The 114,551-nt window shown below is 41.5% G+C and carries 104 protein-coding genes (1 of these 104 only partly in view); 52 read left to right on the top strand and 52 right to left on the bottom strand.

Going from position 1 to position 114,551, the window contains the following annotated elements:
* Window positions 1-530: 530 nt before the first annotated feature.
* From AUR67_RS20650 to gpmM, 4 genes are read right to left on the bottom strand one after another with little or no spacing between them, the layout of a single operon-like run.
* Window positions 531-1,289: a divergent polysaccharide deacetylase family protein gene (locus AUR67_RS20650; protein WP_058586642.1), complete on the bottom strand. Its 759-nt coding sequence runs from the start codon at window positions 1,287-1,289 to the stop codon at window positions 531-533.
* Between the two features lie 35 nt (window positions 1,290-1,324).
* The gene (locus AUR67_RS20645; RefSeq protein ID WP_058586641.1) at window positions 1,325-2,593 is read right to left on the bottom strand and encodes a S41 family peptidase; all 1,269 of its coding nucleotides are present in this window, start codon (window positions 2,591-2,593) and stop codon (window positions 1,325-1,327) included.
* A 35-nt stretch (window positions 2,594-2,628) separates the two neighbouring features.
* Window positions 2,629-3,768 carry a murein hydrolase activator EnvC family protein gene (locus AUR67_RS20640; RefSeq protein ID WP_058586640.1) on the bottom strand — a complete coding sequence of 380 codons (1,140 nt, stop codon included), beginning with the start codon at window positions 3,766-3,768 and terminating at the stop codon, window positions 2,629-2,631.
* A gap of 3 nt (window positions 3,769-3,771) precedes the next feature.
* Complete coding sequence (gpmM, locus tag AUR67_RS20635) at window positions 3,772-5,316, bottom strand: 2,3-bisphosphoglycerate-independent phosphoglycerate mutase (protein ID WP_054562803.1); 1,545 nt, start codon at window positions 5,314-5,316, stop codon at window positions 3,772-3,774.
* Between the two features lie 192 nt (window positions 5,317-5,508).
* Between gpmM and AUR67_RS20630 the strand changes: the two genes are divergently transcribed.
* The 4 genes from AUR67_RS20630 to gpsA are packed head-to-tail and all read left to right on the top strand — an operon-like array spanning window position 5,509 to window position 7,770.
* On the top strand, window positions 5,509-5,940 hold the full coding sequence (locus AUR67_RS20630; RefSeq protein ID WP_054562817.1) for a rhodanese-like domain-containing protein: 432 nt from the start codon (window positions 5,509-5,511) through the stop codon (window positions 5,938-5,940).
* 30 nt (window positions 5,941-5,970) lie between these two features.
* Window positions 5,971-6,228: a glutaredoxin 3 gene (gene grxC, locus AUR67_RS20625; protein WP_054550973.1), complete on the top strand. Its 258-nt coding sequence runs from the start codon at window positions 5,971-5,973 to the stop codon at window positions 6,226-6,228.
* A gap of 42 nt (window positions 6,229-6,270) precedes the next feature.
* Window positions 6,271-6,759 carry a protein-export chaperone SecB gene (secB, locus tag AUR67_RS20620; protein WP_058586639.1) on the top strand — a complete coding sequence of 163 codons (489 nt, stop codon included), beginning with the start codon at window positions 6,271-6,273 and terminating at the stop codon, window positions 6,757-6,759.
* A 3-nt stretch (window positions 6,760-6,762) separates the two neighbouring features.
* Window positions 6,763-7,770: an NAD(P)H-dependent glycerol-3-phosphate dehydrogenase gene (gene gpsA, locus AUR67_RS20615; protein ID WP_058586638.1), complete on the top strand. Its 1,008-nt coding sequence runs from the start codon at window positions 6,763-6,765 to the stop codon at window positions 7,768-7,770.
* Between the two features lie 74 nt (window positions 7,771-7,844).
* Here gpsA and AUR67_RS20610 read toward each other — a convergent pair whose 3' ends face one another.
* Together AUR67_RS20610 and trmL are read right to left on the bottom strand one after the other, a co-directional pair.
* Window positions 7,845-9,755, bottom strand: coding sequence for a putative bifunctional diguanylate cyclase/phosphodiesterase (locus AUR67_RS20610; RefSeq protein ID WP_152996556.1), 1,911 nt, complete (start codon window positions 9,753-9,755; stop codon window positions 7,845-7,847).
* Between the two features lie 76 nt (window positions 9,756-9,831).
* Window positions 9,832-10,296, bottom strand: coding sequence for a tRNA (uridine(34)/cytosine(34)/5-carboxymethylaminomethyluridine(34)-2'-O)-methyltransferase TrmL (gene trmL, locus AUR67_RS20605; RefSeq protein WP_058586636.1), 465 nt, complete (start codon window positions 10,294-10,296; stop codon window positions 9,832-9,834).
* 101 nt (window positions 10,297-10,397) lie between these two features.
* Between trmL and AUR67_RS20600 the strand changes: the two genes are divergently transcribed.
* Window positions 10,398-11,306 (top strand): cation diffusion facilitator family transporter, encoded by a 909-nt coding sequence (locus AUR67_RS20600; protein ID WP_082665683.1) that lies wholly within the window; start codon window positions 10,398-10,400, stop codon window positions 11,304-11,306.
* Here the strand turns inward: AUR67_RS20600 and AUR67_RS20595 are convergent.
* The 3 genes from AUR67_RS20595 to AUR67_RS20585 are packed head-to-tail and all read right to left on the bottom strand — an operon-like array spanning window position 11,285 to window position 14,303.
* Window positions 11,285-12,226 carry an alpha/beta fold hydrolase gene (locus AUR67_RS20595; RefSeq protein WP_058586635.1) on the bottom strand — a complete coding sequence of 314 codons (942 nt, stop codon included), beginning with the start codon at window positions 12,224-12,226 and terminating at the stop codon, window positions 11,285-11,287. The genes AUR67_RS20600 and AUR67_RS20595 overlap by 22 nt on opposite strands.
* A complete protein-coding gene (locus AUR67_RS20590; protein ID WP_082665682.1) occupies window positions 12,227-13,612 on the bottom strand; it encodes an ATP-binding protein in 1,386 nt (461 codons plus the stop codon). It abuts the gene before it with no gap.
* 1 nt (window position 13,613) lies between these two features.
* Entirely contained in the window at window positions 13,614-14,303 is a 690-nt protein-coding gene (locus tag AUR67_RS20585; RefSeq protein WP_058586634.1) for a response regulator, read from the bottom strand.
* Window positions 14,304-14,474: 171 nt separating this feature from the next.
* Here AUR67_RS20585 and AUR67_RS20580 point away from each other — a divergent pair, with 171 nt between their 5' ends.
* Entirely contained in the window at window positions 14,475-15,002 is a 528-nt protein-coding gene (locus AUR67_RS20580; protein WP_058586633.1) for a Spy/CpxP family protein refolding chaperone, read from the top strand.
* A gap of 57 nt (window positions 15,003-15,059) precedes the next feature.
* Here AUR67_RS20580 and yacG read toward each other — a convergent pair whose 3' ends face one another.
* From yacG to nadC, 8 genes are all read right to left on the bottom strand, one after another.
* Complete coding sequence (gene yacG, locus AUR67_RS20575; protein ID WP_054562797.1) at window positions 15,060-15,293, bottom strand: DNA gyrase inhibitor YacG; 234 nt, start codon at window positions 15,291-15,293, stop codon at window positions 15,060-15,062.
* Between the two features lie 73 nt (window positions 15,294-15,366).
* Window positions 15,367-17,043, bottom strand: a complete 1,677-nt coding sequence (pilB, locus tag AUR67_RS20570) for a type IV-A pilus assembly ATPase PilB (RefSeq protein ID WP_058586632.1) — start codon at window positions 17,041-17,043, stop codon at window positions 15,367-15,369.
* Window positions 17,044-17,236: 193 nt separating this feature from the next.
* Window positions 17,237-17,836, bottom strand: a complete 600-nt coding sequence (gene coaE / locus AUR67_RS20565; protein WP_058586631.1) for a dephospho-CoA kinase — start codon at window positions 17,834-17,836, stop codon at window positions 17,237-17,239.
* 2 nt (window positions 17,837-17,838) lie between these two features.
* Window positions 17,839-18,735 (bottom strand): prepilin peptidase, encoded by an 897-nt coding sequence (locus tag AUR67_RS20560; protein WP_058586630.1) that lies wholly within the window; start codon window positions 18,733-18,735, stop codon window positions 17,839-17,841.
* A gap of 184 nt (window positions 18,736-18,919) precedes the next feature.
* Window positions 18,920-20,149, bottom strand: a complete 1,230-nt coding sequence (locus AUR67_RS20555) for a type II secretion system F family protein (RefSeq protein WP_058586629.1) — start codon at window positions 20,147-20,149, stop codon at window positions 18,920-18,922.
* Complete coding sequence (locus AUR67_RS20550) at window positions 20,133-21,614, bottom strand: sulfatase-like hydrolase/transferase (protein WP_161936948.1); 1,482 nt, start codon at window positions 21,612-21,614, stop codon at window positions 20,133-20,135. Before AUR67_RS20550 ends, AUR67_RS20555 begins: the two co-directional genes overlap by 17 nt.
* A gap of 512 nt (window positions 21,615-22,126) precedes the next feature.
* A complete protein-coding gene (locus AUR67_RS20545) occupies window positions 22,127-22,555 on the bottom strand; it encodes a pilin (RefSeq protein ID WP_058586627.1) in 429 nt (142 codons plus the stop codon).
* Window positions 22,556-23,048: 493 nt separating this feature from the next.
* Window positions 23,049-23,897, bottom strand: a complete 849-nt coding sequence (gene nadC, locus AUR67_RS20540; RefSeq protein ID WP_058586626.1) for a carboxylating nicotinate-nucleotide diphosphorylase — start codon at window positions 23,895-23,897, stop codon at window positions 23,049-23,051.
* A 187-nt stretch (window positions 23,898-24,084) separates the two neighbouring features.
* Here nadC and ampD point away from each other — a divergent pair, with 187 nt between their 5' ends.
* The 11 genes from ampD (at window position 24,085) to AUR67_RS20480 (ending at window position 39,568) form a co-directional block, all read left to right on the top strand.
* Window positions 24,085-24,627 (top strand): 1,6-anhydro-N-acetylmuramyl-L-alanine amidase AmpD, encoded by a 543-nt coding sequence (gene ampD, locus AUR67_RS20535; protein WP_058586625.1) that lies wholly within the window; start codon window positions 24,085-24,087, stop codon window positions 24,625-24,627.
* A 21-nt stretch (window positions 24,628-24,648) separates the two neighbouring features.
* Window positions 24,649-25,500: a beta-lactamase regulator AmpE gene (gene ampE / locus AUR67_RS20530; RefSeq protein ID WP_058586624.1), complete on the top strand. Its 852-nt coding sequence runs from the start codon at window positions 24,649-24,651 to the stop codon at window positions 25,498-25,500.
* Window positions 25,501-26,026: 526 nt separating this feature from the next.
* Window positions 26,027-26,776 (top strand): pyruvate dehydrogenase complex transcriptional repressor PdhR, encoded by a 750-nt coding sequence (gene pdhR, locus AUR67_RS20525; RefSeq protein ID WP_036965924.1) that lies wholly within the window; start codon window positions 26,027-26,029, stop codon window positions 26,774-26,776.
* 84 nt (window positions 26,777-26,860) lie between these two features.
* Complete coding sequence (aceE, locus tag AUR67_RS20520; protein WP_058586623.1) at window positions 26,861-29,527, top strand: pyruvate dehydrogenase (acetyl-transferring), homodimeric type; 2,667 nt, start codon at window positions 26,861-26,863, stop codon at window positions 29,525-29,527.
* Window positions 29,528-29,536: 9 nt separating this feature from the next.
* The gene (gene aceF / locus AUR67_RS20515) at window positions 29,537-31,435 is read left to right on the top strand and encodes a pyruvate dehydrogenase complex dihydrolipoyllysine-residue acetyltransferase (RefSeq protein ID WP_058586622.1); all 1,899 of its coding nucleotides are present in this window, start codon (window positions 29,537-29,539) and stop codon (window positions 31,433-31,435) included.
* A gap of 188 nt (window positions 31,436-31,623) precedes the next feature.
* The gene (gene lpdA / locus AUR67_RS20510) at window positions 31,624-33,048 is read left to right on the top strand and encodes a dihydrolipoyl dehydrogenase (protein ID WP_054562783.1); all 1,425 of its coding nucleotides are present in this window, start codon (window positions 31,624-31,626) and stop codon (window positions 33,046-33,048) included.
* A gap of 349 nt (window positions 33,049-33,397) precedes the next feature.
* Window positions 33,398-34,060 (top strand): tRNA-uridine aminocarboxypropyltransferase, encoded by a 663-nt coding sequence (locus AUR67_RS20505; RefSeq protein ID WP_058586649.1) that lies wholly within the window; start codon window positions 33,398-33,400, stop codon window positions 34,058-34,060.
* Between the two features lie 790 nt (window positions 34,061-34,850).
* Window positions 34,851-35,855: a Fe(3+) ABC transporter substrate-binding protein gene (locus tag AUR67_RS20495; RefSeq protein WP_055197654.1), complete on the top strand. Its 1,005-nt coding sequence runs from the start codon at window positions 34,851-34,853 to the stop codon at window positions 35,853-35,855.
* 77 nt (window positions 35,856-35,932) lie between these two features.
* The gene (locus AUR67_RS20490) at window positions 35,933-37,567 is read left to right on the top strand and encodes an ABC transporter permease (protein WP_058586620.1); all 1,635 of its coding nucleotides are present in this window, start codon (window positions 35,933-35,935) and stop codon (window positions 37,565-37,567) included.
* Window positions 37,564-38,607, top strand: coding sequence for an ABC transporter ATP-binding protein (locus AUR67_RS20485; RefSeq protein WP_058586619.1), 1,044 nt, complete (start codon window positions 37,564-37,566; stop codon window positions 38,605-38,607). The genes AUR67_RS20490 and AUR67_RS20485 overlap by 4 nt, the downstream gene beginning before the upstream one ends.
* A gap of 61 nt (window positions 38,608-38,668) precedes the next feature.
* Window positions 38,669-39,568, top strand: coding sequence for a Dyp-type peroxidase (locus AUR67_RS20480; protein ID WP_054562779.1), 900 nt, complete (start codon window positions 38,669-38,671; stop codon window positions 39,566-39,568).
* On the opposite strand, the gene argR is transcribed toward AUR67_RS20480, so the two are convergent.
* A complete protein-coding gene (gene argR, locus AUR67_RS20475; protein WP_054551012.1) occupies window positions 39,565-40,032 on the bottom strand; it encodes a transcriptional regulator ArgR in 468 nt (155 codons plus the stop codon). The genes AUR67_RS20480 and argR overlap by 4 nt on opposite strands.
* A gap of 225 nt (window positions 40,033-40,257) precedes the next feature.
* Here argR and mdh point away from each other — a divergent pair, with 225 nt between their 5' ends.
* Window positions 40,258-41,193 (top strand): malate dehydrogenase, encoded by a 936-nt coding sequence (gene mdh, locus AUR67_RS20470; RefSeq protein WP_054562778.1) that lies wholly within the window; start codon window positions 40,258-40,260, stop codon window positions 41,191-41,193.
* A gap of 89 nt (window positions 41,194-41,282) precedes the next feature.
* On the opposite strand, the gene ispB is transcribed toward mdh, so the two are convergent.
* Complete coding sequence (gene ispB, locus AUR67_RS20465; protein ID WP_058586618.1) at window positions 41,283-42,254, bottom strand: octaprenyl diphosphate synthase; 972 nt, start codon at window positions 42,252-42,254, stop codon at window positions 41,283-41,285.
* Between the two features lie 410 nt (window positions 42,255-42,664).
* Between ispB and rplU the strand changes: the two genes are divergently transcribed.
* The 5 genes from rplU to AUR67_RS20440 all read left to right on the top strand — a co-directional run bounded on the left by rplU (window position 42,665) and on the right by AUR67_RS20440 (window position 45,571).
* Entirely contained in the window at window positions 42,665-42,976 is a 312-nt protein-coding gene (rplU, locus tag AUR67_RS20460) for a 50S ribosomal protein L21 (protein WP_036965957.1), read from the top strand.
* Window positions 42,977-42,992: 16 nt separating this feature from the next.
* A complete protein-coding gene (gene rpmA, locus AUR67_RS20455; RefSeq protein WP_054551015.1) occupies window positions 42,993-43,250 on the top strand; it encodes a 50S ribosomal protein L27 in 258 nt (85 codons plus the stop codon).
* 150 nt (window positions 43,251-43,400) lie between these two features.
* A complete protein-coding gene (gene cgtA, locus AUR67_RS20450) occupies window positions 43,401-44,555 on the top strand; it encodes an Obg family GTPase CgtA (protein WP_058586617.1) in 1,155 nt (384 codons plus the stop codon).
* Between the two features lie 79 nt (window positions 44,556-44,634).
* Complete coding sequence (gene folA, locus AUR67_RS20445; protein WP_082665684.1) at window positions 44,635-45,114, top strand: type 3 dihydrofolate reductase; 480 nt, start codon at window positions 44,635-44,637, stop codon at window positions 45,112-45,114.
* 79 nt (window positions 45,115-45,193) lie between these two features.
* Window positions 45,194-45,571 carry a DUF3718 domain-containing protein gene (locus tag AUR67_RS20440; protein ID WP_058586616.1) on the top strand — a complete coding sequence of 126 codons (378 nt, stop codon included), beginning with the start codon at window positions 45,194-45,196 and terminating at the stop codon, window positions 45,569-45,571.
* A 318-nt stretch (window positions 45,572-45,889) separates the two neighbouring features.
* Here the strand turns inward: AUR67_RS20440 and AUR67_RS20435 are convergent, their stop codons facing one another.
* From AUR67_RS20435 to lptD, 7 genes are all read right to left on the bottom strand, one after another.
* Window positions 45,890-47,905 carry a methyl-accepting chemotaxis protein gene (locus AUR67_RS20435; RefSeq protein WP_058586615.1) on the bottom strand — a complete coding sequence of 672 codons (2,016 nt, stop codon included), beginning with the start codon at window positions 47,903-47,905 and terminating at the stop codon, window positions 45,890-45,892.
* Window positions 47,906-48,046: 141 nt separating this feature from the next.
* Window positions 48,047-48,862 (bottom strand): symmetrical bis(5'-nucleosyl)-tetraphosphatase, encoded by an 816-nt coding sequence (locus AUR67_RS20430; protein ID WP_058586614.1) that lies wholly within the window; start codon window positions 48,860-48,862, stop codon window positions 48,047-48,049.
* Between the two features lie 6 nt (window positions 48,863-48,868).
* The gene (gene apaG, locus AUR67_RS20425) at window positions 48,869-49,258 is read right to left on the bottom strand and encodes a Co2+/Mg2+ efflux protein ApaG (protein WP_054550996.1); all 390 of its coding nucleotides are present in this window, start codon (window positions 49,256-49,258) and stop codon (window positions 48,869-48,871) included.
* Complete coding sequence (rsmA, locus tag AUR67_RS20420; RefSeq protein ID WP_054550997.1) at window positions 49,242-50,048, bottom strand: 16S rRNA (adenine(1518)-N(6)/adenine(1519)-N(6))-dimethyltransferase RsmA; 807 nt, start codon at window positions 50,046-50,048, stop codon at window positions 49,242-49,244. The genes apaG and rsmA overlap by 17 nt, the downstream gene beginning before the upstream one ends.
* Window positions 50,045-51,037: a 4-hydroxythreonine-4-phosphate dehydrogenase PdxA gene (gene pdxA / locus AUR67_RS20415; RefSeq protein ID WP_054562772.1), complete on the bottom strand. Its 993-nt coding sequence runs from the start codon at window positions 51,035-51,037 to the stop codon at window positions 50,045-50,047. The genes rsmA and pdxA overlap by 4 nt, the downstream gene beginning before the upstream one ends.
* 5 nt (window positions 51,038-51,042) lie before the next feature.
* Entirely contained in the window at window positions 51,043-52,335 is a 1,293-nt protein-coding gene (gene surA / locus AUR67_RS20410) for a peptidylprolyl isomerase SurA (protein ID WP_054562771.1), read from the bottom strand.
* Window positions 52,336-52,371: 36 nt separating this feature from the next.
* Window positions 52,372-54,618: an LPS assembly protein LptD gene (lptD, locus tag AUR67_RS20405; RefSeq protein WP_058586613.1), complete on the bottom strand. Its 2,247-nt coding sequence runs from the start codon at window positions 54,616-54,618 to the stop codon at window positions 52,372-52,374.
* Between the two features lie 103 nt (window positions 54,619-54,721).
* Between lptD and AUR67_RS20400 the strand changes: the two genes are divergently transcribed.
* Genes AUR67_RS20400 through djlA form a run of 3 tightly spaced genes read left to right on the top strand, consistent with a single transcriptional unit; the run spans window position 54,722 to window position 57,272 of the window.
* Window positions 54,722-55,723 (top strand): aminoglycoside phosphotransferase family protein, encoded by a 1,002-nt coding sequence (locus AUR67_RS20400; RefSeq protein ID WP_058586612.1) that lies wholly within the window; start codon window positions 54,722-54,724, stop codon window positions 55,721-55,723.
* Window positions 55,720-56,376: an N-acetylmuramate alpha-1-phosphate uridylyltransferase MurU gene (murU, locus tag AUR67_RS20395; RefSeq protein ID WP_058586611.1), complete on the top strand. Its 657-nt coding sequence runs from the start codon at window positions 55,720-55,722 to the stop codon at window positions 56,374-56,376. The genes AUR67_RS20400 and murU overlap by 4 nt, the downstream gene beginning before the upstream one ends.
* Before the next feature lie 23 nt (window positions 56,377-56,399).
* On the top strand, window positions 56,400-57,272 hold the full coding sequence (gene djlA / locus AUR67_RS20390) for a co-chaperone DjlA (protein WP_058586610.1): 873 nt from the start codon (window positions 56,400-56,402) through the stop codon (window positions 57,270-57,272).
* On the opposite strand, the gene AUR67_RS20385 is transcribed toward djlA, so the two are convergent.
* The gene (locus tag AUR67_RS20385) at window positions 57,255-58,190 is read right to left on the bottom strand and encodes a DUF3530 family protein (RefSeq protein WP_082665681.1); all 936 of its coding nucleotides are present in this window, start codon (window positions 58,188-58,190) and stop codon (window positions 57,255-57,257) included. The genes djlA and AUR67_RS20385 overlap by 18 nt on opposite strands.
* An 80-nt stretch (window positions 58,191-58,270) precedes the next feature.
* Entirely contained in the window at window positions 58,271-58,924 is a 654-nt protein-coding gene (gene rluA / locus AUR67_RS20380) for a bifunctional tRNA pseudouridine(32) synthase/23S rRNA pseudouridine(746) synthase RluA (protein ID WP_082665680.1), read from the bottom strand.
* Between the two features lie 133 nt (window positions 58,925-59,057).
* Here rluA and AUR67_RS20375 point away from each other — a divergent pair, with 133 nt between their 5' ends.
* Window positions 59,058-59,288 carry a hypothetical protein gene (locus AUR67_RS20375; RefSeq protein ID WP_058586608.1) on the top strand — a complete coding sequence of 77 codons (231 nt, stop codon included), beginning with the start codon at window positions 59,058-59,060 and terminating at the stop codon, window positions 59,286-59,288.
* 55 nt (window positions 59,289-59,343) lie between these two features.
* Here the strand turns inward: AUR67_RS20375 and rapA are convergent, their stop codons facing one another.
* A complete protein-coding gene (gene rapA, locus AUR67_RS20370) occupies window positions 59,344-62,238 on the bottom strand; it encodes an RNA polymerase-associated protein RapA (RefSeq protein WP_058586607.1) in 2,895 nt (964 codons plus the stop codon).
* Window positions 62,239-62,537: 299 nt separating this feature from the next.
* Here rapA and AUR67_RS20365 point away from each other — a divergent pair, with 299 nt between their 5' ends.
* The 3 genes from AUR67_RS20365 to AUR67_RS20355 all read left to right on the top strand — a co-directional run bounded on the left by AUR67_RS20365 (window position 62,538) and on the right by AUR67_RS20355 (window position 68,318).
* Window positions 62,538-63,935: a PhoH family protein gene (locus AUR67_RS20365; protein ID WP_055197676.1), complete on the top strand. Its 1,398-nt coding sequence runs from the start codon at window positions 62,538-62,540 to the stop codon at window positions 63,933-63,935.
* Window positions 63,936-63,997: 62 nt separating this feature from the next.
* Complete coding sequence (locus AUR67_RS20360; protein WP_058586606.1) at window positions 63,998-67,426, top strand: response regulator; 3,429 nt, start codon at window positions 63,998-64,000, stop codon at window positions 67,424-67,426.
* Window positions 67,395-68,318 (top strand): diguanylate cyclase, encoded by a 924-nt coding sequence (locus AUR67_RS20355; protein ID WP_058586605.1) that lies wholly within the window; start codon window positions 67,395-67,397, stop codon window positions 68,316-68,318. Before AUR67_RS20360 ends, AUR67_RS20355 begins: the two co-directional genes overlap by 32 nt.
* Before the next feature lie 32 nt (window positions 68,319-68,350).
* Here AUR67_RS20355 and AUR67_RS20350 read toward each other — a convergent pair whose 3' ends face one another.
* Window positions 68,351-68,731, bottom strand: a complete 381-nt coding sequence (locus AUR67_RS20350; protein ID WP_058586604.1) for a DUF3192 domain-containing protein — start codon at window positions 68,729-68,731, stop codon at window positions 68,351-68,353.
* A gap of 163 nt (window positions 68,732-68,894) precedes the next feature.
* Window positions 68,895-69,839 carry a D-2-hydroxyacid dehydrogenase gene (locus AUR67_RS20345; protein ID WP_058586603.1) on the bottom strand — a complete coding sequence of 315 codons (945 nt, stop codon included), beginning with the start codon at window positions 69,837-69,839 and terminating at the stop codon, window positions 68,895-68,897.
* A 94-nt stretch (window positions 69,840-69,933) separates the two neighbouring features.
* Between AUR67_RS20345 and zntR the strand changes: the two genes are divergently transcribed.
* From zntR to AUR67_RS20325, 4 genes are all read left to right on the top strand, one after another.
* On the top strand, window positions 69,934-70,347 hold the full coding sequence (gene zntR / locus AUR67_RS20340) for a Zn(2+)-responsive transcriptional regulator (RefSeq protein WP_082665679.1): 414 nt from the start codon (window positions 69,934-69,936) through the stop codon (window positions 70,345-70,347).
* Window positions 70,331-71,527: an SO_0444 family Cu/Zn efflux transporter gene (locus tag AUR67_RS20335; protein ID WP_058586602.1), complete on the top strand. Its 1,197-nt coding sequence runs from the start codon at window positions 70,331-70,333 to the stop codon at window positions 71,525-71,527. Before zntR ends, AUR67_RS20335 begins: the two co-directional genes overlap by 17 nt.
* 155 nt (window positions 71,528-71,682) lie before the next feature.
* Window positions 71,683-72,813: a 1-acyl-sn-glycerol-3-phosphate acyltransferase gene (locus tag AUR67_RS20330; protein ID WP_058586601.1), complete on the top strand. Its 1,131-nt coding sequence runs from the start codon at window positions 71,683-71,685 to the stop codon at window positions 72,811-72,813.
* 99 nt (window positions 72,814-72,912) lie between these two features.
* Window positions 72,913-73,158, top strand: coding sequence for a DUF1289 domain-containing protein (locus AUR67_RS20325; RefSeq protein ID WP_055021180.1), 246 nt, complete (start codon window positions 72,913-72,915; stop codon window positions 73,156-73,158).
* Here AUR67_RS20325 and AUR67_RS20320 read toward each other — a convergent pair.
* Window positions 73,155-73,856, bottom strand: a complete 702-nt coding sequence (locus AUR67_RS20320) for a transporter substrate-binding domain-containing protein (RefSeq protein WP_235591863.1) — start codon at window positions 73,854-73,856, stop codon at window positions 73,155-73,157. The genes AUR67_RS20325 and AUR67_RS20320 overlap by 4 nt on opposite strands.
* A 153-nt stretch (window positions 73,857-74,009) precedes the next feature.
* Between AUR67_RS20320 and AUR67_RS20315 the strand changes: the two genes are divergently transcribed.
* Genes AUR67_RS20315 through AUR67_RS20305 form a run of 3 tightly spaced genes read left to right on the top strand, consistent with a single transcriptional unit; the run spans window position 74,010 to window position 79,159 of the window.
* Window positions 74,010-74,210, top strand: a complete 201-nt coding sequence (locus AUR67_RS20315) for a DUF3283 family protein (RefSeq protein WP_036966037.1) — start codon at window positions 74,010-74,012, stop codon at window positions 74,208-74,210.
* 2 nt (window positions 74,211-74,212) lie between these two features.
* Entirely contained in the window at window positions 74,213-74,638 is a 426-nt protein-coding gene (locus AUR67_RS20310; protein ID WP_055021181.1) for a GNAT family N-acetyltransferase, read from the top strand.
* A gap of 15 nt (window positions 74,639-74,653) precedes the next feature.
* Complete coding sequence (locus AUR67_RS20305; RefSeq protein ID WP_058586600.1) at window positions 74,654-79,159, top strand: EAL domain-containing protein; 4,506 nt, start codon at window positions 74,654-74,656, stop codon at window positions 79,157-79,159.
* Window positions 79,160-79,181: 22 nt separating this feature from the next.
* Here the strand turns inward: AUR67_RS20305 and AUR67_RS20300 are convergent, their stop codons facing one another.
* Both AUR67_RS20300 and AUR67_RS20295 read right to left on the bottom strand, forming a co-directional pair.
* Window positions 79,182-80,135 (bottom strand): ion transporter, encoded by a 954-nt coding sequence (locus AUR67_RS20300; protein WP_058586599.1) that lies wholly within the window; start codon window positions 80,133-80,135, stop codon window positions 79,182-79,184.
* A gap of 9 nt (window positions 80,136-80,144) precedes the next feature.
* A complete protein-coding gene (locus AUR67_RS20295; protein WP_058586644.1) occupies window positions 80,145-82,814 on the bottom strand; it encodes a bifunctional acetate--CoA ligase family protein/GNAT family N-acetyltransferase in 2,670 nt (889 codons plus the stop codon).
* Window positions 82,815-82,983: 169 nt separating this feature from the next.
* On the opposite strand from AUR67_RS20295, the gene AUR67_RS20290 reads away from it, so the two are divergent.
* Window positions 82,984-83,700: an SIMPL domain-containing protein gene (locus AUR67_RS20290; protein WP_054552674.1), complete on the top strand. Its 717-nt coding sequence runs from the start codon at window positions 82,984-82,986 to the stop codon at window positions 83,698-83,700.
* On the opposite strand, the gene AUR67_RS20285 is transcribed toward AUR67_RS20290, so the two are convergent.
* From AUR67_RS20285 to AUR67_RS20245, 9 genes are all read right to left on the bottom strand, one after another.
* Entirely contained in the window at window positions 83,689-84,945 is a 1,257-nt protein-coding gene (locus tag AUR67_RS20285) for a lipopolysaccharide biosynthesis protein (protein ID WP_058586598.1), read from the bottom strand. The two genes, AUR67_RS20290 and AUR67_RS20285, sit on opposite strands and share 12 nt — an antisense overlap.
* Before the next feature lie 4 nt (window positions 84,946-84,949).
* Complete coding sequence (locus AUR67_RS20280) at window positions 84,950-85,633, bottom strand: hypothetical protein (RefSeq protein WP_058586597.1); 684 nt, start codon at window positions 85,631-85,633, stop codon at window positions 84,950-84,952.
* A 99-nt stretch (window positions 85,634-85,732) separates the two neighbouring features.
* A complete protein-coding gene (locus tag AUR67_RS20275; RefSeq protein WP_058586596.1) occupies window positions 85,733-87,568 on the bottom strand; it encodes a DUF885 domain-containing protein in 1,836 nt (611 codons plus the stop codon).
* Window positions 87,569-87,608: 40 nt separating this feature from the next.
* The gene (gene hemW, locus AUR67_RS20270; RefSeq protein WP_058586595.1) at window positions 87,609-88,742 is read right to left on the bottom strand and encodes a radical SAM family heme chaperone HemW; all 1,134 of its coding nucleotides are present in this window, start codon (window positions 88,740-88,742) and stop codon (window positions 87,609-87,611) included.
* Complete coding sequence (locus AUR67_RS20265) at window positions 88,739-89,338, bottom strand: XTP/dITP diphosphatase (RefSeq protein ID WP_058586594.1); 600 nt, start codon at window positions 89,336-89,338, stop codon at window positions 88,739-88,741. Before AUR67_RS20265 ends, hemW begins: the two co-directional genes overlap by 4 nt.
* Window positions 89,339-89,345: 7 nt before the next feature.
* Complete coding sequence (locus AUR67_RS20260; RefSeq protein WP_058586593.1) at window positions 89,346-89,786, bottom strand: DUF4426 domain-containing protein; 441 nt, start codon at window positions 89,784-89,786, stop codon at window positions 89,346-89,348.
* Window positions 89,787-89,844: 58 nt separating this feature from the next.
* A complete protein-coding gene (locus AUR67_RS20255) occupies window positions 89,845-90,378 on the bottom strand; it encodes a YggT family protein (RefSeq protein WP_058586592.1) in 534 nt (177 codons plus the stop codon).
* A gap of 23 nt (window positions 90,379-90,401) precedes the next feature.
* Complete coding sequence (gene proC, locus AUR67_RS20250; protein ID WP_058586591.1) at window positions 90,402-91,223, bottom strand: pyrroline-5-carboxylate reductase; 822 nt, start codon at window positions 91,221-91,223, stop codon at window positions 90,402-90,404.
* 17 nt (window positions 91,224-91,240) lie between these two features.
* Window positions 91,241-91,954, bottom strand: coding sequence for a YggS family pyridoxal phosphate-dependent enzyme (locus AUR67_RS20245; protein WP_058586590.1), 714 nt, complete (start codon window positions 91,952-91,954; stop codon window positions 91,241-91,243).
* 2 nt (window positions 91,955-91,956) lie between these two features.
* Here AUR67_RS20245 and AUR67_RS20240 point away from each other — a divergent pair, with 2 nt between their 5' ends.
* From AUR67_RS20240 to AUR67_RS20230, 3 genes are read left to right on the top strand one after another with little or no spacing between them, the layout of a single operon-like run.
* Window positions 91,957-92,997: a type IV pilus twitching motility protein PilT gene (locus AUR67_RS20240; protein WP_054562740.1), complete on the top strand. Its 1,041-nt coding sequence runs from the start codon at window positions 91,957-91,959 to the stop codon at window positions 92,995-92,997.
* A 14-nt stretch (window positions 92,998-93,011) separates the two neighbouring features.
* On the top strand, window positions 93,012-94,145 hold the full coding sequence (locus AUR67_RS20235) for a PilT/PilU family type 4a pilus ATPase (RefSeq protein ID WP_058586589.1): 1,134 nt from the start codon (window positions 93,012-93,014) through the stop codon (window positions 94,143-94,145).
* On the top strand, window positions 94,146-95,018 hold the full coding sequence (locus tag AUR67_RS20230; protein ID WP_235591862.1) for a hypothetical protein: 873 nt from the start codon (window positions 94,146-94,148) through the stop codon (window positions 95,016-95,018).
* Here the strand turns inward: AUR67_RS20230 and ruvX are convergent.
* From ruvX to AUR67_RS20200, 6 genes are all read right to left on the bottom strand, one after another.
* The gene (ruvX, locus tag AUR67_RS20225; RefSeq protein ID WP_058586588.1) at window positions 95,015-95,464 is read right to left on the bottom strand and encodes a Holliday junction resolvase RuvX; all 450 of its coding nucleotides are present in this window, start codon (window positions 95,462-95,464) and stop codon (window positions 95,015-95,017) included. The two genes, AUR67_RS20230 and ruvX, sit on opposite strands and share 4 nt — an antisense overlap.
* A gap of 20 nt (window positions 95,465-95,484) precedes the next feature.
* Window positions 95,485-96,042, bottom strand: coding sequence for a YqgE/AlgH family protein (locus AUR67_RS20220; protein WP_054562737.1), 558 nt, complete (start codon window positions 96,040-96,042; stop codon window positions 95,485-95,487).
* A 24-nt stretch (window positions 96,043-96,066) separates the two neighbouring features.
* On the bottom strand, window positions 96,067-97,020 hold the full coding sequence (gene gshB / locus AUR67_RS20215) for a glutathione synthase (protein WP_058586587.1): 954 nt from the start codon (window positions 97,018-97,020) through the stop codon (window positions 96,067-96,069).
* Window positions 97,021-97,088: 68 nt separating this feature from the next.
* Window positions 97,089-97,823, bottom strand: a complete 735-nt coding sequence (gene rsmE / locus AUR67_RS20210) for a 16S rRNA (uracil(1498)-N(3))-methyltransferase (protein ID WP_058586586.1) — start codon at window positions 97,821-97,823, stop codon at window positions 97,089-97,091.
* Window positions 97,824-97,892: 69 nt separating this feature from the next.
* A complete protein-coding gene (locus AUR67_RS20205; protein ID WP_058586585.1) occupies window positions 97,893-98,354 on the bottom strand; it encodes a hypothetical protein in 462 nt (153 codons plus the stop codon).
* Window positions 98,355-98,382: 28 nt separating this feature from the next.
* Complete coding sequence (locus AUR67_RS20200; protein WP_054562733.1) at window positions 98,383-99,276, bottom strand: hypothetical protein; 894 nt, start codon at window positions 99,274-99,276, stop codon at window positions 98,383-98,385.
* 72 nt (window positions 99,277-99,348) lie between these two features.
* On the opposite strand from AUR67_RS20200, the gene glnE reads away from it, so the two are divergent.
* Window positions 99,349-102,135: a bifunctional [glutamate--ammonia ligase]-adenylyl-L-tyrosine phosphorylase/[glutamate--ammonia-ligase] adenylyltransferase gene (gene glnE / locus AUR67_RS20195; RefSeq protein WP_058586584.1), complete on the top strand. Its 2,787-nt coding sequence runs from the start codon at window positions 99,349-99,351 to the stop codon at window positions 102,133-102,135.
* Here glnE and AUR67_RS20190 read toward each other — a convergent pair.
* From AUR67_RS20190 to tolC, 3 genes are all read right to left on the bottom strand, one after another.
* Window positions 102,132-102,707: a TcpQ domain-containing protein gene (locus AUR67_RS20190; protein WP_054562731.1), complete on the bottom strand. Its 576-nt coding sequence runs from the start codon at window positions 102,705-102,707 to the stop codon at window positions 102,132-102,134. The two genes, glnE and AUR67_RS20190, sit on opposite strands and share 4 nt — an antisense overlap.
* A 59-nt stretch (window positions 102,708-102,766) precedes the next feature.
* Window positions 102,767-103,693, bottom strand: coding sequence for an LpxL/LpxP family Kdo(2)-lipid IV(A) lauroyl/palmitoleoyl acyltransferase (gene lpxL / locus AUR67_RS20185; RefSeq protein ID WP_054562730.1), 927 nt, complete (start codon window positions 103,691-103,693; stop codon window positions 102,767-102,769).
* Window positions 103,694-103,800: 107 nt separating this feature from the next.
* A complete protein-coding gene (tolC, locus tag AUR67_RS20180; RefSeq protein ID WP_058586583.1) occupies window positions 103,801-105,141 on the bottom strand; it encodes an outer membrane channel protein TolC in 1,341 nt (446 codons plus the stop codon).
* A gap of 150 nt (window positions 105,142-105,291) precedes the next feature.
* On the opposite strand from tolC, the gene AUR67_RS20175 reads away from it, so the two are divergent.
* The 10 genes from AUR67_RS20175 to AUR67_RS20130 all read left to right on the top strand — a co-directional run.
* Window positions 105,292-105,924 (top strand): NUDIX domain-containing protein, encoded by a 633-nt coding sequence (locus AUR67_RS20175; protein ID WP_058586582.1) that lies wholly within the window; start codon window positions 105,292-105,294, stop codon window positions 105,922-105,924.
* Between the two features lie 9 nt (window positions 105,925-105,933).
* The gene (locus AUR67_RS20170; protein WP_055021209.1) at window positions 105,934-106,392 is read left to right on the top strand and encodes a DUF1249 domain-containing protein; all 459 of its coding nucleotides are present in this window, start codon (window positions 105,934-105,936) and stop codon (window positions 106,390-106,392) included.
* A complete protein-coding gene (locus AUR67_RS20165; protein ID WP_058586581.1) occupies window positions 106,379-107,161 on the top strand; it encodes a metallophosphoesterase in 783 nt (260 codons plus the stop codon). Before AUR67_RS20170 ends, AUR67_RS20165 begins: the two co-directional genes overlap by 14 nt.
* Complete coding sequence (locus AUR67_RS20160) at window positions 107,146-107,706, top strand: YqiA/YcfP family alpha/beta fold hydrolase (RefSeq protein WP_055021196.1); 561 nt, start codon at window positions 107,146-107,148, stop codon at window positions 107,704-107,706. The genes AUR67_RS20165 and AUR67_RS20160 overlap by 16 nt, the downstream gene beginning before the upstream one ends.
* 33 nt (window positions 107,707-107,739) lie before the next feature.
* The gene (gene parE, locus AUR67_RS20155) at window positions 107,740-109,629 is read left to right on the top strand and encodes a DNA topoisomerase IV subunit B (RefSeq protein ID WP_054552648.1); all 1,890 of its coding nucleotides are present in this window, start codon (window positions 107,740-107,742) and stop codon (window positions 109,627-109,629) included.
* A 52-nt stretch (window positions 109,630-109,681) separates the two neighbouring features.
* A complete protein-coding gene (locus AUR67_RS20150; protein ID WP_058586580.1) occupies window positions 109,682-110,782 on the top strand; it encodes a PQQ-dependent sugar dehydrogenase in 1,101 nt (366 codons plus the stop codon).
* A 10-nt stretch (window positions 110,783-110,792) separates the two neighbouring features.
* Window positions 110,793-113,090, top strand: a complete 2,298-nt coding sequence (gene parC, locus AUR67_RS20145; RefSeq protein WP_058586579.1) for a DNA topoisomerase IV subunit A — start codon at window positions 110,793-110,795, stop codon at window positions 113,088-113,090.
* A gap of 165 nt (window positions 113,091-113,255) precedes the next feature.
* The gene (locus AUR67_RS20140) at window positions 113,256-113,942 is read left to right on the top strand and encodes a 1-acylglycerol-3-phosphate O-acyltransferase (RefSeq protein ID WP_082665677.1); all 687 of its coding nucleotides are present in this window, start codon (window positions 113,256-113,258) and stop codon (window positions 113,940-113,942) included.
* The gene (rraB, locus tag AUR67_RS20135; RefSeq protein WP_054562721.1) at window positions 113,942-114,277 is read left to right on the top strand and encodes a ribonuclease E inhibitor RraB; all 336 of its coding nucleotides are present in this window, start codon (window positions 113,942-113,944) and stop codon (window positions 114,275-114,277) included. Before AUR67_RS20140 ends, rraB begins: the two co-directional genes overlap by 1 nt.
* Before the next feature lie 215 nt (window positions 114,278-114,492).
* Window positions 114,493-114,551, top strand: the 5' end (the start) of a protein-coding gene (locus AUR67_RS20130) for an HD-GYP domain-containing protein (RefSeq protein ID WP_058586577.1). Its footprint extends 1,159 nt past the window's final position; the window shows 59 of its 1,218 coding nt (coding positions 1-59); its start codon is at window positions 114,493-114,495; its stop codon lies off the right edge, out of view.

Genomic DNA, 114,551 nt, shown 5'->3' with positions numbered 1-114,551 from the left:
GTGTAGCAGCTGCTATGTGAAAGTAGGTCATCGCCAGGCTCCAAATAAGAGAAAGCCCGATTCGAAAGAGTCGGGCTTTTTTGCGTTTGGGGCTGTTAGCCAGGTAGGTTGGGTAGAGCGGAGCGAAACCCAACATGAGTTAGCGAGCTGCAAGTTAGCAAGAGTAAAGTTGAACTGCGGGGTTTTTTAGAACAGAGTCACCCTCAGCAACAAAACCCCGTAGGAGTCACTTCAGTGCCGAATTCAGACCTTAACAAACACATTCACGGCAAAGCCATACCTACAAGTACACTTTGCCTAGAACCTAGAACCTAGAACCTAGAACCTAGAACCTAGAACCTAGAACCTAGAACCTAACTGCACAGGGAGACTCTGATCCAAACACCCACACCGCGCGGCTGATCGCTGAAAGCTGATAGCTCTGTGTTGGGTTTCGCTGCGCTCTACCCAACCTACGCCAGACCTCAAAACTTTACTCTTTCAACTTTCCCCTCGCTAACTTTACTCTCGCTAACTTACCTTTATAACACTCATTCCCCTTGCCTTTGCTCTGCTTTGGCTAGCTGAATGTATTTTGTTTCGACTAGTTGTGACAGGGGAACAAGTTCGAAGCCTTGTTGTTGCAGTTCAGGGAGGGCTTGTTGTAGAAAAGCAACTGTTTCTGGGTAGGGATGGGCAATGGCGATTGCGTAGTTGAAGTGTTCAGCTTTGCTTTTTAGTTCTTCAAGTTGATGTTGTAGCTGACTTTGGGTGACATTGTTATCAAGAAATACATGACGAGATACGTTAGCAACACCATACAGGTTAGCAACATTTTGCGCTTCACTTTGACTCGTTGTACGGCTATCTAAGAAGTACAAACCACGTTTCTTTAATACTTCCATCGTCCATTTCATAGGCTCAGTAAGCTGTGTTAGCTCAGAACCCATGTGGTTATTGACCCCTTTTACTTGTGGTAAAGAGGCTAACGCATGGCCAAGGGTTGTTTGTAACTCTGACTTACTCATAGTATCGGTGAGTGCACCCGGACCAAGCGCTTTGCTTTTATCTAGTGCTTGCATTGGTACATGTAAAAGTAATTCTTTATGAGTTTTACTAGCGCGTTCAGCAAATATTTGTGAATAGGGTGTATGGGGCAAGATTGAGAAGGTCACTTGCCCTGGTAAGTTTAATATTTCAAGATCTCGCTGATGATTGCCTATATCATCAATTACTATGGCTATTTGCTTTGCTTGGCAGAATAGCGGTAGGCAACATACTGCGAGTAATAAGCCTGTTTTTAGATTCACTTTTTGTAATTATTATATCCGTTGTGAGCATTTACTTACTGCATAATAAAGAGCTGCTTTGCTGTAAGTTGCTTTTTGTCTTGTCCATCTAGAAGTGAGCTAAAAAGCGCCAATTCTTGGATGTTTTTTATTATAACGCCTTGGTCAATTTCTGAAAGCATTGTTTGATTAATACTCACATCTGGGGTGATCCCCTTCCCATCGATAGATTGACCCGCAGGTGTGTAATAACGTGCTGTAGTCAGTTTTAATGCGGTATTACCGTTACCTAAAGGTATTAATGATTGCACTGAGCCCTTACCAAAAGAAGTTTCGCCAATTAGCACAGCTCGTTGATTATCTCTTAATGCTGCTGCAAGTATTTCAGCGGCAGAGGCTGAGTTTTCGTTAATCAATACAGCAATAGGAGCGCCACTGAGTATGTCGCCTTTATGGGCTTTATACTTCTGATTAGCTTCATTAAAGCGGCCTTTGGTTGATACTATGGTGCCGTTATCTAAAAACAGATCTGCAACTTCAATGGCCCCTTGCAATGTACCGCCTGGGTTATCGCGTAAATCAATAATTAAACCCGAAAGAGGGAAGCTATTGGTAACCTGCATTTTTGCAAGCTCCCGAGCAACATCGTGCAATGTGTGGTTATTGAATGAGTTGATACTGATAAGCGCAACGCCTGTATCTGCTAAATGGCCATGAACGCTTTGTAAGTTGATTTGTTGGCGCTTAATCGAGAAGTTTAGCTCAGTATCTTTCTCTCTTTTAACAGCTACATCGACAGCACTTTGACCGCTTTGGCGAATTAATTTAGCCACTTCTTCGATGCTTTTGTCTAAAATAGGTTGTTGATTAATCGCTATAACTTCATCATTTACCTGAAGACCCGCAAGCGCCGCAGGTGAGTTATTAATAGTGTTAACAATATAAACCCGACCATCTTCAACTTTTACTTCTATACCGAGTCCTGTGTATCTACCATTAGTGCTACTGAAGATAGCATCGAGCTCAGTTTCGTCGAGATATTTTGAGTATGGATCAAGGCGTTCGAATAACGCTTCGACTTGTAAGTTATCAGGCTGGGTTACAAATGAGTTTTGTAGTTTCAGATCATCAACATAATATGTATGGATATTAAATAGGATTTCGTTTAGTTGCTGATGCTGTAGTGACTGTAACGAGGGTTTTGCAACAGCCTGAAACGATTGCAGTATCAGGCATAGCAAGCTGACAAGTAATAAAAAAGACAGCTGAGTAAAAAACTTAGCTGGGGAAAAATGAGCTTTGTAAGAGTAAGTTGTGTTTAGCATCAGCTGCTCCTCATAGAGTGCAGCTATTTAATCAATTAAATGCGTCTGCACCATTTTACAGGATTTACTGCGCGTCCTTTGTGGCGTATTTCAAAGTATAGACCAGGATCCGGTTGTCCGCCGCTTTGACCGACTAATGCAATTGTTTCTCCTTCTCTAACAAGGTCGCCAACATCGCGAAGTAGAGTTTGAGCGTGACCATATAAGCTCATAAAGCCATCGCCATGATCAATAGCGATAACCCAGCCAAAGCCATTTAGCCAGTCTGCGTAAACAACTTGGCCGTTCTGTACGCTTTTAACATTACTGCCTTCTTTGGCGCTGATAAGTACGCCTTTCCAATCTATGTTACCGTGCTTGCGTTGTCCAAAGCGGTGGCGTAATGCCCCTTTGGTTGGCCAGTCGAGTTTGCCCTTACTACTTTGTAAGCCTAGTAATTCAACTTTTTCATTTCGCTCTTGTTCAAGCTCTTCAATAGCAGTGATCAGGGTTTGCTCATTTTCTTTTAAGTAATCAATAGAGCTTTTAGTTTCTTTTAACGCTGACTGGAGTTTATTTAGGTTAGTTTTACGCTCTTGTTGTGCATTAACTAGAGCTTGCTGGCGTCTTTTTTGCTCATCATATAAGGCAACTAGACGTTGTTTGGTTTTTTCAAGCTCAGCTTGGTTGTCTGCAATTTCTTGCTGTAGTGCTTTGAGCTCTTCAATTTGCTCAATACGCGCTTTGTTTAAATAATTATAATAACTTAGCGTGCGCTCAATTTTGGCTGTGTCTTGTTGGTTAAGCAACATTTTTGAGTAGTCATGGCTACCCGCCATATAGGCGCTTTTTAGTTGTGCAGCTAATAAGGTTTGGCGCTGTGCTTGCTGGGCTTTAAGTTGCTCAGCTTTAGCTTGTTGTTCTCGTTGTTGTTGCTCATTTTCTTTAACTGATTGGGCGGCAAGGTTTAATGCTTTGGCATTTTGAGCTATGTCGAGTTCATGGGCGCGCAGATCTTTGCGCATTTGGGCAATGGACTTGCGTTGACCTTTAAGCTCAGCCTCTGTTTTTTGTAAAGCTGATTGAATGTCTGATAAGTCTTTTTTGGTTTGATCTTCATTAGCAACAACCGAAGTTGCTACTAATGAAGTCAGTATTAAACCAGTTTTAAAGAAGTGGTTAATACATTTACTCATAGCTTATTTCAGCGTCATGATTGGTTTACCAGTCATTTCACTTGGCTGCTCTAAGCCGAGTAGGTGAAGCATGGTTGGAGCCACGTCACTCAATGTTTTACCATCATGTGGTGTTGCATCACGGCCAACATAGATAAATGGCACTGGTTCACTGGTGTGTGCGGTATGTGCTTGGCCCGTTGCTGGGTTAGCCATTTGTTCAGCATTACCATGATCGGCTGTAATAAGCGCTTCACCACCATGTTCTTCAAGCGCTGCAACTACACGACCAATACAATGATCAACAGCTTCACATGCTTTCACTGCTGCTTCGAATACGCCAGAGTGACCTACCATGTCTCCGTTAGGGTAGTTACAGATGATGGCATCGTATTTACCGCTAGCGATTGCTTCAACAAGCTTATCGGTCAGCATTTCAGAGTTCATTTCTGGTTGCAGATCGTATGTTGCAACTTGTGGTGATGGAATTAGTTCGCGAGTCTCACCAACAAATTCATCTTCACGGCCACCGCTGAAGAAAAAGGTCACATGTGCGTATTTTTCTGTTTCAGAAATACGTAGCTGTGTTTTACCTTGCTTCTCTAACCATTCGCCTAATACATTTGTTAAAGGCTCTGGGGCAAACGCAATCGGCGCTTTAATGTCTGCTGCGTACTCTGTCATCATCACAAAAGCGCTTAACTGTGGTGATTTTTTCTTATCAAAACCACTGAAGTCAGCATCAACAAAGGCACGAGTCATTTCACGTGCTCGGTCTGCTCTGAAGTTAGCAAAGATAACAGTGTCGCCGTCATTGATCTCAGCAGCTGCTTGGCCTTCTGGTACAACAGTTGTTGCTGCTACGAACTCGTCGTTCTCGTCACGTGCATAAGCCGCTTCTAGTGCGGTTACACCGTCAGTGTAGCTGTATTCAGCAATACCACTAACCATAACATCATATGCAAGCTCAACACGATTCCAACGGTTATCGCGGTCCATTGCATAGTAACGACCAACAAGCGTTGCTAAGCGGCCACAGCCAAGTTCTGCAAATAAGGCTTCGATGCGCTCAATTGATGCTTTTGCGCTACGTGGTGGTGTGTCGCGGCCGTCTAAGAAACCGTGGAAGTAAACTTCTTTTGCACCGCGCTTAGCAGCAAGTTCAATCGTTGCCACAATGTGGTCTTCGTGACTATGAACACCACCTGGGCTTAAAAGACCCATAATATGCACTGCTTTGCCTGCATTTACAGCTTTGTCGATATTATCAACAAGCGCTGGGTTGCTATCGAACTCACCATCATCAATGGCTTTAGTGATGCGAGTAAAGTCTTGATAAACGATACGGCCAGCACCTAAATTTACGTGACCTACTTCAGAGTTACCCATTTGTCCTGCAGGTAAACCAACATCAAGTCCCGAACCTGAAATTAATGTATGTGGGCGGGTTGCCCAAAGGTTGTCGAGTACTGGGGTATTAGCAGCAAGTATGGCGTTACTTTCTGTGTCTTCACGGTATCCCCAACCGTCTAAGATCATTAATACCAATGGTTTTTTATGCTCTGTCATTATAGCTCCTGAAGATTGGCACTTATATATCACTAGCATACCGTGTTTTATGGTTTTGATCAGCTATCAATATGTCATATTAAAATATTTCACGCCCTAGCATTTTCAATTCAAGCACGTATACTTGCGTGGCAAATTTTAATTAACCCATGGCTATGCGCTGTGGTACCTAAATTTCTTAGTGGAAAACGCATGGATCAATATATTGAATTTATCTCAAATCATCCGGTTTTGAGCATTATCTGGTTAGCATTAGTCGCTATGCTGATCAGCAGTTGGTTTAAAAGTAAATTTTCGGCTATCCGTCAAATCAACCCACAGCAACTTACCTTGCTAATTAACCGTGACGATGGTCAAGTGATTGATATACGTGCACAAAAAGAGTTTAACTCTGGCCGTATTGCAGGCGCAACTCACTTAAATCCAGAAAAAGCAAAGCAATCTGATTTTTCAAGCCTTGAAAAGTTTAAGACTAAACCCATTATACTAGTATGTACCACGGGCATGACTGCCTCAGGTATCGCAACTGCAATGCATAAAGCAGGTTTTGAGCGTGTTTATGTATTAGCGGGCGGTATGGGCGCTTGGCAATCAGCTAGCTTACCTACAACGACCGGTCGTTAATAAGGCTCATTGCCCGATAGAGGAATTATTATGAGTAATGTTGTTCTTTACACAAAAGCATACTGTCCATTCTGCCAACGTGCTTTGGCGTTATTAGATAGTAAAGGTGTAGACTACACGAATATCGATATTGGTGTTCACCCTGAGCGTCGTGATGAAATGATCGACAAAGCAAATGGTGGTTACACAGTTCCGCAAATTTTCATTAATGATGAACATATCGGCGGTTGTGACGACATGATGGCAATTGAAGCGCAAGGCCTTTTAGACGCAAAGCTTAACGCTTAATAAATTTTTAAATATAAAAACGAATACAAGTTAGGAATTACAATGAACGAAGAAAATCAAAACGCAGCAGCAGAACAACAAGCCGGCGCTCAATTCTCAATCCAACGCATTTACACTAAAGATGTTTCTTTTGAGACGCCTAACTCACCTGCTATTTTCCAAAAAGAGTGGACTCCTGAAGTTAAGCTTGACTTAGATACTCGTTCTAACAAATTAGAAGAAGGTGTGTTTGAAGTTGTTCTTGCTTTAACAGTAACGGCTTCAATCGGTGAAGAAACTGCATTCCTATGTGAAATCCAACAAGCGGGTATTTTCACAATTGGTGAAGTTGAAGAAGTTCAACTTGCACACATGTTAGGTGCTTTCTGCCCGAACGTACTTTTCCCTTACGCACGTGAAGCAGTATCAAACCTAGTTAACCGTGGTACTTTCCCACAATTAAACTTAGCGCCAGTTAACTTTGACGCACTATTTGCTCAATACATGCAACAACGTGCAGCTCAAGACCAACAGGCAACTGCAGACGCATAAGCTATGAGTACAGCACAATCAGCTGTTACAGTATTAGGGGCGGGGTCTTATGGCACCGCCCTTGCTATTTGCTTTGCCAGAAATGGCCACCCAGTGACCTTGTGGGGCCGCAATAGCGATGACGTTGCTACGCTTGCAGCTGAGCGAAAGAATCAACGTTATGTTCCGGATGTTAGCTTTCCTGACACCCTCCAACTAGAAGCAGATTTAGAAACGGCAGTTAAAGCAAGCAAGATCATTTTGGTTGTTGTGCCGAGTCATGCTTTTGCTGGCACACTGCAAAAAATCAAACCTTGGTTGTCAGAAGGTGCTGAGGTTGCATGGGCTACCAAAGGTTTAGAGCCTAATACAGGGCGTTTATTGCAAGAAGTAGCGGTACAAGAGCTAGGAGATGATGTTCCTCTGGCTGTGCTTTCAGGGCCTACATTTGCAAAAGAAATGGCAATGGGTTTACCAACCGCTATTTCGGTATCGTCGACTTCTCAAGATTTCGCTAAGCAGCTGGCTGATCTCTTACACTGTGGCCGCTCATTTAGGGTGTATAACAATGATGACTTCATTGGAATACAACTTGGTGGCGCAGTTAAAAATGTCATTGCGATTGGCGCAGGTATGTCTGATGGTTTCGGCTTTGGTGCCAACGCACGTACAGCCTTAATCACTCGCGGTTTAGCTGAGTTGTGCCGCTTAGGGTGTGCATTAGGTGCTCGTTCAGATACCTTTATGGGTATGGCCGGCCTTGGTGACTTGATTTTAACCTGTACAGATAACCAATCTCGTAACCGTCGTTTTGGCCTTGCACTTGGCAAAGGTGAAGGCGTGGAAGCCGCGATTGAATCTATTGGTCAGGTTGTTGAAGGCTACAGAAATACCAAAGAAGTGTATTTACTTGCTGAACGCACAGGTATTGAAATGCCAATAACGGAGCAAATTTACCAAGTGCTTTATGAGAATAAAGATGTAAAAGAAGCTGCGATGGCACTACTTGGCCGTGAGCAAAAATCTGAATAATTTAGATTGTGCACTTTTAAATAAAAAACGCGATTGATTAATCGCGTTTTTTATTTGAAGTACATTTGTAATCGTTAGCTAGATTGCTGTTTTTCTAGCGTGTCATTAATAAATTCGCTGACTTGGTTGGCTTTTAATGGCTTGCAGTAATAATAACCTTGTTGAAAATGACAGCCCATTATATGCAGCATGTAAGCTTGCTCTTCAGTTTCTACTCCTTCAGCAACCACATTAATATCCAAATACTTAGCTAGCCGCACTATGGTGGCGGTGATATTACGATCTTGGTCGTTTTTATCGATGTCTTTTACGAATGACTTGTCGATTTTGAGCGTATCGATTGGAAAACGCTTTAAGTAACTGAGTGATGAATGACCCGTGCCAAAGTCATCCAGCGCGATATGCACACCAATCGATTTAATACGTTTCATTTGCTGCTCAGCAAATTCGGGGTTATCCATCATGGCGCTTTCTGTGATCTCGAGTTCTAAGCAATGCGCTGGTACGTCAAATTTTGCTAAGTTGTCTATGAGGGTTTCAATAAGGCTACTTTGCTGAAAGTGTAAGGCTGAAATATTAATAGCGACATTACCAAACGAAATGTTTTGTTTTCGCCACTGGGCCAGTTGATTAAGCAGCTGCTCCATCAGTAATTGGGTGAGCGGAATAATGGCACCATTTTGTTCAGCAAGCGGTATGAACTCATCGGGGTTAATCACACTGCCATCTTCTTGAGGCCAGCGAACTAATGCTTCAAAGCCGTATAACTGATTATGCTGGGCATCAAACTTAGGTTGAAAATAAAGCTCAAACTCATTGTTGGTGATTGCTTTGAATAAAGCGCTCTCTTTGGTTAACTCGGTTGGGTCGAGTGTATGACGGTCTTTATCAAAAAATTGATACGTATTACGGCCCATTTTTTTTGCATGATTCAAAGCGCTATTTGCACTGCGCATTAAGTATTCACAGTTGTAGGCGTTGTCTGGGTAGATAGCTAGACCACAACAGGCCGATAGCGAGGTCTCAAAACCATCTAACATAAATGGGGTTTTAAACTGCTGAAGCACGATGTCTGCGGTTTTTTTCGCAAAGAATACGGTTTTGCCAGAGTAAAGATAGGGCGGCACCAGTACCGCAAATTCATCTGCACCGAGTCTTGCAATGGTAAAGCCTGAATTTAGTGAGTCAGTTAAACGACAGGCTACTTCTTTTAGTAGTACATCGCCAATTGTGTGACCGAGCGAGTCGTTAATCTTTTTGAAATTATCTATGTCGATAAAGATGATTAGTAGACTAGGGTAAGTGTCGTTACAAGCATTGATTGCTTTTTCAAGGGACTCTATAAAAATGGCACGGTTTGATAAGCCTGTGACACTGTCTTTGGTAGTGAGCTTGAGCATAGTTCGCTCGTTATTCTTACGAGCAGTGACATCAGAAAACATACCAACGTAACGTACAGAGCTTTTTGTAAAGCGTGGTGTGGTCACTTTTGTTATACATAAATCAATGGCGTAGGGTTGCCCATCTTTGCGTAAATTCCAAATTTCGCCAGACCAATAACCATCATTACTCAGCTCTTGTTGGATAATTTCCTCGAGTTGTGTATCACGACCGGCTTGCGTTAATGCTTTGAATTTTTTACCAAGTACATCGGCTTTTTTATAACCCGATATTTCACTAAATGCGTTATTAATTTCTATGATCCGAAACTGTTCATCGGTGACCCAAATACCATCTTTAGACTGGGAAAGTAGAGCATCCATCAGCGTCATCTTTTGGTTTCTTTGATAATAGATAACCGCACCAATGAGGATGACAATCGCTAGAAAGATTAGTAGTAATAGGGGAGTCGTATTGGGGGCTTGTGAGTTAGAGGGATTAGACACAGCAGCAGAAGCAGCACTAGAAAAGTGCTGCATCAGCAAAATGATACTGCATACTCGGGCAAAAAAGCGCATTAAATCCATCTTTAGGAACAAACTCACCTATTTAGGTTAGTCCATAAAAAATGGTCGTGCTAAACAATTAGTGAATATTTATTACAAGCGCTTTTTCAATGAGTTATTGACCGTTCACAAAACCCAGCTGACGCCAAGATTCATAAACAAATACAGCAACTGAGTTAGATAAGTTCATACTACGGCTGTCTTTTTGCATTGGAATACGTACACGTTGCTCTTTCGGCAACGACTGAATTAGATCATCAGGTAAGCCACGTGTTTCAGGGCCAAACACTAAACAATCGCCAGGTTGATATTGTGCTTGATGATGAAATTGGCTGCCCTTAGTGGTGCAAGCATAGACTTTTTTCGGTTGGCATTTTTCTAGATATGCTTCAAACGAGGCATGGCGCTGTACATGACTAAACTCATGATAATCAAGACCTGCACGTTTTACGCGTTTATCATCCCACTCAAAACCAAGGGGTTCAATTAGGTGTAACGCATAACCTGTGTTTGCGCATAAGCGAATGATATTACCCGTGTTTGGTGGAATTTCTGGTTGGTACAACACAATATCAAGCATGTGAATCTCATTTATAAGGATTTGATCTGCTGCTGAGTATACACGAACTAGAATTAAAAGATGATATACTCAACACAGTTACTCACTAAAGGTAAGTTGTTGTGCAGCATCGTAGTTATGAGTTTTGGGTTAAAACAGCCAGTATAGTCACCATTGTTATGGTGAGTCTGATGATCGCGGCAAAAAGCTGGGCATGGCTTGCATCTGGCTCGGCGTCAATGCTGGGTTCATTGACAGATTCATTAATGGATATCACCGCATCATTGATGAGTTTTTTAGTGCTAGGTTATGCACTACGCCCTGCTGATGACGACCATCGCTTTGGTCACGGAAAAGCCGAAGCATTAGCCGGGCTTGCACAAGCTGCTTTTATAGCTGGTTCTGGTTGCTTTTTAGCGTTTCATGGCATTGAGCGCTTATTTAATCCAGTAACCTTAAAGCACTCTGATCTTGGTATTTGGGTCAGTATTTTCGCTATTTGTTGTACGCTCGTGGTGGTATTTGTGCAAACTAAGGTGATAAATCACACCGAATCAATCGCCATTAAAGCAGACTCGATTCATTATAAAGGCGATTTAATTTTAAACTTGGCGGTATTACTGGCAATTGTGTTAGCGAAGTACGGTGTCGCTTATGCCGATCCATTGTTTGCTATTGGGGTGGCTGTTTATTTACTTTATAACAGCTGGGATATTGCTCGCGAAAGTGCTGATCACTTAATGGATAAAGAGCTCCCAGATGAAGAAAAACAACAAATACTGGCCATTGTGAATAGCCATCAAGACGTATTTGGCGCCCATGATATTCGCACCCGCCAAGGTGGTAAAATTAAGTTTATTCAGATGCATTTAGAGCTGGAAGACTCATTATCATTGATAAGAGCGCATCAAGTTGCTGATGAAGTAGAAGCGTTAATTCAAACGCATTTTGATTGTGAAATGGATATTTTGATGCACCTAGACCCACTTTCTGTGGTTAACAAAACACGTCAAAGCTCAGCACAAAATTGATAAAAATCGCTGAGTATTGTTTGTCTGATCTCGTCGCGTTCACACAATAGTTCGTGGCGAGCGCCCGCATAGCTTTTTAGTTGTGCTTGCTTTTGCCTATGGGTAAGTGCAAATTGCGCAGCGTTATCGACCACAGTATCTTGCTCGGCGCTTGCGATAAACAAAGGAATATCGACTTTTTTATCGACTAAAGAAGCAATAAAATCAAACGATGCATTGAGCCAGCCATAGGTTACACCTCCTAGTTGTAAATCACCTTCTGCTGCATAAAGCTCTCTGAACAGTTTATATCGAATTTCACTACTGGTTAGTTCATTAGCTGCAAAGTCGACTGGTAAATAATCGCGTTGGCCAAATGCGTAACTGCGGCCAAGACCAAGTAAGGATGCAATTTTAGCAGCCAGTTTTGCTACAGGCTTTGGCGTGCCTTTAGTATAGATATCAAACATCGGCGCTGATAAAAAAGCACCCGCAAATTGATGCTGATAGCGCGATAGGTAATCATAGGCAATGGCACTGCCCATAGAGTGGCCAAGCAAAACCTGCTTTCCTTGCCAGTGTTGATGCACCACTTTTTCTATAAATACAGCAAAGTCATCTGCGTAGTCAGTAAAGCGGTTTACAAAACCCTTATGAGTGTTTTTTAAATGACGATAAGAGCGACCTTGCCCCTGGTGATCAACACTAAAAACTGCAAAGCCATTTTGATATAGCTCCCACAGCAACTCTTTGTACTTAATTAAAGACTCTATTCGGCCAGTACTGATAACGATGGCCGTTTTTGCTTGTTGGGGAATTGCATAGCCGTAATAAAGCTTGCCATGAGCGGTGCTCAGAAAGTCTTGCTGTAATTGCTCAGAAAAAAACTGATTAATATTAGGTAGGTTATTAACAAGACTTGCTTCGCTACTATAAAACATTTACTCACTCTTAAAAGGTAGACGGATGTTTACGCACAGTCCGCCATGTTCTTGGTTTTTAAGTGTTAGTGTACCATCATGTGCTGAGATAGCATTCTTTGCAATAGCAAGACCTAAACCTGTGCCGCCTGTGCTTCTATCACGAGCATGCTCCTGACGGAAGAAAGGTTCACACAGCCTTGCTAGGTTTGCTTCATCAACCCCTTTACCGTCATCACAAATAGTGATGTAGATAGCATCTGATTCAACTAAGCCTATTGAGATTGAATGTTCTGCGTATTTAATGGCATTGCGAAGTACATTCTCAAGCGCGCTGGCTATTAAGGTTTCATCGCATTTTAAATCGGCTGTTAGTGTACCATTTACAATAAGCTCTTTATTACTTTGCTTGGCCTCAAATTGAGCATCGTTGAGTACGTGATCTACAATCACTTGTAAGGACTGTGTACTCAACGCCAGAGTCTGGCTTTTGGCTTCTAAGCGTGAAACTTGAAGTACATCGGCAATCATTTTATCGAGCTGATTGGCCTCTTTTTCAATACGCTCTAAATAAGCGTGCTGAGCATCATCGGCTTGCATTTGTGCAAGGCCTGTGGCCATTTTTAAGCGCGTTAATGGTGAGCGTAGCTCATGAGAAATATCTGCTAGCAGTCGTTTTTGAGCGCTAATAAGCTGCTCAAGTTGTACTGCCATGGTATTAAAGTCACGACCAAGTACACCTAACTCATCTTGACGAGTAGGAGATACATCGGCACGGGCAGTTAAATCGCCATGAGCAAGCTTTTTTGCGGTTTCTTTTAAACTATTAATAGGTGCAATTAAGTTACGGCTAAAGAAGAAACTCAGCATCAATGAGGCGATTAAAGCAATAAGCAGCTTGAGCCAAACTGGCATAAGCCATAGGCTGACAAAAAACGGTTTTTTGCGTTTTTCATCGATTTCATAAAGATAAAACTTACCTTCAGGCACATTCAAAGCTACCGGCCCATAAGCTTGGTATTCATCGGTAAAAATAATTTGCGGACGCATATATTTGGTAAAGTTCAGCAAGCTTAAATCAATGTCTTTGGATACAGGTTCGCTAAGCATTTCAACACCATGAACCTCACCGTTTAAGTACAGTAACTTATGCTTTGATAAGCGCGGATGAGATAAAACCTCTTGAGTTGATTTTCCGTGTTTAGCAACAATGCGTTCAATACTTTTAGCAGTGTACTCAAGATTTTTCAGCATGGGTCCACGCAGGTCGTCATTGCCGACATTGCTCGTTAACTGGCTTAAAAACACCAGTATTGTGATAGTCGCTATGACAGTAACCCAAAACCAAGCAAAAATTTTTAAAAACAAATAATGGCGGGGATGCTTTAGCCAGCTTGGAGTTTGCATATTATTCGCCTTGTATTAATACATAACCACTGCCACGCATGGTTTTGATCCGTTCATTACTAACATGCTCTGCAATTTTTTTACGGATGTTGCTGACATGCATATCGATTGAGCGGTCAAAAGGAGCAAGGCGTCTACCTAATACTTGCTCACTTATTTGCTCTTTGCTGATCACTTCACCTGCATGTTGCACTAGCATGGCAAGGATCTCATACTCAGTGCCGGTTAGGCTAAGTACATTGTCATTAACAGAAGCCTCACGAGTTGCGAAATTAACATTGATGCTGTTAACACTCAATGAGCTGGTCTGTTGGCTCGATAAGCTATTGATATGTTCGATGCGACGGGTAATTGCTTTAACGCGAGCTAGCAGCTCTCTGTGGTTAAATGGCTTAGGAATATAATCATCTGCGCCTAGCTCTAAACCAAAGATACGATCAAAGTCTTCGCCTTTCGCGGTTAACATGATCACTGGAGTGAGCTTATGTTGCCTTAACTGCTTTAGCACCTCAAAGCCATCCATAGACGGCAGCATCACATCAAGCAATATTAGCTCATAGTTATGCTTAATAGCTTGCTTTAGACCTTCAGCGCCATCATGAACACACTCTACTGTAAAACCTTGTGCTGATAAGTACTCGCTGAGTAATTCGCACAATCCTGTATCGTCGTCGATCATTAATAGTTTCATTCTGACACCTAGCTATTTATTTCTTTGAGGTTATTTTACTCAGTAAATTGTGTAAAAGTGAATCTTTACACAACCTTTACACTGGTTTGCGTTACTTTGCATTGCATTAGTTATAGTTAACCCATCAGTCGGAAACGACAACAGAGCACAACCCAACAAAAGGTAATGATTATGACTATTTCAAATAAGCTTTCTAAATTCGTACTTGTTTGTGGTTTAGCAGCAGCCAGTGTAGGTGCTACTTCAGCAATGGCGAAAGGAGACTTTAACCGTGGTATGAACCCACAGGCTCGTTTTTTACTTTCTGAGCGTGGTATTGATAAATTACAACTTACCGAAGAGCAGCAAACGCAACTTAAAGCAATTTTTGCCGAGCAGAAAACACAATTTGCAGCATTGCGTGGCGATAAAGATGCAATGAAAGCCGCTCGTGCTGCACACAAAGAGAAAATGGATGCGTTATTAGCAACAAAAGCATTTGACGAAAATGCCGCATTAGAGCTGATTAATGCGCGCCAAGAAAAAGGTCAGCAGTTTGCAATGCTAAAAATGAAATCTGACCATGCGATTTGGCAGGTTTTAAATGCTGAACAGCGCGAAAGCTATCAAGAGATTAAAAAGCACCTGCGTAAAAAAGGTCACAAAAAGGGCCACCATGGTCATCGAGGCGAACGCAAAGCTGAGCGTTCTGAAGGTTAAAAGTGATAGGTTATATTAAAAAATGCGGCAATTGCCGCATTTTTTGTATTTGACGCTTTATTCTTTAAAGAATGAATCATCGTTTTTAGCCAGCATTGCTTCGATATCTTCAATCATATCTTGGCTCAAATCATTAGCATTGCTAATTGGGCTAGAAATTTTATTGTTTTCAAACGACCACTCGCCTAAATCAATTAGCTGGCAGCGCTTTGAGCAAAATGGACGATGCGGGCTTTGCTCTGACCATTCAACTTTGGCTTTGCATGTTGGGCAATTTACAACTGTTGGCATGGAATAACTCTCAAATAAGCACTTTTGTCAGATCTTACTGAACAGTAAGCTGATAATCCAGTAACGAATTTGTTTAGAAACTCGTTACTCGGTTTATTTCTGCTAAAGAGGTAACGCCATCGGCGGCTTTTTTAAGGCCAGATAAACGCAGATCATTGAAGCCTGAGCGCAGTGCTACTTCAGCTATTTCGAGTGAGTTACCACCACGCATAATAATTTGCGCTATTTCAGGGGTAATTTGCATTACTTCGTAAATACCCACTCGACCTTTATACCCTTCAGTACAGCTGTCGCAGCCTTTTGGTGCGAATAACTGAACCTCATTGAGCTTGTCTTTATCAAAACCTTGGCGAATCAATTCTTCATCAGGAAGTTTTTCTGGTGTTTTACACTTAGGGCAAAGTCGTCTTGCTAGACGCTGCGCAATAATAAGGCTGATAGAGCTTGCTACGTTATAAGCAGGAACACCCATATTTAAAAGACGAGTAAGAGTTTCTGGTGCAGAGTTTGTATGCAGAGTTGATAATACCAAGTGACCTGTTTGCGCCGCTTTAATTGCTATTTCAGCGGTTTCAAGGTCACGGATCTCACCAACCATTACTACGTCAGGATCTTGTCGTAAGAAAGCCTTCAGTGCATTGGCAAAGGTCATGTCTGCCTTTGGATTAATTTGTACTTGGTTAATCCCTTCAAGGTTGATCTCTACTGGATCCTCGGCAGTACTGATATTACGCTCTGGCTGGTTAAGAATATTCAAACCTGTATAAAGTGATACCGTTTTACCAGAGCCCGTTGGACCTGTTACTAAGATCATGCCTTGTGGTTGCTCTAGTGCGTCCATATAGAGTTTTTTCTGCTCTGGCTCATAACCAAGCACATCGATACCTAGCATAGCACTTGATGAGTCGAGAATACGCATTACGATTTTCTCGCCCCAAAGAGTAGGCAATGTACTGACACGGAAGTCGATACTTTTACGTTCAGTGATTTTAAGCTTAATACGGCCGTCTTGAGGTTTACGTTTTTCTGCAATATCTAATCGTGACATAACCTTGATACGCGCAGATAAACGGCTCGCTAAGCTATTTGGCGGACTTGCCATTTCATGCAAAATACCATCGATACGAAAACGCACGCGGTAACGATGTTCATAAGGCTCAAAGTGTAGATCTGATGCGCCTTTTTTAATTGCGTCCATCAAAATTTTATTGATGTAAACGATAATAGGGGCATCGTCTTTATCTTCATCTTTACTAGCTAAGTCACGAGGGGCTTCTGTTTCAAGCTCACCAAGTTCTTTAAACTCATCTTCACTTAAATGTAAGCCGCCTGCGGCATCAAGTAATTGCTCAATTTTGTTTTCAAGTTGTGTGTAATCAACAACGACCACTTCACATGAAAGGCCAGTACTAAATTCAAAGTTTTCAAAGGCACCATAGTCGGTTGGATCTGAGGCGGCAATGTAGAGCTTACGGCCCTTTTTAACTAGAGGTAAAATGTGGTGCTCACGAATTAGTTTGTCTTTAACTAGTTCTTCGCTAATGTTCGCAACGTCAAAGTCTTTGATGTCAAAATAAGGCACACGAAAAAGGTCTGTACATTGCTCAGCAAGCTCATGTCCAGCCATTCCACATGTTTTAGAAATAAGCTCTGCAGTAGAGTTATATTCGCGCTGCTTTGATTTTACGGTCTCTGCATCAATGCGACCGAGTGTAATAAATTTTCGAAGTAGCGGTGAGTTTATATTCATTGCGCACCTAGATTGATCCTTTATTGCCACAATCTAACAGAAAAAGTAAGGCTATTACATCAGTCTTGTCTGATTTTAGAAAAATTGCAAAAAAAATTAACCTAAAACTCAGTTGTTTAGAGTGTGGTTTGGTACTTTTGTATTGGTTTTGGGGGCTTTTATTAAATGAGAATCTATAAATAAAATCAATAGCCTAGTGAGAGTGTATTAGATACTTTTCATGCAGCCTCTGCACATCCATTTTTACTTTTTCAAGAGGGCGGTTATTATCTAAAATATCAGCTGCTTTTTGTTGTTTATCAGCTCTGCTCATTTGTGAAGCGATAATTTGCTTAGCTAATTCTACAGAGACATTATCTCGGGCTATAGTTCTTGTTATTTGTACATCAACCGGAACATCAATTAGCAAGGTATGGTTGCAGTATTTTTCTAAGCCATTTTCAAAAAGTAAGGGAGCAACTAAGATGACATAATTGCTGGTGGCTTGCTTTAATTGGCTCAGCATTGATTCTCGAATAAGTGGGTGCAATAAGTTATTTAGCCATTGCTTTTGTGATTCATCGGCAAAGATAATTGCTCTTAGTTTTGCGCGATCAAGGGTGCCGTTACTCGTGAGTATTTCACCGCCAAAATGTGCTGTAATTTTTGTAAGGCCAACAGAGTCAGGCTCGACGACTTCTCTGGCAACTATATCGGCATCAACCACCTGAATACCAAGCTCTTCAAACATGGCGCTTACTGCACTTTTGCCTGAGCCAATACCACCGGTTAGCCCTAAAACCCAGTTTGCCATAATTAGTAACCTAAATAGTTAAAGTAATAACTTTTAATTTGCTCACCCCAAAGTAAGGTGACCCATCCTGCGATGGCAAGATAAGGCCCAAACGGGATTGGCGTAGTTTTGTCTTTACCTTGAATAATGATTTGCGCAATGCCGATGATGGCTCCGACGACACTTGATAACAGTACGATAGTTAAAATATCTTGCCAGCCAAGTAGCGCACCAAACACGGCTAATAGTTTAAAGTCGCCATAACCCATGCCTTCTTTACCAGTAGCAAGCTTAAACAACCAATAGACACTCCATAAGCTCAGGTAGCCAACTGCTGCGCCGATAATGGCATCGCTCGGTGCAATGGTAATATCCATAGTGGCAGCAATCAGCGCTAACCAAACGAGTGGCAGGGTGAGCTGGTCGGGCAATAACATGTGATCTACATCGATAAAGGTTAATGCAACTAAAAACCAAGTAATCAATATATATAGAAGAGCTAGCTTTGTCGGGCCAAAAACAACGGCGACAACTAAACTTAGAACCGCAGTAAGCATTTCAACAATTGGGTAGCGCACAGAAATCGGTGTTTGACAATTTGCACAGCGACCTTTTAGCAATATCCAACTTAAGACAGGGATATTTTGCCAAGCTTTAATCGGTGCTTTGCATTTAGGGCAGGTTGAATTAGGTTTTACTAAATTAAAGGGAGCTTGTTCTGTTTGCTGTTTTGAATTGAGCTCATCGGCCAATACAATACGACACTCAGTTTGCCATTCTCTTTTCATCATCAGTGGTAAACGATAAATCACCACATTCAAAAAGCTACCAATACACAGGCTTACTAAGCCCACCGTCAAAAAATAAAACCACTGCTGACTTTGCATCGCAGTGGTTATATCAAGAAAAAAGTTTTCCATTAAAATACCTAACTTCAGGCCGTTTACAGGCCGATTTTATTTCGCTGTGTTGAACTATTTTTATTATTTATTTTATGTAGCAAGCAATCAACTAGCGTTTATAGTTTGCTTATAGCTTATAGCTTATAGCTTATAGCTTATAGCTTATAGCTTATAGCTTATAGCTTATAGCTTATAGCTATGTTTAAATCACCGAACCTAATTGGAATATAGGCAGATACATAGCAACAATTAAACCACCGACAAGCACACCTAAAATAGCCATAATTAGAGGCTCAAGTAAACTTGATAAACCATCAACGGCATCATCAACTTCTTGCTCATATATCGTTGCTACTTTAGCAAGCATACCATCGAGAGAGCCTGACTCTTCACCAATAGCAACCATTTGCACCACCATATCAGGGAAAATTTTAGTATTGCGCATCGCCCAGTTCATTAAATTACCTGAACTGACCTCGGCTTTGATTTCTAGAATTGCATAGCGGTATACCGCATTACCAGAGGCACCCGCAGCAGAATCAAGCGCATCAACTAAAGGGACACCAGCAGCAAAAGTAGTTGATAGAGTTCGCGCATAGCGAGCAACCGCAGCTTTATTTAAAATCATGCCAATAACAGGTAGTTTTAATATAGCCCTATCGTTAGCATCTCTGAGTTTTTTGCTTTTAAGTAGCGCTTCTTTATATGCAAAACCAGTTGCGATAACAGCAATCAGAATTATCCACCAATATTCCTGCATAAACTCAGAAATACCAATCACCATTAAGGTAAACCCAGGAAGCTCAGCTCCAAAGCCATTAAAAATATCTTGGAATTGCGGCACAACGAAGATAAGCAAAATTGAAGTTACAATGATCGCAACAACCAAAACTGCAATCGGGTAAAACATGGCTTTTTTAATTTTTGATTTTAAAGCCTCAGCCTTTTCTTTATAAAGGGCTACTCGGTCAAAAATTTTATCAAGTGCACCCGATTGCTCACCTGAGGCCACTAAATCGCAATATAAATCATCAAAATAGCGTGGGTGCTTTCGAAGGGCTTGGGAAAGTGGCACCCCCGATTTTACTTCATCGCCTATACCTTCCATTAATTTAGCGACACTTTTATTTTTTGTGCCGCTCCCTATCATCTCGATAGTTTGGATAAGGGGAACACCTGCCATCAGCATAGTGGCAATCTGTCGTGTAATTAAAGCTATATCTTTGGGGGTGATTTTTTGAACAGATTTAATACCAAATAGAGGTTTTGGTTTTCGTTTTACTTTAGAGGGAGTGATACCTTGCTTTCGAAGTTGTGCTTTGACTAAGGCAATACTTTGCCCTGAAAGTTCACCTTCAAGTTTTTTACCTCGAGAGTTAACACCTATCCACTGAAAGGTATCTAAGTCAGCTTGTTCAGATTGCTTTGCCATCCACATTTCCATTAACTAATAGGTAAGGTACATTTTTACAATATTTTGATTTAGAGTTAAATTGATCTTTGGAAAACAACGAGCATAGTTCTTTTAATAAAGTTTTAGCTAGCTCTTTATTTTGAAAATCACTAAATTTGTAAATTTTTTCTTCTTCTAAATCAGTAATAAATAGAGAGTTATTTAATTCTGGGTATATTGATAATTGCCATTTATCAAATATTACTCCTCTTTGCTTAATATTAACAAGATCTTTATAAAGTGTGTCTTTTATAACAGCTCTGCCTTGTTTATCAATATTATATAAGCTAATGCCTTTTCTAATAGTATCTTTTAAGTTTATAGAGCCATTACTATTAAAGCTTGGTTTTAGAGAGCTTTCTAAAGGAATGCTCCTTTCAGATTTTACTTTGAAAATGCTTTGCCCATCAAATTTTTTAGGTTCTGGCAGTTCCAGTATATCAAATACTGTTGGTGTTATGTCTGTAAGGGCAAAATTAAAGTCTTTATTCTTAACAGTTCTTTTTAATTCATTACCTTCTCTAAAAACTTTTAAAGATAATAAAACATTGAATTGAGATCTTGATATAATAGAGTTTCCATGGCCAGGAATATTCATAGAGTCGTTCCCACCCTTTGGCTGGTCAACATTTCTACCAAAACTTTCACCATGATCTGTGATTATAAAAACTATAGAGTCATTTAAAAAGCCTTCTTTTTTTAAATGCTTCATATATCTATGAACTTGCTTATCAGCGAGCCTAATTGAATCAATATATTTTCCATAAGTATTTTTACTGTCACTGGTGTTAAATTTTGTTTTATAAGGCCAGTGGGGGAGTGTGAAATGTGAAGAAATGAAGACTGGAATACCTTCATTTTTAATTTTATCTTCCAATTCATTACTAAAACTTGTTGGAGAATAATTCTTCCAAGAACCTCTATTATTATAAAGTTGAGGCATTAGATCTTTCAATAATGGAAGTTGAGATGTAATGGCTAGCATAGGATTCTCTACAAGTTGTGAAAGTACTAATTCATCAACGGTTTCAGGTGGGCCGATAACTTTATCGAAGTAAAAAGATTTATCAATATGACTGAACCTTCTTTCATCTAATGAAAAGTATGTTTTATAACCAATTTCTTTAAGAAAGTATGGGAGAGTTTCTTTTAAGTTTAAAAGTTCTAAATTAGTTAGGTTTAATCTAGCTCCATTTGAAGTCGGGTAATCTCCTGTCAGAATGGTTACCCATGAAGGGAATGTTCTGGCTATATGTGTATATGTGTTTGGTAAGTGTAGAGATGTATTAACAAATTCGTTAATAAATGGAGTGTTTTCTTTATTTATTAGATCCGTATTTAAAGAGTCAATACCAATAATAATTACATTTTTGTATTTGGAAGGCGCATATTCTTTTTTATTGTATGAGCTTTCTAGTTCTATAGGTTTAATAAATGCAATCATAGAAAGCAATAGAATGGTTTTTATTCTATTTTTTTTTATGAAAAAAGAGAGGAATAGGGAAGTGAATATTGTAATTGATAAAGCTGAAATAAGATATTGATTAGTCCAAGCTTTGTGACTGAAAAATAAATTTGGGTAAACAAGACTAGTAATGCTTAGTATTAAGCTCGTAATAATGAGCCAAGATACAATTATTAAAAATATATCTGAAAATCTTTTCTTAAAAAATGTTTTTACATTGCTGGATATTATATTAGCAATAAAGCTAAAAAAGAATAATGAGAGGATTATTCCAATTATAAATCTAAATAAATATAAAATAATTGGAAAGGTAAATTGAAAGTTTTCAAACTTATCTTTGAAGTTTGTTCCTTTAAACTCAAAGTCTGGGTAGTTTAATATCCAAGTAAATGTAAATAGTATAAAAAGGGTCGTTGAAATAAAAAAGTGTATTCGCATAAGAGTGTAGTTAGCTCAAGTTTAGTTTTGCTAAACTTGAGCTATATTCTGTTTTAACGACAGTTAGCTGGTACATATTTGTCGTCGACAGTACCAGTATTACATGTCCAAGTTATAGTACCGCCAGTAGATGCTACAGAAGGAACGAATACTAAAGTGGCGTTATCAGTAACCTTACTGTTAAAAGTTACAGTAATAGCGCCACCTGCACCAACAGAAACAGTTTTTACTGCATTCCCAGTCATGTCTCCACTATCAGGTAAACCTGCTAATGTATTAGAGGTAGGCATTACACCTTGAGATACATAGTATTCAGTAACCGCACCTTTTGCTCCAGCAGCTAAGCCCATACCTTCACTAACGTGTGCGCGTTTAGTGTAATCTTGATAAGCAGGCAGTGCTACCGCTGCCAAAATACCGATGATTGCAACTACAATCATTAATTCAATTAGGGTGAAACCCTGTTGCTTTTGTTGTGTCATTTGTTCCTCTCCTAAAGGATATGATGATTTAGTAAGTTTAGCTGTAACTTCAGCGTTGTAAAACCAGTGCTCAATTTACAGGATAAATCTTACAGTTTTACTTAAAACTACTTTTATTAACCTTTAAATGTTAACAAAGCAGTAAAAACTTTACTTGTTAAGCGTGTATAAATTTACTTTAGCATCAATAAATGTTTTTGGAAGCTATTTTCCTGTTCAGTAAGCAGTTTTTCAGAACTTTCCTACCTTTGTTTGATGTAAAATAAGCTTAGTTACACATATTTGTACTATTTATAGACACCGCATCCTTGCAGGAACTTATTGAATTGATTGCAATCTTGTGTAGGTTCAGGACGTGCGTATACAAAATAGTCAAAAGCGCTGAAAAGATATTGATTTTTTGTTATCTGTTCAGGCTTTTGATGTATTTAATGCTTTTTTTATTTTCTTGTCAACGAATTAGGTAAAACATTAAGTGCGTACAAGAGAAATTTTAGCCGTTAAATCTCATTGAAAGATCGATTGATTGTAAATTTTTTGTAAGTGCGCCACTTGAAATAAAGTCAACACCGGCCTGTGAATAGGCTTTTAAAGTTTCAAGAGTCATGTTGCCAGATACCTCAAGCTTTGCTCGCTTGTCTGTTAGCACAACTGCTTGTTGAATTTGCTCTACAGTAAAGTTATCAAGCATGATGATATCAGCACCAGCTGTGATCGCTTGTTCAAGCTCATCAAGTGATTCTACTTCTACTTCAACTGGTTTAGTCGGGTGGTTTAATTTAGCTTGAGCGACTGCTTTATCAATAGCACCACAGGCTGCAATGTGGTTTTCTTTAATTAGGAACGCATCAAAAAGACCGATGCGGTGATTCGCGCCACCACCACACTTTACAGCGTATTTTTGTAACGCACGTAAACCTGGAATTGTTTTACGCGTGTCGAGTAGCTGCGTAGTCGTGCCCTCAAGCTCTTTTACATAATGAGCGGTTGTTGTTGCTGTACCTGATAGTGTTTGTACAAAGTTAAGGGCTGTGCGCTCTGCGGTTAAAATTGCGCGAGCTGAGCCTGATGCTGTAAATAGGGTGCTATTTGCAGCTACTTTGTCGCCGTCATTAACGAGTACGTCAACTTCAACAGAAGGATCAACTTGCTTAAAAACTTCTAAAATAATGTCTTTACCACAAAATACACAGTCTTCACGGGTAATTACCTTGGCATTGGCTAGCTCGTTTGCTGGAATTAGTTGCGCGGTAATATCACCGTCATTTGCGCTTTGGTAATCTAAATCTTCATCAAGGGCGAGTTTTACCAGTTGGCTAATTAAAGTGTGAGGGACTGACATGTCGAAAGCTCATTGTTTATTAATAAATTGGCGAAATTTTACTATGTTTAACCCCTTAATAGAAGACAAAGATCGGCCACAGTCAAGTATCCTTACTCTTACTTTAAGTGATTGAATTAAAGCAACTAGACCCTGAGATTTTAACCCTTTACACTATTTAACTTTATTGTCATCGTTAGTTTTTAATATGCATATAAATGAATTGGGCCAATTAAACAATGTGTTACAAAGGCCCTGTACACATTACGATGAGCGTCCTGAGGGCGAGGTTTCATTACTTGTTATTCATAATATTTCATTGCCAGCAGGGGAGTTTGCCACGCCTTATGTTGATGATTTATTTATGGGGGCAATTGATTGTACGGCACACGAAAGCTTTGCAGATTTAAAAGGCTTAAGAGTATCTGCGCATTGCTTTATTCGCCGCACTGGTGAAGTTATTCAGTACGTGCCTTTTGAAAAACGAGCTTGGCATGCTGGTATCTCAATGTTTGAAGGTCGAGAGCGCTGCAATGATTTTAGTGTGGGCATTGAGCTTGAAGGGACCGACACTCTGGCGTATACCCAAGCCCAGTATAATGCATTACACTTAGTGACTAAGGCGTTGATGGCAAAGTACCCTGAGATAAACCGTTCACGCATTGTTGGTCATTGTGATATTGCTCCGGGCAGAAAAACTGACCCAGGTGCGAGTTTTGATTGGCAATACTATTTTGATTTAGTGTTTTAGTTAAAGGATATAGGTAAAAGCATGATCTTAATTTCAATAATTATTGCTTTGGTAATTGAGCGTTTAGGTGCTCGCGCTGATTATTGGCAAATCGATTTTTATGCCAATACCTATCTAAAGCATTCGCAAAAACAACTCTCAGAAAAAGGCTTATTTAATTCACCAATTGGTTTTTTGATTTGGTTAATGCTGCCTGTCGTTGCCGCAGGTTTAGTTTATCAACTCTCTGATTTTATTATTTGGCAACTAGCTGTGAGTGTTGCTGTGCTACTGGTGTGTTTTGGCTGTGCTAAGCAACGTGCTCTATATAAGTCTTACTTAAATGCGTTAACCCGCAACGATCAAGAAGCGGCTACCTTATTTGCATTACAGATGGGTCAAAAGAAAACAGAAGATGAGCCTCATGGTGAAACTTTTGGCCAAACTTTAGCTTGGTTAAATTTTCGCTTTTACTGTGCAGTTATTTTTTGGTTTGTGGTTTTAGGTGTACCTGGCGCGGTTCTTTATGCGCTAGTTCGAACCTTTGCTGATAAAGTTAGAGACGACCATCAAGTGGCTTACGCTAAACGTTTTAAACTGATCCATAGCTTACTATTTTGGCTCGATTGGTTACCAGCACGGGTTGCAAGCTTTGGTTATTTAGTGATTGGTAACTTTAATAAAGGTACCAATTGTTGGCTGAAGTATGTGCTCGACTTTTCAGTGAGCAACCGCAAAGTAGTTACGCAAACTGCACTTGCCGCTGAGCAAATTGAGCAGCAACATTTTGGCTGCACTTATGAAGCCACCTGTATGATGAAACTTGTAAAAAGAAATGTATTGTTCTTTTTAGTGATCATCGCAGCATTAACCCTGTTTGGTGGATTGGCGTAGAGTGTAAAGTTAGTGAGTTACGAGAGGTAGGACTGGCTTTAGCCGGGAATGTGTTTGAGTTAGCAAGTTACAATAGTAAAGCTCGTTGTATAACTTTATTCATTAATCGCTCTACTAATGCACTTCGATTGAGTTTTAATTTTTCAGCACTGAAGTGCATCCTACTTCGAATATTTTTCAGCATTCAATTCAACGATGCGGGGTAAATCCGCTGCTACAAAGCTACTCAATTCAACTAACATCTAAAACCTGAACTCTAAAAGCTTTGTCTATCAATCTGGTCTGACCATTTATTTTTTATTGTTTTTTCCTTCAGAAAAAGCCACTTTAATCCATACTGTTTAATCTTTAGACGAATTACGTTAGGGTGTAACTAGGCGCTGAACGTAGTGAAATTGACAGAAATACGGGTTTTTGATAACGTATGCGACAAATTTGGTATGACCAATTTACCTTTTTGGTCAAAGCACAAGGCTAAATACCCGATATTTATGGGGTTAGCGCATAACAATGCGGACGTTAATAAATGTCTTTAAAGATTAAAGCAGCAAAATTATCTGATGTAATTTTACAACAACTTGAGAATATGATTCTTGAGGGGTCGTTAGCGCCAGGCGAAAAGCTGCCTCCTGAACGTGAATTAGCGAAACAATTTGAAGTATCGCGACCTTCGCTGCGTGAGGCGATTCAAAAGCTAGAAGCTAAGGGGTTAGTAACGCGTCGCCAAGGTGGTGGAACGTTCGTAAAAAATCAGCTTGAAGAGGGGCTCACTGATCCGCTTTTTGATTTGATTAGTAAGCATCCAGAGTCACAATTTGATTTACTCGAATTTCGTCATGCCCTTGAAGGAATAGCAGCATATTATGCAGCTATGCGCGGCACAACGAATGACTTCAAAAAAGTAAAACAAAGCTTTGACAACATTGCGCTCGTTAATGACGACATTGTGCAAAAAGCAAAAGCAATTAATGCATTCCATTTTAGTGTGGCAGAAGCGTCTCATAACGTTGTACTGCTACATTTAGTACGTGGTATGCAGGCCTTGCTAGAGCAAAATGTATTACAGAATTTAACTGTACTGTTAAAAAAACCACAGATCAGCCAGCAGCTCGCAGAACATAGACGACTGTTGATGGATGCGGTTATTGAAGGAAACCCAGAGCAAGCACGCCTTGCTAGTAATGCTCACTTAGCCTTTATTGAAGAAGCCTTACTTGAGGCTGGCAAAGAGCATTCGCGGATTGAACGTAGTTTAAGACGCACCAAACAACATTAAGCAAGTGATTAGCTAAGTTTAGTTAACTACTTAATTTAAGATTTATTAAAATAATTAGTATTTTAAACATAAGGAAACCTCCATATGTCTGAAGTCAATAAAATTGACGTAGACGCGCTAGAAACACAAGAGTGGTTACAAGCCCTTGAGTCTGTTGTGCGTGAAGAAGGTGTTGAACGTGCTCAATTCTTACTTGAGCAAGTGTTAGAGCAAGCCCGTTTAGACGGTGTTGATATGCCTACTGGCACAACCACTAACTACGTTAATACCATTCCGGTAGATCAAGAACCTGCTTATCCAGGTGACGTAAACATTGAACGTCGTATCCGTTCAATCATTCGTTGGAATGCGATCATGATCGTATTACGCGCGTCGAAAAAAGATCTAGACTTAGGCGGCCATATGGCTTCTTACCAGTCTTCAGCTGCATTTTATGAAGTATGTTTTAACCACTTCTTCAAAGCACCAAACGATGTAGATGGCGGTGATTTAGTTTATTACCAAGGTCACATTTCTCCAGGCATCTATGCACGTGCATTTGTTGAAGGTCGTTTAACCGCTGAGCAGCTTGATAACTTCCGTCAAGAAGTTGATGGTAAAGGTCTTCCTTCATACCCACACCCTAAGTTAATGCCTGAATTCTGGCAGTTCCCTACGGTATCAATGGGTCTTGGTCCAATTGCATCAATCTACCAAGCTCGTTTCTTAAAATACCTAGATGGTCGTGGCTTAAAAGACACTAAAAACCAACGTGTATACGCTTTCTTAGGCGATGGTGAAATGGATGAGCCAGAATCACGTGGTGCAATCTCATTCGCTGCGCGTGAGAAGCTAGATAACCTATGTTACCTAATCAACTGTAACTTACAGCGTTTAGATGGCCCGGTAATGGGTAACGGTAAGATCATTCAAGAGCTTGAAGGCCTATTCAAAGGTGCGGGCTGGAACGTGATTAAAGTTGTATGGGGTAGTGGTTGGGATATCCTACTTGCTAAAGATACATCAGGTAAATTACTGCAGTTAATGAACGAAACTATTGACGGTGATTACCAAACCTATAAAGCAAAAGACGGTGCATATGTTCGTGAGCACTTCTTCGGTCGTTACCCAGAAACAGCAGCACTTGTTGCTGATATGACTGATGAAGAAATCTTCGCACTTAAGCGTGGTGGTCATGAGCCTTCAAAACTTTACGCTGCATTCAAAAAAGCGGAAGAAACCAAAGACCGTCCAACTGTGATCCTAGCTAAAACTGTAAAAGGTTACGGCATGGGTGAAGCGGCTGAAGGTAAAAACATCGCGCACCAAGTTAAGAAAATGGACATGACTCATGTTGAGCACCTACGTTCACGTTTAGGTCTACAAGATTTAGTTTCTGATGAAGAAATTAAAGACTTACCATATCTTACTCTTGAAGAGGGCTCTGAAGAGTACAAGTATCTTCACGCTCGCCGTGAAGCGCTACAAGGTTACACACCTAAGCGTATTCCTAAGTTTTCTGAAAGCTTAACATTGCCAGAAGTTGACGCGTTCAAGCCACTACTTGAAGAGCAAAAACGTGACATCTCTACAACAATGGGCTTTGTACGTGCACTTAACGTGTTACTAAAAGACAAAGGCATTGGTAAAAACATCGTTCCTATCATCGCTGATGAAGCGCGTACATTTGGTATGGAAGGTTTATTCCGTCAAATCGGTATTTACAACCCGCATGGCCAAAACTACACACCACAAGACCGTGACATCGTTTCTTACTATAAAGAAGCAACATCAGGTCAGGTACTACAAGAAGGTATCAACGAGTTAGGTGCAATGTCTTCATGGGTTGCTGCTGCAACATCATACAGCACTAACGATTTACCAATGATCCCATTCTACATCTACTACTCAATGTTTGGTTTTCAACGTGTAGGTGATATGGCGTGGATGGCCGGTGACCAACAAGCACGTGGTTTCTTACTAGGTGCTACGGCAGGTCGTACTACACTAAACGGTGAAGGTTTACAGCACGAAGATGGTCACAGCCATATTCTTGCTAACACGGTTCCTAACTGTATTTCTTATGACCCTACATTTGCGTTCGAAGTAGCGGTAATCATGCAAGACGGTATCCGTCGCATGTACGGTGAAGACCAAGAAAACGTGTTCTACTATCTAACGCTAATGAACGAAAACTACCATCAACCAGCAATGCCAGAAGGCGCTGAAGAAGGTATTCGTAAAGGTATCTACAAGCTAGAAACTGTGGCTGGCGATAAAGCGAAAGTACAGTTACTAGGTTCAGGTACTATCATGATTGAGGTGCGTAAAGCGGCACAAATCCTGAGCGAAGAGTATGGTATTGGTTCAGATGTATTCTCTGTAACATCATTCAACGAGTTAACTCGTGACGGTCAAGACGCTGAGCGTTTCAACATGCTTAACCCTGAAGCAGAGCAAAAGACTGCTTACATCACGAACGCATTAACAGATGCCGTTACTGTTGCAGCAACAGACTACATGAAGAACTACGCAGAACAAGTTCGTTCATTCGTACCAAGCAGCAACTACAAAGTATTAGGTACTGATGGTTACGGTCGTTCTGATAGCCGTGAAAACTTACGTCGTCACTTCGAAGTGAATGCTGGTTATGTTGTGGTTGCAACACTATCTGAGCTTGCTAAACGTGGTGAAGTTGAGAAGTCAGTAGTTGTTGAAGCAATCAAGAAATTCGACATCGACACAAACAAAGTTAACCCGCTATACGCATAAGAGGTTCCAATGAGTATTGAAATTAATGTACCAGATATCGGTGGCGATGAAGTTGAAGTAACCGAAATCCTTGTTAGCGTTGGTGATAAGGTTGAGGTTGACCAATCGTTATTAACGGTTGAAGGCGACAAAGCATCAATGGAAGTACCTGCTGCGCAGGCTGGTACGGTTAAAGAAATTAAAGTAGCTGAAGGTGATACGGTAACTACTGGTTCACTTATCATGATCTTCGAAGGTGAAGAACAAGCTGCGGCTCCTGCAGAGGCTAAAGAAGAGGCGCCAGCTCCAGCAGCTGCGCCTGCAGCTTCTGCTACACAGGAAGTAACTGTGCCAGATATCGGCGATGATGAAGTTGAAGTAACTGAAATCATGGTTGCGGTAGGTGACACGGTTGAAGAAGAGCAATCTTTATTAAGCGTTGAAGGCGATAAAGCATCAATGGAAGTACCTGCTCCAATCGCGGGTACGGTTAAAGAGATCAAAATCGCGACTGGCGATAAAGTGAAAACGGGCTCTCTAATCTTCGTTTTTGAAACAGCTTCAAGCGGTTCAGAAGCGCCAGCTGCAGAATCAGCACCAGCTGAAACAGCGCCGGCAGCAGCGGCATCAAGCACTAAAGAAGTTAACGTGCCTGATATCGGTGGTGACGAAGTTGAAGTAACTGAAGTGATGGTTGCTGTTGGCGACAAGGTTGAAGAAGATCAGTCAATCTTAAACGTTGAAGGCGATAAAGCATCAATGGAAGTACCAGCACCATTTGCCGGTACTGTTAAAGAAATCAAAGTAGCTGCTGGGGATAAAGTATCAACTGGCTCACTTATCTTTGTATTTGAAGTAGCGGGTAGTGCACCAGCTGCAGCGGCACCTGCTCCTGCAAAAGCTGAAGCAGCGCCTGCTCCTGCAGCAAAAGCGCCTGCGGCTGAAAAGCCAACATCAGCACCTGCAAGCAACGAAGGTTTTGCAGATAACAAAGCGTATGCACATGCATCGCCTGTTGTACGTCGTTTAGCGCGTGAGTTTGGTATTAACCTAGCAAACGTAAAAGGCACGGGTCGTAAGAATCGTGTTGTGAAAGAAGACGTACAAAACTACGTGAAAGATCTTGTGAAGAAAGTTGAGTCAGGTCAGCTATCTGCAGGTAAAGGTAATGCCGGTGGCGGTGAGTTAGGTCTTATCCCTTGGCCTAAGGTTGATTTTGCTAAGTTTGGTGAAATTGAGGAGAAGAAACTTTCTCGTATCCAGAAGCTATCAGGTGCTAACTTACATCGTAACTGGGTGCAAATCCCGCATGTTACACAGTTTGACGAAGCTGATATCACAAGCCTTGAAGCATTCCGCAAAGAGCAAAATGCGCTTGCTGAGAAGAAAAAGCTGGGTGTTAAAATCACACCACTTGTATTTGTGATGAAAGCAGCGGCGAAAGCATTGGCTGAATTCCCAACGTTTAACTCTTCACTGTCTGAAGACGGCGAAAGCTTAATCTTGAAGAAATATATCAACATTGGTGTTGCAGTTGATACGCCAAATGGTCTAGTTGTTCCAGTGTTCAAAGATGTTGATAAGAAAGGCATCATTGAGCTTTCTCGTGAGTTAATGGATATTTCTAAGAAAGCACGTGAAGGCAAACTAACTTCATCTGATATGCAAGGCGGTTGTTTCACAATCTCAAGCCTTGGTGGTATCGGTGGTACAGCGTTCACGCCAATTGTGAATGCGCCAGAAGTTGCTATCTTGGGTGTATCTAAGTCAGAAATGAAACCTAAGTGGAATGGCAAAGAGTTTGAACCTAAATTAATGGTTCCATTATCAATGTCATACGACCATAGGGTTATTGACGGTGCACTAGCAGCACGCTTTACTGTGACGCTAGCAAGCTACATGAGCGATATTCGTCAATTGGTGATGTAATCGTCTCATAATTTATAAGAATCAAATCCCAGCAAGTTGTTTTTTGCTGGGATTTTTACCATTGGCAATGATACAATCTTTGCCATAGAACAATCTTGGTATAGATATCTGCTCTCCCTTTCTGCCTTGCAGAAACATGGCAGTTAAACTTAGGGGCAGTGTCCCGTTCAAACATTTAAGGTAATAGCATGAGCAACGAATTAAAAACTCAAGTTGTTGTACTAGGCGGTGGTCCTGGTGGTTATTCTGCGGCTTTCCGTGCTGCTGACTTGGGCTTAGAAGTTACACTGGTAGAATCTCGCAACACATTAGGCGGTGTATGTCTAAATGTGGGTTGTATTCCTTCAAAAGCACTTTTACACGTAGCTAAAGTGATTGATGACGCAGCTGAAATGTCATCTCACGGCGTTACTTTTGGCAAGCCTGAAATCGACCTAGACAAAATCCGTGATTGGAAAGAGTCTGTAATCGGTCAACTAACTGGCGGCCTAGACGGCATGGCTAAAATGCGTAAAGTGAAAGTAGTTAGCGGCTACGGTAAATTCACTGGTAGCAACACACTTGCTGTTGAAGGTGAAGACGGTACAACAACAATCACTTTTGACAATGCTATTATTGCAGCGGGTTCTCAACCTGTTAACTTACCTTTCATCCCTGAAGATGACCGTGTAATTGACTCAACAGGTGCGCTAGAGCTTAAAGACGTTCCTGAGAAACTACTAGTTTTAGGTGGTGGTATCATCGGTCTTGAGATGGGTACTGTATACCGTGCACTAGGTTCTGAAATCGACGTAGTTGAGTTTGCTGATCAATTAGTACCAGCAGCTGATAAAGACGTTATCAAGATCTACCAAAAATACGTTAAGAACAAGTTCAACGTAATGCTTTCTACTAAAGTTGTTGGCGTTGAAGCGAAAGAAGACGGTCTATACGTTTCATTCGAAGGCAAAAACGCACCAGCTGACGCAGTACGTTACGACAAAGTACTTGTTGCTGTTGGCCGTACACCTAACGGTAAATTACTTGACGCTGATAAAGCAGGCGTTAACGTTGATGAGCGTGGTTTCATCAATGTTGATAAGCAACTTAAAACAAACGTTGATCACATCTTCGCTATCGGTGATATCGTTGGTCAACCAATGCTTGCGCACAAAGCGGTTCACGAAGCTCACGTTGCTGCAGAAGTTATCTCTGGTCAGAAACACTTCTTCGATCCTAAGTGCATTCCTTCAATTGCATACACAGATCCAGAAATCGCATGGGTTGGTGTAACTGAGAAAGAAGCTAAAGAGCAAGGTTTAAGCATCGAAACTGCTGTATTCCCTTGGGCTGCTTCTGGTCGTGCAATCGCTTCAGCACGTACTGAAGGTCAAACTAAGCTAATCTTCGATAAAGACTCAGGTCGCGTTATCGGTGGTGCTATGGTTGGTATCAACGCAGGTGAAATGCTAGGTGAAATCGGCTTAGCAGTTGAAATGGGCGCAGACGGTGAAGACCTAGCGTTAACTATTCACGCTCACCCAACGTTAAACGAATCAATCGGTCTAGCTGCTGAAATCTTCGAAGGTTCAATCACTGACCTTCCAAACAAAAAAGCAGTTAAAAAGAAGTAAGTTCTTTTGACTAATCGTTATAAAAACCCAGCTCCGGCTGGGTTTTTTGTTTTCTTAGAGGTTAGATATCAGATGTCAGTCGTTAGTTGATCGAGAGAGTTGTTTTATTTTTTGTAATTGAACAAAAGCTTGTTATTCATGAAATGAATTATACTTGTTTAACCACTAACCACTAACCACTAACCACTAACCACTAACCACTAACCACTAACCACTAACCACTAACCACTAACCACTAACCACTAACCACTTAGATCAATATCTATTCCCCATATTTTTAGCTACAATACGCGCCGTTTAATTATCTGGTAAATACACAGTGGCTACTATCTCAAATAATTCAGTGTTAATGCTTCGTGCTCAGCAAATGACTGAGTCTCGTCGTGAATTCAAAGCGCGAGGAGCAAAGCTAACGCGTTGTGAGCGTTGTTTATTAGCGGAACACTATTGTATTTGTGAAGGCGTTGAGCAAGCTCAGTGTGATGCCGCGGTCTGTTTACTTATGTACCATAATGAGAGTTTTAAGCCGTCAAATACTGGCCGTTTAATTGCTGAAATCGTGCCAGATAACCATGCCTTTAAGTGGGATAGAACAAATCCAGATGAAGCCTTATTAAGCTTGTTGGCAGATCCTCAGTATCAGCCAATGGTTATTTTTCCTGCCAGCGATGTTGATGATGAAGCGCGCGTGATCACCGAAGTAACTCCTGTTGCAGGTAAGCGTCCATTGTTTATCTTCTTAGATGGTACTTGGCGCGAAGCAAAGAAAATGATCCGTAAAAGCCCTTATCTAGATAATTTTCCTGTGCTTTCAATTACGCCTGAAAAGCTATCTGATTATCGATTACGTGTTGCCCCGCATGAGCATCAACTAGGCACCGCTGAGGTGGCTATTATGGTACTTGCCCTTGCAGGTGAAGAAGATGCTACACAAAAGCTTGAGCAACATTTTATTAAGTTTAGAGATGCCTATCTGCTAGGTAAGCGTAATAAGGGACGCCCAGAAAAATAACTCTTTACTAAATTTTAGGCAAAAGAAAAGCGCGTACTATCTCTAGTCGCGCTTGCGGAATCTTCTTAATTTTTTGCATCCTGCAATTGAATCTAATCAACTCCCTAAACTTTGCCAATCCATGCGATTACACTTTACTTATTGGTTCTGTGCAATATAAGGCAATCCCGCCTTGTTTCCTTGTTAGTCCTTTACATCCTTGCTGGTAAATACTTTACCACTCCTTTACGTGCCATCCTGACACTATCCCTTTGTTTGCAAATCCGTTGCGATGCCCTAACGGCCTGTCCTTTATTCCACTTTTTGAACTTCCTGTATAACAACGTCCTGTTGTCATGCCATTCCACATCATCCTGATGTTGTCCGTAGGTTGTCACTCCATTGCGTTACTCTTCCTGAGCCTGTCCTTGATTCCTTATTCTCCTAATGAACCTTATTCCGCGGTATTATGAGTAATGCTTCCTTATCCATCTACTCATTAAGCTTCTTGCTTAGTTGATGTAAGTAATTATAGAGAAATGGGCAAAGCTGAGTAGGTCAAAATCTTACTTAATCTGCTGGTTATTTTATTGTCATTTAAAGTATGTTGTTATATTTCAATTGTTTACCTTGTTTTGTGCAGTGTTTACTGGTGGTTTTTACTCAATAACTGCCATGTGGGTGAGATATGTCTTACATGCAAATTCCTAAATGGCAGTTAGGTTGATTGAAATATAAGTTTAAATGGGTGCACTTTGCCCTAACTCTAGGTAAAATATTTTGATAATTGTTACTATTTAGGTGCTATAAAATGAAGAAAACAGCCTTAGTATTACTTAGCGCATTATTAAGCGCGCCTACATTCGCTGCAGATGTAGTCAATATTTACTCGTTTCGTCAACCATTCTTAATTCAGCCTATTTTGGATGATTTCACTAAGCAAACAGGTATTAAAACTAATGTGGTTTTTGCCAAAAAAGGTTTGATTGAGCGTGTAAAGCGTGAAGGTAAGCACAGTAAGGCTGATTTAGTATTAACCTCAAATTTTAGTGCGCTAATTCAATTAGAAGATTTAGGCTTAACGCAATCAATTAATAGTGATGTGGTTAATGCGAATGTGCCAAGCACTTTTCGTGATGCCGACGGTCAATGGATAGCACTTACTAAACGTGTACGTAATGTTTACTCTGCAAAAGAGCGTGTTGGTGCACTTGCTGAATTAACTTACGAAGATTTAGCAGACCCAAAATACAAAGGCAAGATCTGCACACGCTCTGGTAAACACCCTTACAATTTAGGTTTAGTTGCCTCTATGGTTGCTCACCATGGCGAAGCAAAAACTAAGCAATGGCTTGAGGGCGTAAAAGCCAATTTAGCACGTAAGCCGCAGGGCAATGATAGAGCGCAAGTCAAAGCCGTGAAAGAAGGTTTATGCGATTTGGCGTTAGGCAATAGCTACTATTTTGGCAAAATGATGCAAGATGAGCAGCAAAAATCATGGGCTGAAGCGGTTTATATCAACTTCCCTAACCAAACAAACCGTGGTTCTCATATTAATGTATCGGGCGTTGTTATGACCCGTTATGCTAAAAACCCTGAAAATGCCTTGAAACTGGTTGAGTATATGACCGACAATAAGGCGCAAAATATGTATGCTTCAGTTAATATGGAATACCCTGTAAAGCAAGGGGTTGCATTATCTGAGATGGTTGCATCATGGGGTGAGTTTAAAGAAGATAGTCTTCCTCTTGATGAGATCAGCAAATACCGTCCTGTGGCACTGAAGCTGATTGACGAAGTAAAGTTTGATTTATAACGAGGATATTTCTCGTAACACATTTTTATAAAAGCTGTTTTTTAACAGCTTTTATTTTATCTGGTATTAATCCACTTATGCATGTGAAGTTTTCGCTGTCGCGTTGGCAGCTTATAGCCTGGCTTATTGGCCTGTTGCTTGTTACGCCATTAGGCTTTTTATTATTTGAATCTCTGCAAGGAGACTCAGATGTATTTCAGCACCTTTTCAATACTGTGCTGTGGGATTATACCCGTAATACACTCATACTTATTGCAGGGGTAGGGCTGCTGAGCTGTGTAATTGCATTGCCGTTAGCTTGGTTAACTGCATATTGCGAGTTTCCTGGGCGTAAGCAATTTGAATGGGCGTTAATGCTGCCATTAGCAATGCCAACTTATCTAATCGCCTATGTGTATACCGACTTGCTTGATTACGCAGGGCCAGTACAAATAGCCCTTAGAGACTGGTTTGGCTGGCAATCACCAGACGATTACTGGTTTTTTGATATTCGTACATTAGCTGGGGCTATTATTATGATTGCCTTGGTACTCTATCCTTACTTATTCCTTATTTTTAAAACGGCACTCAGAGAGCAGTCTTTTAAACTAGTACAAGCTAGTCAGCTGATGGGGTTATCGCCATTACAAAGCTTTCTGCGCGTTAGTTTACCTCTTGGTCGTGGGGCGATTGTGGCAGGGGTTACATTGATCAGTATGGAAGCTATGGCTGATTTTGCTACCGTTAATTACTTTGCTGTGAGCACACTAACGACCGCTGTTTACGATACATGGCTTGGCTATTACTCATTAACGGCAGCGGCGAAAATTTCAGGCATTATGTTACTGATTTTGTTTTTAACCATCATGGTTGAGCGCTTTAGTCGTCGTAATCAAGCTGTGTATGAACGTCAGTCAAGCGTTAACAGCGCAACCTTGTATCGCTTAAAAGGCGGTGCCGCATGGGCTGCAAGCTTTGCTTGCACCGTTGTGCTGTTACTGGCTTTTATCCTGCCGGTTGGGGTGTTAGTTAAATACGCTATTGTCTATGCAGATGAAGCATGGAATGGGGCATTCTTTAATTACGCTTGGCAAAGCTTTAAAGTGGCTGTTGTGGTGAGTATTACAACTATTCTATTGAGCTTATTGGTATTGTTTTATCAACGTATTGCGAAACAAGCTTACCCTTTGATCCCTGGACGTTTAGCAAGTACTGGCTACGCCTTACCTGGTACTGTGTTAGCTATTGCCGTATTACTACCATTAACTCAGTTAGATGATGCGTTAAACAATTGGCTTGAGCCTTTTGGTTTATCACCAGGGTTACTTTTGAGCGGTACTTTATTTGCGATGATTTTTGCTTATGTTGTACGTTTTTATGCGATTGCGCATGGCGCGCTTGAAAGCAGTTTTTTACGTATTAGCCCATCGCTAGATATGGCCAGCCAATCAATGGGCAAAGGGCCCTTACAAACCCTTTGGCGAGTACATTTACCGCTATTAAAACGCGGCATTCTAACAGCTGGCTTGTTAGTGTTTATTGAATGCATGAAAGAATTACCAGCAGCTCTATTACTTAGACCTTTTAATTTTGAAACCCTAGCAACTCATGTTTTTCAATATGTTAGTGATGAGCAATTGGAGCTTGCGTCAATTTCAGCCTTGTTTATCGTGTTAGTTGGGTTAATCCCTTTGTATTTCGTTAATCGTTCGATGGAGCAAAATCACTCATGAGTCATTTGATAATTAAAGACTTAGCTTATCAGTACAATGCGACTCAGGTGTTGAGTGAACTAAACCTCAATGTTGAACAAGATGAAATCGTCTGTTTGCTTGGCGCAAGTGGCTGCGGCAAAACTACTACCTTAAAGGCAATTGCCGGGATTTTACAGCCTGAGCAAGGTTATATGAGTATTGATTCAAACGTGGTTAACGATAGTGGGCTGTTTGTTGCACCGGAAAAACGTAATATTGGCATGATGTTCCAAGACTATGCGTTGTTTCCTCATTTAACGGTAAGCGACAACATTGCGTTTGGCCTAAGCAATATGAGTAAAGTGCAAAAGCGCGAGCGTGTAGATGAAATGCTTAGCCTTGTTAAACTCGATGGTTGTGCACAGCGATATCCGCACCAGCTTTCTGGTGGACAGCAGCAACGAGTGGCAATAGCCCGTGCACTTGCTTACAAACCAAGTTTATTATTACTTGATGAGCCATTTTCGAATATTGATACACAAGTGCGTTTTGAGCTTATTGCCGATATACGTCGCATTATTAAAGCTCAGCAGGTTTCTGCGGTATTTGTTACCCACTCGAAGGAAGAAGCTTTCGCATTTGCTGACACGCTTGCGGTTATGCATGGTGGAAAAATCGCCCAACAAGGCTCTCCTGAGCAGTTATTTAGCCAACCTAACTCAAAGGTGGTTGCAGAGTTTCTTGGTACGGGCATATACTTAACGGCAAAAGTATTAACGCCAACTGAATATGAGACGGCGTTTGGTGTGGTTCACTCTTTGACGGCGAACAATGCAAATTGTCAGCAAGGTCAAGTGTATATAAGACCACATCATATTCAGTTGTGTGAAGCTGCGCACAGTGACGCAAACAGTTTAACTATCTTGCACAGGCGCTTTATCGGTACGCGTTATGTATATCGTATCAATATTGCAGGGCAAGAGTGTGAAGTTGCTGCAGAGCAAGACCGCGTGTTAGCTGTTGAGCAGCCTGTAAAAATAAAAATAATGCCGCACACAGTCAATTTTTTTCATGATTAGTAATAAATAACAATCTTGAATCCTTGGCTTTGTGCAAATAACGAGAAGCTAAGGATTCACTATGGCGCAAGCGCAATCTGGGATTTGTGCTGAAGCAAACTTACATGGTTTGCACCTGTTTTTTAATGTTTACGATGGCCATGATGAGTCATTACGTAAAAAACTAAAACGCGTTAGCGTCATTCAAGATGAGTTTGCTGATCAGTTCTCAGAAGCCATGCTATCGTGTGTGGTTGCCCTTGGTGCTCAGTATTGGCCGCATATTCTGCCCGAGTTTATCCCTAGCCAATTGCAAAGCTTTCCGAATGTGACTCATAGTGAGCATGTGATTAGTGCTCAGCCATTTGACTTGTTTGTGCAAATTCGCTCAGACCGTGAAGATGTAAACCATCTATTTGCCCTGCAAATCCTAAAATTATTAACACCGGATGTTGAGCTGGTGGAGCAGGTCCGTAATTTTCGGTTTTTAGATGGACGTGATTTTAACGGCTTCATTTATGCAGGCGATACACCTCATGGCCGTCAAAAGCGTAGTACAGCACTTATCGACAAACCGGGTCACTTTGAAGACCAAGGCAGTTATATTCATGTTCAGCGCTTTGTGCATGATTTGAGTGTCTGGCAGCATTTATCGCTGTCTGAGCAAGAGCAAATCATGGGGCGCACGCGTCTAGATAATACCTTGATTGTGCCTGCTGTAGAAACTAGTCATGCGGTTCGTAGTGAATTAAAAGACGAGCATGGCCAGCCACTATTGCTAAACCAAAGCATGCCATTTGGTGATGTGCATAAGCAGGGGATTTTAATGGTTTCGTGTGCTGCGCAAGGGGATGCGTTTGAGCAGGTATTAAAGAGTCGCTTGGGGCAGGGCGATTGCTATGATCATTGGCTCGATTTTACTCAAGCCGATATGGGATCTGCGTTTTTCGCCCCGTCAGTAAACTTCTTAAAGCAACTTTAAACGGTATCGAATAAAGTGCGCACGCGATCAAGCGTCACATCGATTTCAGAAATCTTCGCAGGGGCGATAAAAATAGTGTCGTCGCCTGCAATGGTGCCGAGTACACCATCCGCCTTACCGAGTGAATCAAGTAAACGAGCAATTAATTGTGCTGCGCCTGGACTGGTGCGAATAATAATCATCATTTCGTTATGCATAATATCAATAACAAGCTGACGCAGCGGGCTTTTAGCTGTTGGCACACCCATTTCAGCCGGTAAGCAATAGACCATTTCTTGTTTTGCATTACGAGTACGTACTGCACCGAACTTGCTTAACATGCGAGAGACTTTACTTTGACTAATATTATCAAAGCCTTGCTCTTTTAATGCTTCGACAATCTCACCTTGTGAGCCGAAGTTTTCTTCTTTTAATAGCGCTTTAAACGCTTTGATCAGTGCTTCTTGTTTGTCTTGTGGTTGCATGTTGCCGTTTCTTTATTCATAAAATGTAGGGTAATTCTACACAACTCTGCATATTTATGCAGTATTAGTTTACAAAGTCGTCCAAAATGCTGTGTCTTTACAGCCAAGTTTACAACTATGGTCGAAATTATACGCGAAATAAGCAGGATAAATTTGTTTTTAGTCGCTAATTTCATTATCTTTAGGGCCACAAATATTTCCTACCTCAAATTACGGAGAATTCCAATGAAAGTTGCTGTTTTAGGCGCAGCTGGCGGTATCGGCCAAGCATTGTCTTTATTATTAAAAACAAGTTTACCTGCAGGTTCTGAATTATCGTTATACGATGTTGCCCCTGTTGTTCCTGGTGTAGCGGTTGATCTTTCTCACATCCCAACAGACGTTAAAGTTGAAGGCTTTGGTGCTGACAGCCTAGACGCAGCATTAGCTGGTTGTGATATCGTTCTTATCCCAGCGGGTATGCCACGTAAGCCAGGCATGGACCGTGCGGACCTTTTCAACGTAAACGCAGGTATCATCAAAACATTAGCTGAAGGCATCGTTAAAAACTGTCCAAAAGCGTTAGTAGGTATCATCACTAACCCAGTAAACGGCACTGTGCCAATCGTTGCTGAAGTATTCAAAAAAGCGGGTACTTACGATGCTAACCGTGTATTCGGTATCACAACGCTTGACGTGATCCGTTCAGAAGCATTTGTTGCTGAACTTAAAGGTTTAAGCGCAACTGACGTTAAAGTTCCAGTGATCGGCGGTCACTCAGGTACTACAATTCTTCCTCTTCTATCTCAAGTTGAAGGTGTTACTTTCACTGACGAAGAAGTTGCAGCATTAACTCCACGTATCCAAAACGCAGGTACTGAAGTTGTTAACGCTAAAGCGGGTGGCGGTTCAGCAACTCTTTCTATGGGTGCTGCAGCAGCACGCTTCTGTATGTCTTTAGTTAAAGGCTTACAAGGTGAAGAAGTAGTTGATTACGCATACGTTGCAGTTGAAAACGGTGACGCAGCATACTTCGCACACCCAGTTCGTCTAGGTAAAAACGGCGTTGAAGAAATCCTTTCTTACGGTGAGTTAAGTGCATTCGAAGAGCAAGCTAAAAACGACATGCTAGCTACACTTAACAAAGACATCCAAGAAGGTGTTGATTTCATCAACGGTTAATTCCGACAGATGATAGGCGATTTTTTAAATCGCCGAAAACAAAAAAGCCTGCAAATGCAGGCTTTTTTAATGGCTCGAATAAATAGCGTTTAGTGATCGCGGGCAACGGCGATACGGGCCAAACTCTCTAAGGCGTGTTTGTACGGTGTGTCTGGTAAGAACGCAATACAAGCAATTGCTTTGTCAGCTTCTTGCTCAGCTTTTTGCATTGCAAACTCAAGGGCCTTAGTGTCAGCTAATGCCGCTAGAATGCTCTCTAAGTGGTCCATACCATTACCAAGCTCAATTGCTTCGCGTACTAGCTTAACTTGCTCTGGTGTGCCTTTTTGCATTGCGTAGATAAGCGGTAGGGTAGGTTTACCTTCAGCTAAATCATCGCCAATGTTTTTACCAAGTTGCTCGGCATCAGCGTTGTAATCAAGAACATCATCCACTAATTGGAATGCAGTGCCAAGATGCATACCGTATAAGTTTAATGCTTCAAGGGTTTGTTCGTCTTGCTCGGTAATAATTGCAGCAAGGCCGGTTGCAGCTTCGAACAATTTTGCCGTTTTGCTGTAAATAACCTGCATATAGCTTTGTTCTGTGGTGTCAGGGTCATTACAGTTCATTAGCTGTAATACTTCACCTTCAGCGATGACATTGGTTGCATCAGCTAAAATTTGCATGATTGGCATTTTACCTAGGCCAACCATAAGCTGAAATGAACGTGTATAGATAAAGTCACCCACTAAAACGCTCGCTGCATTACCAAACTCTGCGTTGGCTGTAGGCGTACCACGGCGCAAATGTGACTCGTCGACAACGTCGTCATGCAATAAAGTTGCGGTATGAATAAATTCGATGATAGTGGCAAGCGTAATATGGTCTTTGCCCTCATAACCAAGTGCTTTTGCCGCTAAAATGGCCAACATAGGACGAACGCGTTTACCGCCACTGTTTACTATGTATAAACCGAGTTGGTTAACCAATGCGACATCTGAGCGCATTTGGGCATGTATAAGTTGATTGACGTCATCCATTTCATTTTCGATTAACGTCTGGATAGCTTTTATATCCATTGATCTCCGAGCCAATATTTATGGGTATACGGGGCTGATTGTACAACAAAAAAAGCGCTTGCTCGATATTTTGTGATGATTCAGTAAAAAAACACTGTAAAGTTTTTTATTTGAGATCAATTTTGCCAAGATAAATTTATAACCTTGATTAATAAGTGATCAGCTTTTTGAATTTTCAAAGTGCGTATTATTAGCGTAATTTAATTGTCATGAGATCGTAAAAACCGCTTGGCATGTGGTGTTTTTAGGATAGAATAGAGGAAAATATTGAATTGCTCTCAATGCAGCTATTTTTTATTCATTTTATCGAAAAAGAGGCTTGCTAGTTTTTGCACATTAGCGTAAACTTCGCGCCCTATTGAAGAATATTTTAGTTGCGTCGATTTGAGGGCGCACAGACGGAGTTAATTATGTACGCGGTTTTCCAAAGTGGTGGTAAACAGCACCGTGTGACTGAAGGTCAAACAATTCGTCTTGAGAAATTAGACGTTGAAACTGGTGCAGCAGTTGAATTTGATTCAGTACTTTTAGTTGCTGATGGTGAGAAAATCGAGATCGGTGTACCGTTCGTAAACGGTGGTAAAGTAACAGCTGAGGTTGTTTCACACGGTCGCGGTGAGAAAGTTAAGATTGTTAAATTTAGACGTCGTAAGCATTCTCGTAAGCAAATGGGCCATCGTCAATGGTTCACTGAAGTTAAAATCACTGGCATTAGCGCTTAATTAGAGGTACTGAGAAATGGCACATAAAAAAGCAGCTGGTAGTACTCGTAACGGTCGCGATTCAGAAAGCAAACGCCTAGGTGTTAAGCGTTTTGGTGGCGAATCAGTTCTAGCGGGTAGCATCATTGTTCGTCAACGTGGTACTCGTTTCCACGCTGGCGCAAACGTAGGTATCGGTAAAGACCACACTATCTTCGCAAAAGCAGATGGTAAAGTTCAATTCGAACAGAAAGGTCCTTTAAACCGTAAATACGTAAATATCGTAGCTGAGTAATCATCTCGATATTTGAAAAACCCCGCCTTTGCGGGGTTTTTTGTTTTAAGGCATATAAATATATACCTAAGCGCCTTGGCATTGGGTGCTGAATAGGGCACTTAGGTATATAATAGAGTTATTAACAAGCCAATCTTAAAGTGAGTAATCATGAAGTTTGTAGATGAAGTAGAAATTCGTTGTGACGCGGGTGATGGCGGCAGCGGTGTCGTATCTTTCCGACGTGAAAAATATGTACCAGATGGCGGTCCTGATGGCGGCGACGGCGGCGATGGCGGCAGCGTTTATCTACAAGCCGATGAAAACTTAAATACGTTAATTGATTACCAATTTGAGCGTTTTCATAAAGCAGAGCGCGGCACAAATGGCCAAAGCCGTAACATGACTGGTAAAAAAGGCGCTGATTTAACGCTTAAGGTGCCTGTTGGTACACGTATCATTGATGTTGATACTGAAGAGTCATTAGGTGATTTGACTAAGCATGGTCAAAAGGTTGTTGTTGCAAAAGGTGGTTTCCATGGCTTGGGGAATGCACGTTTTAAATCAAGTACAAACCGTGCGCCACGTCAAAAAACACTAGGTACACCTGGTGAAGTTCGCAGCTTACGCCTAGAGCTAATGCTACTTGCGGATGTTGGCTTGCTTGGTTTACCAAATGCCGGTAAATCAACGTTTATCCGCAGTGTTTCTGCAGCTAAACCAAAAGTGGCAGATTACCCGTTTACGACGCTTATTCCTAATCTTGGTGTAGTACGCCCAGATGCGAATAAGTCATTTGTAATTGCTGATATCCCAGGTCTAATCGAAGGGGCTTCAGAAGGTGCTGGCCTTGGTATTCGCTTCTTAAAGCACTTAGAGCGTTGTCGTGTATTACTGCATATCATTGATGTTATGCCTGTTGATGGCACAAATCCGGTTGATAATGCCTTTGCGATTATTAATGAGCTACACCAATATAGTCCTAAGCTTGCTGAAAAGCCGCGCTGGTTAGTATTTAACAAAATTGACCTATTACCAGAAGATGAAGCTGAAGCGCTGTGTAATGAAATTGCCGAAGAGCTAGGTGAAGAGGTTAATGTTTACCGTATCTCTGCTGCAAACAAGCAAAATACCCAAGCACTATGTCATGATATTATGGCGCTACTTGATAGTATGCCGAAAGAAAAATTCGCTGAAGAAGAGAAAGAAGAAGTTGAATTTAAGTGGGATACTTACCATCAGAAAGCAACATCTCAAGACGATGATGATTGGGATGACGACTGGGATGATGATGACTACGATGTAGAAGTTATCTACCAACGATAAAATTTAAAACTGAAAAGGAGCCATGCGCTCCTTTTTTATTGATAAGAAAAAAGTATTAAGGTTTAGTGTGAAAATTTCAATGATTGCTGCAATGGCAAATAACCGAGTAATTGGCCAAGACAACCAAATGCCATGGCATCTACCCGCCGATCTGCAACACTTTAAAAAAATAACCATGGCAAAGCCTGTGATCATGGGCCGTAAAACGTTTGAATCAATAGGCCGGCCTTTACCAGGTCGTCAAAATATTATTATAACGCGTAATGCTGATTACACAGCAGAGGGGATTGAGGTGGTTACTTCTCCAGAGGCTGCGCTGGAGTTGGTTGCTGATGTTGAAGAAGTTATGATTATTGGTGGTGGAAATATATACGAACAATTTCTATCTCAAGCAGATCGTCTATACTTAACATTCATCGACCTTGAAGTGGTCGGTGATACGCAGTTCCCAGATTACGAAAGTGTTGCTAATTGGACAGTTGCCGAGCAAGAACAGCATCAACCTGATAACAAAAATCCTTACTCGTATACTTTTGTAACCCTGTACAAAAATCCGTAACATTATTGCGGTAAAATTAATTAGTTGGTACAATATTACACAATCTTGGTAAGAAAAAAGTATTACATAAGGGCAAAATATGATGAAGTTACCAAATATGTTACTTGCAGCGGCTGTTGTTTCAGCGTCAGTAGCCTATACAGCACCAGCAAAAGCGAATGATCAATTAGCTGTTTCTATCTGTGAATATATCGCTGCTGATGATAAAAACCGTTTACGTAGTAAGCTTAAAAGCTCACGTGTGAAAATTCGTAACATCTTTGATGCTGTAAAATGTAACGGCAACAATATGCTTCGTCATGCAATTGAAAGCGGCGCTGCGGATGCTGGTGAATACATCGTTAAGAACTTATCTAAAAGCTCTTTAGCAGACGGTGCAGACATCGCATGGGCAGAATCAAACGGCCACGGTGGTTCTCCACTAATCGCTGTTATTAAAGACCGAGCAGGCCTTTAATTGAAACGCCAATAGAATTTAAGAAACCGCACTCGTTGCGGTTTTTTTATGCCCGAAAAACGCTTCGTTTATTTCATACCTACTCGCAATTCTTCGTTATTATTTTGTATTAAATAATGCGCCTGCATGGGTGCGGGAGGCAGGAAAATATTAAGAGTAATCACCTCAAAAGATCATTTAATTAAGCAAATTGCTATAAATAGATACAAAAAAACCGTGTTTGTTTTCACAAACACGGGTTCTATATTTGTTAGCTCGTAGCTCGTAGCTCGTAGCTCGTAGCTCGTAGCTCGTAGCTCGTGACTCGTTTACAGCTTCTTAAACTTTAAACGCATCTACCGATAAACGTAGTTCTTCCGCTAATTTAGCAACTTCTGAACTTGAGATATTGGTTTGGTTTGCGCCTTCAGCTGTTTGCTCTGCGATTGCTACGATTGACTCTAAGCGTTCACTAATTTCTTGCGACACTTGTTGTTGCTCATGAGCGGCTGTTGAGATCTCTTCACTTACGTTGTGAGCTTGCGCAACGGCTGTAGTGATTGAATCAAGGGCTGTGTTTGCAAGGTCTGATTGCTCAACACATGACTCAGCTTGTTGCTTACCCTTCGACATTGCCGATACAGCAGCCTCTGCGCCAACCTGAAGCGATTCAATCATAGCTTGAATCTCTTGAGTCGACTCTTGTGTCTTGCTTGCTAGAGAGCGTACTTCGTCAGCTACTACGGCGAAGCCTCGGCCTTGTTCACCGGCACGGGCTGCCTCTATGGCTGCATTAAGTGCAAGTAGGTTTGTTTGCTCTGCAATGCCACGAATAACATCTAAGATGCCACCAATTGATGCGCTATCTTTGTGTAGCTTATTGATAACTTGTGAAGCATCATCAACTTCACGGGCAAGTTGTTCAATAGTCGCTTTGTTTTGTGAAGAAATGCCTTTAACACGGTCAGCTTCTTTATCAGCGTTCTTGATTTCGCTAAGTGCCTGTTGAGCACTGCTGCTTACCGCTTGTGATGTACTGCTCATTTCAGTGGTTGCTGTGGCAGCTTGTTCAACTTGCGCTTGTTGGTTACGAATAGCTTGGCTTGACTCTTCAGTAATTGCAGAAGTTTCCTCTGAAGCCGCTGCAAGCTGTGTAGAGCGAGAGATAATGCCTTGAATAAGCGTACGTAAACTTTCGATTAGCGTATTACAACTACGTGATAGTTCACCGAACTCGTCTTTAGCTGAGTCGTCTAAGCGTTGAGTCATGTCGCCGCTAGCAACAATATCAAGAATACGGTTTACTTCAGAAAGTGGTTTAGTAATACGGCTAACAGTAACTGCTGCAACAGCAATAGCTATTAAAGTGGCGATAACCATGGCAACCCAAGTCCAAATGGTTGCTGTAGATACGTTACCACTAACGTCTTGCTGTAGATCAAAGGCAAGTACAGTTGCTTGGTCGACAAGCTCTTTAAGTTGTTTTAGAGCTTCAGTTGTTGATTTTTCTGCATTTGCCAGCTCAGCTTGAGTTTGTGCAATTGCATCAATTAAACGCTTTTTATTTGCTGATAGGCTGTTGTTGCCACGTACATTATTTACAAGGTTCTCAACATAACCGTTTAGGTCGTTATATAAATCACCATTACTTTCAATGACAGCAGGGCGGATTAGGCCAAGGCTTCGTTCAACTTCTTCTAAATAATAAATTTGTTCGTTTTTCACGATATCTAACGTGTTAAGAGTTTTAACCGTTAGCATATCGGTACTGTTAGTCACTACCGACTGGAAGTTGTTTTCCATGTTGTTAGCAGCTTGGTAGGCACGTGAATTGTTCTCTTCAAGACCATCAATATCAATGATATCAAGCACAACAGAGTTAGCATCTTCTGCGCTGATCTCAATATCTTCAAGCTGGGTGCGCAGCGTATTGTTAAGTTCAAGTTGAGTTTGTTTATCCTTAAAAAGGTTATCGACAGACTTGGCAAAGCGCTTATAAGTTTGCTCAACTTCTTGACTGCTTTGTTTTAATTTAGGGTCGTTACTCACTATTTGTTGTAGGTCTTGATAAGAGCTATCGTAACGCTTTTTCTGCTCGGTAAAGTTCTTGCGAATAGTTGCTAATTCATCTTGTGATGTGGTGTAAAAACTCGCTTGCGCTGATTTACTCATCAGGATGAATTCAACCTGCAACTCATAACTTTTGTCGAGGGCCGGTAATGACAGCTGATTAACTCGCTGTGTCGATTGATCAATGTTGGTAATTCTGATCAACGAGTTACCACCAATAAATAGCAGGAGTAACGTAATAACAATAAAGCCACCCCAAATACGCTGTCTAACGGTCAAGTTCATATGTAATTCCAGAAAATAGTACTAATCAAAACTTATCGGCAAGGTTGCCAATTAGTTAAGTGTTTAAATTTAATTAGCTTTAAATTAAATTAACTTTAATTGTTATAAATCTAACAGATGTTCAGCTATTTTTCAGTTTATTTAGATAAAAGAGTGGGATTTTTCGACAAAACAGTCTTTTTGGCTGAGTTCCATGAGGGTCATCGCGCCTCCCCATACACAGCCAGTGTCGAGGGCATGAATATTTTCGGCTTTAACTTTACCTTCTAAAGCAGCCCAGTGACCAAATGTGATCTGTTGCTTGAGCTTACTTATATTTGGATGCTCAAACCAAGGAATTATTGAACTATCTTCACTAATGCTGGTTTTATTGCTGAAATCGAGTTCACCAAGCAAATTAACGAAGCGCATGCGCGTGAAGTAATTAACGATATAACGAAATTTAGCCTCGCTAGGTAGCGTTGATTGCCATTCTAATGGGTGAGGGTCATACATATTGGCAAAGTAATGATGGGCATCACTACCTTGGTAGCAACTTTCGGCAAAGCGAGCGCGTTTTAATGCTTTTTTTATTGACCAATTTGGGTTTAAGCCAGCATGGCTTATCAGCATGTCATAGCGTTCAAGCCAAATCGCTAATGGCTGTTGTTGCAAAAAATGAATATATTCAGGGAGCTTTGGGCTGTCAAAAACATCTGCAAGCTTATCTTTAGGGTTTGCTGGTTTATTTAGATAATGACAAGCAATTAGGTGTAAATCATGATTACCAAGAGTAATAGTTACACTGCCTTGCATAGTATGAAGGCGCTCGAGGCAAGCGAGTGAATCAGGGCCTCGAGCAACAATATCGCCAACTAAGTAAAGGTGATCTTGGCTTGGGTTGAAGTTGACACGTTTTAGTAACGCATCAAATTCACTGTAACAGCCTTGTAAGTCACCAATTGCGTAGTCAGCCATTATTACCTAGTGCAAAATGTTTGGGCGGGCTAAACGAAACACCTCGATTGGCGCTTCAAACTCAGTGCCAAATTCGTTACGCATGGTGTAATGGCCTTGCATCGTCCCAACAGGGGTATCAAGCACTGCACCACTGGTGTATTTGTAGCTTTCACCTGGGGCTATGGTAGGTGTTTCACCTACAACCCCTTCACCTTGCACTTCCACTTCTTTGCCGTTGGCATCGGTAATTAACCAGTAACGACTCAATAGCTTAGCACTGCATAAACTGTGATTTTTAATGGTGATTGAGTAAGCAAAAACGTATTTATCTTGTTCAGGCTCTGATTGGCCTTCTACATAGAAGGTTTCAACCGACACCTTAATTGGAGAACCTAAATTACTGCTTGTTGTCATAAATCCAATTAGCTATATCAATAAATTGTTGTAAAGACAGGCTTTCAGCACGCAGAGTGATATCGATGCCGATGCTTGTTAGTTCTTCAGCTGTAAGTAAGTTAGATAAACTATTACGCAGAGTCTTACGGCGTTGATTAAAGGCTTCTAAACATACTGTGTTTAATAGCTTAGTGCTTTTAGCTGAACGTTGCTCAGGCTTTTTAGGGATCAAGCGAATAACTGCTGAATCTACTTTAGGTGCAGGTTTAAAGCACTCTGGCGGCACATCAATCACTGGCATTGCGTGACAGTAATATTGTGTCATCACGCTTAAGCGACCAAAGGCTTTACTGCCCGGGCCTGCGACCATACGTTTGACCACTTCTTTTTGCAGCATAAAATGCATGTGCTCTACGTTATCCGCGAACTCAAATAAATGGAATAGCAGTGGGGTCGAAACGTTGTATGGTAAGTTACCAAAAATCTTTAACTTTTCGTCAGACTTGATCAAAGAGCTAAAATCGAATTTCATTGCATCGCCTTGATGCACTGTTAACTTTGGCCCTAAGAATGGGTGGCTCGTTAAACGTTCTGCTAAGTCTTTATCTAGCTCAACAACCGTTAGGTGGCCACTTAAATCAGCGACTGGCTCAGTGATTGCACCAAGACCCGGGCCGATTTCTACTAAATTGTCTTCAGGTTTAGGATCGATAGCCGTGACGATTTTGTCGATGATCATGTCATCGTTTAAAAAGTTTTGACCAAAACGCTTACGAGCGCGGTGTCCTAAATGTACTTTATCTGTCATTGATTCTGTGCTTTTTCATGGGCGAGCTTAATTGCTTCGCGGATCGCTAATTCAAAACTACCTACATCAGCAGTCCCTGTGCCGGCTAAATCGAGAGCCGTACCGTGATCTACTGAGGTGCGAATAAATGGCAGGCCAAGGGTGATGTTGACCGAATTGCCGAAACCTTTGTATTTTAGCACAGGTAATCCCTGATCGTGATACATTGCAAGCACAGCATCTGCTTGCGAGAGATATTTATCTTGGAACAGGGTGTCAGCAGGCAATGGTCCAATTAAGTTCATGCCTTGATTATTTAACAGCTCTAAAGTTGGCGCTATGGTATCAATTTCTTCAGTGCCTAAATGACCATCTTCGCCAGCATGTGGGTTTAGACCACATACGAGGATACGCGGTTTTTCAATACCAAACTTAGTTTGTAAGTCATGGTTTAAAATAGTGGCAACTTTACTTAAACGTTCAACGGTGATTGCGCGCGATACATAAGCAAGCGGTATATGCGTCGTAACAAGCGCCACACGTAAGCCTTCTGTAGCTAACAACATCACTACATCGGCAGTATTCGATTGCTGGGCAAAATACTCAGTGTGACCGCTGAATGAAATACCTGCTTTGTTGATAATCCCTTTATGCACAGGTCCTGTAACAACAGCGGCAAAGGTACCATCCATATTTTTTTCACTGGCGATACGTAGTGTATCCAGCACGTATTGACCATTGGCGTCATTAAGTACGCCCACTTCAACGTCAGAGCCTAAATCTACTTGATGTAAGTAAACGCTGCCTGCAGGGGCAATGCTTGGGGCTTGGCTGTCATCGAAGTCAATTAAATTAATATCTAAACCAAGCAATTTAGCGCGCTGTTTTAACAGCGCGCCATCAGCAATCACCACCAGTTGGGCATCCCACTGGTGCTGGGCTAACTTGATAAGTAAATCAGGGCCAATACCGGCTGGCTCACCTGGGGTAATTGCAATTCTAATGGTCATAATTTTTATTCTGTTGGGAAAATATCAACGTGCGCTTGTTCACGCATTTCTTGCTGCCAGTTGAAACTTTCTTCTTTAAATTTACGATTAAACAGTAGTTGGTGAGCGCGGTTACGCTTAGCTTGCTCTGTTTTATCAGCTACACGCTTATCAAGTAGCTGTACAATGTGCCAACCAAACTGTGTTCTGAATGGCTCACTGATTTCATTTTTATCTAGAGAAAGCAGGGTATTTTTAAATTCTGGTACATAGGTGCTTGGATCAGTCCAATCGTACTCACCACCTTTTAATGCTGAACCCGGATCTTCAGAGTATTCTTTAGCAAGTTCACCAAAGTCAGCTTTACCTTCACGTAGCTCTTTTGCAAAACCTTTTAGCATGTCACGCGCTTTTTCTTCGCTTAAGATGATAGAAGGCTTAATTAAGATGTGACGTGAACGAACCTCTGTTGTTTCAACAACTTGGCGACCACGAACATCTTGCACTTTAATGATGTGGAAACCAGCACCTGAACGAAGCGGGCCAACGATATCGTCTTTTTTATGGCCTTTTACCGCTTCAGCAAAAAGTGATGGCATTTCGTTGATGCTCATCCAACCTAGCTGACCACCTTCAAGGGCTTTTGAACCGCTAGAAGATGAAATAGCGATACGCTTGAACTCTTTGCCTTCTTTTAAAAACTCGATAACTTTATCTGCACGCGTTTTAGCACTGGTGATTTCATCAGCTGTTGCATCACTTGGGATATCAATCAAGATATGACCAATATCATACTCTTCGGCATTCTTGCCTTGAGTTTCCATGATTTTAAGAAGGTTATCGATTTCTTGTGGGCTAATATAAATACGGCGGTCAACGTTCGCACGCATTACTTGTTGCGTGGTGATTTCTTTACGAATTTCTTCACGGTATGCTGGGTAGCTCTCGCCTGCTGCCTCGATAGTGCGACGTAAGTCAGCGATTGTACCGCCTTGCTCACGAGCCATATTTTCAAGTGTTTGGTCTAACTGAGAGTCAGAGATTTCTAAACCCATGCGCTCAGCAAGTTGCATCATCAGAGTTTGGTTTACTAAACGCTCGATTGCTTGAATGCGAAGCGTATCATCAGAAGGTAATTGCTGACCTTGCTCTTGCGCTTGAGTTTTTACGCGATTGATAATGGTGTCTACTTCACTTTGTAAAATAACACCTTGGTTAACTACACCAACAACTTTGTCGATTTCGACAGGTTTTGCGAAAACGCTTTGGCAAAGGCCAACTGTTAATAATGCAGATGCAAATAATTTTTTTAAATTCATACTTTTTCTAATACTCTTGCTAATAGTACTGCGGTACTAGTTATTAAGAAAATACGGTCTACGATAGCCAAAAATACCTTGTTGTAATAATTTTTGTGCATCATAACGGCTTTTACTTCCAAGCCCTTTTAATACGATATTGAAGCCAATACTGGTATCAAAGGTTGCTTGCTCTTGACCAATCGCCTGGTTCAAATCTGTTTCGATTTGACGACGGCCTGTGATTTGAAACGCCCAACAGCACGATTCATACTGAAGACCGCTGAAAACCTCAATGCTACGACCACTTTCTAAATCGCGGTGATAGCTGCCAACAAACTGCCAATCTTGCGATAGCGGAATGCTGGTAAATAGACCAACTTGCTCGATTGTATTGCCTGAGACATCATTTGCATAGCGATGGTTCAATTGCACGAGCTGTTTATCGTCACCTTTATAATCTAAGGTGATATTTGATTGAATAATTTCTTTACCATCAGTGTCGTATTGAATACCACCTGATAAATACCAGCGACGGTGCCAATGTAACATGGTTTGCGCTGCGAACAAGGCATTGTAGTTAGTATCAACATTAATACCTTGTGATGTAGGCTTTGCATCATCACTTAAATAAAATATTTGGCCTGCGCTGAAATTAAATACTTCTTCGTTTTCATTGCTAAATAAGCGAGTAGTCGCACCTAACGTAAATTGGTTCGCAGTGGCAATACGGTCGATACTTGAGAAACGACGGTCTCTAAATAAACCAAAAAAGTCATCTTGTAATTTTGCCGTATCGTAAAGGCCAATATTTGATTGGTCTTTATTTGGCGTATACAAGTACTGAATTTGTGGCTCAAGAGTTTGAATACCATCTTTAAAGAAAAACGCGGTATCACGCTCAAAATTTAATTGGCTGTATAAACGCACTTTTGGCAGGGTGCGGGTGACTTTTTCGTCGTAGTCGGTCCCTGCTAAATCGCCATGCTGGTTATATTCAGTATGCAATACGCTGAACTCAGATAAAAATGACCATGCGTATTCTTGATAACCAAAGCTTGCTTTAGGTTCTATGTGAACACGGCTTGCTTCATCAATAACTGCGTCATCATTCGTGAAATAACTAAGCTCACCATCAAGGGTTAAATCAACGCCATAAAAATCATACGCATCAGTTTGAGAAAAACTAATTTGTGGCAGCGCCGCATATGACTCGCGGTGATCACCAAGTACTTCAAAACTCTGTAGCTTAATATTGGTGCGCCAAGTATCACCTAAGTGGGTGAGTGAACCTGTACGATATAACTGAGTGTCTGTGCGAGTCGCATAGCCAGAATTTAAATCGGTTAAGTAGTTATCATCACTAACGTTGGTAATATCGATATTACCGCGCCAGTTTTCACCAAAGTAACTTTGTTGTTGCCAATGGAATAGATAACGCGAGTCAACATTTGGCTCTTCATCATCTTTATCTAGATACTCAACGGCAATGAGACCGTTGTTTTGCTCAGTTAAATAACGAAACTCACCAATCATTTGCAAACCGCGCTTAGACATATAGCGAGGCGTAATGGTGGCGTCGTAATTTGGCGCAATATTCCAGTAGTACGGAGTGATGGTTTCAATACCATAGCGACCTGAACTTGAGAATTTAGGTGTTAATAAACCTGATTTTCGGCGGTCATCCAACGGAAACGTAAAATAGGGGATATAAAGAACCGGCGTATCAAATACCCGTAATACGGTATTGTGAGTTTCGCCCCAGCCATCTTCACTTGATAAGTCAATTTCGTCAGCTTCAATTGCCCACACCGGTGTTTCGCCCGGGCAGGTAGTAAAGCTTGCGTTCATCAGGTTTAGGCCAGACTCGTTGACTGTTAGTTTTTCTGCGCCACCATGACCAAGTTGGTCGGTGAGCTTATAATCAGCACCAAGCAAGCTTAATTCAGAATTATTTAAATCCGCATTGAGCCCAGAACTATTAATTTGGCTTACTTTATCGCGATAAACGATAGGGCCGGTTGCATTAAGTAACCCACGTTGTTTGTCAATCAGTGCACTTTGTGCGGACAAATTCATCGTTAGGGTGTTAATATCTACATTACCGGTAAATTCTGCGCTTTGGGTACCCAATAGTTCAATATCATCGGATTTGATATCGATCATATTAAGTTCAAGGCCAGGGAGCGGTTGCCAAGCTCTGGTTTGCATTGAAGTGCCACAAAAATTGTGTGTCAGTTCAGTTTCGGCGAACGATGGTGCGCTAAGTACGCTTAGCATCATTATGCCCCAGGTTTTGCTCATTTAATGACCTTAATGCTCTTTGGTTGGATATAAGCTAGACATAATAAAGGAAAACAATGGCAAATACAGTAATTGACTTAGTGAAAAATAGATATCTTACTAAATGAATCGTTATAAAAGTTTACAGCAGTTTTTAAATCCTCATTTTAAAGAGGATGAATATCAATTAGCCGCCATCACAGGGGATGCGAGTTTTCGCCGTTATTTCCGCGTAAATACAAGTGATCAAAGCTATATTGTCATGGACTCAGATCCAGATAAATTAGATAACACGCCTTATGTAGAACTCAATAAAGTGTTTTCTCAGCATGGCTTTAAATTACCAAAAATTCTTCAAGCAGATGAAAAGCAAGGCTTCTTCTTGCTGAGTGATTTAGGCAATACTCATTTGGCTGATTTACTGGGCGACGAAGACCGCACTTTACACTACAAACATCTAATAAAGTTAAGTGCACAATGGGCGCAAATCCCGCCAGCCCAATACATGAAAGTATTTGATGGTGAGTTTTTACAATTTGAATTGAGCATTTTTAGAGATTGGTTAGTCGATAACTTTATTGGTGAGCAACTTTCTGCTGATGAGCAGCAAATGTGGCAACAGGCTTGTGAGTTATTAGTTAACAATGCCCTTGAACAACCAATTGTTACTGTACACCGAGACTTCCATAGCCGTAATATTATGCGCACAGGGCAACAATGGGCGATCATCGATTATCAAGATGCGGTGCAAGGGCCTGTGTGTTATGACCTTGTTTCGTTATTAAGGGATTGCTATTTCAAGTTACCAGAGCAAGAGCTAGATTACCTTTTACATTACGCTTATGACGAATTCAGCGAGCAACAGCTATTGCAAGACACCTCATTTGCGATGTTTAAGCGCTGGTTTGACTTAACCGGCGTGCAGCGTCATTTAAAAGCTGCAGGTATATTTTGCCGCTTAAAATTACGTGACGGTAAGTCTGGTTATTTGAATAATGTGCTGCCAACCCTTACATACATTAGTAATGTCAGTAAAGAATACCCAGAGTTAACAGCCCTTGGTCAGTGGATAGAGCAGACTATTATTCCACAGACTAAGCAGCGATTAACTAAAGAGTCTAAATGAAAGCAATGATCCTAGCGGCGGGGCGCGGTAAGCGCATGATGCCGCTAACAGAAGCGATGCCAAAGCCTATGCTAAAGATTAACGGCAAGCCATTATTAGAGCATCACATTAATAACTTACGCCAAGCAGGCATTACCGATATTGTCATTAACCTTGCCTGGCAAGGTGACAAAATAACAGAGTATTTCGGTAATGGTTCGCAGTTTGGTGTATCGATCACTTACAGCCAAGAGCAGGCTGGGGGGCTTGAAACCGCCGGGGGCATCATTCAAGCATTGCCGTTATTGGGTGAGCAATTTATTGTCATCAATGGTGATGTGTTTACTGATTATGATGTGACTTCGTTGATGCAGCTTCATCTGCAAGCAGGGGAGGCGCATATTGTCCTTGTTGAAAATCCTGCGCATAACCCTGATGGTGATTTTGCACTGAGTCATCTAAGCCCAGGTAGTCAAAAGTATACTTTTTCCGGTATAAGTCGCTATCATGCTGATTTCTTTAAAGGTCTCAGCGCAGGTATTCGTCCACTTGGGCCCATTTTGCGAGAAAAGCTCAGTGAACATCACGTTTCGACTGAGCTTTATTTGGGGCAATGGGATGACATTGGCACACCTGCCAGACTCGACGAAATCAATCAACGTTTCGCTTTGTAATAACAACAGAGGTTTGCCAAATTATGTGGGGAAAAGTACTCGGTTTTTGTTTTGGCTTTATGTTTGGCAAATTTATAGGAGCCTTACTGGGCCTATACCTAGGCCATATGTTCGATCGCAGCTTAAAACAAGACTTTGATAAAGCAGGTGGTTTTTCTGGTTTGTTTAAAGGCGATGATATTAACGAGCGCCAAGCACTTTTCTTTTCTAGCTGTTTTGCGGTGATGGGGCATATCGCCAAATCGAATGGTCGCGTTAGTGAAACGCATATTCGTGCGGCAAGTTTGTTTATGGACGAAATGGGCTTATCGGGTGATGAGCGCAGAGAAGCACAAGATGCCTTTCGTAGTGGTAAAGAAACGGATTTTTCATTAAAAGAAACGGTTCATGACTTTAAAGAGCGCTTTGCTCGACGCCATGATCTATTGCAACTTTTCCTCGAAATACAAATTCAAATGGCCTTTTCTGATGGTCACCTTGCAGAGCAAGAAAAGCAGCTATTGCAAGAGGTGAGCAAGCAGTTAGGTATTTCGCGTACTCAGTTCGCATTTTTATTAAAACGCTACCAAGCCGAATTTGCATTTCGTCAGCAACAACAGCGTTTTTATGAACAACAACGCCAACAAAGCCAGCAAAACCGCAGCAGTCATAGTGAACAAAGAGGGCACAATGTGCCACCGAATAATGGTATGAATCGCGCTCAAGCGTTGGCTCTTTTAGGCTTAAACAATGATGCTTCAGCGAGAGATATTAAAGTAGCCTATCGAAAGCTCATGGCTCAGCATCACCCCGATAAGCTGGTATCGCAAGGTTTACCAAAACATATGATGGAAGTTGCGGTAAAGAAAAGCCAAGATATTCAAGCGGCTTATGAGTATTTAAAAAAGGCGGCGTAAAAAGCCGTCTACTTCTTTGAGCAGTCGCTGGTGCTGCTCAGGCTCTGAAGGCACACCAAATAACTCTCTTTGACGGTAGTCATATTTAGCGTGTTTTCTTACCCAACGTTTTCTGTCTTTTACACTTTGCAGGGTGTCAGGGTTACCCTCACTATAAAAAATATCCAGTAAGGGTGGGCTGATAGTTGAAAGCGTCGCATTGAGATGCTGGTTACGAACACTGTTGGGTAAATAACTACCTAGGCTAATAAAAGCGTTTAGTTCGTTATTTGGAAAGCTAGCATAATGCTCAATCAGTAGCCCCGCACTGGCACCTTGTGCCACCACAATAATATTGCCGCCTTCATCCATTGCACTGTTATACAAGGCATTGAATCTGGCAATTAGCTTTAATTTGTAATCATCAAGCACAGCTTCACTGATATTAGGCTCACCCGTAACAAAATGCGGCGCTTGTTGCGTTTCGGCTGGTGGAGCTGAAGCTGCTTGCTCATCGCCTTGTTCATTACTTTGTGTTGTTGACTCAGGTTCAGAGCTTTCAGATGACTCGGGCGTTGTCATATCGACAGGGTGCCAATCAATGTCAGGCATGGTCATGGCAAGGGTTGCATAGCCAATTTCGTTTAACTGCTTGCGCAAAAAGTTAATACCAGCATTATTAGTGGGTAGGTGCTGCCAATCAGGAATGATTAACACAATTCCGCGTTGACTGGCTGCCATCGATTGACGATATAAGCTAATGAACTCATCTTCACCGGCAAGCAGAGTGCGTACTTCATCGCTTGGTAAAAAGCGTTGAATATCGTTAGTGACCAAACTTGACCAAGGGGTGGGTTTAATAAAATCGGCAGCATTCACATTGCCCATGAACGCAAAACAGGCTGCGTAAAGTAAGCGATGTGCGGGTTTTAAATTCATGCCGATATTACCTGAGTCTTTAATTAAATCAGTTATTGATTAACTATCGGCAGTCTTTATTAAATATTTAGAGAATTGTCTTAAAACTCAGGAGCGGCTTCAAAAATCAATGTTTCACCGCTGGCTGGGTGAGCTAAGGTTAGCATTTCGGCATGCAGCTGTAAGCGAGGAGCCATGGCGAATGCCTCGGGGTGAGCATACAGCTTATCGCCTAAAATAGGGTGACCCAATGACAGCATATGTACACGTAGTTGGTGAGAACGTCCAGTAATTGGGGTCAGCTCAACACGAGTTGCATTCTGTTCATATTCAAGCACTTTAAAGTGGGTTAATGACGGTTTGCCATTATCGTGATCAACCATTTGCTTTGGTCGGTTCGGCCAATCACAAATAAGTGGTAAATCTACCGATCCTGTTTCTTGCTCAAGCTTACCAAATATGCGAGCAATGTAGCGTTTTGCAGTTTTTCTATCTTGAAACTGAATGCTTAAATTACGATGCGCTTCTTTGTGCATAGCTAAACAAATAATGCCAGAGGTAGCCATATCAAGGCGATGAACAATTTTTGCTGTTGGAAAAACGCGATTAATGCGAGCAATAAGGCAGTCAGCGTGTTTTGGATCTTTTCCCGGCACAGTAAGTAAACCACTTGGTTTATTCACAATAAGCAAGTCATCGTCTTGATAAACAATACTTAAATAAGGTGTCATTGGGGGATTATAATTGAGTAACACAGCCAGCCTCGATGATATGCAAGGGCGCTATTTTAAAGGAGTATGAGCGCATACACAATGCCAGAGCTGGTTTTCGAGTAGCAGCTAAGATACAGTAAATTCAGCTATGGAGTTTAAATAAAAGGACAAGTGAATGTTTCGCCTTGGTTTAATTCGCAGTAAACCTTGTACACGTTGTGGCTTAGAAGTTAATGACCTTGAGCCAGAGTGTCCGCATTGTAAAGGCTTTTCAGACCTACAAGCAGTATATTTGAAACAAGCTTACAAAGACGATTTAATACAGAGAAACAAAAGCTTAGCTAAGTTATTTTGCAAGCTAGCGGCAGTGGCTGTAATTATTACCCTAGTGGTGTTTTTTGCATAAAAAACGCGATGTGAAAGCACATCGCGTTTGTGGTTTTGAGTTTAGCGCTTCAACGTTAGTGTGAAACGACAATTAAACGAATTGCATCCAGTTTAACTTGGGCTTTTTCGATGTAAGTCGTGAGTTCGCTACGCTGTTTATCAAAGAAGCTAAGCTCTTCATCACGAATATTTGGGTTGATCTGCTTAAGTGCCGTTAAACGAGCTTGCTCTTCACCAAGGGCAGTTTGCATTTTCTCTAGTGATTCAGCACGCAGTGCTTCTAGCTTGCTTTGTGCCATGCCTTGTGCGCTGGTGATCATTGGGTGAATGGCACTTTGTAGCGCGCTGGCTAATTTACTTGCCGTTTGGCGACCAACCGCAGACAACTGCTGATTGAAAGCATCAAAAGCAACATTATCAGCCAAGTTATTACTACCCTTATCTAATAAGATACGAATAGGCGTTGGTGGCAAGAAGCGGCCAACCTGAAGTGCTTTAGGCGCCATCGCTTCAGCAATGAAAATAAGCTCAACAAAGAAGGTACCAGCAGGTAGCTTTTTGTTTTTCAGTAACGCCACAGAGGCAGTACCAAAGTCATCATCACAAATCATGTCTAAGCTGCCTTGCACCATTGGGTGATCCCAACTGATGAAATGCGCGTCTTCTTGCGAAAGCGAGGTGCTGCGATCAAACGTTACTGTGATGCCATCATCTTTTAAGCATGGGAAAGATGGATTTAGCATGTGCTCAGTTGGTTTTAAGATAATGGTATTTTCACCTTTGTCTTCTTGGCTTACCCCAAAGGTGTCAAACACATTGATCATATAGCTTGGCAGCGTGAATTGATCGTCTAACTCTTCGATATCAGCTACAAGGCTTTCTGCTCGGCCTTGGCCACTTGAGTGTAGCTCTAGTAAGCGGTCACGACCACTTTCCATTTGCTTACGAAGCTTGGCATTTTGACCTGCCACTTGTTCTAGTAGAGGGTCTAGCTCTTCTTCGTCGCAATTGTGTGCACCAATAAACTCAAGCAATTCTTCGCCATACTCTTTATACAGCATTTGCCCTGTTGTCGAGGTTGTTTCAAACGCATCTAAGCCTTCGTTGTACCAACGAAGTAACACCTCTTGTGCGGTGTTTTCAAAATACGGCACGTGAATGTTTACGTCTTGAGTTTGACCAATACGGTCAAGACGACCAATGCGTTGCTCAAGTAAGTCAGGATTAAGTGGTAAATCAAACAATACTAGGTGATGCGAGAATTGGAAGTTACGACCTTCAGAACCAATTTCAGAACAAAGTAGAATTTGCGCGCTGTCGTATTCATCGGCAAAGTAAGCCGCTGCACGGTCACGTTCAACAATCGACATGCCTTCGTGGAAAACAGAGGCTTTAATTGCTTCACGCTCACGTAAAATCTGTTCTAGGCTAAGTGCGGTTTCGGCTTTAGCACAGATAAGCAGTACTTTTTCGTGTTTAAGGGTTTTTAAGGTTTCGATTAACCAATCAACACGTGGGTCAAATGCGCCCCAGCTAGCATTTTCACCTTCAAACTCTTGGAAGATTTTTTCAGGGAATAGAGCGCGAAGTGCCGTTAATTCAGCATTTTGAATGCCGCCCATGTTACCCAGTACCGACATCGCCGTTTTATATTGTTTAGGCATTGCCATAGGGTATGCATGAAGCTTACGGCTTGGGTAACCATCAATACCGCTGCGGCTATTTCTAAATAAAATACGACCCGTACCATGGCGGTCCAGCAGCATTGATAAAATTTCGTTGCGCGCCGCTTCATCACCTTGCTCCGCTTTCGCTAAAATGTCAGTGATGTCGGTTTCTTTCAATAGCTCTTTTAATGTTGCACGAGATGCATCATCAAGGCCTTTTTCACCTAGTAATTGGTTAGCAGCTTCAGCCACATCTTTGTAGTTACTTTCTTCTTCAACAAACGCATCGTAGTCGTAGAAACGATCTGGGTCGAGTAATTGCAAGCGGGCAAAGTGACTGCGGTGACCAAGTTGATCTGGCGTTGCAGTTAATAAGATAAGGCCCGGAATGTCTTGGCTTAACTCTGCCATGCGTTGGTATTCAGTGCTTGGCTTACCATTATTGATACTTAAATGGTGCGCTTCATCAACAACCAATAAATCCCAATCAGCTAGGGTTGCTTGCTCAAACCAGCGTTTTTTCTTGCTTAAGAACTCAAGGCTAGTAAGTACTAACTGTTCTGTTTCGAATACGTTTGGAGAGTCTGCGAATGCTTCATCACAACGTTCTTCATCAAAGATTGAAAAACGTAAGTTAAAGCGGCGTAGCATTTCTACTAACCACTGATGCTGTAAGTTTTCAGGCACAACAATCAATACGCGGCTAGCACGGCCACTGATGATTTGTTGATGTAAAATCATACCAGCTTCAATGGTTTTACCTAAACCCACTTCATCAGAAAGTAATACGCGTGGCGCAAAACGTTTACCCACTTCTTGTGCGATATAAAGCTGATGCGGAATAAGGTTTGCACGCTGACCAATTAAACCTTTTAAAGGTGATTGTTGGCGCTCAAACTGGTGCTGCCAAGTTTGGTAGCGAAGCGTATAGCGGTCAAAACGGTCCACTTGACCTGCAAATAAACGGTCTTGTGGTTTATTGAATTTGATAAAGTGATCTAAAAAGGTTTCTTTTAACTGCGCTTTTTCACCATTATCAACGCGAATGCCGTGATAGCATAGTAACTCGCCTTGCTCTTCAACAGACTCGACTTCTAATTCCCACTCTTCAACGCTGCGAATAATATCACCTGGATTAAATGCGACACGAGTAACAGGTGCTTCTGTTAAAGAATAAACTCTGTTTTCTCCACTGGCTGGAAATAAAATGCTGACCTGACGGCCTTCAAGGGCAACAACGGTGCCTAATCCTAAATCTGACTCAGTATCACTGATCCAACGCTGACCTAAGGAAAAATTCATGTATGTCTCGTCTATGAAGAAAAAAGGCGGCTATGTTACCTGTAACGCCATGCTACTTCAAGGCAGTAAACTCGCCGCACACAATTAAATTTAGTCAACCTTTTTAAGCCATTATTAACGGTAAAAATTGTATATATTTTAACCGGTTAAATAATTGTATATTTGTTTGTCATAAAAAGGACTTTTGTCGTAAATAGACTAAACTGAGTATATACCTGACGAATAAACCATAGCTTCATCCGCCGCTTGTTTAGTTTATTGGGTATAGCATAAAAATCATAAAACGTAAGGAAAGTGCTATGGAAAAAGCTTCGAACCTTGATAGTAAAATGTATGTGCTCGATACCAATGTATTACTCCACGAACCCCTCGCTTATTTATCTTTCCAAGAACATGATGTTGTTATCCCCATGACAGTATTAGAAGAGCTTGACCACATTAAAGATAGGAAACATGACGTTAGCCGTGACGCCCGTGTTGCTATTCGTGGTTTAGATGAAGTGTTAAAGGACGCTTCGCCAGAGCAAATGTTGCAGGGGGTCGCGCTTCCTAGTAACAAAAAGGCTAAATCAGAATCTCGTGGCCGCTTAATTATCGTTAATGACCATTTATTTGCAGACAGTATTTCGGGGTTGCCGGGCAACGAAAACGACCACCGCATCATCAATTGTGCTGTTCATTTACAGAAGCAACACAGCGATAGCAAGGTGGTGCTTGTCACTAAAGACATAAATATGCGCCTCAAAGCGAAAGGTGCAGGCCTTAAATTTGTTGAAGACTACAGAACAGACCAATTAATTGACGACATTGCTTTGCTTACTAGCGGCTATAAAAAAATTGAAGGTGATTTTTGGCAACAGGTTGGCGAATGCGAAACAGAGCAGCAAGGCCGAGATACCTATCATCATGTGGCAAAAAGCACGATTAGCGATGTGTTCTGTAATGAATATATTTTAGATGAAAGCGACCACTTTGCGGCTCGGGTAACAAGTTACGATGATAAACAAATTACTTTAAAGGATATTAGTGTTGAGCGCTTGATGAGCCATACCGCTTGGGGTGTAAAACCAAAAAATGTTTATCAAGGGATGGCACTTGATGCGCTACTTGACCCAAGTATTGAATTGGTAATTTTAACTGGTCCCGCTGGCTGTGGTAAAACCTTACTTGCTCTTGCTAGTGCCCTTGAAATGATTATTGAAAAAGGCATTTACGATAAAGTGATTGTCACTCGTAATACCCCAGAGATTGCAGAGTCGATAGGCTTTTTACCTGGTACTGAAGAAGAGAAAATGGCGCCGTGGTTAGCTGCTATAACCGATACTTTAGAAGTGCTGCATAAAGGAGATGAGAATCCGATTTCGAGCCGTAATTACATTATGGAAAAAGCCAATGTACAGTTTAAATCGGTAAACTTTATGCGTGGCCGTAGTATTCAAAACGCGGTTGTTATTTTGGATGAAAGTCAAAACTTAACCGCTTCACAGCTGAAAACCATTATTACTCGTTGCGGTGAAGGCACTAAACTCATTTGCTCAGGTAACTTGGCGCAAATTGATAGTAACTACCTCACGCCAGTCACCTCAGGTTTAACCTATATTGTTGAACGTTTTAAAGATTTTCAGGGCAGTGCCACCGTTAACTTAAACGGTGTGGTACGTAGCCGCTTAGCCAGCTTTGCTGAAGAAAATTTATAACTTGCCAGTACTGCTATGCCTCGTTAACCTAGCTGTTATCGAGGTAAGGTACTTATAAATCAGTGAATTTTTTACCGTTAAAGCATTACTATCGCTCTTTAGCAGTGGCACTTATTGTGCCACTGCTGGTGGCGTTTTTTTTGTGTTTACATCTATATAATTTAAAACTTGAACGGGCGATAGAAAGCAGGCAAAACGGTTTTAATAATATTTCAGCTCAGCTTAGCCATGCTATGCGTGCCGCAGATGGCCTTATAGACACCATGTTCAAGCTATATGAGCAGCCACTTTCTTATGATTTTGATCCTAGTTGGGCACGCAATGTGAATCAATACGATCACTATTACTACCAAAGTGTGGGCGATGGAGTGGGGGAGATAGTCGGGCAAGGAAAGTTTGCCTCAACCGCTTATGCAATTAATCAATGGCGACGAGTTATTGCCCTCGGCCCCTCGTTTAATACCACGCTGTCGCTTATTCAATCTTTAGAAGCGGTTGCTTATGTTAATGAGCAAGGCTTTGTTTATATTAAGCGCCGTAACACAGCAAAAAGTGAATTTCTGACCAGTGTGTTAGATAATAAATTTCGACCTTTATCAATCAATAGCAACAAGCTTGCTTCTAGTTCTGTGTTGACTATTAATGGTCATGCTTACTTTGCTATTGGCAAGCAACGAGCTGCCAATAGTCGCGATTACATTGTGTTGATTTATGATCTTAAAGCAATTTCTAACTGGTTAAAAAAAATAGCGCCTAACTATGGTGAGTATATTTTTATCAACCAAGATAACCAAGTTATTGCCAGCTCAAAGGCAACGCTTAATACTGCCATAAGTGCCAACGAGCATTGGCCAAATATCGCGGTAGATATGCGCAAGAGTAATCACAGTCATTTAGTACAAGAAGCTACCAACTTACCTATTTACACTCGTTTCTATGAATCAAAGCAAGCCCTGAGTGAACCAGTAGGCTACGACATTTTTTTAGAATTCGCATTTTTGAGTGTGTTTTTAGTGATGATGTTCAGCGCTGTTTTTTGGTTGAGTCAGCGCATTTTTGTAAAACCAATGACGCACTTGATGAATTATCTTGAGCAGCATGATGAAGGCAAACAAGCATTAGTTCATTATCGTATTCCTGTTGATTGGCAGCCTTGGTTCAGCCGTGTGAAAAAGGTGTTTAGCCGTAATGAAGAGCTCGTTCAGTCGTTACAAGAGGCAAATAAAGCGCTTGATTCGCAAGTACAGGTAAAATCAAAACAATTACGCCGTAGTATTGATGCGAAAGAGCGTCACTTAGCGCTATTAAATACCATGCTCAATAACGTACCGGATCTCATTTATTTTAAAAATATTGATGGTTCGTTTTTAGGCTGTAATAAGGCGTATGAGCGCTATATTGGCTTGCCACAAGAGAAGCTAGTAGGGCAGCAAATATGTGATATTAGTGATGATAACGGTGAGTTAAACGAGCTTGAAAAGCAAGTACTCAAAGACCGCCAAGCTTATCAAAAAAGATTGACCACAGAAGATAAAAGTTATCTTTTTAGCATTGTGCCATTTTACAACGAACATCAGCAATTTCTTGGCACCATGGCAATTGGTCGTGATATTACCGAGCAGCATAATGCGCTCGATGCATTACAAAGCTCCGAAGCGAAATTACGCAGTGCCATGGAATATGCCGCTAATGGGGTGCTGTTGGTATCACTTGACGATCAGGTGCTGCAAGCAAATAAAGCGGCACGCAAAATCTTTGCAATTGAAAACGCCAATGAGCTCAAATTAATAGACTTATTTGCTGAGACGTCTTATCAGACGTTAAAAAATACCCTGACAGAGCTGTTGCATGAGAAGAAAAAAGTTTATCACTTTAGTCTTGAGCAGCAAGAGCTACAGCGCTGGCTACAAATTAGTGTGTCATTAGTTTGGAATGCTGAGCAAACCCCTGATTACTATGTTGTTCATGTACAGGATGTGACGGATTTAGTAAAAGCAAAAGATGATGCTGAGCGGGCAACATTAGCCAAGAGTCGCTTCATTGCAAACCTTAGTCATGAAATACGCACACCACTCAATGCTGTACTAGGCTTAATTGACGTGATTGCATTGCAAGGTTTAACACAGCCGCAGCGTAATCATGCCGAACAAGCAAAATCAGCAGCCAATAGCTTGCTTACTTTACTAAATCGTATGCTCGACTTTGCCCGCGCGGAAAGCTCGCAAGTACAACTTAACAAAGCCCCTTTTAGTGTGCCTGACTTAATCGACTACTGTCAGGGAATAACAGCCCCTTTATGCGCAAATAAAGATATCGAGTTTAAAGTCGAATGCGATAAAAGCATTAGCGATAACTTAGTGGGTGATCAAATTTGCTTGCAGCAGGTACTGGCTAATTTACTGACCAACGCTGCCAAATTCACCGAACAAGGCACAGTGACATTAAACTTAATGCTGGTGGAAGAGTCAGCTGAGCAGCAACTCATTTGCTTTACTGTTAAAGACACGGGCATTGGTATTAGCAAGGCAGATCAAAGCCGCTTATTTGATGCATTTACTCAAGGTGATGAATCATTAACGCGCTCTCATCAGGGGGTTGGTTTGGGCTTAGCGATTGTTAAGTACGAAGTTGCGCTAATGGGAGGCGAAATTAAACTTGAAAGCGAAAAAGGTAAAGGCAGTGAATTTTGCTTTTGCTTACAGCTAGATAAAGCCGCGGAGCCTGTGAAAAAAGAACTGGTTTCATTGCCTTCTAGTACTGATTTATCTGGCATGTTAGTGCTGGCTGTGGATGATAACCCGCTTAATTTAAGCATTATTAAAAGCATTTTAGAGCAAATTGATGTCACCGTTGTGTGTGCGCATAGTGGTGAAAAAGGCATTGAGCTGGCAAATAGCCTAAGGCCCGATCTCATTTTTATGGATATTCAGATGCCAGAAATGGATGGTTGTCAGGCAACGCGTATTATTCGTCAGTCATTCACCAAAGAGCAAATGCCGATTTACGCACTCACTGCACACAGTGAAAGCGAAGATATTGAGCATTCAATCGCGGCGGGTATGAATAAGCATTTAACTAAACCGATTGTTGCTAGTAAGTTGTTTTTAGCAATGAGTGAACTCGATAACACAAAAGAAGTCTTTTTTGATCAAGCTTTTATACTGTCTCAGTTTGCAAACAATACTAAGTTAGTATTAACTATGTTGTCGAAGTTTGCGACTATGGCAGCAGAGCAGTTATTACAAATCTCTACATTAAAAACTACCGATGAGTTGGTCCGTGTGGTTCATAATGTAAAAGGGTCAGCCGGAAATCTCGGTTTTAAGCGATTGTCAGCGTGCGCTCAGCAATGTGAAGCTAGGCTTAAATCTGATGGCGAACTACCCGAACAATTAAATGATGAGTTGCAATGGCAAATAAAACAGGTCATCGCATTTATCATCGAACAAGGATCTACTGATGTTGAAAAGAGCCAAGGTACTGATTGTTGATGACGATCCGTTAAACCGCTTGGTATTAGAGAAAACATTGCAGCAAGACTATGATGTTTTTTGTGTTGAGAGTGGCGAAAAAGCACTGACGTTTTTAAAAACGCAAACTGTTGATTTGTTGATCTTGGATATTGTAATGCCAGGTATTGACGGCTACGAAGTGCTTACTAAGCTAAAAGAAAGCGCGACTACCAGTATGTTGCCTGTAATATTCATTTCTGCCAATACCAGTCACGATGATGAAGCGAAGGGCCTTGAATTAGGCGCGATGGACTACATCACTAAACCATTTAGTGCTGCTATTGTGCGTGCTCGAGTGCGTAATCAGCTGCTGATCAAACAAAAAAATGACTTACTAGAAATGCTCGCCTCAATTGATGGCCTAACCGAGATCCCAAACCGACGTTATTTAGATGAAAATTTAGCGCGAGAGTGGCGTCGTTGTCGTCGAGATCAAACCCCGTTATCGGTGTTATTGATGGATGTTGATCACTTCAAACGTTACAATGATTGCTATGGTCACCGAGCAGGTGATGATTGCTTAAAACAAATTGCTCATGCCTTAGTTGGGGCCTGTGAAAGAGGCAGTGACTTTGTTGCGCGTTATGGTGGTGAAGAGTTTGCTGCAGTGTTACCCAATACTTCAGCTAAAGAAGCTATGTCGTTTGCAAATAAACTGCGCAATGCGGTGAATGATTTAAACATCCCACACAAAGCATCGCTAAATGCCGACCATGTCACAATTAGTATTGGTATTGCGACCACAGAAAATGGTCAGGTTTATGCAGAACAAACCTTACTTGAAGAAGCTGATTTAGGTCTTTATCAGGCTAAAGACGCCGGACGAGATCAGATAGTATCGAGAATGATCGCAGTGAGCGAACATGAGTAGGCAAAGCCTACTCATCCGTTTCAAATTATTTATTAACCATTGCTAAGTGATTTATAAATCGTATCACCCACGCCAATTAACTTATCATTTTTAAATACGAGTGGCGTACACTCATCTTTAGTCATCTTGCCATCAGAGTGAATGCTATGCGTTACATAGAATAATACTTGATAAACATCATCGCCTTGCTTTAATAACTCGGTAAAGTTAGGTGTATTAAGTTTATTTAATACAGTTTGGTAGCTCGTATCTAATGCAAGGTTAGAAATCACTTCACGATTATTTTTATGCTGTTTCTGCCAGCTAGAAGAGTTACCTGCCCAATGAGTGTCGGCTTCACCGTCAGAAACAGCAATGACACAACCAGTTAAAAATGGAGCTGTTAGCGCGGCAATAAGAAGTGCTTTTTTCATGTTATTTTATCCCGAAGAAATTGTTTTATAGTTATGCACTTAATAGCAAACTGCTTGCCAAACTTTTAAAGTTCAACTAAATCAAATGCTTAACCTATTTTTAGTCAAAGGGCTAAGTTATAAATTACTAACTACTTAGCTCTATTGACTAATAAATTGCAATTTAGACCAACCTGTTACGTGTTTCGCCTTGATTAAATGCTTGGATATTTAACGCAATTTCGTTAACTAAGCGCACAATAGATTCTTGGCTCGCCCATGCAATGTGTGGGGTAAGTAATAAGTTTGCACCTTTGTATAGTGCCAGCGGGTTTTCGTGCTCTGCAGGTTCTTTACTGAGTACATCAACACCGGCTCCGGCTATGACATTATTAGCTAATGCGTCAGCTAAATCGGCTTCATTGATGATCCCACCACGAGCAGTATTAATAATTATAGCTGACGGTTTCATCATGCTTAATTCTGCCGCAGCGATTTGGTTGCGTGTTTCATCAGTTAGCGGGTAGTGAACACTAATAATATCGGCCGTGGTTAGGGCATCATTGAAACTAACACGACCTTCACGAGGCGTTTGGCCTTTTCGTTCACTAATGATGACATTGGCACCAAAGGCGCGTGCTACATCGGCAACGGCTTTACCCAGTGAGCCATAGCCAACAATAGCCAGTGTTTTGCCGGCAATTTCATTAAAGCTGTAATCTAAACGGCAAAACATAGGGCTTTGCTGCCATAAGCCTTGCTGGCAATCATTAATGTATCTGTGAGTATTGCCCAGTAAATTAGTAATTAGAGTAAAGGTATGCTGCACCACACTCGGTGTTGAATAGCCCGCGACATTTGTCACTGCGATGTTATGTTCTTTGGCTGCATCTAAATCAATGTTGTTAGTCCCTGTCGCTGCAACACATATTAATTTTAAATTAGTTAGCTTGCCCATGGCGTGCTGATCAATCACCACTTTATTACTGATAACGATATCGGCATCTTGGCAGCGCTCAACAACCTGTTCTTGAGCGGTTAAGTCGTAACAGGTTAATTTACCTAATTGCGCTAAGGCATCTAACGAAGTGTTGGCTAATGTCGCTGCATCAAGGACAGTAATATTCATGTGCTTTCCTTTTTTAATTTATTGCTTGACCTTGGGGTGTACTCCAAGGTTTATAGTGAGCATAATAAATAAACGCTTCACAATGGAGACGGTGATGAAAATAGGTGAGTTTGCCCGTCAGTTGGGTGTCTCAACAGATACGCTACGGTACTACGAAAAGCATGGTTTGTTAACGCCTAGTTCGCGTTCAGACGTGGGATATCGTTTTTATTCTGAGAATGACTATAAGCAAATGGCGTTTATTCTCAGAGCAAAGAATGTTGGTTTTAGTCTGGCTGAGATCAAAGAGCTACTGCAAATTAAGTTTCATAAAGATGAGCATTCTTGTCATGAAGTTAAAGAGATGACACTACAAAAACGTGATCTGGTTGCACAACGAATTGCAGAGCTAAATCGCTTTTATGACTCACTTTCATTATTAGCAGATAAATGTTGTGGCGGAGAAGAGCCTGCTGAAAACTGTTCAATACTAACGACGCTGGAGGATATCGATGGACTTACTCAATAATTTTTGGCATCTGTTTTTACTTTCAGCGCCTTGGTTAATGCTGGGCTTATTTATAGCAGGTCTTCTCAATGTGTATTTGCCTGCTAACTTTCTTAACCGGCATTTAGGCAAAGAAGGGTTATGGACCACAGTTAAAGCAGCCTTTATTGGGGCTCCAATGCCATTGTGTTCATGTGGTGTGATCCCTGCGGCCATTGGTTTAAGAAGGGCGGGGGCGTCAAAAAGTGCCACCACAGCATTTTTAGTTTCAACTCCTGAAACTGGGGTCGATTCAGTTTCGGTATCTTATGTATTACTAGGCCCATTTATGGCGGTAATACGTCCTATTGCCGCCGTGTGTAGTGCGATTATGGCGGGAGTATTAGTAGGTAAAGATAGCGAGCTTCATCAGCATCAAAACACAGCATCAGATGAAAAAGACTCAGAATCAACATCTTGTTGTAGCAGTAAACAGCCTGAGCCTGTGACCACATCAAGTTGTTGCAGTAAAGAAGCGCCTCCTAAGCCCGAACAAAGTTGTTGCAGTAAGCAAACGCCTAAAGAACCTGAGTCTGTTAAAACAACAAGCTGTTGCAGCACTGAGCAGTCATCTAAAGCCGTTGAAAGTCGTTTTAGCAAACTGAAACGTGCAGTGAACTTTAGTTGTAACAAGCTGCTTGAAGACACCATGATTTGGCTAATGATCGGTTTATTTTTTGCTGCTCTAGTACAAACTTATGTACCAGAATCTTATTTAAGCCAGTGGGGGAATGGCATCCTTGCAATGCTGGTGGTTATTTTAATCAGTATTCCTATGTATATTTGTGCCACAGCATCGACACCTATAGCGGCAGGCTTATTACTCAGTGGTGTGTCTCCGGGGGCGGTGCTAGTGTTTATGCTAGCTGGGCCGGCAACTAATATTGCAACACTTGGTGTGGTTGGTAAAGAGCTTGGCAAGCGTGCGGTATTTGCCTACTTAATAGGAGTGATTGGCACGGCGCTAGCCTTTGGCTTTTTAACCGATTATTTAGTGGCGCAATACGGTTTTGTTGTAGCGCCGATGATGGGCGAAGAACACGAAGTTCTACCTCATTGGTTAAGCCTTGGGGCAGGTATTGTGTTGGCAATTTTAATGCTTAGGTTACTGCTAAAAATGGTATTAAAAAAGTCGTCGCAAACTGGTAAGAGCATTGCTTAATTATTTGTTATAGATATACATTTTATAGATTGACTGGCATTTAATTTGGTTAACTATCGCGTCTCGGTTCGCATTTAAAATTGCCTGAGTTATAATCCGCCAATTATTTTTAACGGCACGCTCTGCGTGCCGTTTTTTAACTTAAGTAGTTTTTAATGAGTGAAAGTGTGGATAAATACGCCGACATAAGACCTTACAATGATGATGAAGTAGCTGATTCAGTAGCGCGTTTGATTGCTGATAATGCCTTTGTAGATGTAATCGCTAAGTATAACCTACCGCGCTTTTTATCGAACTTCCCATTTATTACTCGCCCATTAGTGCGCAGTCAGCTGCGTAAAAAGTGGGGCAACACCTCATCGGTTGAGCAAGTTCAGCACGAAGTGGCTGATTATTTAAATAAACTAATCACCCGTACTACTTCAGAAGTGACTTTTTCGGGCATCGATAAACTAGACCCAAAACAAGCCTACTTATTTATTTCGAATCACCGCGATATTGTGCTTGATCCTGCACTTGTGAACTGGGGCTTGTTCAAACACAACATGCCGACAGTTCGTATCGCAATTGGTGATAACTTGCTGCAAATTCCGTATATCACTGAGTTAATGCGTTTAAACAAGAGCTTTATTGTAAAGCGCTCAGCGAAAGCACCAAAAGAGATGCTTAAAGCCTTGTCGCAGCTGTCTGCTTATATCTATGACTCACTCGCTGAGGGCCACTCAATTTGGATAGCGCAAAAAGAGGGCCGAGCAAAAGACGGATTTGATCAAACAGATCCAGCCTTACTTAAAATGTTGCAGTTACAAGGTCGTAAGCAGAAAAAAGAATTTGCTGAGTACGTACGCGAATTAAAAATTGTGCCAGTGTCTATCTCTTATCAATACGAGCCATGCGCGATTGCTAAAGCGAAAGAGCTTTATCACAAACAGCAACATGGTCAGTATGTGAAACAGCAAGGTGAAGACATTGCTAGTATTGTTGAAGGTTTTAGTACAGCTAAAGGGCATGTACATTTAGCGTTTGGCGAGCCAATTGAATCGGGCTGCGAATCGCCTGAAGAGCTGGCAAAAACCATTGATCAGCAAATTGTTGATTCGTTTTTCTTACACCCAGGTAACTATATAGCGGGTGGTTGTACGCAAGCTGTGATTGACGAAAAAGATGCTGCTGCATTTAACGAGCGACTTGCAAAAGTGCCAGAGGAGCTAAAACCTTTGGTATTAGCTATGTATGCTAAACCTTTTCATCGTAAAGCAGAACTTGCCACAAGCGAATCTGAGTAAGCGAAACAGATAGTTTAAGAAGCCACTTTTTAAAGTGGCTTTTTTTATGGTTAATTTTCAGGCTATACTTTTAATATTCTTTATTAACCGGCATTTGTGATGCAACAAATTGAAATATTTGAAATTCCAAGCCCTTGCAAAGGGATATGCCAAGTTAATAACCGAGGCTATTGTAAAGGTTGCTACCGCAGTCGTGATGAGCGTTTTTATTGGAATAAGTTTACCAATGCAGAAAAACGTAAAGTCATTAGCTTATGCCAACAGCGTTATAAACGTTTCCTTCAGAAAAAACAGCAGGCAGAGCAGCAACAAACTAATCCAGAGCAAGGCGGTTTTGATTTTTAAAATTTACTGAGGTTGTATTTCGATTTTAAAAATTGCACTGTGCCGTTTTCATCAAGCTTTTTAAGTACTTTAGTCAGTTGCGGAATTATCGCTTTATGCCGTTTATGCACAAAGTGAAAGCTCTGCATCGGCATTAGAATCTGTTTATGAAAGGCCGTTTGGTCAAACCCCGGATGCTTAGTCGACAGTAAAAAGTCTAGTAATATTGTCCCTTCAACACGTTTTTGCGTGAGTAAATTAAGCTGCGCGGTGACATTTCTGACCTTGATCACATCACCATCAAATGGGTGGTTATCGATATAACTCTGGGCTGCCGGGTAGCTTGACTGAATTGCTAACGATTTGAGCTGTTCATATTGGCATTGTCGGCAGTTTTTCAGTAGCACTAGATTAAAATCAAAAAGCGCATAGTCTACTTTCAATAAATTTGGGTAATTATCTTTAACATCGGCAATGCGGCCTAGTTGCCCATCGAGTACTCCTTGGTTAGCTGCAACCAAGGCATTTTGATGATTAAAGTCGATAATATGGATCTCATAGCCAATTTCTTTGTATGCCATTTTCATTAAATCAATAACATAGCGAGCTTGAGGTGTATCGGCAGGGCGATTAAAGATCAGTAAATTGGTGCTGGCACTACTTGAGAAGCAAAAAAACAGCAAAAATAAGGCAAATCTGTGACTCAGATACTTCGACAACGTGCGTTCCTTGCGTACATAAATTGCTCGTTAATTTACTGATATGTGTTTCCAAAATCAAGCTTATCCGTGGGCTTTTTAAGCTAATAAAAGGGATTAAAGCCTGTTAATTTTGTTATACTTGCAAAATCAAAAATTTATTGCTGAGAAAGTATGAGTTTCAATTTATGTAAATTGCCACGAGAGCAAAAATATCAAATTCAATTGGATTACGAAGCGTCTTTTTGGGCTTATCAAATAAAGCGCGGTAAGAACACCCGCGAAGGTGTTTACACTGCAATAAATAATCGCCCTATGTCTGAGCAAGCTTTTCTTAAGCAGCAATTTGAGCATTACCTTTCGTTAATGAGCTAACCATGGCTGTGTTTAGGTTTTGTTTACTTGAGCCAATTAAAACGCCGTTAGTAAACAAATTTTATGATAAACATAAGGCTCGTGGTCGAGCGAGCAAAGCTGACCAAGTATGGGTTGCTTACAAAGAAACAGAAATAATTGCAGCATGCCGAGTCCAAAACCATGCAGGGCTGTTATTTTTGTCTACCCTTTATGTTGATGAAGTATGGCGGGGTCAAAAAATAGCTTCACAATTACTTGCGGCTGTCACCGCTGCACAAAAAGGGACAGTTTTTACCTTCGTGTACCAAAATCTGATTGATTTTTATCTACAAAATGGGTTTAACTATGCATTAACATTACCCAATTCTTTGCAATCGTTGTTTGAGGTATATGCGCATCGAAACGTAGTTGCGATGCACTTTACGCGTGACACAGTGCCAAGTTAGCAATTTGGAACGTCAATGACTAAGTTCTTCTCCAGTATAGCGTTATTTTTTATTTTGACCTGTGGATTGTTTAGCCATCCCGCTATCTCGCAGGTAAAACGTTTATCAACCAGTGAAGGCTTATCGCAAAGTTATGTAAACACCATGCTTATCGATAATAGTGGCTACTTGTGGTTATCGACTGAAGGTGGCCTCAATCGCTACGATGGTTATCAGGTGGTTCATATCAAAGGCCCTAATGGTGAGCTTGAAGATGCCATTATTGACCGTATTTACCAAGACCCTCAAGGCTATATCTGGATAGCTTCACTACAAGCGGGTTTATTCCGCTATGATCCCACTTCCGATACTTATCAGCAGTTTATTGCTAAACCAACCACTGAAGAGCAAATTTTTATTGAGTCGGTGTTTAGTATGGTGGCTGTTGATGACAAAACACTTTGGCTAGGGCGAGGTTGGGATTTTGCCAAATTAGACTTAGAAACGAAAAAAATCACCTCTATTTTTGAAATACCTGAACGCGTAAAAAGTAGTGTTATTCGAGAGCTTTTCGCGTATCAAGGGTTTATCTTTATGGGCACTAGTAATGGTGCTTATGTCTATGAGCTGGCATCCGGAAAAGTCCGTAAACTTGAACATCTCCAAAATGAGCCAAGTCATATTTATCAAAATTATGTGAAATCGTTCGCTATTATCAATGAACAAACTTTGCTAGTGGGGGCTGTTAGAGGCCTTTATCAGGTTGATATTAGCAATTTAAAAGCAATGTTTGAGACCCCAGATATTGCCTTTAAAAATAAAACGCTCATTAGTGAATTAAATATTTGGAAGATTATACCTGAGGCTAACTCTATTACGCTTGGCACTGATAAAGGGTTATTTGAATATAACCTTGAAACGGGTGAGTTAGCTAAGAATATGCGCCTAAAAGAAAGTGGTTACACACTAGCTGACACCAGCATTATTGATATTGTGAAAGACCGCTCAGGTGGGATGTGGCTGGCAACCAAAAATGATGGGGCGTTTTATCAGTCATACGACAATTACAATTTTATCAATGTGACAGCCAACTCATTAACAGGCGATGGGCTATCGCATCATTCAATTTGGAGTATCACTGAGTTTCAAAATCGTCTCTGGCTTGCCACCCATAATGGTTTAACAGCGGTTGATTTAGAAACCTACGAAAGTGAAGTGTTTTTAAAAGATTATCAGGTTGACCTGATTACTACTGAATTCAGTATTTACCAAATCATGCCCTACAAAGATAAGTTATGGCTGCATACTAATCGCGGTATTTTAAGCTTTGATCCGAAAACCGGGCAGGCCACCCCAGTCAAAGCCGCAAATCCCGAGAATCAGGTTTTAATTAACGATTGGGTGCATGGCATATTGTTGATGCCATCGGGGGATCTTTACTATGTTCACCCTGATTACGGCATGTTTGTTTATAATATCGATAGCCAAAAAGTGACCCGACTAGGCGGCAAGTTTGATGAGTTTGAGCCGTTTTTAGCCTACGGATTTTTACCTGCGTTATCGTCAAACCCAAAAGCGCCGTTATTTTATAACGCGGGTATTCTGTATCAAGTTGATCCAGAAACTTACGAGCTCTCGACGATATATAAAGTGCCTGAACAACATGAAAATGTTGCTGTGAATGTGATGTCTTACATCATAGATAACAACAATGTGTTGTGGTTATCGCTTTCAAACTTTGGCTTAATCGGCTTAGATGCCAGCACTTATGAGCATATTTATACCATCGACCTTGAGAAAAATAAGTTAGGTACTTTGTTATACGACATGGTGCTTGATGAAGCGGGCATGATATGGATGAGTAGCCATAAAGGACTTTGGCGACTGAACCCAGATAATTTACATTTTCAGCAATTTACAGGCTCAGAAGGGTTATTCTCAACCGAGTTTAATAGCGGAGCTTTTACTAAGCTTGAGTCAGGGCAAATTGTCTATGGTACGCTAAAAGGCTTTACCTACTTTTACCCTATGGATAACCACTATCAGCAAGCTTTAATTGATCACGTAAATATTACTAACCTTGATTTGATGTCGCGTGATTTACCCGCTGAGCTAAAACAGCCTATCGATAGTGTCGTCCTTGAGCATGATGATATAGGCCTCGAAGTTGCCTTTTCTGCGATGGCATTTAACTATCAAGAACGTATCATTTATGAATATCAACTAGGTGATGGTCAAAAAACTTATACCCGTAATAACAACCGAGTGCTCTTTCCAAAACTCAGTGCAGGAAAATACCACCTTAAGGTATGGGCAAAAGATCCATTAACCGGAGAGTTAACGCCGCCGGCAATTTTAAATATCGAAGTGAAATACCCACCTTGGCGTGCACCTCACTTTATTGTTTTGTATGTAATTTTGGTTGCTCTGTTTGTTGCTGCATGGGTGTTTAGACGTAACCGTATGCAACAAATATTGCTAGCCGCCCATAAAGAAAGTAAAGAGAGTGAAGCACGATTGAAGCTTGCTCTTGAAGGCAGTCATTCTGGAGTATGGGATTGGTCATCGCAAAGCCCGATTATTTATCAACCGCGTCTTAAAAATGAATTAGGTTATGAAACAGACAGCGTTAATCTGGATGATTATTTAGCAAAGATTCACCCACATGATAAACAAACTTTCCGGTTAGAGTGGTTAGAGTTTTTATCTACACAAAAAGGCTATTTCAATTGCACTTACAGGCTGCGCCATGCTGATGGTAATTGGCGCTGGTATAAAGACTTTGGCAAAGTGGTTGAGTGGCAAGACAGCGCCCCTGAAAAAGTAGCAGGTACCTACACAAATATGACCCGTGAACTGGTATTTGAAGAAAATGCCCGCTTGTTTGGTGCAGCATTTGAACAAACTCGCGACTGGGTGTTCATTTTAGATAAAAATCTGCGTATTCGCGCTACCAATAAGTCATTCCAAGATGCCTTTGTTTTTCCTGCAGAGCCTCGCTCTAGTCGCTCGCTCACACTCGGTATGCCTATATCTACCCGTATTCATTACTTGCGTATTATGCAAAAGCTTGAATCGGGTGAGCACTTCTCTGCCGAGGATGTAGTTGAAGTTGCTGGCGGTGAAAAGCGCCAAGTATTAATAAAAATAAGTGCGGTTGCAGGCAATAATCGCCAACTTGATAGCTATGTGATTATAGTTACTGATATTAGCGCGCAAAAGTTGGCTGAAAACGAGCTGCATCTACTGGCCAACTACGATGCTTTGACGGGACTGCCAAATAAAACCTTGTTCAACGACCGAGTCGTTCACGCTATTGAACAAGCTGATTACCATCAAACAAAAGTGGCGTTATTAAACGTTAATATTAAGCGCTTTAAGCACTTTAATGATTCGCTTGGGCGTGAAGAGTCTGATGAATTAATTAAGCGTGTTGCTAAGCGTTTAAAGCAGGTGTTGCGTCCACAAGATAGCGTGGCTCGTTTCGATGGTGACGAGTTTGTGATCCTTGCTGAAGATTTAAAACAGCTTGATGAGTTACTGCTGTTATGTGCAAAAGTGATGGATTGTGTCGATACCCATATTGAATTGAGCCAGCAAGCTGTAAAAGTGAATCTTAGTGTTGGTGTTGCTGTTTATCCTGATGATGCAAAGGACACCAAAGCCTTATTAAAAGCTTCTAATGTGGCACTGTACCACGCGAAAAGTCATGTCGAAGGCTGTTATCAGTTCTATAAACAAGAAATGAACTTACAAGTACAACGTACTTTGCATCTTGAATCACAGCTAAGTAAAGCTTACTTAGAGCACGAGTTTTGTAATTTTTATCAGCCAATCGTGAGCGCAGAGACTCGCCAAGTGGCAGGGCTTGAAGTGTTGTTACGTTGGCCGAGTAATGATGAATATAAACCAGAAGACTTTGCAAATGCTGCAGAAAGCTCAGGGCTAATTACCAGAATTATGCTGCAGACTCTATCAAGAGCATTGATTGAGCTGCGCCAATGGCGTACCACGCATCCTGATTTATATATTTCTATTAATCTCTCAGCTCTTGATTTTGAAAGCGAAAACCTGGTTGAGAAAATACATCAATCAATAAGCGCAATTAAAGTTCCTGCGAGCGCGTTAGTGTTTGAGATCACCGAATCAGTGATGATGCATGACTCTGATAAAGCGCAGCAAAGTATGGAAAAACTCAAAGCCCTAGGCTGTCGTATTTATATGGATGACTTTGGAACTGGTTATGCGTCACTGACCTACTTAAAACGTTTTCCGGTTGATGTGCTGAAAATAGACAAAAGCTTTGTTAATGATATTGGAATTGATAAAGGTGATGAAGCGATTATCAACTCAACGCTTACCTTAGCAAAAAGCTTGGGTAAAGAGTGTGTAGCAGAAGGGGTTGAGAACCGCATCCAATTGCAGTTCTTACGCTCTTTAGGCTGTGAGTATTTCCAAGGTTACCTGTTTAGCAAACCTGTGGCAGGTGATGAGGTGAAAGCGCTTTTAGATACCCAGTGGGATGATGAATTTTTAGGGTAAAGCTAAAACTTTACCCTTTTCGTTAATCTTGGCGTTTACCACAGTGGCGGCAATACAGATTGCGATTGCGGTTTTTAAGCTCGTTATGAATCGCTTTATTCGCCTCTTGCTGACTTAAACCCAGTTTATACCGTAAGTTTTCTAAGTGCTCCTCTTCAATAGGCGATAAGTGCCCATCTTCAACGGCTTCATGCACTGCATCGGTAAACACTTGTCTGCGTTTACGTAACTGCTCAGAAAAGCTTGAGGCTAACAAACCAGTTGGAATAGCCACCATGCCCATACTTACCAGTGTAATAGCACCACCAAATAAACGACCAAGGGGAGTCACAGGCACGACATCGCCATAACCAACGGTTGTTAATGTCACCATTGCCCACCACATTGCAGCAGGGATAGAGCCAAATTTATCTGGCTGTACATCGTGTTCAATTAAGTAAATACCGCATGAAGCAATGATCAGCACTACGGCCATAATAAAAAAAGCCGCAAGCAGTGAGCTGCTCTCTTCTTTGAACGAGTTTAATAGCAGCTGCATTGCCCTTGAATAGCGCGTCAGCTTAAAGATACGCATTAATCTAAGCACTCGTAAGAAGCGTAAATCAACACTCACAAAGACCATCAGAATGGTAGGTAAAATCGCGATGAGATCAATCAGCGCCATGGGCGAAAAGAAGTACTTAATGCGAATTTTTGAATTTGTTAGTGTACTTTCTTTATGCACGCTTTTATCAACACAGCACCAAAGCCTGAGCACATATTCTAAGGTAAAGATACCGACAGAAATTAGCTCAATCATTAAAAACTCGTGATGATATTGCTTTGCTAAAGGGCCGACTGACTCCAACACAATCGCCACCACATTAATCATGATCAACGACATTAAAAACACGTCGAGAGCGCGTCCTATACGTCGATATTTACCGTTACCTTCAAAAACTCGTGCAGTGTAATTTCTTAAACGATGCAAAATAATGATCCAGTTTTAGTTAAGTTTTAGCACCATATTAATGCTGCCTTCTTCAAAGTCGCGGGTGATCTTAAACCCGAGTTTTCGTGCCAGTTCAATCATGCCGGTGTTTTCTGGCAAGGTAATACCAGCAATTTGTTTTACGCCTTGGTTTTTACAATGCTCAATTGCCGCATTCATTAATATTGTGCCAAGCCCTAAACCTTGGCAATCAGAGCGCACCACAATTGCAAACTCAGCATCGAGTTTGTCTGGATCCATAAGTACACGAGACACCCCTAATGTACAGGCTGAACCATTTTGCTCTTGGCTGACAATAAACGCCATTTCTCGGTCATAATCAATTTGCGTCATTTTCGCGAGCTGATCATGGTTAAATTGCGGTAATTCACCGAAGAAGCGTTTATATCTGTCTTCTTTACTCAATGATTGATCAAACTCTAAGTGAGCTTGCTCATCTTCCGGTTTAATTGGCCTTAGCTGTGCTTGGGTATTGTTTTTAAGTGTTACTTCTTTAACCAATTCAATCGGGTAGGGGCGAATGCACAAGCGTTTACGGTTCGCTTTTGCTTTATAACGGCTAAGGCCGATAGTCGCATCAAGGACCAAAAACTGCCCGTTGCTGGCTAAAATAGGATTTAGTTCAACACTGGTAATGTCAGGTTGGTCGATAACAAGCTGCGAGATGCGGGTGAGTAGGGCGCATAAACGGTATTTATCGACTTTTTCTGGTAGCACGCGGTCTTTTAGTACGCCTTTATCGTGCGCTGCAGCAATCAGGTATTTTGCCAAGTTCATATTTAGTGGCGGTAATGCCACTGCCGCTTGAGCGAATTCAAGTCCGGTGCCTGCTTCACCAAGTAAGATCACCGGGCCAAAGTTAGGCTCTGTTTTAATAGCGATTCGTAGCTCATTAGCACCTGCTCGTGGCGCCATCTTTTGCAATGAAAAGCCTTCAATATGGGCGTCAGGGTAGGTGTTTTTGATTCTTAGCAGCATGGCAAAGGCTGTTTGCTCAACTTCTTGTGCATCATTTAAATTAAGGACTACACCACCGACTTCTGATTTAGAAGGAATACTTGGGCTAATTAGTTTTAACGCTACCGGAAAACCCAGTTCAATGGCTTGTTCTTTGGCTTCTGTTGGCGTGTAAGCAACCTCAGTTTGAATACAATCAATACCATAATGAGTGAGTATTTGGCTTGCTTCATGGGTTGATAAATAGCTTTGCTCTTCGGCTAAAAACTCATTTACGACAGTGCGTGCTGCGTCTTTATTTATTTTTGCATCATCGGTGTTTGATTCTGGCGTTTGCGTTAAATGCTTTTGGTTACGGCGATAACTTACCAAGTGCATAAACGCACCAACCGCACCTTCAGGCGTACGGTAGGTCGGAATGGCATTATTAGCGCAGACCTTTCGCGCAGCATACGCGGCATCTTCACCCATAAAGTTTGTCATAACATAAGGGCGAGCCATCTTCGGGATTTTTTCTAAGGTTTCGACAATAATCTCAGCATAGTCTTCACTCGGTGCAAGCGCAGAAGGGGTATGAATGATCAGCAGGTTTTTGACTTCTTTGGCTTGCAGCAAAATTTCTAACGCTTGTTGGTAGCGTCTTGGCGCTGAGTCACCAAAAATATCCACCGGGTTTGAGGTCATCTCTGATTGCGGAATAACCTTATTCAGCGCTGCTCTGGTCTCGTCGCTAAGCTCTGCCAGTTTACCTGAGCTTTGCAAAAGCGTATCAACTGCCATGACACCTGGGCCGCCGCCATTGGTTAAAATAGTTAGTTGTTCGACTTTAAGTAATTTAGGGTGCATTGCTAGCGTTTGTGTCGCAGCAAAAAGCTCTCGTAAGTCATTTACCCTTAGCATACCCGCTCGCTGGAATAGCGCATCATAGACCGCATCTGAGCTTTGTTTGCCACCAGTGTGTATTTCTGCAGCAAGGGCTCCGGCACTGGTTTTACCGGTTTTAATGGCAATGACGGGTTTACTAAACGCAGCGGCTCGCGCTGCAGAAATAAAGCTACGAATATCTTCTATATTATCGATATACAACAAAATAGCCTTGGTTTTTGCATCGCGGCCTAAAAAGTCGAGTAATTCATCAAAGTCGATATCAAGGCAATCACCCACAGACACAAAATATGAAAAACCAATCTCTTTATTTTTCGCCCAATCAAGAATGGTTGAGCAAACCGCCGCTGATTGCGATACAAAGGCGAGCTTTCCAGGGCTTGCAACTGTATGCGAAAAACTAGCATTTAAGCCAATGTGAGGAATCAGTAAGCCCAAACAATTAGGTCCAAGTAAAGAGACATTTGCCTCAGCAGCTGCTTCTTTTAATGCGTGCTTTTGGTCGGCGTTTAAGCCCGCCGCAATCACCACTGCATGTTTACAGCCAAGCTCCCCAAGCTCATTAATGATGTTGATTAAGGTGTTTTTATTAGTACAAATAACCGCAAGATCAGGTACTTTTGGAAGTGCAGCAATGCTCGGATAGGCTAGTACGCCGTGTACAGCGCTGTGATTTAAACTAACAGGCATGATTGGGCCTTTAAAGCCCCCTTGTAAAAGGTTGCGCATAACCACAAACCCCGCTCGGTTAGGAGAATTTGAGGCGCCAATGACCGCGACTGATTTAGGGTTAAAAAATTGGCTAATACGTTTAACGCTCATGCTGTTTCCTTCGCTTGCGCTGTTTGTTAAAACTTCAGGGTCTGTTAAGTTTAATACACCCAAACTAGAACCGACACGCTTCTAAAGTATTAAAAGTTATACTCATAAGATAACCTGTTTATAACTACTTTTCGAGTCAAAAACAGTGACCTACATCAAGGAGAAAAGCATGAATAAAGCGCAACCATTTAATATCGTTATTGCAGCCTGTGCATTGGCGGTTGGTTTGCTCGGGTTAGGTTTTATTTTGAAAAGTGCAGCCCTTGATGTGAAAGGCATGGAGCGCACTGTTCACGTTAAAGGTTTAGCTGAAATGGAAGTGCCAGCAGACACTGTTATATGGCCATTGCAGTTTTCTGATGCCGATAACAACCTTGAAAAATTAGTGGGTCGGGTTGAAGAGAAAAGCGATGCAGTCGTCGCCTTTTTAAAGCTACATGGCTTTAGTGATGAAGAAATCAGTCTTGGTAGTCAGTCAATTATTGATAAACAAGCCCGTGAGTATGGCGGCGAGAATCAGCAGTTTCGTTATATTGCCCGTAATAATGTCATTGTTTATTCAAATGACATCGAAAAAGTGCAAAATGCCTTAGGCGCAGTAAGTCAATTAGCCAAGCAAGGCATTGCGATAGTACAAGACAATTACGAAACGCGTATTCAATATTTATTTAATGGCTTAAATGAAATTAAGCCAAATATGATTCAAGAAGCAACCGAAAAAGCCCGTGAGGTGGCAATGAAATTTGCCAAAGATTCACAATCTAAATTAGGTAAAATTAAAACAGCGCGTCAGGGGCAGTTTTCAATTTCTGATAGAGATTCAAACACACCTCAGCTGAAAAAAGTGCGTGTTGTTACCAGTGTTGAATATTATCTATCTGACTAAACCCAATACCACAGATAAAGGCAGCCGCATGCGTGTACATACAATCACCATGCGGCAAAGCGCACCAAGCATAAAGCCACCACTAAATGCCACAGCCACCCCCAATAAGCCAAACTGATCTTTTAACAGTACTGCCATTAAAACCGTCACACTGGTTGCGCCAAGTAATACGTACAAGTTAATAAGCGGGTTCCCTTTTAACTTGATCATGCTACTGGCTAAAATTCTTGCTGGTAATAACAGCTGCCCGAGTAACAGCAGCATTAAAATCCAAAACCCTTCCTGCAATTGGCTTTCGCCATAGAGAGTGAGTAGTGGCTTTGCGAGCAGGGCAAGTAGCAAAATAGCGGCAAAGTTAAAACGCCATACCACTTTCATTAATTCGCTAAGTTGCTGCTCGGTCGTCTCATCGGCCATTAAAATGGGTTTTAAATATTGGTTGGCGGCATTGCCTAAAATACTCAGTAAGCCAGCAATCACTACCGCAGGAAAGAAGATACTCACGCCTTGTGCACCAAACCAGTGATGCACCAGTAATACATCGAGTTTTGCTACCAACACGGTGCCTGCGCCACTGGCGAGCATGATCAAGGAGTCTTTACACCATTGCTTGGTTTGGTAGCGGGCAGTGCTTGCGACGATCATTTTTTTGATTAACCAATATTGATAAATGACTACGCACAAGATGCTACAAAACAACAAGATACAAATCTCGACTAAAGATAAGTCGCCACGTATCAAGTACACGAAAAAACAAAACCCCGCGGTTAGCAATTCAAAAATACACTGCTGTGTTACTAGGCCAATTTTGGGTTTATTCAAAGCCACTAAAAAGGCCGATTGGCTTTGCATAATGGCGCCAATCGGCACTAGTAATAGTAAATAGACCACATGCTCTTGAGCGCTTTGGTGCGGTGAAATAGCTTGAAAGCTAATCACCACAGCAGCGACAAAAATCACCCCGAATAAACACGATGCAGCTAAATAAACATGTTTTAAGCCGCGTAGTAAGTCATGTTGCTGAGCTTTGTAGAGCGGGTAGCTAATACGCATTAAAGATGATGCAAAACCCATACTCGCGGGTAATAACAGAATTTCACACAGTGCGAGTAACGCGGCGAAAGTACCAAACTCATCAGTACTTAATAACCTTGCAAGGCACAAGGTAAGCACAATACGGCTACCATGGTTAAGGGCGGTAAAACTACTGAGCGATAAAAACGCTTTAACAACATCCTTATTCATGGAGTTATTGATTGAGCGCGTTTAATAACTGCGCTGTTGGCACTTGCAAATAGGCCGCGCACAGTAGAACTTTGCTGTCGCTATTCGTTGGTTGATTGGCACCATAAAATTGCTTAAGGGTATTTATTAAGGCGCTGACTGCGCTAGGGCTGTGGCTTTGGTCGACTTCCATCATGGCTAATAATGCGGAGAACTCATGTTTGGCTAGCATTTGGCTCATGCTATTTTGCGCTATAAAGCAACCTATAGGAGTGAGCTGCTGTTTATTTAATGTTTTTAGCGCTTTGCCTAAGCTTTCGTTGCTTTCAAATAACATTAACGAACGCAAGTAATTAAAGGGTAGGTTATCAGCCTGACACTGTGTAAATAAATGATGTAGTAGGGTATTGCCCTGATTGTCTGTTACACAAAAAGCATTTTGAAATTTAAGACCAGGCGTGAAAAAGCTCAGTTTATCGATATCATCAATTAAGGCTACAGCTTCATTTGGTAGCGGGCTTGCTTCGAGTAAATGCGCTGCCACATTTTGTAAAAACAAGTATTTAACTTCACTACTGCAAGCTAATTGATAGATATGTTGTAATTGTGCCGCTTGCAAAACTCCCGATAAACTTTGGTAATCGGCAATGAGTTCTTTTAACTGATGATGTTGAAGCCGGCTGTTCAATTGCTCAATCGCGCTTTGCATGGAGATACTCGTTTTTTATTATTTATACATTTATAGCTCAACTAGTTGTTTAAATAAATAAAAAAGGCCGCTGAGCGGCCTTTTTTAAGTCTTTATTGCTTAAGCAGCTTGTTTTTTAGCAACCCATTGGTCAACAAACTTCTCTAGTACATTTAATGGTACTGCACCATTTTTAAGTACTACATCGTGGAATTCACGAATATCGAATTTATCGCCTAGTTTTTCTTTAGCCGCTTCACGAAGCTCTAAAATTTTCAGCATGCCCACTTTGTATGCCGTTGCTTGTGAAGGCATTACAATGTGACGCTCAACCATTTTAACGCCATCAGACGTCGCATTTGGTGTGTTATTTACGTAGTAGTCGATACCTTCTTGACGTGTCCACTTCATTGCGTGGATACCTGTATCTACTACTAGGCGACATGCACGCCATAATTCCATCGCAAGACGGCCAAAATCTGAATATGGGTCTTCGTATAAACCCATTTCTTTTGGTACTAGCTCAGAGTATAAACCCCAACCTTCAACATACGCTGTGTAGCCGCCAAACTTACGGAACTTAGGTACGCCTTCAAGCTCTTGCGCGATAGCAATTTGCATGTGGTGACCCGGAATACCTTCGTGGTATGCAAGTGCTTCCATTTGGTATGTTGGCATTGCTTCCATGTCGTAAAGGTTTGCGTAATAAATGCCTGGGCGTGAACCATCTGGCGCAGGTTGTTGGTAGAACGCTTTACCTGCTGCTTTTTCACGGAATGCTTCAACAGCTTTCACTTTAAGGTCAGCTTTTGGCTTAACAATGAATAGCTCGTCTAGACGAGATTTCATGTTATCGATAAGCGCTGTTGCCTCATCAAGATAACGTTGTTTACCTTCAGCGGTGTTAGGGTAGTAGAACTGCTTATCAGTTTTCATGAATTGCATGAATGCTTTAAGGTCACCTTTAAAGCCTACTTTGTCCTTAATCTCACGCATTTCGTCGTGAATACGCGCGACTTCAGCTAAACCGATTGTGTGGATTTCTTTCGCTGTTAAATCAGTTGTTGTGGTACGTGCTAAAGCATTATTGTAGAACGCTTCACCGTCAGGGAATTTCCAAGCACCATCACGGTCATCAGCGCGTTTTTCTAACTGAGCTAAGAAGTTAATTAGCTTAGTGTAAGAAGGCTTTACTGCTGCTTTTAGGGCTTTTTCAGCATCGCTGATAAGTGCTGATTTTTCGCTATCGGCAATCTCTAACGCATTAACTTTACGTTTAAAGTCAGCTAGTAACGTTGAGTCTTCACCGTCATGGAATGGGGCGCCGCGTAAGATATTTTTGCTTGAATCAATCACGTGTGGGAAAACAAACTTAGGCGCGATAATGCCTTTATCTGCACGTACTTCAAGGTCTTTGATTAGTTGATCAATAACCGTTGTAACACCATTTAAACGTGAGATATAGGCTTTAGCATCAGATACATCGGCAATTTGATGTTGGTTGATTAAAAACGCAGGGATCATCGAGTGAACACCAAACATTTGATTCACAGGGTAGTTGTAATGACGCCATTTGAAATCAGCAATTTCGTTTTCTAAATCTTGCTTTTTAAGGTCGTAGCTTACTTTTGTTGCGTCATCTAATAGGTCACGGTTAATTGCGTTAAGCGCAACTAGGTCAGCTTTAGTTTGTTCAAAGTCTTCTAAAACGCGCTCTTCGCTGCCATCGTCCCATTTGTCGTAATCTTTTTTGATGCCCATGTATGTTTGATAGATCGGGCTTTTCATTACATCACGGTTAAAAGTATCTTCGAAGAAGGCATTTGCTTTATCGATTTCACTTTGTACAGGTTGGCTTTGTACACTTGGTGCAGGCTTCGGTTGCTCTTGCATTTGTTGGCAGCCGCCAAGTAATGCAACACTTACCGCCGCAGCGATGAAGGTCAGTTTACGCATTATCGTTCCTTTGTAGTTGTTAGAAATTTAATTATAATTCTTAAACGAATAATTCTAGCAGGTCATTTAAAAAGCGATGGCCTTTTTGGCTTACCTGCCAGTTATCTTTATCATCAATTAGTAAGCCTTTTGCAATTGCATCAGTCAAGGCTTGTTCCTGACTTTGCAGTGACAAACTTGTAAGCAAAGGTAAATCAGCTTTGGGGCAGGGTTCAACTAAACGAAAACGATTCATAAAGAATTCAAAAGCTAAGTCGTCTTCTGCTACTTGCCATTGTTCGTATAAATACGGTTTGGCAAGATCCATATAACCTCGTGGGTGTTTTACTTTCACGGTACGGGTGATGATTTTATTTTCATCAGTAATTTTACCATGGGCACCGCAGCCGATACCGAGATAATCGCCAAATCGCCAATAATTCAAGTTATGACGGCATTGGTAACCGGGTTTCGCGTAGCCTGAGATCTCGTATTGCTCATAACCTGCTGCTGCGAGTAACGCTTGACCTTGTTCTTGAATATCCCAAAGGGTGTCGTCATGAGGTAAGGTCGGTGGCTTAGAAGCAAACTGAGTGTTTGGCTCAATTGTTAGCTGATACCACGAGATATGAGGTGGATTAAGGGCGATAATTTTTTCAAGGTCACCCAAGGCGTCTGCAACAGATTGCCCAGGTAAGCCATGCATTAAATCAAGGTTAAAGCTGTTTAGCCCCGCTTGATGCGCCTGTTTAGCCGCATAACTAGCTTCATCAGCACCATGAATACGGCCAAGGGCTTTTAGCTTGTCATTTTGCATGCTTTGCACGCCAATCGAAATACGATTGATGCCAGCGGCAACATATTCTTTAAAGCGACCTGTTTCGACAGTACCAGGGTTTGCCTCTAGGGTAATTTCACAGTCATCAGTTAGGCCAATTAATCTGTCGACTTCACCAAGTAGGCGAGTATAAGCGTCACCGGTTAATAAGCTTGGGGTGCCGCCGCCAATAAAGATGCTGTGGATTTTACGTCCTTGCACTAAATGCAAATCAGCCTTGAGATCATCAATAAGATGTTGAACGTATTCTTTTTCGGGGATTGTGCCTTTTTGGCCATGGCTATTAAAGTCACAGTATGGGCACTTTTGCACGCACCAAGGCACGTGCACATATAAACTTAAAGGCGGTAAACTCACAGGCCGCCTTTTTGCTGCAATTGCGCAAGTAGTTGTTTTAAAGCTTGGCCGCGATGGCTAAGGGCATTTTTCTGCTCTTTAGTTAACTGAGCGCTAGTGCATTGCTCAGATGGTACGTAAAAAACAGGATCATAACCAAAACCACCTTGACCATCTTGGCTATGAGTGATTTCGCCTTCCCAGCTAGCACTACAAATAAGTGGTGTAGGGTCGTCGGCGTGGCGCATTAATACTAACACACACCAAAAACGTGCACTGCGAACTGGGTTATCAGCTAGTTCTTTTAGTAGCTTGTCGATATTATCTTGATCGCTGGCACCCGCACCGGCAAAGCGTGCAGAGTACACACCAGGTGCTCCATTTAGGCCGTCTACTTCAAGACCTGAGTCATCAGCAATCGCAGGCATGCCTGTGATCTTTGCTGCATGGCGCGCTTTAATAATGGCGTTTTCAACAAATGTGGTGCCTGTTTCTGGCACGTCTGGCACTTGAAAATCGCTTTGTGGAACCACGTTAATATTAAGTGGGCTGAGCATACTTGCCAGCTCTTTTACTTTGCCAGGGTTACCCGTGGCTAAAACCAAGGTGTTGTTCATAGGTCTATTAATCTACGTAAAATTTTTGCTGAAACTTCAGCGTTTGTACTTTGCCATTTTGATTAATTTCGATATCAAAACGGTAAATTTCTTCGTTGCTGTAATCGATTTGCGCGAGGTAATAAATCGCATCGCCTTCAACAACTTCTTTAAATGTAAGCTGTTTTTTATTACCAAGTAGGTTACGTGCAGTGCCAGTTAAAGTTGCAGTCTGCGCTGTTTTATCGCTGTTTTTTAATACCGAAATATTAATAACCCCTTTGCTAGGGCTACGCTCTAAATCATAGTTTTTAGCAATGTTTGGCTGAATAAAAGTCGATGGAAATGCAATGTAATGAACTTCCCAAGGGCCAAGAACCTTGTACTGGGCGCCTGCTTGTTCATCAGCTTTGGCAAAGGTTGTAAATAAACTCAATACAATCAAAGAAAAATAAATAAATTGCTTCATGGTATATCTCACTTAACAAAAGAGGCCTTTCGGCCCCTTACTGCTTCACGTTAAACGCTTAGCCAATTAAATCCATTACTAAAAACTGTAAAAACTGTAGACCAATAATCAACACTAAGATTGATAGGTCTAGACCACCTAGTGGTGGGATTATCTTACGAATAGGACGCAACATCGGCTCAGTTAGCTGGTGGAATACAGCCTCAATTGGGTTGTAGCCTTGGCTTACCCAACTTAGTAAAGCACGAATAATTAATACCCAAAATAGTAAGTTTAGGCCTTCTTTAACTACCGTAATTAACGCTTGAATAAATACCGGACCTGGCGCCCAAGCGTTATAAAACATCAGAAAAATAACACTGAGTTTTGCTACAGCAACTAAATAAGCAAGCACTAACGAAGCAATATCAAAGCCACCCACTCCAGGGATGATTTTACGAAGTGGGTTCACTGCGAACGAAGTGGCTTTCACCACAAACTGGCTCATAGGGTTGTAAAAGTCAGCTTTTGCCGCTTGTAACCAAAAGCGTAAAAGGACCACCATTAAAAAGAGATCAAAAATAATCCCAACTAAAAAGTGCATGGCTTGCATAGTTTTACCTTCAAAAAGTAAGCTTAAAGTTCTTTTTCCATCGCTTCAGCGCGAGCAATACAGGCATCCATTGCATCTGCAACAGTGCCAACTAAACCTTGTGATTTAAGATGCTCAACAGCTTCGTGAGTCGTACCCCCTTTAGAGGTTACGTTTGCACGTAGCTGAGAAATACTGATGTCTGGTTGCGACAGTGCCATTTCGGCGGTACCCAGTGCTGTTTGTTGTACTAAACGGCGCGCATCTTCATCACTAAAGCCAAGTGCTTTAGCTTTTTCTTCAATAGCTTCCATAAATAAGAAGAAGTAAGCAGGTGATGAGCCTGTAACAGCAATGATGTCGTTGATTTGTGACTCTTGCTCAACCCAAACAACAATGCCTGTACACTCAAAAACTTGTTGTACAAACTCGTGCTCTTCAGCAGTTTCGCCAGCGCCATATAGACCAGAAACACCACGGCCTAGTAATGATGGTGTATTTGGCATACAACGCACCATTTTCACATCTTGACCTAACATTTCACGTAAACGGCTAACGGTAAGGCCAGCGGCCACTGAAATAAATAGTTTGTCGCTAAAATCAACGCCTGAATCTTGGAATGATTGGCAAAGATCGCCCATCATTTGTGGTTTAACAGATAAGACAATCACATCTGCATCGCGAAGTGCCGCGTTGTTATCCGCGGTAGTTTGCACCCCGAAATCAGCAGCAACCTTAGCTAATTTTTCTTGGTTGCGATTGGTTGCAATGATGTTTTTTGCTGCAAAACCGTTCTTTACCATGCCGCCAATGATGGCGTAGCTCATGTTACCCGTGCCTATAAATGCGATTTTTTTGTCTGACATATGTCTGTTATCACCTTTTAATTTCGTTGGCCAAATATATCCGTGCCAATGCGTACCATGGTTGAACCTGCTGCAATCGCCGCTTCAACATCATTACTCATACCCATCGACAAGGTGTCTACTTGGGGATATTGGGCCTTTAGTTTATCAAAGCAAGCGCTTAATTGCTCAAAATATTGTAATTGTAGCTGGGCATCATCGGTTTTGGCAGGAATCGCCATCACACCGCGCAGGCACAAATTAGGACATTCATTGACGAATTCGGCCAATGCCATTAGCTCGTCTGGGTGGCAGCCTGACTTAGCCTCTTCTAAACTAATATTGACTTGAATTAACACATTGAGCGGCGCTTTATCAACTGGTCGTTGCTCATTAAGACGTTTAGCAATTTTTGTGCGGTCAACGCTTTGCACCCAATCAAAATGCGTGGCTACTTGGGCACTTTTATTTGATTGAATAGGGCCGATAAAGTGCCAAACAATGTCTTTATAATTAGCCAATGCTGTGACTTTTGTTACCGCTTCTTGAACGTATGATTCGCCAAACTGGCGTTGACCATGCTCATAGGCAGCAATAATATCGTCGGCAGGTTTTGTTTTTGAAACAGCCAATAGGTTGATTGATTGCTCATCGCGGTGATTATTTTTTGCAGCTTGAGCAATTCTTGCGTAGGCGGATGTAAGTCGTTCTGCTATTGTAACCATATAATTATCAGTTGGTTGTGGAGTCATAAATGGATATTACCGAATTATTGGCCTTTAGTGTGCAACACAAAGCCTCGGATTTACACTTGTCATCAGGCGTATCACCTATGATACGTGTTGATGGTGACGTGCGTCGTATTAATATTCCAGCATTAGAACAAAAAGATGTAAATAGTCTGGTATACGATATTATGAACGATAATCAGCGTAAGGACTACGAACAAAATCTCGAAGTGGATTTTTCTTTTGAAGTACCAAACCTTGCGCGTTTTCGTGTTAACGCATTTAACTCAAACCGTGGCCCTGCAGCGGTGTTTCGTACTATCCCAAGTGATGTTTTAACGCTGGATGATTTAGGTGCGCCTGATATTTTTAAAACCATTTCCGATAATCCACGTGGTTTGGTGCTAGTCACCGGGCCAACGGGTTCTGGTAAATCAACCACATTAGCGGCGATGGTTGATTATATTAACCAAAATAAGCATCACCATATTTTAACTATCGAAGATCCAATCGAATTCGTACACGAGAATAAGCTGAGCCTTATTAACCAGCGTGAAGTACACCGTGATACGCATAGCTTCTCTAATGCGCTTAGAAGTGCACTACGTGAAGATCCGGATGTAATCTTAGTGGGTGAGCTGCGTGACCTTGAAACAATTCGCTTAGCGATGACCGCGGCAGAAACAGGTCACTTGGTGTTTGGTACCTTGCATACCACATCAGCACCAAAAACTATCGACCGTATCATTGACGTATTCCCAGGTGAAGAAAAAGACATGGTACGTTCAATGTTGTCAGAATCATTACGTGCCGTAATCTCGCAAACTTTACTTAAAAAAGTGGGCGGTGGCCGAGTAGCTGCCCATGAGATCATGATAGGTATTCCTGCAATTCGAAATCTAATCCGTGAAGATAAAATTGCACAAATGTATTCATCAATTCAAACCGGCGCATCGCATGGTATGCAGACCATGGATCAATGTTTAGCAAACTTAGTTAACTACGGCATTATTACAACCAATGATGCGCGAGCTAAAGCGCAAGATAAAACCCAATTTGGTGGTTAACGGAGCTATTTAAAATGTCTTTACCTTTAAATCATTTTTTACAAGTTATGATCGACAAGAAAGGCTCAGACTTGTTTGTTTCGAGCCAGCTGCCTGTCAGTGCAAAAGTAAACGGTGAATTAATACCTTTAAGCGATGAGAAGCTCTCTGATGAGGATTCACTCGCTTTGGTCGAGTCAGCAATGAACGACAAACAGCGCAAAGAATTTCATGACAGTAAAGAATGTAACTTTGCAATTGCGACTGATGAAGGCCGTTTCCGTGTTTCTGCCTTTTGGCAGCGTGATAGAGCGGGTATGGTTATTCGCCGTATCGTGACGCAAATCCCAGATGTCAACGAACTAGGTCTGCCATCAACATTAACCGACGTGATTATGGCAAAACGTGGTTTAGTGCTGTTTGTAGGTGGTACAGGCACAGGTAAATCAACCTCGCTTGCTGCGCTGTTAGGTTATCGTAACCGCAATCAGCGTGGTCATATTCTTACCATTGAAGATCCTATCGAATTTGTTCACGAACATCGTAAAAGCATCATTACCCAACGTGAAGTTGGTTTGGATACTGAAAGCTTTGAATCAGCGCTAAAAAGTTCGTTACGTCAAGCTCCCGATGTCATCTTAATTGGTGAGATCCGTTCACAAGAAACCATGGAGTACGCACTCAGCTTTGCCGAAACGGGGCACTTGTGTGTGGCGACACTGCATGCGAATAATGCCAACCAAGCCATTGACCGTATCATGCACTTAGTACCAAAAGAAAAGCACGATAAGTTAAAGTACGACTTAGCACTTAACCTTCGCGCAATTGTTGCTCAGCAGTTGGTGCCAACTTCCGATGGGGAAGGGCGTGTTGCTGCAATTGAAATTTTGCTTAATTCACCTATGGTCGCCGAACTTATTAAAAAAGGTGATATTGGCTCTATCAAAGAAACCATGGCTAAATCGAAAGAAATGGGCATGCAGACCTTTGACCAAGCCTTATTTGAGCTTTATAAACAGCGCCGTATTAACTACGCTGATGCGCTACACCATGCTGACTCGCCAAATGACTTACGCCTAATGATTAAGCTGCAAAACAATGAACAAAGTGGTGCGGGCTTCTTACAAGGCGTGACTATCGATGGTCTTGATGGAAAGAGTGACGAATAAATGTGTTTGCGAGTAAATTTAATCGGTTGGTTATTTTTATTGCTGAGTACCTTTCAGGTATATTGCAATGATAATAAAAGCGTAGTTATTTTTATTCGCGATGATGTTTATGACGATTACAGTCGCTTTTTGAATGGTCGCAAACCTCTTGAAGTTAAAGACTTCAGTGGGGCTTACATACGCCGTGATGTGGTCGATATGATCATAGCTCAACAAGCATTGAGTTTAGGCGGTTTTACCAAGCCATTTCGTTATCACAAAGGCAATGTTAATTATCGCAATACCAAGCTGTTAGAAGATGGCCAGCTACTATTAAGCTTCGATAGTGTTTGGTCTGTTGATGCAAAGCAGCTAGTTGAGTCGGTATATATCTCTGACCCTGTGATTCGAAATGGTGAGTATTACGCGGGCATATTTACTTCACCGAACAATAAGAAAGTGCAGCAAGTAAAACAGCTTGCTGACTTTAAACAATTAACCGCAGTGTCTACGCCACGCTGGCAAACCGATTGGCAAACGTTATCTGCTCTGCCCTTAAAAGAGTTGCTCAGAGAAGATGAATGGCTTGGGCAAGTCCGCACTGTATCGATGCAGTGGGTTGATTTTATGATGATGCCCTTAATGCCTAGCCTCAATAATCGCTATACATTAGAAAACATTGAACTGGTAGCTGTGCCAAACCTTGTACTCCAGCTCAATGATAGCCGTCATTTTATTATTTCGAAGAGTCACCCCGATGGAAAAGCGGCCTTTGTTGCAATTCAAAAAGGGCTTGCGCAGCTTCGTAAAATAGGCGCAATTGAAAAAGCCTACCGAGAGGCAGGCTTTATTCCAGATTTAAACAACTATACGGTGATTAATAAAGCGCCTTAGTCGCCATAAAACTGCTCAAAAAAGCTTTCTAAGATGATCACCGCAGACATATTATCAACATTACCTTTACCAAGGTTTCGGTAGCCACCTTGTTCGAACAAACGCGCTTTGGCATCTGCCGTTGTTAGTCGTTCATCCTGCGTTTCAACCGGTATAGCAAAGTGGTTATGTAAGCGGTTTGCGAACTTCTTAGCTTTAAAGGTAACTTCTTGATTGGTGCCATCCATATTAAGCGGTAAACCAACCACCATTAAATCAGGCTGCCACTCATCCACTTGTTTTTTAATAAGTTGCCAATCAGGGATCCCATCTTTCGCTTTTACAGCTTGTAAGCTTGATGCTGTTCCTGTGAGCTCTTGACCAATGGCAATACCAATACTTTTGGTGCCAAAGTCAAAACCCATTACGGTGCGTTCACCGAGTGGCTTAAAAGTTCGTTTTGTCATAGTCTTAAAATTTATAAATGTTAGGCGTGGCCAGCTTCAGAGCTTAATTGCCCGATATCAAAACCCAGCATAGAAACGGCTTTTTCCCAGCGTTTTTCAACTGGGGTGTTAAAGATGATCTCAGGATCTGCTTTGATAATTAACCATGAATTCTCTAGCAGTTCTTGCTCTAACTGTCCTTGATCCCAACCAGCATAACCCAGTGTGATAATAAATTGTTCAGGTGCTTCACTCGTGGTTAGGCTTGCTAACACATCTTTTGAAGTGGTGATCATAATATCACTACTAAGTTTTTGACTCGCTGCATAACCTGGTTTTGGTGAGTGCAAAACAAATCCGCGATCGGTTTTTACAGGTCCGCCTGCGTACACAGCTAAACCTGCAGCTTGCTTGCTTTTGTCGTTATCAATTTCGATTTTATCGAGTAGCTCGCCCACGGTGATATTGATAGGCTGGTTAATTACCAAGCCCATCGCACCATCTTGATTGTGCTCACAAATGTAAGTGACAGCACGCTTAAAAAAAGGGTCTTGCATGCTCGGCATCGCGATTAAGAAATGATTCTCTAATGACTGCATAGGTCGCCCCTTTTGTTGTTTAAATTAAGTATGGCTCAGTTTTCTTTCAATGGCATCAAATAAGTGACCAGTGATTGAAATGTCATAAGCGGCTTCAATCTCTTTTACACATGTTGGTGCAGTGACATTGATTTCAGTTAAACGGTCGCCAATGATATCTAGACCAACAAAAATAAGGCCTTTTTCTTTCAGCGTAGGTGCTACAGCCTCTGCAATTTTACGGTCTGAATCGCTAATCGGGCGTGCTTCACCTCTACCACCTGCTGCCAAGTTACCGCGCGTTTCGCCATTTTGTGGGATACGAGCTAGGCAATACGGCATTACTTCACCATCAACCACAAGTACGCGTTTATCGCCTTGCTTGATTTCAGGAATATAGTTTTGTGCCATTGCAAAACGACTACCATGTTCGGTTAGCGTTTCGCAGATCACACCAATATTGGCATCATCTTCTTTAACTCTAAAGATAGATGCACCACCCATACCATCTAGCGGTTTTAAAATAATATCTTTATGCTCAGCTAAAAATGCACGAATGTCTGCTTGGCTACGTGTTACTAAAGTATCTGGCGTATGTTCGCTAAACCAAGCTGTGAATAGCTTTTCGTTAGCATCGCGTAAGCTTTGCGGCTTATTGATTATAAGCGTGCCAGCTTGCTCTGCACGCTCTAAAATATAGGTAGCGTAGATGTACTCAGTATCAAAAGGCGGATCTTTACGCATTAAAATAACGTCTAAATCTGCTAAAGCAATGGTGGCTTTTTCTTCTAATTCATACCAGTGATTTACATCATCAAACACACGGGCTTTGGCGGCTGTTGCAAAGCCTTGACCTTGACGTAGAGAAAGGTCATCCATTTCCATGTAGTAAACTTCGTAACCGCGCTGTTGCGCTTCCATCATCATTGCAAAGCCAGTGTCTTTTTTAATATTAAAGCCACTAATTGGATCAGAGATTATGCCTAGCTTAATTGCCATATTTTTGCCTTAGAATCGTATGCCATACTATGTTTTGTTACTTTGATATATGGGTATTTTTACGGTTTTCAATTCGCTAAATCGCCAAACTGTAATTGTAATGCGCTCAATACCGTCAGAGCGGCTGTTTCTGTTCGCAGAACACGTGGGCCTAAGCGAATATCAACAAAGTTTTGCTGTTTAGCAATGTCAATTTCAGCATCGGTAAATCCACCTTCTGGGCCGACTAAAAAGCGCACTCCTTCGTTTGGTACTTGAATAGTTTTAATACTGTGCTCAGCACGCGGGTGCAAAGTAAGTTTAATCGCCTCACTTGCTTGTTCTAGCCACTCTTTTATATCGATAGGAGGGTGTACAACAGGCACAAAATTACGGCCTGATTGTTCTGCGGCGGCAATTGCAATTTTTTGCCATTGCTGATGTTTTTTAGCAAGGCGATCACCACTTAGTTTTACGCCACAACGTTGGCTAAAAATTGGGGTGATTTCTGTGATACCCAGTTCAACAGATTTTTGAATAGTGAAATCCATTTTATCGCCACGAGAAATGCCTTGGCCCAAGTGAATTTTTAAAGGCGATTCAACATCATGATCAACAAATTCCAGTGGCTCAACGACGACATTTTTTTTGCTGACTTCAATAATTTCACTGAGGTATTCACCTCCTTCACCATTAAAAATCGAAACCTTATCACCGACTTGCATACGCAATACACGGCCAACATGACCTGATGCATCATCATCAAGTGCTACTGGGGTGTTTAAAGAAATCGCTGAAGGTTGGTAAATATGTGGAACTCGCATGGCTGTCACTTATCAATAAATTTAGCAATATGGTAAGTATACAGCGGCTTAGGTGCAATTATTTATTTGTTATTTAAATTCGTCTTTGGCACTTAAAACATCTGCAGTGGTTTCGGCAATCTCAGATTGGCAAGAAAGGTGGTTAATGTGAGCAGCATCCGGGCAAGGTGTAAAACTAAAGCTATGTCCATCTTGTTGCACTAAGTAACGTATTTTGTGCAGTGAGTTATAAATAAACTTTTGGGCATCATTCGCCAGTTGATAGTCAGTGTGATTAATCAGTACACCTTGAATATCGTGGTGTTCATGTAAATAGCTGGCGAGTTCTGAGACACTAATTTCATTACTAAAATCGCAGTAGCAATAATCTTTAACGAGTTGATCAAACATGAGTTTAACCATATGGCGGCTATTAGCGCCAGCCACAACTAGAGTCGAATTTTCGGCATTTGCAAAGTAGTGCTGAGCAAATGCGCGGCTAAACTCATCATCTATATCAACTAATAAATAATTATTAACTTTAAAGGGCATAATGCCTCACGATTCAAATACTTCCGTATCAAATTGAAAACATACTTATTAGTAAATAGCCTATTGCACCGAAAACGGCAAACTCTATACAGGCTATGCCAATGTTATCTTGGTGATCTACTTCTAACGATGTGTCGATATTAGGTAGAGAGATATATTTAATAATGTAGCTCAAAATATATAACAATACCCACATTGCACCGCAATGAGATACTAGAGTGAATAAATTTTCTACCATCTTACCACTAATAAATGATGCACTGGCAAGACCAGCATAGCCCGCAAGTGCTAGGCCGATAGACTTACCCGCGTAGCGAATGCCAATAGAGGTATTTTCAAGGTTAAAGTTACTTTGTAGTGATGCACCTTGGTTGGCTTTTGCAAAGCGATATTCACGAATTTTACTATCAAGGGCAAACATACCTTGCAGCACAAAAAAGCTCACAGTGGCGATCAATAAGCTGCTGTAACCTTGGGTATGGCACCAGTTATAAAGGCCTAGAGCGATAATGCAGTTTGCGATTAACATGCCTGAATCGACCAAGGCGGCGCAAACATTTTGTTTGAGTATGGCTGCTTCTTCATTAAAGCGATGCAAAATCCATTTACGATGAATTAAATGGCCTATTTTTATAAAGGCAAATAACAGCACAATGAGTAAAAGTACTTTTAGCGGGTTAGATTGGGCTGCACTTAAGCTAATTTCATCAAATATATAAGCGATGGTGGCTATAACGACCATAATTTCGCTGGCAAAGCTGATCCCCATGGCAAAGTTATCATGTTGCGCAAGCTCTTCTTTAAGCGCTTGTTTTGCTTTGATTTGCGTTAGAATACGTAGCAGTACTATAGTGACGCAAATTACAGCGAAACTAATAGCAATCGCGACTAAACTAGTGTTAGATAGTGATAAATATGACATGCAGGTCCCTGCTAAATAATTCTTTGATAATCATTCTAGTACGGTTATTGGCAAGTTAAAAGAGAGTATTTAATGAGTAATTTACACGCGCTTCCCGAGTCACTTCATCAGTTAGGCCAAACCCGCTTCGCAAGCTTATACGAGGGGCAAACTGAACAACAAAAAATTATTAACTTGCTGTCTTTAAGTGACTTTGCGTGGAACTGCTTACAATCTCAGCCAAATTTAAAAGACTGGTTACTTGATGACAAAGAGCTTGCTAACCGTGCAGTTGAAGCCCCGTTAAGTAGTACTGAAATCAATGAACTTGACGACAATGCTGCGATGGCAAAGCTGCGTTTGTATCGAGAAAAATACTGGTTGAAAGTAGCTTTTCTTGATTTGTGCTGTGCAAACCCAATTGCCGATAGCATCGCTTATATCTCGGCCCTTGCAAACCAGCTTATCGATAGTGCTAATCAGTGGGCGTTTGCGCAGGTCGCAAAAGTCAGTGGTATGCCGCTTGATGATGACGGTAATGCAATGCCAATGTTAGTTTTAGGTATGGGCAAACTTGGTGGGGGAGAGCTTAACTACTCATCTGACATAGATTTAATTTTTTCTTATCCTCGCGATGCTGCAACGCAAGGGGGGCGCCGCTCCATTGAAGCCCAGGTGTTTTATACCAAAGTGGCGCAAAAGCTAATTATGGCACTTAACCAAACCACGGTAAATGGCCAAGTGTTTCGGGTTGATATGCGCCTGCGCCCATTTGGTGAAAGTGGACCTTTGGTGATGAGCTTTCATGCAATGGAAGATTATTACCAAGAACAAGGACGTGAGTGGGAACGCTACGCCATGCTAAAAGGGCGATTAATTGGCACTGAAAACCGTTATTGGGATGAGTTTTATGAATTGCTAAGGCCGTTTGTATACCGCCGCTATATAGATTTTTCGGTGATTGAATCGCTGCGCAAGATGAAGCAAATGATTGCCCAAGAGGTGCGCCGAAAGCGCCTTACAAACAATATTAAATTAGGTGCCGGCGGTATTCGAGAAGTAGAGTTTGTAGTGCAAGCACTGCAAATGGTTCGAGGCGGCCGTGAAGCTAACCTACAAACTCAGTCATTGCTGGTTGCTTTAAAAGAGCTGGTTAACAACCAAGTGATGTCGAATAAAGAAGCTGAGCTATTAACACAAAACTATTTAGACTTACGTCAAATTGAGCAGTACCTACAGATTTTCGATGATAAGCAAACGCAAACCCTACCTGATGACGAGTTAAACCAGCAACGTTTATGCTATTTGCTCAACAAAGATGACTTTAATCAGTGTTTAACTAGCATTGAGCAGACCATGTCTCAAGTCCATGGTGAGTTTGAACAAGTGATTGGCTTTGAAAGTGAAACGGCGGATCCGTGTGAAAGTGAGTACATTAGCGCTTGGGAAATGACTGATGTAAGCCTTATGTGTGAGCCAAATCTTGACTGGCAAGCGGCGCTTGAGGATTTTAAAGCGCGCTTAACTAAGGCGAAAATTGGCAGTCGAGGTCGTGATATCCTCGATAAATTAATGCCGCTTTTACTTAAACAGCTAACAGTTACAAAAGCCAGTAGCGATGCTTTTACCATGATCTGCCAAGTGCTGAATAAGATCATCTCACGAACTGCTTACCTTGAGCTGTTATACGAAAACCCAGGGGCGTTAAATCAACTGGTAGCACTTTGCTGCCATAGTAAATGGATTGGCGAGCATATCTCTCGTTATCCAATTTTACTTGATGAGCTGATCGATCCGCAGGTGCTCTATAAACCAACCCCTTTATCTGCTTACAAAGATGAAATCAGACAATACTTCTTACGTATTGAGCATGGCGATTTAGAGCTGCAAATGGAAGCACTTCGTCAGTTTAAACAAACGCATCAGTTACGCATTGCAGCAGCCGATGCAACCGGTGTACTGAGTGTGATGAAGGTAAGTGATCACCTTACTGCACTTGCTGAGGCTATTGTAGAGCAAGCGGTCAATATTGCATGGCATGCATGTGTTGAGCGCTTTGGTCGGCCTGCGAATACCTCAGATCAAGAAAAGGGCTTTGCGGTTATTGCTTACGGTAAAACTGGCGGCTTTGAAGTTGGCTACGATTCAGACTTAGATCTGGTATTTGTGCATAACCACGATGGCAGCAGTTATACCAATGGTGATAAGTCGATTGATTCGCGTCAGTTTTATTTAAAGCTTGCGCAGCGCTTAATGCATCTATTCAACACGCGAACTGCGTCAGGCATATTGTATGAGCTTGATACTCGCTTACGTCCTGAAGGGGCGTCGGGCTTACTCGCTATTAATTTAGAAAGTTTCTATCACTATCAGCAAACTCAAGCATGGACCTGGGAACATCAAGCTTTGGTTCGTTCACGCATGATTTATGGGCAAGATTCGTTGAAAGAGCGTTTTACACAAATCCGCAAAGACGTTTTGTGCCAAGCCCGCGATAATGAGAAGCTAAAGACCGATGTTGTTGAGATGCGCGAAAAAATGCGCGCTCACCTTGCTAAAGGCAATGATGATCTGTTTGATTTAAAGCAAGATAGGGGCGGTATTACAGATATCGAGTTTATCACTCAGTATCTGGTGCTAAATAATGCTTTGCAACACTCTGAGCTGACGACATGGTCTGACAATGTGCGTATTTTAGCTGATGCTGCACGTTTAGGCTGTATTACTGAGCAAATGCAGCAAGAATTAGTGGCTGCGTATATTGCCTATCGTTCACGTTATCATGTAATGAGTTTGAATCAGCAGGGACGTTGTGCGCCTCGTGCTGAGTTAACTCAGCACATCGACTTAGTAAGTCAAGCGTGGCAGCAGGTGTTTTAGCTTTTTAAGCGACGGCAGTTTTCGCGCACATAAGCAGAGGGCAGCTCAGTGATAACCGCGGCTCTTTGCTTAAAGCAAAAATAGGTGTAAACCTCATTTTCGAAATCATCGTTGATGGCGCGGCCAACCTGATAAAGGGTTGAGACAAAGTTACTATCAACGCGAAAATGATCTTTTACAACATAGTCTTTACTTAAATACCAGTACAGTACGATATCTTCGTGACGAGCATAGTCAGAGAGTACATCTTTTAAGGTGTTACCATTTTCAAAGCGGCGCGGTTGAATATCACCAGTCCAGTTAGGCGATGAAGGCTCTACGACTTTTTCGCGTTCAAAAAGTGCGACATCTAAGCTGGTTTCTGGCGTAGGTAATTTAAGAACGTATTTATCGCGCTCATTATTCTTGTTATTTACTTGGTTACGTAGCGCCGCATAAAAGCGCGATAAGCCTTGCGCTGCAGCATTTTTGGTATCTTTAATGTCCATTACTGGACCACTACCAAATAAAAAGTAAATAGCAGCAGCAATCAAAATAACAGCTAATGATAAATGCTTAACCCAAAACCACATTTCTAATACTCTTGTTGTTGATTAGCTTTATAAAACCATACAAACGGTAAAATGTCACTCTACTTGTAATAAGAAGGTGCATTCTTGTCAGGGCGAGTTTTAAAGCGACGGTGAAGCCACATATACTGCTCAGGCGCTAAATCGATAGCTTGTTCCATACGCTGATTTACGTGGGTAACGTCTGCAAGGTCATCGCCACTTGGGAAGTTTTCAAGTGCAGGTAATACCTCTAGATGGTAGCGACCCTCTTCATCACGACGACTTGTTAAACTCACTGTTTCGCAGTTACGGCTACTTGAAAATAACAGCGTTCCCGTTGTTGTTGCTGCTTCTTTTACCGCATAAAATGGCGCAAATTCGCAGCGGTTACGGCCGTAATCTTGATCTGGCAGGTAGTAGCAAACCTTTTTATTTTTAAGCGCTTGCAGTAAGCCTTTAACATCCTTTTTGCCAATTAAGTATTCGTTAGAACGAAGACGACCGTTAGTCGTGAAATATTCCATTAAAGGGTTGTTATGCGGTCGATAAAAGCCAATACCTTGGTGTTTTACACCCATGATACGGCTCGCCATTTCTAAGTGTAAAAAGTGTGGCACAAGTAACAGCACACCTTTACCTGATTGCTGAGCTTTTTCAAAGTGTTCTAGGCCTTTAACAGAACCAAACACTTTATTGATTCGCCACTGGGGCCACCACCAAGCCATGCCGGTTTCCATCATTGCAATACCGGTATTTTCCATATTCTTACGAACTAATTCGCGTTGTTCATGCTCTGGCATATCAGGAAAACATAAACGGATATTTACCTCAGCAATATGGCGACGACGTTTCATAAAACGGTGTACTAGACGACCAAGCAGTTTTCCAAGCGCTAATTGTAATTTATGTGGTAACCAAGAGATAAGATATAAAAAGAACACGCCAATCCAAGTTAACCAGTAACGAGGGCCTAAAAAAGACGCTTTAAAAGGAGATGAACTAACCACAAAAAAATCTCTAAAAATAAAAAAGCTAGTTTAACTGTATGTCTTTAAAAATACAAAAAAGCCAGCACGAGGCTGGCTTTACGATAAGGACTTTATAGAAGAAATGCTTAGATTTCTTTTAAACCTTGGTTAATTGCAACAAGGTCTTCGCTAGTTAGTGTACCAGCAGCTTGTTTCAAGCGAAGTGTTGAAACAACATAGCGGTAACGAACGTTTGCTAAATTACTTTTTGCATTGTAAAGGTTTTGCGTGCTGATCAGTACGTCTACGATAGTACGTGTACCAACTTCAAAGCCTGCTTCAGTTGCTTTAAGCGCACTTTCAGCAGAAACAACAGCTTGTTGTAGCGCTTTATAAGTAGCAATGTCAGACACTACTTGGTTGTACGATGTGATAACCGAGCGAGTTACTGCACGTAAGCTTGCTTCTAAATCTTCACTTGCCGCAACATAGAAAGCGCGTGCTTGATCTGTCGCTGCTGTTGTTGCACCACCTGAGTAAATAGGTAGGCTGAAGTTAACACCAATACTTGTACTATCTTCGCGTGGTTGGTGTGAGTTGCTGTTTAGATCAGTTAGGCTGTCTCCGTATGAAGCGCTTAATGTTAGCTTCGGATAGTGACCAGCTTTTGCTAAATCGATTTGATCTTTAGCAATATCAACCGTTACTTTTGACACTTGCAGATTTAAGTTTTGGTCTTTTGCAATTTCAATGTAGTCAGTTGACTGCTTTTTAGGTGCAACTGTTGAAAACGTTTCAGTATTCAACATGTCTAATTTCGCGTGGTATTTACCTGTGATTTCGCGAAGTTGCTCACGAGCTGTTTCAACACTGTTCTTAGCAACGATTTCTTGTGCAACAGAGTTATCGTACTGAGCTTGCGCTTCGTGTACGTCAGTGATAGCTGTTAAACCTACTGCATAACGCTCTTTAGTTTGTTGTAATTGGCGCTCGATGGCACGTTTTTCTGCTTGAACAAACTCAAGGTTATCGATTGCACTTAGTACATTGAAGTAACCTTCAGCAACACGAACGATTAAGTCTTGGCGTGCAAAATCATACTGAGCGTTTGCTTGTAATGCTTGCTTGTCAGCAATACCTAGTGAATTCCATGCACCTAAATCAAACAGTGTTTGGCTTAAGCTAATACCACGGCTAAATTCATCAGGCTCGTAGTCATATCCTGTATAACCCGTAGCATCATTACCCTCGTAAAGATCTGATTTGGTTGATTGGTAACCAAGACTTAGACCAATTTGTGGTAATAGTGCACTTAACGCGCGATCGCTCTCATAGGCTTGTGCATCTGCTTGGGCTTTTGCTTTAAGTACGGTAGGATCGTTTGCTGTCGCAATCTCGTAAACTTGTAGTAAGTCTTCAGCATAACTAGCTGTTGCAGTCAGTGCGCTTGAAAAACCGATCAGCGCAGCGAGTAGTGTTTTTTTCATTGTTCGTTCAGTCCTTAGACAATTTTGTACTATCACCATGGTACTCTTTTTTAATGAATAACCAAAAAAAAATTACGTAAATCTGCATGTCCAAGTGTAACAGAATATAATTGGCCGTAACATTTACTTAAAACGCAAAGGAAATAGTGAATGAAAATATCAGCAATCTCACAATTTAATCATGATGACATAGAGTTAAAGCCGATTGAGCGTGTTTATGATGGTTTCTTTAAAATTAATACTTATCGCTTTCATCATGCATTGTTTGCAGGTGGCAAATCAGTAGAAGTTAAACGCGAAATTTTAGAGCGTGGCCATGCTGTTGCTGTACTTCCTTATGACCCTGCGACTGACCAAGTTTTGTTAATCGAACAAATCAGAATTGGCGCGCTCGCATCAAAGCAGTCACCTTGGTTACTTGAGTGTATTGCAGGCATGGCAGATGGCAGTACTGATTATGAAGATGTAGCGAAGCGCGAAGCGTTTGAAGAAGCCGGTATTGAGCTGAACGAGCTGGAATTTATGATGTCGTATCTTTCAAGCCCCGGCGGCACCACTGAGCGTTTGTATTTATATTTAGCGCGCACTGACTTAGCAGGGTATCAAGGCGGTATTTTTGGCCTTGATAATGAAGATGAAGATATCAAAACCCATGTAATGTCATACGATGAAGCTATGCTGCGCCTAGATCAGGGTGAAATAGATAATGCAGCGACAGTTATCTCATTACAGTGGTTAGCACTGAATAAGCAACGTATACTGTCTGATTGGAAAAACTCATAGGGGATTATTTTGTCGTACGTCAGTGCCCAGCAGCGTTATATTCAAAGCTTACCTAAGTACTTAACTTTGTGTGAGCATAATTACGTGCGTGCGCTCAAGCTATTACCCAATGAGCGCCGCATAGGTCAGGAGCGAAAGGTACAATTAGGGCACAGCACTTTTGCGGTTAAAGTTGACGATACAGCAAAATACACCACAGATATTTCTATCAAACAAGAAGCCGGTAATTTGCCTTCGGTTAAGCCTTTGTATTTAACGGTACGTATGTATCATGATGCGAAAGTCGCTGAAATTGTGCATCATGATTTTCATCAGCGCATCAAGCCTTCCTATGCTTACCCAAATCCGAATATGCATCAAAAAGATGAAAAATATCAGCTTAACGCTTTTTTATATGACTGGCTGGTGGCTTGTGTTGAAAACGGCCGAGCAGTTTTAAATTGGGATGTAAATAATGGCTTGGTTTAGTAACGCCTACCATTTTGATAAAACAGCACTGAAAGTTGCCCATATCACTGATTGCCACTTATCAAAAGACACAACGGGTGAATACTTTAACGTGAATACGGCAGCGTATTTTGGGCGCTGTTTACAGGCTATTGCTGAGCTCGATGTGGATTGTGTGGTATTTGGTGGTGATTTAACACAAGATCACAGCACGGAGTCTTACCAGCTTTTTGCTAAATTAATAGCAGACTCAGCGCTGAGTTGTCCGGTGTTTTGGTTGCCGGGTAATCATGATGAACTTGGTGAATATAAAAAGCTTACAAGCCCGCAAATATTAAACAATAAACGAATTACCTTTTTAGGTGGGCAGCTGCTGTTGGCAAACTCAAAAGGCCCGACGCCAGCAGGCTGGGTAACACATACGCATTTAGATGAATTAAGCCAAGCAGTAGGGCAGGTACCTAGCGTGGTGTTTTGTCATCATAACCCGCTGCCTATTCAAGCCTACTTAGATAAACATATGCTAGAAAATGGCCCGCAGTTTTTAAATACCTGTGTTAATACTGAGCAGTGTGTGGGGGTATTTCATGGTCATGTGCATCATGAGTACACGCAAACCTACCGTAACCTTAGTGTGTATGCGACACCGGCCAGTTCAATACAGTTTACCAAACACACTAGGGCGTGGCAGCAAGAGGATTTAGGCCCCGCATTTCGAATCATCGACTTAATAATTGATGAGCAACAAAACTTACTGTTAAGCACGGATGTAGTATGGCTAAACGAGTAATTTATATTCATGGCTTTAATAGCTCTGAGCAATCTTACAAAGCAGTTCGTTTTGGTGAGCACATGGCGCAATTTGATGTCGATTATCAGGTGCCGCGATTAACTCATGAGCCATTACATGCAATTTTACAATTAGAACAACTGCTAAATGATGATACTGTATTACTAGGTAGTTCATTAGGCGGTTTTTATGCGACCTATTTGTCGCAACGTTATTCGATCCCTGCAGTGGTTATTAACCCTGCGGTTCGCCCATTTGAGTTACTCGATAACTATTTAGGGGAAAACTATAACCCGTATCAAGACAGTCACTATGAACTTGGTACTCGTCACATGGATGCATTGCGCAGCTTATATTTGCCGCAATTAGACACCCCTTCATTGATTTATTTGCTACAGCAAACGGGCGATGAAGTACTGCCGTTTCAGCAGGCGGTTAAATATTATTCTCAGTGTAAGCAACACGTTGAATTTGGAGGCGATCATAGTTTTATCGGCTTCGAACAAACCTTTGCAAGTATTGTAGATTTTCTTAAAATCACGTAAAACATAGCTAAGCGCATAAAAGATATAAAAACTATGAGTCAGCAAAATTATAACGCCGAAGCAATTGAAGTCTTAAACGGATTAGAGCCCGTAAAACGCCGCCCAGGTATGTATACCGACACGGTTCGACCTAATCATTTAGGTCAAGAAGTTATCGATAACAGTGTCGATGAAGCAATGGCAGGCCATGCCACTAAAATAGATGTCATCCTTCATGAAGATAACTCTCTTGAGGTTATCGATGATGGCCGTGGTATGCCGATTGATATTCACCCTGAGGAAGGTATTCCAGGTGTGGAACTTATTTTTACCAAGCTGCACGCCGGTGGTAAGTTCTCTAATAAAAACTATCAGTTTTCCGGTGGTTTACACGGGGTAGGTATTTCGGTTGTAAATGCGCTATCGACTCGTGTTGAAGTCACTGTGCGCCGTGATGCGCAGCAATTTCGTATGGCCTTTGAAAACGGCGACAAGGTTGAAGACCTAAATGTCATTGGCACTGTAGGTAAGCGTAACACAGGTACAACCGTGCGTTTTTGGCCTGATGCGAGCTATTTTGACTCAGCTAATTTTTCTATCACTAAGCTTAATCACTTATTAAAAGCCAAAGCAGTATTGTGCCCAGGCCTGCGTATTAAGTTTACCAACAAGCAAACCAAAGAAAGCCAAGAATGGTATTACGAAACAGGTTTAAAAGATTACCTAGTTGAAGCAGTTAAAGGTTTTGAAGTATTACCAAAAGAGCCGTTTATTGGTGACTTTTCAAGTTCAACAGAAGGCGCTGACTGGGCTGTTGTATGGCTACCTGAAGGCGGTGAATCAATCGCTGAAAGTTATGTAAACTTAATTCCTACTGCACAAGGCGGTACGCATGTTAATGGTTTACGCCAAGGCTTGCTTGAAGCTATGCGTGAATTCTGCGAATTCAGAAACTTATTACCGCGTGGTGTAAAGCTAACGCCAGATGATATTTGGGAGCGCTGTAGCTACGTATTATCGGTTAAAATGCAAGACCCTCAATTTGCAGGCCAAACAAAAGAAAAGCTGTCTTCTCGTTCATGTGCTGCGTTTGTATCTGGTGTGGTAAAAGACTCATTTAGTTTATGGTTAAACGAGCATACAGAAACGGCAGAATTATTAGCTGAGTTATGTATCTCAAATGCACAGCGCCGCTTACGTGCCGCTAAAAAAGTTGTGCGCAAGCGTGTTACCTCAGGCCCTGCATTACCGGGTAAATTAACTGACTGTAGCGCCCAAGATAATGACCGTACTGAACTATTTTTAGTAGAGGGTGACTCAGCGGGTGGCTCAGCAAAACAAGCGCGCGACCGTGAATTCCAAGCAATTATGCCGCTGCGCGGTAAAATCTTAAATACTTGGGAAGTTGAATCTGGGCAGATTTTAGCATCGCAAGAGGTGCATGATATTTCTGTCGCTTTGGGTATTGACCCTGATTCAAGTGATTTATCTGGTCTGCGTTATAACAAAATATGTATCTTGGCCGATGCTGACTCGGATGGATTGCACATTGCTACCTTGCTTTGTGCGCTGTTTGTTCGCCACTTTCCATCGCTTATCAAACAAGGCCATGTGTATGTAGCTATGCCGCCGCTATTTCGTATCGACATTGGTAAAGAGGTTTACTACGCCCTTGATGAAGACGAAAAGAACGGTATTTTAGCGCGCATTGAAGCTGAGAAAAAACGCGGTAAAGTCAATGTACAGCGTTTCAAAGGCTTAGGTGAAATGAACCCGTTACAATTACGCGAAACCACCATGGATCCTAATACGCGTCGTTTAGTGCAATTAACCTTAGACGAAGAAGAGCAAACCATGGAAATGATGGATATGCTACTTGCGAAGAAACGTTCGTCAGACCGTCGCCAATGGTTAGAAGATCACGGTAACCGCGCAGAAGTTTAATAAAGGGTGTAGCAACCTAGTTGCTAGCAAAGAATTAAAGGGCAAGACAAAAATGAAAAAACTACTGACCTCATTATTATCGCTGAGCTTGTTATCAGCGCCTGTAATGGCAAAAGATATTCTTGATAAGTTAACAGTTGCTGATGGGTTTTCTATAAGCCTGTTTGCCGATGATGTTGAAAACGCGCGTCAAATTGCGGTATCAAAAAGAGGCATTGTTTACGCAGGTTCGCGTAAAGCAGGTAATGTTTATGCACTGATTGATCATAACAGTGACGGTGTTGCAGATAAAAAGATTGTCATTGCTACAGGTCTTGAAATGCCATCAGGTTTAGCGATTAAAGATGGTGATTTATATGTGGCTGAAGTGTCACGTATCATTCGTTTTAAAGACGTAGACAAAAACCTAAAAGATCCTAAATTCGACGTGGTATACGACAAGTTTCCAACTGATCGTCACCATGGCTGGAAGTTTATTAGCTTTGCGCCAACCGGTGAGCTAATTGTGCCAGTGGGTGTGCCATGTAACATTTGTGCGGAAGACGACAAATACGGCCGTATCTTCTCGTTAGATGTGGATACAAAAGAAATTAAAACCATCGCCAAAGGTGTTCGTAACTCAGTTGGTTTTGATTATCACCCTACAACGAATGCATTTTGGTTTAGTGATAACGGCCGTGACATGATGGGCGATGACATGCCACCATGCGAAATTAACCGTGTTGGTGAAGGTGAAGAGGGCGCGCATTATGGTTTCCCTTATGTTCACGCTGGTGCGATTTTAGATCCTGAGTTTGGCAAAGGTAAAAGTATTGCTGACTACAAATCGCCAGCCCTTGCACTTGGTGCTCATGTTGCTCCTCTAGGTATTCATTTTTATAACGGTAAGCAGTTTCCTGCTAAATACAAAGAGCAGCTTTTTGTTGCTGAGCATGGTTCGTGGAACCGTAGTAAAAAATCAGGCTATAAAGTGATGCTAGCAAATGTTGAACAAGGTCGTATTACTAATTACACCCCGTTCATCACAGGCTTTATGCAAAACGAAGAAACATTTGGTCGCCCGGTTGCATTTGCAGAACTTGCAGATGGCAGCTTATTGATCTCAGACGACTTTGCTAATGTGATCTATCGCGTTAGCGCTAAGAAAAAATAGGTAAGCGTTAATGAGTGATACAGATACCTTGCTGATGCAAGGCGTAGAACAACAAACAATGGGCCGCTTTACTGAAGACGCCTACTTAAACTACTCAATGTACGTCATCATGGACCGTGCTTTACCTCATGTAGGTGACGGTCTTAAGCCTGTACAGCGTCGTATCATCTATGCAATGAGCGAGCTGGGGCTATCGGCGCAAGCAAAATATAAAAAATCAGCCCGTACCGTGGGTGATGTACTGGGTAAATACCACCCCCATGGTGATAGTGCTTGTTACGAAGCGATGGTGTTAATGGCGCAGCCGTTTTCTTACCGCTACCCGCTGGTGGACGGTCAAGGTAACTGGGGTGCTGCTGATGATCCTAAATCATTTGCTGCAATGCGTTACACCGAAGCGCGTTTATCTAAGTTCTCAGAAGTCCTACTAAAAGAACTGGGTCAAGGTACTGTCGATTGGACCGCAAACTTTGACGGTACACTTGATGAGCCAATGGTGTTACCTGCGCGTTTACCACACATCTTACTTAATGGTGTAACGGGGATTGCAGTAGGTATGGCAACCGATATTCCACCACACAATGTGCGTGAAGTTGCTAGTGCCTGTTGTTTATTACTTGATAAGCCAAAGACAGAAATCGAAGAGTTGCTTGAGTTAGTGCATGCGCCTGACTACCCAACAGAAGCTGAGATCATCACACCGAAAGACGATATTCGTAAGATTTATCAAACCGGACGTGGTTCTATCAAGATGCGTGCAATTTACACTGAAGAGCAAGGTGACATAGTGATCACTGCGCTGCCTCATCAGTGTTCAGGTGCAAAAGTACTTGAGCAAATTGCAGCGCAGATGAATGCTAAAAAGTTGCCGATGGTTGCTGATTTACGTGACGAATCTGATCACGAAAACCCAACTCGTATCGTGATTGTACCGCGCTCAAACCGCATTAAAGCTGAGCCATTAATGGCACACTTATTTGCAACTACAGATTTAGAAAAGAACTACCGCGTAAACTTAAACATGCTTGGCCTTGATGGTCGTCCGCAAGTTAAAGATTTACGTAGTATCTTAACTGAGTGGTTAACGTTTCGCCGTGAAACGGTTCGCCGTCGCTTACAGCACCGTTTAGATAAAGTATTAGCTCGCTTACATATTTTAGAAGGTTTATTAACGGCCTTCTTAAATATTGATGAAGTTATCGAAATTATCCGTACTGAAGATAAACCAAAGCCTGTATTAATGGAGCGTTTTGGTTTAACTGATATTCAAGCGGAAGCGATTTTAGAGTTAAAACTACGTCATTTAGCAAAACTTGAAGAGTTCAAGATTAAAGGTGAGCAAGATGAGCTTGCCCTTGAGCGTGACAAGTTAGAGCAAACGCTTGGTTCAGAGCGTCGTATGTCGACCTTGATGAAAAAAGAAATCCAAGAAGCGGCTGAAATGTATGGCGATGATCGTCGTTCACCAGTTGTTGAACGTGTTGAAGCGAAAGCGCTAAGTGAAAAAGACCTTATCCCTTCAGAGTCAGTGACCGTTGTGTTATCTGAAAAAGGTTGGGCACGTGTTGGTAAAGGCCATGATTTAGATGTTGAAGGGCTAAGTTATAAGTCAGGTGACAGCTATAAAGCCTCAGCGCGCGGTAAGAGTAACCAGCCTGCAGTGTTCTTAGACTCAAGTGGTCGTGCTTTTGCTACTGATGCACACAGTTTACCTTCAGCTCGAAGCCAAGGTGAGCCAATGACAGGCCGCTTTAACTTAAGCGCAGGAGCCAACTTTGAGCATGTGGTGATGGCAGAAGACAACCAAGTGTTGTTAATGGCCTCAGATGCAGGTTATGGTTTTATAAGTGACTTTAAAGACCTGGTGAGTAAGAACAAAAACGGTAAAGCGCTGGTCAGTGTTCCTAAAGGCGGTGAATTACTCGCGCCAATTAGAGTAACTGATGTAGCAACAGATTACTGTATGGCAATTTCTAACGAAGGCCGCATGTTGTTATTCCCACTGCGTGATTTACCTAAGCTTAGTAAGGGTAAAGGAAATAAGATTATTTCTATCCCAAGTGCGAAAGTACAAGCCCGAGAAGAGTTTGTAAAAGTACTGGCTGTGGTGCCTGCGGGCAGTAGCGTAACCCTGCATGCAGGTAAACGAAAACTGACACTTAAACCGGCTGACCTTGAGCATTATCATGGTGAACGTGGTAGACGAGGTAATAAATTACCCCGTGGCTTGCAGCGTGTTGATGAGGCTGTAGTCGAAGTGACTCAAACAGATGATAGTGATGAGTCGCCAAGCGAAGTAACAGAGTAAAAACCAGAGGCCTGCAATTGCAGGCCTTTTTATTGTTAAAACGTTATGAAATTTTAAGCGTACACATGTGCGCTTAAAGCTATGGAAATGGTATTTTTCACGTTATAATGCGCGCTGATTAGTACGAGGAGAATTCGTTTGTTAGCTATTTTTCGCATAATTTTCATGGCTTTATTTATTATTTTAAGCTGTGTTTTTGGGCTGCTTTTATGCATAGTGAAGCCGTTTCATACTAATAACGTGCATATTATTTCGGGTTGGTTTTGCAAGGTAGCTAAAATTTTAGGTGTCAAACTAGAGCTTAAATATCACGAGACTCCAAAAAATATTGGTCCTGCTGTCTATGTAGCAAATCATCAAAATAACTATGACCTATTCACTTTACCTGCCATGGTGCCAGAGAACTGCGTAAGCCTAGGTAAAAAAAGCCTTAAATGGATCCCATTTTTTGGTCAGTTGTATTGGTTATCGGGCAATATCTTAATTGACCGCGCTAACCGTTCAAAAGCAGCAGGCACAATTTCTAAATCAGCTGAGAAAATAAAACAAAAAGGTCTATCTGTTTGGATGTTTCCTGAGGGCACACGAAGCTATGGTCGTGGTTTATTACCTTTTAAAACAGGGGCATTTCACACAGCAATGAGTGCTGATGTGCCAGTTGTGCCAGTTTGTATGAGTACAACGCACAAAACTATTAAGCTAAATCGCTGGGATAATGGTACAATTTACCTCGAAATGTTAGCGCCGATTTATCTTGATAAAGACGTATCTGCTCGTGACCATGCTTCACATGTTCATCAGATTATGGCTGCTAAAATAACTGAATTAGATGCTCAAGTGAGAAACAAATAATGGAAAATTGGCGCGAAATTACTGAAGACATCGTTACTTCATTACTTGAAGATGGCTCAGATCCTGAAGTACTTTATGAAGTGGAACACCACTTTGTTAGCGAAAATTTTGAAAAGTTAGAGCAAGCCGCTTTAGCCGCTTTTAAACTAGGTTACGATGTTGAAGAACCTGCAGAACTTGAGCTAGAAGACGGCGAGAAAGTGTGGAGCTTTGACGTGGTTGTTGAGTGTGAACTTGAAGTAGAAGCGATTATGGAAGACGTAGACAAGCTAGAAGCGCTTGCTCAGCAAACAGACGTTGAATACGACGGCTGGGGTACTTACTTTCAGGAATAAACAGCTAGAGAGCTGTCAGCTATCAGCCGTCAGCTTTCAGGGATAAAGTTAGCGAGTTGCTACTTTCTAACTTTACTCTTTTAACTTTCCCCTAGAAACTTTCCCCTTTCTAACTTTAACTCATACCTATTTCGTATTCGCTACCCAATCTATAGACATTTGTAATCAATTAGCGATAATAAAAAACTCGATGTTTTTATGCGCTAAGCTCACATATGCTTATTACCTTACCCATTGCCGAACTTGTACCAGGGATGTTTGTTGACAGTGTCAG

This window comes from Pseudoalteromonas sp. XI10 (assembly GCF_001469895.1).
Classification (GTDB): domain Bacteria; phylum Pseudomonadota; class Gammaproteobacteria; order Enterobacterales; family Alteromonadaceae; genus Pseudoalteromonas.
Note: the sequence above shows the minus strand (reverse complement) of the source record. Positions and strands in the feature narration are given on the sequence as shown.

What these genes read in the sequence shown, in the direction of transcription:
- AUR67_RS20375 (WP_058586608.1), top strand. Translation starts at nt 59,058, where the DNA reads ATGTTTCGCCTTGGTTTAATTCGCAGTAAACCTTGTACACGTTGTGGC.
- ampD (WP_058586625.1), top strand. Translation starts at nt 24,085, where the DNA reads ATGCATATAAATGAATTGGGCCAATTAAACAATGTGTTACAAAGGCCC.
- argR (WP_054551012.1), bottom strand. Translation starts at nt 40,032, where the DNA reads ATGCAACCACAAGACAAACAAGAAGCACTGATCAAAGCGTTTAAAGCG.
- tolC (WP_058586583.1), bottom strand. Translation starts at nt 105,141, where the DNA reads ATGAAAAAAACACTACTCGCTGCGCTGATCGGTTTTTCAAGCGCACTG.
- AUR67_RS20325 (WP_055021180.1), top strand. Translation starts at nt 72,913, where the DNA reads ATGCAACAAATTGAAATATTTGAAATTCCAAGCCCTTGCAAAGGGATA.
- AUR67_RS20230 (WP_235591862.1), top strand. Translation starts at nt 94,146, where the DNA reads ATGTGTTTGCGAGTAAATTTAATCGGTTGGTTATTTTTATTGCTGAGT.
- gpmM (WP_054562803.1), bottom strand. Translation starts at nt 5,316, where the DNA reads ATGACAGAGCATAAAAAACCATTGGTATTAATGATCTTAGACGGTTGG.
- pdxA (WP_054562772.1), bottom strand. Translation starts at nt 51,037, where the DNA reads ATGACCATTAGAATTGCAATTACCCCAGGTGAGCCAGCCGGTATTGGC.
- AUR67_RS20550 (WP_161936948.1), bottom strand. Translation starts at nt 21,614, where the DNA reads ATGATTGCATTTATTAAACCTATAGAACTAGAAAGCTCATACAATAAA.
- AUR67_RS20555 (WP_058586629.1), bottom strand. Translation starts at nt 20,149, where the DNA reads ATGGCAAAGCAATCTGAACAAGCTGACTTAGATACCTTTCAGTGGATA.
- AUR67_RS20330 (WP_058586601.1), top strand. Translation starts at nt 71,683, where the DNA reads ATGAGTGAAAGTGTGGATAAATACGCCGACATAAGACCTTACAATGAT.
- mdh (WP_054562778.1), top strand. Translation starts at nt 40,258, where the DNA reads ATGAAAGTTGCTGTTTTAGGCGCAGCTGGCGGTATCGGCCAAGCATTG.
- AUR67_RS20200 (WP_054562733.1), bottom strand. Translation starts at nt 99,276, where the DNA reads ATGTCATATTTATCACTATCTAACACTAGTTTAGTCGCGATTGCTATT.
- lptD (WP_058586613.1), bottom strand. Translation starts at nt 54,618, where the DNA reads ATGAGCAAAACCTGGGGCATAATGATGCTAAGCGTACTTAGCGCACCA.
- AUR67_RS20310 (WP_055021181.1), top strand. Translation starts at nt 74,213, where the DNA reads ATGGCTGTGTTTAGGTTTTGTTTACTTGAGCCAATTAAAACGCCGTTA.
- AUR67_RS20545 (WP_058586627.1), bottom strand. Translation starts at nt 22,555, where the DNA reads ATGACACAACAAAAGCAACAGGGTTTCACCCTAATTGAATTAATGATT.
- AUR67_RS20245 (WP_058586590.1), bottom strand. Translation starts at nt 91,954, where the DNA reads ATGACTCCACAACCAACTGATAATTATATGGTTACAATAGCAGAACGA.
- rraB (WP_054562721.1), top strand. Translation starts at nt 113,942, where the DNA reads ATGGAAAATTGGCGCGAAATTACTGAAGACATCGTTACTTCATTACTT.
- parE (WP_054552648.1), top strand. Translation starts at nt 107,740, where the DNA reads ATGAGTCAGCAAAATTATAACGCCGAAGCAATTGAAGTCTTAAACGGA.
- AUR67_RS20495 (WP_055197654.1), top strand. Translation starts at nt 34,851, where the DNA reads ATGAAGAAAACAGCCTTAGTATTACTTAGCGCATTATTAAGCGCGCCT.
- AUR67_RS20595 (WP_058586635.1), bottom strand. Translation starts at nt 12,226, where the DNA reads ATGTTTTATAGTAGCGAAGCAAGTCTTGTTAATAACCTACCTAATATT.
- pilB (WP_058586632.1), bottom strand. Translation starts at nt 17,043, where the DNA reads ATGAATATAAACTCACCGCTACTTCGAAAATTTATTACACTCGGTCGC.
- secB (WP_058586639.1), top strand. Translation starts at nt 6,271, where the DNA reads ATGAACGAAGAAAATCAAAACGCAGCAGCAGAACAACAAGCCGGCGCT.
- AUR67_RS20345 (WP_058586603.1), bottom strand. Translation starts at nt 69,839, where the DNA reads ATGAATATTACTGTCCTTGATGCAGCGACATTAGCCAACACTTCGTTA.
- nadC (WP_058586626.1), bottom strand. Translation starts at nt 23,897, where the DNA reads ATGTCAGTCCCTCACACTTTAATTAGCCAACTGGTAAAACTCGCCCTT.
- aceE (WP_058586623.1), top strand. Translation starts at nt 26,861, where the DNA reads ATGTCTGAAGTCAATAAAATTGACGTAGACGCGCTAGAAACACAAGAG.
- AUR67_RS20630 (WP_054562817.1), top strand. Translation starts at nt 5,509, where the DNA reads ATGGATCAATATATTGAATTTATCTCAAATCATCCGGTTTTGAGCATT.
- AUR67_RS20295 (WP_058586644.1), bottom strand. Translation starts at nt 82,814, where the DNA reads ATGAGCGTTAAACGTATTAGCCAATTTTTTAACCCTAAATCAGTCGCG.
- cgtA (WP_058586617.1), top strand. Translation starts at nt 43,401, where the DNA reads ATGAAGTTTGTAGATGAAGTAGAAATTCGTTGTGACGCGGGTGATGGC.
- AUR67_RS20355 (WP_058586605.1), top strand. Translation starts at nt 67,395, where the DNA reads ATGTTGAAAAGAGCCAAGGTACTGATTGTTGATGACGATCCGTTAAAC.
- djlA (WP_058586610.1), top strand. Translation starts at nt 56,400, where the DNA reads ATGTGGGGAAAAGTACTCGGTTTTTGTTTTGGCTTTATGTTTGGCAAA.
- AUR67_RS20165 (WP_058586581.1), top strand. Translation starts at nt 106,379, where the DNA reads ATGGCTTGGTTTAGTAACGCCTACCATTTTGATAAAACAGCACTGAAA.
- grxC (WP_054550973.1), top strand. Translation starts at nt 5,971, where the DNA reads ATGAGTAATGTTGTTCTTTACACAAAAGCATACTGTCCATTCTGCCAA.
- AUR67_RS20275 (WP_058586596.1), bottom strand. Translation starts at nt 87,568, where the DNA reads ATGCGTAAACTGACCTTCATCGCTGCGGCGGTAAGTGTTGCATTACTT.
- aceF (WP_058586622.1), top strand. Translation starts at nt 29,537, where the DNA reads ATGAGTATTGAAATTAATGTACCAGATATCGGTGGCGATGAAGTTGAA.
- AUR67_RS20150 (WP_058586580.1), top strand. Translation starts at nt 109,682, where the DNA reads ATGAAAAAACTACTGACCTCATTATTATCGCTGAGCTTGTTATCAGCG.
- pdhR (WP_036965924.1), top strand. Translation starts at nt 26,027, where the DNA reads ATGTCTTTAAAGATTAAAGCAGCAAAATTATCTGATGTAATTTTACAA.
- gpsA (WP_058586638.1), top strand. Translation starts at nt 6,763, where the DNA reads ATGAGTACAGCACAATCAGCTGTTACAGTATTAGGGGCGGGGTCTTAT.
- AUR67_RS20350 (WP_058586604.1), bottom strand. Translation starts at nt 68,731, where the DNA reads ATGAAAAAAGCACTTCTTATTGCCGCGCTAACAGCTCCATTTTTAACT.
- zntR (WP_082665679.1), top strand. Translation starts at nt 69,934, where the DNA reads ATGAAAATAGGTGAGTTTGCCCGTCAGTTGGGTGTCTCAACAGATACG.
- proC (WP_058586591.1), bottom strand. Translation starts at nt 91,223, where the DNA reads ATGTCAGACAAAAAAATCGCATTTATAGGCACGGGTAACATGAGCTAC.
- AUR67_RS20400 (WP_058586612.1), top strand. Translation starts at nt 54,722, where the DNA reads ATGAATCGTTATAAAAGTTTACAGCAGTTTTTAAATCCTCATTTTAAA.
- AUR67_RS20440 (WP_058586616.1), top strand. Translation starts at nt 45,194, where the DNA reads ATGATGAAGTTACCAAATATGTTACTTGCAGCGGCTGTTGTTTCAGCG.
- AUR67_RS20205 (WP_058586585.1), bottom strand. Translation starts at nt 98,354, where the DNA reads ATGCCCTTTAAAGTTAATAATTATTTATTAGTTGATATAGATGATGAG.
- AUR67_RS20265 (WP_058586594.1), bottom strand. Translation starts at nt 89,338, where the DNA reads ATGAACAACACCTTGGTTTTAGCCACGGGTAACCCTGGCAAAGTAAAA.
- AUR67_RS20505 (WP_058586649.1), top strand. Translation starts at nt 33,398, where the DNA reads ATGCTTCGTGCTCAGCAAATGACTGAGTCTCGTCGTGAATTCAAAGCG.
- AUR67_RS20285 (WP_058586598.1), bottom strand. Translation starts at nt 84,945, where the DNA reads ATGAATAAGGATGTTGTTAAAGCGTTTTTATCGCTCAGTAGTTTTACC.
- AUR67_RS20290 (WP_054552674.1), top strand. Translation starts at nt 82,984, where the DNA reads ATGAATAAAGCGCAACCATTTAATATCGTTATTGCAGCCTGTGCATTG.
- AUR67_RS20435 (WP_058586615.1), bottom strand. Translation starts at nt 47,905, where the DNA reads ATGAACTTGACCGTTAGACAGCGTATTTGGGGTGGCTTTATTGTTATT.
- rapA (WP_058586607.1), bottom strand. Translation starts at nt 62,238, where the DNA reads ATGAATTTTTCCTTAGGTCAGCGTTGGATCAGTGATACTGAGTCAGAT.
- AUR67_RS20490 (WP_058586620.1), top strand. Translation starts at nt 35,933, where the DNA reads ATGCATGTGAAGTTTTCGCTGTCGCGTTGGCAGCTTATAGCCTGGCTT.
- AUR67_RS20590 (WP_082665682.1), bottom strand. Translation starts at nt 13,612, where the DNA reads ATGCAAACTCCAAGCTGGCTAAAGCATCCCCGCCATTATTTGTTTTTA.
- AUR67_RS20580 (WP_058586633.1), top strand. Translation starts at nt 14,475, where the DNA reads ATGACTATTTCAAATAAGCTTTCTAAATTCGTACTTGTTTGTGGTTTA.
- AUR67_RS20235 (WP_058586589.1), top strand. Translation starts at nt 93,012, where the DNA reads ATGTCTTTACCTTTAAATCATTTTTTACAAGTTATGATCGACAAGAAA.
- AUR67_RS20315 (WP_036966037.1), top strand. Translation starts at nt 74,010, where the DNA reads ATGAGTTTCAATTTATGTAAATTGCCACGAGAGCAAAAATATCAAATT.
- AUR67_RS20365 (WP_055197676.1), top strand. Translation starts at nt 62,538, where the DNA reads ATGGAAAAAGCTTCGAACCTTGATAGTAAAATGTATGTGCTCGATACC.
- rsmA (WP_054550997.1), bottom strand. Translation starts at nt 50,048, where the DNA reads ATGACAGATAAAGTACATTTAGGACACCGCGCTCGTAAGCGTTTTGGT.
- coaE (WP_058586631.1), bottom strand. Translation starts at nt 17,836, where the DNA reads ATGGCAAACTGGGTTTTAGGGCTAACCGGTGGTATTGGCTCAGGCAAA.
- AUR67_RS20560 (WP_058586630.1), bottom strand. Translation starts at nt 18,735, where the DNA reads ATGGAAAACTTTTTTCTTGATATAACCACTGCGATGCAAAGTCAGCAG.
- rplU (WP_036965957.1), top strand. Translation starts at nt 42,665, where the DNA reads ATGTACGCGGTTTTCCAAAGTGGTGGTAAACAGCACCGTGTGACTGAA.
- AUR67_RS20280 (WP_058586597.1), bottom strand. Translation starts at nt 85,633, where the DNA reads ATGCAAAGCGCGATTGAGCAATTGAACAGCCGGCTTCAACATCATCAG.
- AUR67_RS20430 (WP_058586614.1), bottom strand. Translation starts at nt 48,862, where the DNA reads ATGGCTGACTACGCAATTGGTGACTTACAAGGCTGTTACAGTGAATTT.
- folA (WP_082665684.1), top strand. Translation starts at nt 44,635, where the DNA reads ATGATTGCTGCAATGGCAAATAACCGAGTAATTGGCCAAGACAACCAA.
- AUR67_RS20220 (WP_054562737.1), bottom strand. Translation starts at nt 96,042, where the DNA reads ATGCAGTCATTAGAGAATCATTTCTTAATCGCGATGCCGAGCATGCAA.
- yacG (WP_054562797.1), bottom strand. Translation starts at nt 15,293, where the DNA reads ATGCCAACAGTTGTAAATTGCCCAACATGCAAAGCCAAAGTTGAATGG.
- AUR67_RS20260 (WP_058586593.1), bottom strand. Translation starts at nt 89,786, where the DNA reads ATGAAGCAATTTATTTATTTTTCTTTGATTGTATTGAGTTTATTTACA.
- AUR67_RS20485 (WP_058586619.1), top strand. Translation starts at nt 37,564, where the DNA reads ATGAGTCATTTGATAATTAAAGACTTAGCTTATCAGTACAATGCGACT.
- glnE (WP_058586584.1), top strand. Translation starts at nt 99,349, where the DNA reads ATGAGTAATTTACACGCGCTTCCCGAGTCACTTCATCAGTTAGGCCAA.
- AUR67_RS20645 (WP_058586641.1), bottom strand. Translation starts at nt 2,593, where the DNA reads ATGCTAAACACAACTTACTCTTACAAAGCTCATTTTTCCCCAGCTAAG.
- AUR67_RS20335 (WP_058586602.1), top strand. Translation starts at nt 70,331, where the DNA reads ATGGACTTACTCAATAATTTTTGGCATCTGTTTTTACTTTCAGCGCCT.
- AUR67_RS20480 (WP_054562779.1), top strand. Translation starts at nt 38,669, where the DNA reads ATGGCGCAAGCGCAATCTGGGATTTGTGCTGAAGCAAACTTACATGGT.
- lpdA (WP_054562783.1), top strand. Translation starts at nt 31,624, where the DNA reads ATGAGCAACGAATTAAAAACTCAAGTTGTTGTACTAGGCGGTGGTCCT.
- AUR67_RS20240 (WP_054562740.1), top strand. Translation starts at nt 91,957, where the DNA reads ATGGATATTACCGAATTATTGGCCTTTAGTGTGCAACACAAAGCCTCG.
- AUR67_RS20305 (WP_058586600.1), top strand. Translation starts at nt 74,654, where the DNA reads ATGACTAAGTTCTTCTCCAGTATAGCGTTATTTTTTATTTTGACCTGT.
- parC (WP_058586579.1), top strand. Translation starts at nt 110,793, where the DNA reads ATGAGTGATACAGATACCTTGCTGATGCAAGGCGTAGAACAACAAACA.
- AUR67_RS20160 (WP_055021196.1), top strand. Translation starts at nt 107,146, where the DNA reads ATGGCTAAACGAGTAATTTATATTCATGGCTTTAATAGCTCTGAGCAA.
- apaG (WP_054550996.1), bottom strand. Translation starts at nt 49,258, where the DNA reads ATGACAACAAGCAGTAATTTAGGTTCTCCAATTAAGGTGTCGGTTGAA.
- AUR67_RS20385 (WP_082665681.1), bottom strand. Translation starts at nt 58,190, where the DNA reads ATGAATTTAAAACCCGCACATCGCTTACTTTACGCAGCCTGTTTTGCG.
- AUR67_RS20255 (WP_058586592.1), bottom strand. Translation starts at nt 90,378, where the DNA reads ATGCAAGCCATGCACTTTTTAGTTGGGATTATTTTTGATCTCTTTTTA.
- rpmA (WP_054551015.1), top strand. Translation starts at nt 42,993, where the DNA reads ATGGCACATAAAAAAGCAGCTGGTAGTACTCGTAACGGTCGCGATTCA.
- AUR67_RS20190 (WP_054562731.1), bottom strand. Translation starts at nt 102,707, where the DNA reads ATGTGGTTTTGGGTTAAGCATTTATCATTAGCTGTTATTTTGATTGCT.
- murU (WP_058586611.1), top strand. Translation starts at nt 55,720, where the DNA reads ATGAAAGCAATGATCCTAGCGGCGGGGCGCGGTAAGCGCATGATGCCG.
- ispB (WP_058586618.1), bottom strand. Translation starts at nt 42,254, where the DNA reads ATGGATATAAAAGCTATCCAGACGTTAATCGAAAATGAAATGGATGAC.
- trmL (WP_058586636.1), bottom strand. Translation starts at nt 10,296, where the DNA reads ATGCTTGATATTGTGTTGTACCAACCAGAAATTCCACCAAACACGGGT.
- surA (WP_054562771.1), bottom strand. Translation starts at nt 52,335, where the DNA reads ATGAATTTAAAAAAATTATTTGCATCTGCATTATTAACAGTTGGCCTT.
- AUR67_RS20175 (WP_058586582.1), top strand. Translation starts at nt 105,292, where the DNA reads ATGAAAATATCAGCAATCTCACAATTTAATCATGATGACATAGAGTTA.
- AUR67_RS20585 (WP_058586634.1), bottom strand. Translation starts at nt 14,303, where the DNA reads ATGAAACTATTAATGATCGACGACGATACAGGATTGTGCGAATTACTC.
- rsmE (WP_058586586.1), bottom strand. Translation starts at nt 97,823, where the DNA reads ATGCGAGTTCCACATATTTACCAACCTTCAGCGATTTCTTTAAACACC.
- gshB (WP_058586587.1), bottom strand. Translation starts at nt 97,020, where the DNA reads ATGGCAATTAAGCTAGGCATAATCTCTGATCCAATTAGTGGCTTTAAT.
- ampE (WP_058586624.1), top strand. Translation starts at nt 24,649, where the DNA reads ATGATCTTAATTTCAATAATTATTGCTTTGGTAATTGAGCGTTTAGGT.
- ruvX (WP_058586588.1), bottom strand. Translation starts at nt 95,464, where the DNA reads ATGACAAAACGAACTTTTAAGCCACTCGGTGAACGCACCGTAATGGGT.
- AUR67_RS20640 (WP_058586640.1), bottom strand. Translation starts at nt 3,768, where the DNA reads ATGAGTAAATGTATTAACCACTTCTTTAAAACTGGTTTAATACTGACT.
- AUR67_RS20140 (WP_082665677.1), top strand. Translation starts at nt 113,256, where the DNA reads ATGGCTTTATTTATTATTTTAAGCTGTGTTTTTGGGCTGCTTTTATGC.